The organism is Cylindrospermum stagnale PCC 7417, assembly GCF_000317535.1.
GTDB lineage: Bacteria > Cyanobacteriota > Cyanobacteriia > Cyanobacteriales > Nostocaceae > Cylindrospermum > Cylindrospermum stagnale.
Genome location: NC_020050.1, coordinates 232,986 through 318,442 on the forward strand (window position 1 = coordinate 232,986; position 85,457 = coordinate 318,442).

At 41.4% G+C, this 85,457-nt stretch carries 51 protein-coding genes and 1 pseudogene (1 of these 52 only partly in view); 22 read left to right on the plus strand and 30 right to left on the minus strand.

What is annotated here, in order from left to right:
- On the minus strand, positions 1-1,153 hold the 5' portion of the coding sequence (locus tag CYLST_RS33895; protein WP_015328402.1) for an AAA family ATPase. It extends 1,310 nt beyond the left edge of the window; the window shows 1,153 of its 2,463 coding nt (coding positions 1-1,153); the start codon lies at positions 1,151-1,153; the stop codon falls past the left edge of the window.
- Positions 1,154-1,736: 583 nt separating this feature from the next.
- Between CYLST_RS33895 and CYLST_RS32665 the strand changes: the two genes are divergently transcribed.
- Positions 1,737-4,460: a hybrid sensor histidine kinase/response regulator gene (locus tag CYLST_RS32665; RefSeq protein ID WP_015328403.1), complete on the plus strand. Its 2,724-nt coding sequence runs from the start codon at positions 1,737-1,739 to the stop codon at positions 4,458-4,460.
- A gap of 419 nt (positions 4,461-4,879) precedes the next feature.
- On the opposite strand, the gene CYLST_RS30570 is transcribed toward CYLST_RS32665, so the two are convergent.
- From CYLST_RS30570 to CYLST_RS30615, 10 genes are all read right to left on the minus strand, one after another.
- Entirely contained in the window at positions 4,880-6,055 is a 1,176-nt protein-coding gene (locus tag CYLST_RS30570; protein WP_015328404.1) for a ParB/RepB/Spo0J family partition protein, read from the minus strand.
- Positions 6,055-6,882 carry a ParA family protein gene (locus CYLST_RS30575; protein WP_015328405.1) on the minus strand — a complete coding sequence of 276 codons (828 nt, stop codon included), beginning with the start codon at positions 6,880-6,882 and terminating at the stop codon, positions 6,055-6,057. Before CYLST_RS30575 ends, CYLST_RS30570 begins: the two co-directional genes overlap by 1 nt.
- Positions 6,883-7,145: 263 nt before the next feature.
- Positions 7,146-7,865 (minus strand): hypothetical protein, encoded by a 720-nt coding sequence (locus CYLST_RS30580; protein ID WP_015328406.1) that lies wholly within the window; start codon positions 7,863-7,865, stop codon positions 7,146-7,148.
- Positions 7,866-7,998: 133 nt separating this feature from the next.
- Positions 7,999-9,717, minus strand: a complete 1,719-nt coding sequence (locus CYLST_RS30585) for a TrbI/VirB10 family protein (RefSeq protein ID WP_015328407.1) — start codon at positions 9,715-9,717, stop codon at positions 7,999-8,001.
- 238 nt (positions 9,718-9,955) lie between these two features.
- Entirely contained in the window at positions 9,956-10,687 is a 732-nt protein-coding gene (locus CYLST_RS30590; RefSeq protein ID WP_015328408.1) for a hypothetical protein, read from the minus strand.
- 220 nt (positions 10,688-10,907) lie between these two features.
- Positions 10,908-12,026: a hypothetical protein gene (locus CYLST_RS30595; RefSeq protein ID WP_015328409.1), complete on the minus strand. Its 1,119-nt coding sequence runs from the start codon at positions 12,024-12,026 to the stop codon at positions 10,908-10,910.
- Positions 12,027-12,493: 467 nt separating this feature from the next.
- A complete protein-coding gene (locus CYLST_RS30600; protein ID WP_041234104.1) occupies positions 12,494-13,312 on the minus strand; it encodes a hypothetical protein in 819 nt (272 codons plus the stop codon).
- A 140-nt stretch (positions 13,313-13,452) separates the two neighbouring features.
- Positions 13,453-16,800: an ATP-binding protein gene (locus CYLST_RS30605; protein ID WP_015328411.1), complete on the minus strand. Its 3,348-nt coding sequence runs from the start codon at positions 16,798-16,800 to the stop codon at positions 13,453-13,455.
- Between the two features lie 198 nt (positions 16,801-16,998).
- Positions 16,999-17,625 carry a hypothetical protein gene (locus CYLST_RS30610; protein ID WP_015328412.1) on the minus strand — a complete coding sequence of 209 codons (627 nt, stop codon included), beginning with the start codon at positions 17,623-17,625 and terminating at the stop codon, positions 16,999-17,001.
- Between the two features lie 19 nt (positions 17,626-17,644).
- Positions 17,645-19,738 (minus strand): hypothetical protein, encoded by a 2,094-nt coding sequence (locus tag CYLST_RS30615; RefSeq protein WP_015328413.1) that lies wholly within the window; start codon positions 19,736-19,738, stop codon positions 17,645-17,647.
- A gap of 258 nt (positions 19,739-19,996) precedes the next feature.
- Between CYLST_RS30615 and CYLST_RS30620 the strand changes: the two genes are divergently transcribed.
- Both CYLST_RS30620 and CYLST_RS30625 read left to right on the plus strand, forming a co-directional pair.
- Positions 19,997-20,539 (plus strand): hypothetical protein, encoded by a 543-nt coding sequence (locus CYLST_RS30620; RefSeq protein ID WP_015328414.1) that lies wholly within the window; start codon positions 19,997-19,999, stop codon positions 20,537-20,539.
- Complete coding sequence (locus CYLST_RS30625; RefSeq protein ID WP_015328415.1) at positions 20,536-20,919, plus strand: hypothetical protein; 384 nt, start codon at positions 20,536-20,538, stop codon at positions 20,917-20,919. Before CYLST_RS30620 ends, CYLST_RS30625 begins: the two co-directional genes overlap by 4 nt.
- Before the next feature lie 230 nt (positions 20,920-21,149).
- Here CYLST_RS30625 and CYLST_RS30630 read toward each other — a convergent pair whose 3' ends face one another.
- The 5 genes from CYLST_RS30630 to CYLST_RS30650 all read right to left on the minus strand — a co-directional run bounded on the left by CYLST_RS30630 (position 21,150) and on the right by CYLST_RS30650 (position 30,570).
- Positions 21,150-21,707, minus strand: a complete 558-nt coding sequence (locus CYLST_RS30630) for a hypothetical protein (protein WP_015328416.1) — start codon at positions 21,705-21,707, stop codon at positions 21,150-21,152.
- A gap of 360 nt (positions 21,708-22,067) precedes the next feature.
- A complete protein-coding gene (locus tag CYLST_RS30635; RefSeq protein WP_015328417.1) occupies positions 22,068-25,511 on the minus strand; it encodes an anaerobic dehydrogenase, typically selenocysteine-containing in 3,444 nt (1,147 codons plus the stop codon).
- Between the two features lie 183 nt (positions 25,512-25,694).
- Positions 25,695-29,123, minus strand: coding sequence for a helicase-related protein (locus CYLST_RS30640; protein WP_015328418.1), 3,429 nt, complete (start codon positions 29,121-29,123; stop codon positions 25,695-25,697).
- A gap of 403 nt (positions 29,124-29,526) precedes the next feature.
- The gene (locus CYLST_RS30645) at positions 29,527-29,850 is read right to left on the minus strand and encodes a hypothetical protein (protein ID WP_015328419.1); all 324 of its coding nucleotides are present in this window, start codon (positions 29,848-29,850) and stop codon (positions 29,527-29,529) included.
- A 57-nt stretch (positions 29,851-29,907) separates the two neighbouring features.
- On the minus strand, positions 29,908-30,570 hold the full coding sequence (locus tag CYLST_RS30650; RefSeq protein WP_041234105.1) for a Uma2 family endonuclease: 663 nt from the start codon (positions 30,568-30,570) through the stop codon (positions 29,908-29,910).
- Positions 30,571-30,688: 118 nt separating this feature from the next.
- Between CYLST_RS30650 and CYLST_RS30655 the strand changes: the two genes are divergently transcribed.
- Entirely contained in the window at positions 30,689-30,961 is a 273-nt protein-coding gene (locus CYLST_RS30655; RefSeq protein WP_015328421.1) for a hypothetical protein, read from the plus strand.
- A complete protein-coding gene (locus CYLST_RS30660; RefSeq protein WP_015328422.1) occupies positions 30,958-31,323 on the plus strand; it encodes a clan AA aspartic protease in 366 nt (121 codons plus the stop codon). Before CYLST_RS30655 ends, CYLST_RS30660 begins: the two co-directional genes overlap by 4 nt.
- 34 nt (positions 31,324-31,357) lie before the next feature.
- On the opposite strand, the gene CYLST_RS30665 is transcribed toward CYLST_RS30660, so the two are convergent.
- From CYLST_RS30665 to CYLST_RS36240, 9 genes are all read right to left on the minus strand, one after another.
- A complete protein-coding gene (locus CYLST_RS30665; protein WP_015328423.1) occupies positions 31,358-34,231 on the minus strand; it encodes a DUF1156 domain-containing protein in 2,874 nt (957 codons plus the stop codon).
- A 116-nt stretch (positions 34,232-34,347) separates the two neighbouring features.
- On the minus strand, positions 34,348-34,776 hold the full coding sequence (locus CYLST_RS30670; RefSeq protein ID WP_015328424.1) for a DUF7680 family protein: 429 nt from the start codon (positions 34,774-34,776) through the stop codon (positions 34,348-34,350).
- A 1-nt stretch (position 34,777) separates the two neighbouring features.
- Positions 34,778-38,110: an ATP-binding protein gene (locus tag CYLST_RS30675; RefSeq protein WP_015328425.1), complete on the minus strand. Its 3,333-nt coding sequence runs from the start codon at positions 38,108-38,110 to the stop codon at positions 34,778-34,780.
- Between the two features lie 130 nt (positions 38,111-38,240).
- On the minus strand, positions 38,241-40,580 hold the full coding sequence (locus CYLST_RS30680) for a hypothetical protein (RefSeq protein ID WP_015328426.1): 2,340 nt from the start codon (positions 40,578-40,580) through the stop codon (positions 38,241-38,243).
- Between the two features lie 932 nt (positions 40,581-41,512).
- A complete protein-coding gene (locus CYLST_RS30685; protein ID WP_015328427.1) occupies positions 41,513-43,114 on the minus strand; it encodes a helix-turn-helix domain-containing protein in 1,602 nt (533 codons plus the stop codon).
- Positions 43,115-43,611: 497 nt separating this feature from the next.
- Positions 43,612-44,541, minus strand: coding sequence for a tyrosine-type recombinase/integrase (locus tag CYLST_RS30690; protein WP_015328428.1), 930 nt, complete (start codon positions 44,539-44,541; stop codon positions 43,612-43,614).
- A 761-nt stretch (positions 44,542-45,302) separates the two neighbouring features.
- Complete coding sequence (locus tag CYLST_RS30695; RefSeq protein WP_015328429.1) at positions 45,303-46,103, minus strand: SDR family NAD(P)-dependent oxidoreductase; 801 nt, start codon at positions 46,101-46,103, stop codon at positions 45,303-45,305.
- 382 nt (positions 46,104-46,485) lie between these two features.
- Positions 46,486-47,604: a 3-oxoacyl-ACP synthase III family protein gene (locus tag CYLST_RS30700; protein WP_015328430.1), complete on the minus strand. Its 1,119-nt coding sequence runs from the start codon at positions 47,602-47,604 to the stop codon at positions 46,486-46,488.
- A gap of 13 nt (positions 47,605-47,617) precedes the next feature.
- Positions 47,618-49,441, minus strand: a complete 1,824-nt coding sequence (locus CYLST_RS36240; protein WP_245587563.1) for a thiamine pyrophosphate-dependent enzyme — start codon at positions 49,439-49,441, stop codon at positions 47,618-47,620.
- Between the two features lie 487 nt (positions 49,442-49,928).
- Between CYLST_RS36240 and CYLST_RS30710 the strand changes: the two genes are divergently transcribed.
- Together CYLST_RS30710 and CYLST_RS30715 are read left to right on the plus strand one after the other, a co-directional pair.
- Complete coding sequence (locus CYLST_RS30710) at positions 49,929-53,522, plus strand: WD40 domain-containing protein (RefSeq protein ID WP_015328432.1); 3,594 nt, start codon at positions 49,929-49,931, stop codon at positions 53,520-53,522.
- A gap of 135 nt (positions 53,523-53,657) precedes the next feature.
- Complete coding sequence (locus CYLST_RS30715; RefSeq protein WP_041234107.1) at positions 53,658-53,861, plus strand: hypothetical protein; 204 nt, start codon at positions 53,658-53,660, stop codon at positions 53,859-53,861.
- Between the two features lie 57 nt (positions 53,862-53,918).
- Here the strand turns inward: CYLST_RS30715 and CYLST_RS30720 are convergent, their stop codons facing one another.
- From CYLST_RS30720 to CYLST_RS30730, 3 genes are all read right to left on the minus strand, one after another.
- Positions 53,919-58,940, minus strand: coding sequence for an nSTAND1 domain-containing NTPase (locus tag CYLST_RS30720; protein WP_015328434.1), 5,022 nt, complete (start codon positions 58,938-58,940; stop codon positions 53,919-53,921).
- A gap of 201 nt (positions 58,941-59,141) precedes the next feature.
- Positions 59,142-61,229 (minus strand): caspase family protein, encoded by a 2,088-nt coding sequence (locus tag CYLST_RS30725; RefSeq protein WP_015328435.1) that lies wholly within the window; start codon positions 61,227-61,229, stop codon positions 59,142-59,144.
- 162 nt (positions 61,230-61,391) lie between these two features.
- On the minus strand, positions 61,392-63,386 hold the full coding sequence (locus tag CYLST_RS30730) for a dynamin family protein (protein ID WP_015328436.1): 1,995 nt from the start codon (positions 63,384-63,386) through the stop codon (positions 61,392-61,394).
- Between the two features lie 330 nt (positions 63,387-63,716).
- On the opposite strand from CYLST_RS30730, the gene CYLST_RS30735 reads away from it, so the two are divergent.
- Positions 63,717-67,388, plus strand: coding sequence for a WD40 domain-containing protein (locus CYLST_RS30735; protein WP_015328438.1), 3,672 nt, complete (start codon positions 63,717-63,719; stop codon positions 67,386-67,388).
- Between the two features lie 4 nt (positions 67,389-67,392).
- Here the strand turns inward: CYLST_RS30735 and CYLST_RS36605 are convergent.
- Positions 67,393-67,698 (minus strand): annotated as a pseudogene (locus CYLST_RS36605) (transposase); the annotation flags it as partial.
- 702 nt (positions 67,699-68,400) lie between these two features.
- On the opposite strand from CYLST_RS36605, the gene CYLST_RS30745 reads away from it, so the two are divergent.
- From CYLST_RS30745 to CYLST_RS30805, 14 genes are all read left to right on the plus strand, one after another.
- Entirely contained in the window at positions 68,401-69,057 is a 657-nt protein-coding gene (locus CYLST_RS30745; RefSeq protein WP_015328270.1) for a hypothetical protein, read from the plus strand.
- Between the two features lie 32 nt (positions 69,058-69,089).
- Positions 69,090-69,992 carry a hypothetical protein gene (locus CYLST_RS30750; protein WP_015328271.1) on the plus strand — a complete coding sequence of 301 codons (903 nt, stop codon included), beginning with the start codon at positions 69,090-69,092 and terminating at the stop codon, positions 69,990-69,992.
- Positions 69,993-70,382: 390 nt separating this feature from the next.
- Entirely contained in the window at positions 70,383-71,417 is a 1,035-nt protein-coding gene (locus CYLST_RS30755) for a tyrosine-type recombinase/integrase (RefSeq protein WP_015328272.1), read from the plus strand.
- A gap of 109 nt (positions 71,418-71,526) precedes the next feature.
- The gene (locus tag CYLST_RS30760; protein WP_015328273.1) at positions 71,527-71,997 is read left to right on the plus strand and encodes a hypothetical protein; all 471 of its coding nucleotides are present in this window, start codon (positions 71,527-71,529) and stop codon (positions 71,995-71,997) included.
- A complete protein-coding gene (locus CYLST_RS30765; protein WP_015328440.1) occupies positions 71,994-72,689 on the plus strand; it encodes a hypothetical protein in 696 nt (231 codons plus the stop codon). Before CYLST_RS30760 ends, CYLST_RS30765 begins: the two co-directional genes overlap by 4 nt.
- Positions 72,690-72,824: 135 nt before the next feature.
- Positions 72,825-73,415, plus strand: a complete 591-nt coding sequence (locus tag CYLST_RS30770; protein ID WP_015328441.1) for a hypothetical protein — start codon at positions 72,825-72,827, stop codon at positions 73,413-73,415.
- An 839-nt stretch (positions 73,416-74,254) separates the two neighbouring features.
- Positions 74,255-75,193: a reverse transcriptase domain-containing protein gene (locus CYLST_RS36610; RefSeq protein WP_342663901.1), complete on the plus strand. Its 939-nt coding sequence runs from the start codon at positions 74,255-74,257 to the stop codon at positions 75,191-75,193.
- Between the two features lie 227 nt (positions 75,194-75,420).
- Complete coding sequence (locus CYLST_RS36615) at positions 75,421-75,657, plus strand: group II intron maturase-specific domain-containing protein (RefSeq protein WP_342663905.1); 237 nt, start codon at positions 75,421-75,423, stop codon at positions 75,655-75,657.
- Positions 75,578-75,925: an HNH endonuclease gene (locus CYLST_RS36620; RefSeq protein ID WP_342663902.1), complete on the plus strand. Its 348-nt coding sequence runs from the start codon at positions 75,578-75,580 to the stop codon at positions 75,923-75,925. Before CYLST_RS36615 ends, CYLST_RS36620 begins: the two co-directional genes overlap by 80 nt.
- A gap of 129 nt (positions 75,926-76,054) precedes the next feature.
- Positions 76,055-77,716: an ISL3 family transposase gene (locus tag CYLST_RS30780; protein WP_041234109.1), complete on the plus strand. Its 1,662-nt coding sequence runs from the start codon at positions 76,055-76,057 to the stop codon at positions 77,714-77,716.
- A gap of 32 nt (positions 77,717-77,748) precedes the next feature.
- Positions 77,749-78,099 (plus strand): four helix bundle protein, encoded by a 351-nt coding sequence (locus tag CYLST_RS30785; protein WP_015328443.1) that lies wholly within the window; start codon positions 77,749-77,751, stop codon positions 78,097-78,099.
- Positions 78,096-78,380, plus strand: a complete 285-nt coding sequence (locus tag CYLST_RS30790; protein ID WP_041234110.1) for a hypothetical protein — start codon at positions 78,096-78,098, stop codon at positions 78,378-78,380. The genes CYLST_RS30785 and CYLST_RS30790 overlap by 4 nt, the downstream gene beginning before the upstream one ends.
- A gap of 445 nt (positions 78,381-78,825) precedes the next feature.
- Positions 78,826-83,241: an eCIS core domain-containing protein gene (locus CYLST_RS35630; protein WP_015328445.1), complete on the plus strand. Its 4,416-nt coding sequence runs from the start codon at positions 78,826-78,828 to the stop codon at positions 83,239-83,241.
- Positions 83,238-83,669: a hypothetical protein gene (locus CYLST_RS30805; protein ID WP_015328446.1), complete on the plus strand. Its 432-nt coding sequence runs from the start codon at positions 83,238-83,240 to the stop codon at positions 83,667-83,669. Before CYLST_RS35630 ends, CYLST_RS30805 begins: the two co-directional genes overlap by 4 nt.
- Before the next feature lie 334 nt (positions 83,670-84,003).
- Here the strand turns inward: CYLST_RS30805 and CYLST_RS30810 are convergent, their stop codons facing one another.
- Positions 84,004-85,014: a transposase gene (locus CYLST_RS30810; RefSeq protein ID WP_015328447.1), complete on the minus strand. Its 1,011-nt coding sequence runs from the start codon at positions 85,012-85,014 to the stop codon at positions 84,004-84,006.
- Positions 85,015-85,457: the final 443 nt, after the last annotated feature.

Below are 85,457 nucleotides of genomic sequence, written 5' to 3' on the forward strand. Positions count from 1 at the left end.
CTGATATGATGTATCGAGTGGGAATATATCGAGTTTTCGGTTTTACACGATCACGTTTGCGGGACAAATGAAACGGATTAATGTCTGGTGGTAAACAAATTGATAAACAGTAACAAAGCCGTCCAGATGCAGTATTCTTCTCCCGTATGCGACAAATACCACCCAATGACTCAACCAAACTCTTAACGTCGTATCCTAGTTGTAAAGAACTCGTTGCCAACAAAGTTTCATAACCTTTCTTGGAGACACTACCATCTGTGTCCATTAATCCACGCAGTAATTCTAAGCGTACTTTTTTAGAATTAATTAAGTAGCAGTTGGGAATGTATTTCTCATAAGAGTACTTATTCCACAAACCTAAATTTCTTAATGTCTGAGTTAGCTGATTATACCGAAATTGCCCTTTCCATGTAGTACCGATAAATGCATATGTTAAACCTAATTCCCTTCCTACAGATTTCATTTCTATGCCTTGGGGGACTAATTTACCGCATCGTTCAGCAATCTCAGAGTCTGTTGTAGTTAGCTTAGGTGTTCCCTGGGTCAATCCTCCATCTCCTAATAGACAGCCTAATAAGTAAGGCTCTACAGGAACAGAAGATGATTCAAAGTCAGCACATTGCATAACCGGAATTTTATGATTTTTGTGAGTACCTTTTCTTGCCGTTAATGATTGTGCAATTTCGTATGTTGTTTTGACACGACCTGGTTTTAACTGATAAATTTTTCCTTTTTTATCAGCTTTATATTTGCTAACACGATTTACGGCACGTTCAGAATGACTTTCTGTGAGCCAAAGATGTTCATAACAACAACGTGTTGAACTACCATCACTGAATGTGACTCTGGCAACAGGTTTAATGCCTTGTGGAAAAATAGCTAAAACTTTTGTTCGAGTACCATCACTGGAAATAACTGAATCACCTGCTTTCAAATCACCTATTGGTTTCCAACCTGTGGGGGTAAGAACTGGAGTTTTTATTGGTTGTGCTTTCCCAGTCCCTGCATAACCTGCTAGTAAAAATACACTTTTTAAGTTTTTCGGTTGCAGAAACTCATGTATTTTTGCCAGAGCTTTACTTTGCTGATAAGTAAGCTCCCAAGCGTTGTGTGTCAGTGATGCTGACAGTAAATGTGAAGTAGCTTCTATCATATGCGCTCCGATAATTCATAATTGCTCCATTCAATGCAGCGATAGCTGTTGGTTTTGGTTAACCAAAAAACAACACCCCTTCTGGTATCAAAAACCCAGAAGGGGTGGAAGAGATTTATTCACGCTGGGATTTGAGGATTGGAGCCAGCATTATGTAGGCGATTACGGTACACTGCGTGAACGCTTGCATAATGTAGCCATAGCTAATCGCTTGAACAATTTCTGGTCAAAAGGTAGCAGAGGAATCACAAGACGAGATGCAGTGCTCTTCATTTTATCTAGACAAAACTGGACAACCTTCCCGGTAGGGCGGGTTATTGCGATTATTCTCAATAATCCTAGAGTCAAGACCCGCCTACCGGACAGGATTTACTCGTCTAACGATTAATTTTTTAATGGTTGTCCAGTTTTGTTAAGACCTCCCCAAACCCATACAAGCGCTTGCGTGGCGTAGCCATTGCTAATCGCTTACACAATTTCGTCACTTATTCAGAAAACAACCCAACAGTACGTGTAGTAGAAATACTTGAGACAATCTGCAATTTGACAAATCTGAAATTTCCTGTGCATCCAGAAAATCTCTATGTTATTCAACAAACAAAAATACCTGCCCTACGGGATTGCATTTTTCAGTGTGGGAGTAACCTTGCTAGTAAAGCTGGGACTAGAGCATCTAACTGGAATCACAAGTTCTTTCAGCTTGTGGCTAATTGCTATCTCTATAAATACTTGGTACGGTAGCATCATTTCAGGATTGATATCAGTGTTTTTGGCTGCTTTAGCTAGTCATTACTTTTTTACAGACCCATCTTCTACTCTTGATAGTCTGGAATTTGTATTATTTGTTATCGAGGGTCTATTAATCAGTGCGCTAACTGCTAACTTTCAGTCAAGCAAACAGCAGTCAGATACTGATAAAACAGAAGCCCAAATCAATCTAAAAGATTTATTACAGAGTCAGCGTTCACTCCGCCAAGGTGAAGAACTATACAGAATATTAACCCAAAATCTACCTAATGGAGTAGTTTTTCTCTTTGATCGATATATGCGCTTTATGGGTGCTGAAGGCACAGAACTGCAAATCTTTGGTTTACAAAAAGAAGAGTTCCAAGGTAAAACGCTGCACGAAATTGTTCCTTCTGAGACTTACGAGCTGATTGAACCAGCTTACCGCAGTGCCTTACTTGGATTCCCAGTATGTATTGAAATCCCTTACACCAATCAGGTTTATCTAATACAAACTTTTCCAGTCAAAGATGAAAATAGCCAAATTCTGACGGGTTTGGCAGTATTCCAAAACATCACCAACCGCAAACAAGCAGAAGCCAAAATTATTCAGCTAAACCTTGCTCTAAATCGACGAGTTAGAGAACTGCAAACTTTGTTAGAAGTTATTCCAACTGGTATTGGTATTGCAGAAGATCCAGAATGCCGAACTATTCGAGTTAATCCGGCTCTTGCCAAACTGCTTAACATATCTGTTGACGCAAATGCCTCTCTTACCGCTCCTGATGATGAACGTCCGACTAACTTTAAAGTTTATCAATCAGGCAGAGAACTAGCTCCAGAAGAACTGGCTATGCAATATGCTACTACTCATGGTGTGGAAATACTGGATTTGGAAATTGAGTTGGTTCGTAATGATGGTGTCATATTTAACCTATTGCAGTATGCTGCCCCTTTATTTGATGAAGAGGGAAAAGTGCGGGGGTGTGTAAGTGTATTTCTAGACATTACCCAACGCAACCAGGCAGAAAGAAAACTGCAAGCAGCTAGAAATCAGTTGCAGACTGTGCTAGAGGCAGTACCTGGAATTGTATCTTGGGTAAGTTTTGACTTGCGCTATCTGGGTGTCAACAAGCACTTAGCTGATAGTTTTAATTTGCCTCCCGAAGCTTTTGTTGGTCAGGATATTGGGTTTTTGGGTGGTGGTAATGGGTTTCGTGAGTTCGTGCAAAAGTTCTTCGCTGGAGATGAGTCTGAAGCACTATGTGAGTTTACATCCATAAGCACAGAGCGTAGCTATTTAATCGTGGCTCAAAAATATGACCAGAACAGAGCCGCATTTTTAATCGGCATTGATATCACCGAACAAAAGCGTGTAGAAGAGAAACTGAGACAAAAGACTGAGGAACTGGCCAACATAAATCGAGTCAAGGACGAATTTGTTGCTGTTCTGTCTCATGAGTTACGTACTCCGATGCATAATCTTCACGGCTGGGCGCAACTATTGCTAACTGAATCTGAGATGGATGAAGCACTGAAAATTGAGGGACTGGAAACGATTGAGCGCAATGCCCGTCTACAAGTTCGTTTAATTGATGATTTGTTGGATTTGGCTAGGATACAGAAGGGCGAGATGAATTTGGAAATCGGACTTGTTGACGTAGCAAGTGTAATTCGGGCAGCAACAGATACTATTCGATTGTCAGCCGAAACAAAGGGCATTCAAATTCTGTTAAATATTGATGCTGCTGTACCCAAAGTTTCAGGTGATGCTATCCGCTTACAACAGGTGGTTTGGAATTTGCTTGCAAATGCAATCAAGTTTAGTCCCAAGAATGAAAGTGTAGAGGTGAGGTTGGAACAAGTTGAGTCTCAGGCTCAGATTACTGTTATTGATAGAGGGAGGGGCATAGAAGCAGAATTTTTACCATTCGTTTTTGAACGGTTTAGTCAGTGTAACGCTTCCACTACTCGTTCTGCTGGTGGATTGGGGTTAGGATTAGCGATCGCTCGTTATATTGTAGAACTCCACAATGGTAATATCACAGCAACCAGTGCAGGAAAGGGAAAAGGAGCGACATTCACGGTAACGCTACCTATAGCCACAATGAACGCGGAGTTAGGCAATGATCAACTATTACCAGCAGAAGCGGTTGATAGCAATCAGAAAATTGTCCAATTGCAGAACATATGCATTTTGGTTGTGGATGACGATGCAGATGCCCGTCTTTTAATCCAAACTGTTCTCCAGGGTGCAGGGGCAGATGTATTATTAGCAGCATCAGTTCCAGAAGCACTGGCACTTTTAGAAGAAAGTATTTGTGTAGCGAGCCAGAGGACATCGCCTAATCTACTGATTAGCGATATTAGTATGCCAGATGAGGATGGCTTTAGCTTGATTCGTCAGGTTCGCTCCCGTAGCATAGACCAAGGGGGACAAATTCCGGCGATCGCTCTTACGGCTTTTGCTGGCTCTGAAAATGAGCAACGGATTTTAGACGCAGGGTTCCAACTTTTTATTGCCAAGCCGATTGAGCCAATGGAACTCGTGGATCAGATAATTGAGGTGTTGAATATATGATTAATACTATGAGTATTTACTTAAATCCGTGAGAATGCTCCCGCCATAATCTCTGATTTGGCGGCGAGATGAATCACGCGCGAAATAAGGAGGCATCAGCTTCATTTTATCTAGACAAAACTGGACAACCTTTCCGGTAGGGGCAGGTCTGTTTCATTCGATAAGGTAGAGATTTTGTCAACAGCGTGGGCGAGAAATTTGGGGAAGTTAGTAATCGAAAAATTACCATTTCAACGAGTAAATTTCCGTGCAATCGCCATTTTATTGTCCAATCAGATTTTTTAATCACCTGATTTTTTTGACTTGGAAGCTTGTAAATCAGAGCCTTTTAGGGAATGAAACAGCCCTGCCGGTAGTTAGTGTCTGATCGCGATGATTATTGAGAATAAGCGCAATAAACACTAACTACCGGACAGGGTTTACTCGCCAACAACATTATTAGTCATTATCTGGTCAATTTCTTGTAGCTTTTCTTCCAGAGCTTGGCGAATTTCTTCAAGTTGATTATGCTTAATTCCCTCAAAATTGATGGATTGTATGGTTTTAACTGTTTGTCCCATCTTTTTTTTCTGGTCAGTTGAAGTGTCAGAAGATTTATACTGCTTCAAAATATCTTTGACCAGTACTTTTATTCGGCTTAATGAAAGCTTCTCTTGAATAACTCTTCGAGTTAGCTGGACTCTAATTTCCAGAGATTGCGCTTCATCAATATTTAATTGTTCAGCAGACAACTTATTTAATTCTCGCGCCTTACTACCTTCCAGTCCCTCATCCCGAATAGCATTTTTGAGATCCTGTGAAACCTTGAGTAGAGGAAAAATATTAGTATCAATAGAAGTGGGGTTAAGCTGCAATTCTAGGATTACCTCAAAGATATTTTCTTCTTCAGGACTTTTAAACCCTACTGTCTCTATCCACTCCTGTTGCGCTTCCTTGGAGGCTAATCGAATATCCGCCAGTTCCAAATTTTTGCGGTTACGCTCTAATCGACTCATAGCCGCATTGAGGAGCCGGGGTATCGCATCTTTTTGATCCTCTAAGTCTGGATAGTCATAGATGATTTGTTGAATTAAAGACTCTGCCAAATCGAGGGCATTCAGATCCTCCCGATGTAGAGTAGTTGAGAGGGCTTGTCTGTGAAGTTTTCTGTCATCTACCTCAATACCAGCAGCTATAAACACGGCTTTTAAAGCCTTCCACCCCAATAGATGTGCCGCTCGCCACCGCCTTTCCCCATCAAACAGCAAGTATCTACCATTAGATAAAGGAATTAAAATAATTGGTGTATGCTGGCCTTGAGTTTTCAGAAGTTCTGCCATTCCCTGAATACTGGCTTTGGTAAAAGTCTGTCGAGGTTGACGAGGATTACGGTCAATCAGGTTAATGGCAACTTCTTCAACTCCTTGCTTGTTAGCTACTTCTGCAACTAACTCCTGAATCCGTAGTTCCAGAGCAATTTTTTCTTCGCTCCCGATTTCTACTGCTCGAAGGTGAGTAATTTCCGATTCTAGTTCCTCAACTCGCTGAGTTAAATGGTGAATCTTTTGTGACTGTCCTGCGGTTGCAAACGCATTAGAAATATCTGGTTTTGGCATTAGTCTTGATTCATTAACTCAATAATTTTGGCAACAATGGGATTGAAGTCTTTAATGGCTTCACAAGTAGGTGCAAACAGATGAATGGGAAGCCCTACTCCACTAGCATTAATAAATTGGTTTGATTCACGGATTGGAGGGAAGCACGAAATCCCAATCTCTTGCAATTGATTGGGCATTTCTGCTCCTATATTCCGGTGAGCGGCTACTTTTTTCACGTTTACTTGTGATGGTACAAATCCTAAAATTTCTGGTTCTGGTCGTAGTCGCAATTCGTTAATTTTGTCATAGAACCAATTAATTAAACTGGCTGACCCATATAGAGCCTTGTATTCCAGCTGCATTACTACTAAGATATGGGTGGCTGCGGCTAAAGCTAGCATACCCATTGGTTCCAAACCACCTGGGTTATCCAGAATAATAATGTCAGATTCAATGGGATAATCTTGTAAACGGTCTTGAAGTAAATAGTATTTTCTAGAATGTGAGTAAACTTTCTGAATACTTTCTTCTAGGGGAGCGCCACCTAAAATGACGTTGACGTTCTTGACTTTGTTATCCCAAATGGGGAAAAGGGGATAATCTCCTTTAAAGTCATCTCTCAGAACGGCTGCTAGGGTTTGTTCAGGAGGAGGATCTTGATTTTTTGAAAAGGCTCCAGTGAAGATTTTCAGTGAACCTAGTGGATCTAGTTCAATGACCGTGACTGAATAACCTTTGGCCCCCAGCATATATGCTAGATGAGTTACTAAGGTCGTTTTACCCGTTCCACCAGCATTAGACTTAATATCTAATCGAATTTTTCTTTTGACCGCTTTCTTTTTCATAAACTAAGAGAGTTAGGAAAATCGTGGAGTAACGTTACTCCATTGTAAGTCATGGAAGCTTTCAACACGCTTTTTAAACTCAATTGTCAACTATTTAAGAGTTGTTGACTTTGGTAGGACTTACGCAAGAACTCTCTCAAACCCTTATTCCTTTGTGTCCTACAGCCCTTTGGGCATCGCTGCGCGCGTGCGTCTTTTGCGGTTTGTTTCTTCATGATGAAAGCGTAAATCCTGTTTAGTTTTATTTTCCCCATTGCATAACTCTAGGGTTGCTGTACCAGTCTGAGTAGCCGTTCACCCAGTGCCATTCTTCCTAATTCAGAAATAACCTCAACTGGAACACCAACAGATGTAGCTGCTTCTGGAATTGTCACTCTGCTATTTCGCAACAGGGCTAAAACCTGCTGCATTTTAGAGACAACTGGATCATTTTTGTTAGTGTAACCTCGATTAATAGCAATTCTCAGCCCGGTTTCAATATCATCCACTGTAGCTCGGCGATTTTTATCTATTAATAGTGTCTGCTGTCCAGCAATCGCATTGGCAATCTGAATACCAACATACCCAGTATTCCGACGCTGGGGAATAATATCGAAGTTGTAAAGTCGCTTTTGTCCTGCTTGGTCTACAGTTTGGACAAGTAAGTTAGTAATGGCAGTGGTGGTAGCTCCTGGAAACTTTAGCGGTTGGATTGCTCTCAGAAAGATGGTTGTAGCGCGTCCACTTTTTAAATCTGTCTCTGTGGTGTAGACCAGTCGTGAAGTGTCTGCTACCAAAATGTAAGCGATTGCCTCGTCAGTTTTGCTGAAGCTGATAGGTGTAGCACGTCCTGGAGTAACTTGAACCTGAATCCTATTGCTTGCAGCAGTATCCCGTTCAATCAAGCGATATGCAGGAGTTTGTGCCTTTACCTGTACAACAGGTATCGTCACCCCAAATAGTATTGCGGTGCTAGCAATAACAAGAGTGGCAAATATTTTCATACTAATAAAAGGATTTTGGACTAGAAGTTTTGACTTACAGGCTGTTCCAGTAATTTCAAAAGCTAGGATGCAGTTTATGACTCGATTCCAATTGGTTTGAATTTTGAATTTATGACTCGATTCCAAATATGTATCATCGTTCAACTTTCAAAAAATTATTGACGACAACGGAGACTTCTGTCCCTTCAGGTAAAAACTGGATATTGGGACGTTGTAGTAATTCCTGCACTGCTTGGTCAGAACGCCTAGACAGACGTTCACTGACTGGACTAAAAAACCCTTCCAACGCAGCTGCCCAAATTTGAGGATTAGAATTGCTAGAAACAGTACTTTGGTTAAAAGTACCACTGGAGACAACAGTGCTAGATTGAGTGCGGGGTTGATTCACTATGCTGCCCACACGAACCAAACTACTAAGCAATCCTACTAATAAATCTTGTTGGGCAATATCTGAACCCACATCATTTAGCTTTTGAGCAATTAATGGTCGCTTATCTCGACCACGAATTAACAGAGTCTCAGCCGGAATGGTTTCCTGTTTGACTGTGCCTTGGGAATCAGGGTAAATTACAGCGATCGCACTAGCAGATACCAAATTATTTTTTTTACCTACCGCAGCGGTTCTCGCCACTAAAACAGTACCAGCCGGGAGCGCCACCGTTCCATCTGTTGCTTTTAGAGGTTTAGTTAACTCCACAGCAAAGCGGTCATTGGGATTATTGCCTCCTTCATCCCAAATCATCGGCATAATAAGTCTCCCCTTGGTTGATGTACCCAGTGATACCTCTTTAATTCCCCCTGCATTGAAATTGGCTAGACTTGCATTGAGATCAGCTGGAGCTACAGGGGTGCGGTTAAGGATACCTAGCATTCCTGGAGTCAGGTTATTAGTTTTACTGTCAGAGCTTTTAGAGCCAATTAAAACTGTTTGAATACCAGGGTCTTGGGGAGTGGTAATGGATGCGCTAGCTGTTGGTTTTGAGTCTGTTGGAGTTTGAGTCTTTACTGCAAATTCTTCTTGAGTTTCACCGGCTTGATAATTACCGATTTGCAATTGTCCCAAGCTAGCTAGTTGATTCCACTGCTGGTAAGGATCGACATTACTTTCAGGCTGTCGTATTGGTGGTGAAGCTTTATAGTTTACAGAAGTTGGAGAGTTATACCGCACGGACGGGGGTGCAGGTTGAAAACCTCTTACAGGAATTGGAGAGTTATACCGTACAGACGGGGGTGTAGGTTGAGAAATTCTTACAGGAGTTATTGGTGTTATGCGTGATGCAACAGCTGTGCGCGGTGCAAAAGTCTGAGGTGCTGCACGAGGAGAAGATGGCGTTGGTTTGGGCTGATTTTGTAGGGTTGGAGTCGGGGATTTAGCCGCAACAGGTTCTACTTTCAGTTGTTGCTGTTGGTCTTGAAACGCTAATCTGCTTTTCAGTTCCGCAGATTCGTCTAAAGCTGTTTCGGTAGTTGGAGAGGGATTAGTAGTTTTCACTGCTTGTTTGGTAGGAGGTTTGGGTTGAAGAAATCCAAACCAGAGCAGTGAGCCAGATGCAATAACGATTCCCACCAAAGCAACTACTGACCCAAGACGGACACTAGGTTTCTCTGCTAATGGTCGCTCTACCGCTTTTTCTGCATCTTGTTTCAAGCGATATTCTTCGGAAATAAGCTGACTTGCAGTAGGGTTATAACCTGCCAGCAACTGCTCCTCTTCAGGACTGATATCCTCATCAGCAACTACAGTGGCTTGGGTAGAACGATGATTGCCGTTAGTAGTATTGGATTCCGGCAAAGACTCAGCAGAATTTTCGTTCAGGTAGTCGAATTCATGGTTTTGATTTGAATTGGTCATAATTCTACCTTTTTCCTTTATCAATGGTTCGGGTAGTTTTGAGTGAATGCACGAAAGGAATCAGGGTTTCAGGCTGCACAGATGAAGGTAATCATCGGGGTTCCAGCGATAATATCCGAATAGTTGTTAGGACTTACGTAAATCCTTCCATGTCTTAACTTTGAATCGCCAGGGAAGCCACTATGCCTCCAAACAAAATTCCTATTTTTTCGTACCTTATGCGTAAATCCTGCTTTAATTAACGTCGTTGCTGAGGATTGAACTCAACCATTTTGGTAATTTGCAGTCCAGACGATCGCAATTCATAAATTTTCTGCTCTACCAGGGGGGCATCTTTCCCTAAAGGAGAACGGGGAACTTCCACTGCTTGGACGGTAAAGGTGCGGTTAAAAGGAATACGCTCATCTCTACCTGTAGTGCGGTCAACTAAGATGCGGGTAGCAATCATGTCTATTTCCCATTCCCCTAGTCGTATTGCTCTCGGTTCTGACAGATAGGAAATAATAGTGGTACTACGCAGCTGACCGGAAAAGACGCTATTAGGAACTAATTCGGCAATCTTCGGTAAAGAAGCTTTGGCGAATTCCGGTTCTAGCAGCAGGGAAGCAAACCAAGCATTGATTGGAATGCGCCCATTTCTACCAACTTGAATGCCTTGGTCTGGTTGATTAGTGCCAGTGAGTTTGTCATCCCAGTTAAATGTTAGGGTTGTCCAGTCACTAACTACCTTTTGAATGACTGCTGGATAACGCCAATTGCGGTCTTGCTCGGAAATGTAGATTGTTTCACCATTTACCAACTGGGCGAAGGTTGTTTTGCGATCGGCAATTTTATTGACCCTGAAAGCGGTGAATAGAGTCAACAAAAATATCAACCCGTTAAATGCAGTTAGGCAGAGAAAACAAACTGCCAGAAGATTTTTGGCTTCTGGAAGCAGTGGAGCTTGAAGTCGTTTAATTTGCAGAGTCATACCAAATTGGCATAAATAGTATTGTTTGAAAATCCACCGAACAGCCTTGTGTTAAAGGTTTTTAATCCGTCTTGAAAAGTTCTGATGCCTGCGGGATCTTGCTACAGACTTTCCGCAAAATCCAAAATCGTTCGACTGAGCGCTAGCGACGTAAGCGCAAAGCGCAGGCTTCCGCCAACGCGTAGCGTGACCCAGGAAAGTCTAAAATCCAAAATCGGTATTACCCTCTGCGGAGTAGCGCAATACTGGTTGCAGTTCCAATGGCACTGCTAAAAATATCGATTAAGCCTTTGACATTGGCAGAAATGCCGTTATAAATGGCCATTCCCCCACCTCCAGCTATCAATACCGCCAAAACTGGTGCAAAGATGCTCAGGAAACATAAAAATGCTACATCAGATGCTAATTCAGCGCCCGACTTCACCAGTACGACGGCTGCTAAACCCACTAAAATGTTGTAACCAAGTTGAACACCAAACAGGGAAATAAACCCTGTCAGCCATGCCCAAATAGGACGACCTTGTAATGGCAGCAGCGATAAACCAACTGCAATTGGTGCAAATAAAGCAGTAAGTAATAGGGCAGCTTCCAAAATATTCACAAATCCCCATTGTAGGGAATAGAGAATAAAGCGAATAATCGGGATGGCAGTATCTCGAAATACACTACCTGGATCATTGGCAAACTGAACAGCAGTAACGATTTGACCAGGTAAAGTTCTATTCCAGAGAAAACTACCAAAATCTCGTAATGGTTGCAGTGGAGATTTAGCTTCCTCTTCAGCTTTGGTAACAATGGCCTGTGCCTGAGTTTGTTTTGAGTTCCAGCATTCAACTAACTCTGTACCGACTTTTCCTTGACATTCGCTATAGAGGTTTTCTAGCTGTTGTCTAGCGATACTGCTAATTGCTACATTGGTAATAGCATCTCGAAATGTTAGTTCACCAACTTGCAATTTCAGAACTTCTTGCACCTGGTTGTAAGCAAAGCCTCGGATAACAGTAATACTCTTTGCCAGTACATTGCCGTTGGCCCCCAAAAACATCATAATCACTAAGGGCCAAACAAAGATAGATGCCAGTTCTGACCATGATTGCTTTTCAATGATTTCTTTACCAGTGGTCAACGCTACAAATAATATGCTGGCGGCTCCCAAGGTGATGCCCAATTTGATTAAACCAATCCATAATGCCGAATCGAGAGGGTCTAAAGTAACTAGCCAGACGGTATTCCACGACTCAACTGTGGCACGAGAAAGTTCTAAAGAACTGGAGATAATTTCTAGGGCATCAGATTCTCCGCCTGTGATTGGGGGTGATTGAGCAATTAGGTGCACCATGAGCGTCAAAAGCATTAGCGTTGGTAGCTAAAATTGACAGGATTTACGCAGAAAATACGATTCAAAACAGCCTGAGGCGAGGAGATAAGTTTGCTCCCTGTCTCATACTGCAAAGCAGAACCCCTTCACTGAGCGTCCCGAAAGGAAGGGTTTCATTAAAGTTATCCTTTCATTGGTCAGCCTTATCCACAATCTAGTCGTTAGATGCACAGACTCGGCGCGCCGAGCGGCATAACCCGATATCTTGGGTAAAAACGAGATTCTAAAAGCCGCCCTCTAGTGAAGGCTTACCAAAATTGGTCAGGTTTTTCCCAAGGCTTCGCCCTATGTCCTGGCGATGGCGCTTTGCGCCCGCCGTAGGCTCACGTGATCGTCAAAAGAAAGAAACATCGGCTGAAACCCTCATTGTTTCGTCAACTCACAAAAGTTTTCGCTCTACTGAATATCAGTGTGAGTGGATGCCACAGCTACTGCTTATCAGAACCAAGGGTAATGCCACCAGGCATGATCAATAACCCCGCCTGTTGAGTGGCAGCATTACCTGCGGAAATACTTTTACGGCGATCAGCAGTATTGATGGCTGAAAGTTCCTTGGCTGTTTGAGCGGTAATGGTTATACTCAATGCCCTGTCAATACGTGCTTGCTGGGCTTCTTGAAGCATTCGCTCGTTGACACGACTATTAAGGGCAGTTTGTTGGGATAGGTTTTGCAAAATCTGTTGGGTAACATCTAAACTTTGGGATTCCTCACCCAAGCTGACGTTTTCTTGAGTATCTTGCTGAGTAGCCTGTTTAATTTCAGCTATCTGACTTTGGGCTGTTTGGCTCAAAGTTGCCTGATTAGCGATACCTGTGGCAACTGTTCTAGTAGCGTATTTACCAAGGTCTTCACGGATACCATAGGAGCTTTGACCATTGGTTTTGTTTTCCAAAGTTTCAGACAGCACGGCACCAGGGTCGTTGTTGGCAGAACCGTTCATGATTCCTGCCAAAACTTTTTTTAAATCTGGAATTTGAATTGCACCCAAGGCAGAATTGAGCAGATTGCCAAGAGGATTAAATAGGTCATTTTGAACAAAGTTTTTGACATCTCCCACAAAATCATTGATTTGAGATGCTGTGTCTGAGGTGAAAATACTACTACCAGTAGTTTTGTTACTAATAGCAGCAGCTACTGGATCTCGACCGTCGTCTTGAGTGCGAGCGATCGCTGGACTGGCGATAGAACCAAGTTCCAAAATTAGAATCAGTGCCATTAATCTGATAAAGGTAAGTTTAGATTTCATGATTCACAAAAAACTCCTTGGGATGCGTGGAAGCCACTTGGCTTTTAGACATTTGACTCAGCCTTTAAAGAGATTCTTTAAGAATTTTCGTCCGCGACAGTCGGAGAGCATCAACCTCGTTAATGCAGTTTCTAGATATATCAACTTGCAATCAGGCGTTCTTGAGCCTGTTGGCCATCGTTACTCTCTCGGCGATTGCCTTCTCCTTCCAAAGACGCTCCGCTTTGATGGAGCCTGTCCGCAGGACTTATCCCGGGACATAGCCTATCGCGCAATGCTCTTTTTTGATGTATCTCTTGACCAATATGCTTAAAACTCTTGTTTTCCTTCAAAGCAGGAATGTAAGCATCGGTAAATGCTCTCAGTCCTAACAAGTTGCCTTTGGGGGTATTTGGATACTGAGCCATCACTCGTTCCCGTGCTTCCCGTTCATCTTGGTTATTGGCAACACTGGCCAGCATCATTTCTCCAGGGTAAAAACGGGTACGCCAGAATCTACCACCTGTTTCTACTAGCCAGCAGGAATAAAGGTCGCTGATACGCGGTAGAAATGCTTCAGTCGCATTCTGACTGATAATATTGACGGGATAGCCCAGATACCGTTGGAAAGAAGCAACACCACTACTGGTAATACGTCCGGTAATCCGGTAGGTCATGTTCTGCATGATTTGAGCGCCTGTCGCACACTCACAAATGGTGTCCGGGTCTTGGGACAGTAGCAGAACAGCAATGCCTTCTTTGCGTCCTGTAGCACAAGTTTCACCTATAACTTGAGCAAAGCCATCTTTACGTAACAATACGGAAAGCTCATCACCAATAAACAAACTTTTCGGGTGGGATAGGGCATTGCGGATACAGGCAGTATGGGCATTAATCGCCATCAAGTAAGCATCCTGCTCGTTGCTCAATCCGCTGAGAGCGAAAAATTTAATCGCTGGTTCAGGGGAAAAAGTGCTGGGACGCGCGATCGCTTTCCCCAACCTCGACGACAACAACGCACTCACCTGATTTTGAATTTGATTAAGTGCCTGTCGGTCAATCTCCTCAAAGGATCTCAGATTGAGACGTTCTCTAGTGCAGAACTTGACAAAATCTGGTAGCGTGGGTATCTGTTGCCATTCTGGTGATCGCCAACCCATCTCAAAAGCTCGGTTATAACGAGCAATAATTTCTGGGTCTTTGAGAAATACGTCCAAAGCTTTGACCAACAAAGCATCAACCCGTTGAGCTAAATGGGGATTTTCGACTTTACCCATAGCGATCGCCACCAATGCCTTGCGAATAAAGTCCTTCCAAGACTCCATACGCCTTTCCCGTTCTGATTTGTCAAATCGTCGCAAATCTGGCGGTTCCAGCAGATTACTGCTACCACTGGCAATATCATAATATGCTCCTTGTTCGCCTAAAAGTTCAATCGCCGTCTTGAAGGTGCTGTTACCACTGGCAGAAATATCCATACCAACAACAGGAATATTGTTCGCTAATGCCTCTAAAGCAAAGCGCCATCCCAAAACGCTCTTCCCTGAGCCAGAAGTCCCTGTAACTAGAGCGCGTCCTATCTGTTGGTGAAATAAGTCAACATAAATTGGCTTACCACCACGACTGGTAAGGAATTCCACACCCCGTTTATCAATGTCCTTGGGGACAGTTAGGGGCATAATCCCAGCCACAGTATGGGTATCTAAAGTTATTCTGCGTTCGCTGAGATTGCCTCCATGCAGCAACCATTTGCAGGTAATCGGCAGGGTTTGCAGCCATATCTCCCAAGCTATATTGCGCTCTCGAATTACTTTGGCAGTCTCAAAACTGTTAGCCAACAGATTGCAGGCGTGGGTTAACTCTTGGGCACTGTGACGGTAAACTAGAAATACAGGCGCGCAGTGCAACGCTTTTGTACCTTCGTAAATTCGTCGCTGGGCTTCAAAGGATTCCTCCTGTTTGATTTCCGCTCCTATATCCCGTCCCTGTCCTTTGGTTATGGCTAAAGTGCGGGCTGTTTTGGATTGTTTTGCCTGACGTGCCAGGTTGTCCTGGATTAAGAAGTCATTGCTGCGGCTGATTTCAATCCAAGCTTCTGTATCGTGGACATAGCTGGAAGCAAGGATTTTCCAAACCCACTTTAGCTGGTCTTGGGCGTTAGACCAACCAACTGGGGGATCTGTTACAACCATGACTCCACAAACCTTGCCTTTACCCGTGAGGTAAACTCGGTCATTATCTCCCCGATGTTCGGGACAAGCAGAACGTCCCTGTTGTCCTTCAATCAGTAATGTACAGATGTGTTTATCGGTGGTTAGGGTTTCAGTTAGTTCTAGTCCTGTCTCAGTCTCCTTCAGTGTAATCACTTGGGGAATAGGAGGTGCAGCACCCTCATTAAATCGATTCCAAAGCCATTGCCATAAATCTGTAGCACTGCAAGGTGTTACTTCTAAGCCAATCTTGGTATTGAGCAGCAATTCCCACTGAATGAATCCTTGTTGAAATCCTTGCAATAACAGCTTTTTGAAAAACTCCTCTTGATAAATGCGTTTGTTCCCTGTAATTTGTTCAACTGCCCAAGAGCCAAATTTTCTGCATTTTTCAATCAGTCCACCCACAAAGTCCTTGTGTTTGTAGCTGCAATCATCATCGCTTGTCCAAGTACAGAAGGCGATTTGGCTCCAGATTTGGCGAGAACCTGCTTCCTTGAGTTGTTCCACCCGCAATTGCTCGTTGCGAAACAGTACAGAAACAGGTTTCAGGTGGCAATCGTCAGCTAGGGCAATAAGTGGGGTTTGTCGTTGGTGAGGTACTCCCTTGGTGGAGCCTGTAGGTAGGGGATATGACTCAGTATCATCACTAGAACAGCCTGTACAAAAGGTAATTTTTTCACCGGGGGGTAGTTCTTTCAAACCCTCTTCGATAGAGAGGGCAAATTGGCTGACTTCATTTTCATGCAGTATGTCATGCAGTCCAGCGATGCGAAACCCAAACACGAGTTGATACTGAGAATTACCTTTATCCAGCAACAGGGCAGCAACTTCCCGGTCATCCTTTTTAATCTCTGCAATACAGCAGATATTTACTTCATTTTGGAATGGCATAAACTTGCTTTTGCCTCCATACTGTTTCGGTACAATCAGCGGCTTGAGTCGGATTTGCACTTGTGAGTTTCCGTAGCGCCGACGCACCCAAGTAGGTCGATATTCAGGAATCGGTGAGATGTAAATGCTGTTACCATTGCACCACTCTGTTCCCGGTGGACTACGCCATCGATCTAAAAACTGATGGGGTTGGTTGCCTGTCAGAATCCACCAACTGACGATTAGCCAGAAGGAGGTGGTGAAGAACCAACCCATACCCAAACTAAGTAAACCATTGGTGAGAACATAGCAAATTATGATGATAGCAATCCAAGGGACTAGCTGTTCAGATGGAATTGGCCCAATGCTGGCTTGTTTACCCAGAATGCGGTTGACTTTGATAAATTCTCGATTGTCTCGTTCCATATTTGTGCAATTCTCTGGTGTTGCATTAGTAGTCTGTCAACCAAGAAATGACAAGTAAATGTAAGCGGGGGGAGGATAAGCAATTCAAAATTCAAAATAAAGAAAAATTGCTTTAGTCTGTTGTTCCTGTGCCGTTACCGACGAATATCAAAGTTGTACTAGTCTGTAGCTGATTGATATGTGAGCAATCTGGGAGGATTAGCCTGTTGTTCCTGTGCCGTTACCGACAAATATGAAAGTAATGACATCAATGGCAATGACGATGGAGAACGCTAGGCCGACTTGGGTGACAATTGGTCGCCAGTCATTACCTTGCTGTGCTTGGTTGTAGGCAAATAGGGAAGCAGCAGCAACCAGTAGCAAGAAGACACCTCGAATTAGATTGAAAATCAAGCTAACAACATTGTTATCTAGATTATCAGTAGAACCGCCGCCTGCTTGGGAAGTTTGTTGGGCTAGATTATTGAAGAAGTTTTCCAACCCACTTAAGAAAATAGCCTGGGCTGGAGTTACAAAGGTATCAAGTACAGCAGTAACAGCGATAATGGCGGTAACAATATGCCAAAAGCGGATTTTTGTCCCCAAATATTTTTCTAAAATTGGTACTGCCCGAATTATGTGCCAAATGCTCATAAATACGATGCAGACACATCCCAAAATAGTGACGAATATGGGTTTAGTAGCTAACAAATAAATTCCAATTGCCAGAGATATGAAAATAAAAAGTACGTCAGTGCGGGTGATTTTCAGCTTTTTCAAGTTGGTTGAAAAATTGTGATATGGCAGCAGTTTAAACTGAGAATTGTGAGATTTGGTGTTATTCATATTTCTCTTCTCGGTAAAATTAAACTTGCATTTCTTGTTTGCTGGCTTTGGTTTTAGTTTGCTTTTGGCGTTGTCTTGCTGTATCGTTGTCGGGCTGGGCTTGGGTAGAGCGAGTTGATTGCTGATTGTCTAGTACCGCTTCTATTTCACGCAGGGGGATGTTGCACTGTAAAATCTCCGGGGGCTGCCCTGGTACTAAAACGGCATCAAGTACTTGTTCATCGTTACGATTGGGGTTAAATCCTTGAAGTAGCTGTGTGCCATTTGGCAGTTTCACCACTTCAAACTCGTATTTAACTTTGCCCCGTTCAGTCCAGGGAAATGTTGGTTCACTATCGCCGTTAAATTTGTCAGGTAGTTGCTCCTGGAACTTGTCAATCAATGCTTGGGCGCTGGCTTTGAGGGCATATTCTTGTTTCGACTGTGGCAGTTTGCAGATACCAGTCTTTTCATCAGGGCTGAGATTGTCTTGTGCGATCGCCCACTCTCCCTGAGTACGAGTACCAGCAAAGAGTGTTTCACCTTGGGTATTTTCTAGGGCGATCGCTACGCCCACCGCAGACATCCCTGCTTGTTTACCCTGTTCTTTTACCCATAAAGTTTTGTTACTGGAAATGGCAATACCATCTTGGGGAGACTGGTCAAATAACTCACCAGCAACTTTGGCAAACCCAACTAAAGCATCAGCACAAGCAGCTTGTTGTTGCTGGGCTTGGCGTTTCGTTAGATGTTCTAAAATGTCAACTTCGGTTGGTGGTTGGTTAGTAGAGTTAGGTTGAACAGTTTCTTCAGCAGCTTCTGACTCGGCAACAGTAGAATTATTTTGTTGTGCTACCATCTGTTTTTCTAATCGGCTAACTACCATTTCTAAACGGTCAAGTCGCTTGGAGAGAACTTTCAGGTAAGCTTCTATTTGGTCAAGCTGTTCGCTGACGCTGGCATTCTTATCTAATTCAAATGGTTGAGATTGGTATTTGGGGTCTAATTTGCCACCAAGATTGTCTACTTTAGAGCCGATTTTGGTTGCAGCTACAGCCAGTGGATTTTCTGCGGTTGACTCCTCAGATGTAGTTTGAGAATCTTGAGACTTTTGAGACCTTTGTTGAGACTCATTGGAGTCCGGCTTTGCTTCCTGCAAGCGGCTGGCTATGTTATCTACACGGTCATTCTGCCTTTGTAGTTCTTTGAAAATTCGTTCCAGCCGCTTGGCATCGGCTTCGGCTGCTAGCTGTTCCAAAACTCCCTGTCCCACAACAATTCCCAAAGTTGCCAGTTGACCGGTTAATCCTGCCAAATTTACACCATTTACTTCTCGTCCATTGGTGGCAGCTGTGGCACTTAAACGCGAAGCTTCATCTAGTGGTTCTCTGGATTTGGAGTTTTTGGCGGCAGTTTTATTGGTTTTAGCTTTATCCTGAGTTTTAGTTTGTGTCTTGGTTTGGGTTTTACCTTGATTTTTAGCTTGTGTATTGGGTTGGGACTTACTTTGGTTTTTAGTTGAGGTTTTGGCTTGAGTTTTAGTTTGGGCTACGCTAACACGACCCTGAGATGGCTCGTCTTCTTCATCTAAGTCTTCTAGGTCGTCAAGTTGATTGTTTGAATTGTCATTTAACAGGTCGTCTAGTTCGTCGTCAATTTCATCTATTTCTTCGTTTTCCTCATCTAAATCGAGTAGGTTATCTTCTAATTCATCATCCAAATCATCAAGTTCTGTTTCCGCAAAACCGCAAAGTTCCGCAATGTTAGAAGGGGTGAAGTAGTTTTCATCCTTGCTAGTGATTCCTTCGAGGTTTTTAATCAGGTATTTACCACTGGTTCTGTGTCCAGGATCACTGGTTAGGTAGAAGCGATAGCCCCTAATCTCATCATCATCCCCACCTCCTACGCAGAGTTCTACTGTGATAGGGGCTTTACCTGATTCCTGGCTGTAATTTTCTACACATACTTTAAAGTCTTCGTGGGATTGGATAGAATCATCCTGAAGTGATTCAGCGATCGCTTTATCCAGTGTGTTTTCAATATGGCGGAGTTTGCGGCGATCTGTCAGGTTTTCCCATGAGCGAGTTTGAGAGGTTTGTTTTCGCTGAGGTTTGGTCAGTGTTTTGGTAGCCATAGGTACTCAAAGCTGATTGCCTTAGTAGTTAAGCTAACAAGGCTTTTTATAAGATGACATAGACATAATGGCTATTTATAAATTGTCCAGTTGGCTAGTGAACTACCTACGCTAATGCTTCTCTACTAGTAAATTTTTTCAGTATCGTTGTATGGTCGCCCTACCTCAAAATTCCCCAAAAGTGATGGCGCAAAGAGCGGGTGCTTTGCGCCATCGCACTTTAGTTTAGAATGTTACGATTAAAATATTCATTAACTGATGAATTCAACCTCGAAAGAATTGGTAATTACCAAACTTGAGCAAGGATTACCTGCTATCACTCCAGCCTTTGGTGCAACATTAGCAGAAGCCTGTGCTGTCTGTTTAAACAACCAAGGTTATATTCAGGGTATAGAACTCACAGTCAAAGGAGAGTTTACCGCTGTTTTTCAACTATATTGGCAAGACGTAACAGACCAAATGCGGCGCTGTTGGAACGATAGCGAATATACTACAGAACAGGCAGCTTATGGAATTGCCTTTTTAATTATACAAGAACTTACAGACTATACAGTTATCGAACGCTCTCGCAGAGGAACAGGATTTGATTACTGGTTAGGTAAAAAAGGTGATAACAATGAACTACCATTTCAAAATGCAGTTCGGTTGGAAGTTTCAGGCATCCGTAAAGGCGACGACAGCCGAATAAAAGCTAGAATTAAACAGAAACTTGAGCAAGTCAGCCCCACAGATGGCACACTCCCAGCTTACATCGTGGTTGTTGAATTCAGTAACCCTTTAGCATTCATAGTAAAAAAATGAGTCAGATTCAAGAGTTACATCAACAAGCTATGGATTTAGCCGAAATGGCACAAGTTGCTAAACTTAGAAGTAACTTAGATTTAGCCTCCCAATTATCCAGACAAGCATTTGAAAAAGAACGATTAGCGGCAGAATTAATAGCAAGTGATTTTGCAGCAGAACCAACCCGTTCAATATTGTATCGTAGTGCTGCAACCTTAGCAATTGACTGTGGTGAAATACATAGTGCGGAGCGTTTAATTGCAGTCGCTTTATCAGGACATCCGCCGACTGAAATTGCGGAAGAACTCAAAGATTTATTTGTGCAAATCAACATTCATAAATATTTTGCCCGTCGTGGTTTGGTGTTTGATGAAGCTAAACTTCAGATTCTTAGCTAGAAATCCACTATAAATAAAAAACATCAATTTTATTGTTATTGTCAGCAATTAGGTCAAGATAATATTACTATGCCGAAATTCTCTCAACTAAAACCTGTTGCATAACCCTCTTCTGTCAGTTTTGGATAATGCAATACCTGAAAGTTTTACGGGGATTTAGTTTTCAGTTTTGGGCTATAAATTTTATTTTTTATTAGAAAATAAAGCTCCAAACCTTGATTAAATCAAAGTTACAAAATTTGGCTTTGATTATTGTTTTCCGAGTCTGACAAAAGAGGGATAATTTGCTGCTTCAACGCATCCGCCGCAACTGAAGCAATTATTTCCCAATCTTTTTCTGTCAACATTACCCCAAGCAGTTTGCGTAACACCTGCCGATTAGAGATAAACTCTTCACCAAAAAATTCATCCCTCTGCAACACAGCTTGGATATGTTCTCTAATATTAGGTGTAGGTAGCCTTAATCTTTCCAGCAATTTTCCTCTTGCAGTAGCAAATGCTGTAGAAGTCGCAGTCCCTAAATTCCAATCTTTGAGCAACAAACGCACTTCCCAATTCAGCGAAATTCGCAAAGTTTTTAAGCGATAAAACAATTCGGGATTAAGCAAGAGTTGGCTAAAACCAGAACCCCAATCTAAACCAGCACCAATATTACCCCCTACTTCTTCCTCCCCCTGGATACTTTTTCTGAACCATTTGTCATCCAAGAGTAAATCCATTGCATTTACTGCCGATTCTTGGTTAGAGTTAGAGATGGATTTATCGTCATCAAATTCTTGTTGGTTCATTACCTAGAACTTCTGGATGTTTCCAAATTTTGTAAACCAATGGTTTACAGATTTTCCACAATTGCTGCTGCAACAGTTGTGGTCAGCAGTTACAAGTATTATATACTACTAACTTAGTAATTGAATTCTGGATGTTCCCGAATTTTGTAAACCAATGGTTTACAGATTTTCCGCAATTGCTGCTGCAACAGTTGTGGTCAGTAAGTAACCCGACAGAATTAATTACATCCTGGGTTCTTTGCTAGACAAGGAGTTCAGTCAAAAATCTGTGTAATTATTATGTACTACTCTTTGGGCATTTAGTATTATATACTACTAATTTAATAAGTGAATTCTTGAGCGGATATCAGATTTGCACCATCAGTTCAACTCTACATCCTTACTCTGACTGCGATGCCTGTAGTGACCGTAGCCCTCGCCTTTGGCACTGAACACCGCGCCATCACCAGTATTTGATAGATCCTGTTTACTCCTCAGTGATAGTGATCGCCTTTGGCGGGGCGTAGCCCATCGCGTAGTGTCTCGTAGAGAAGTGCTGCTTTCAGCAGTTCGCTCTCTTTCCAAAATCATCTCCTCTAACTCACTTGCGGCTGCTTCTGAAAGCGGAAATATCTCCTCACCAGTCTGGATATTTCCTCGACAAATCGTCCGCTTACCCTCATTCCGCACAATAAAATCACCACTAGGTTGCACATAAGCAGTCCAATGGCTACCAATTTTAAACTGTTCAATTTCATTACTGGTAGATTGATTAGCTTGTCGCTGTTCGTAGGTAATAGCGATCGCACCTACTAAATTATCAAACATTTCCTTACGCCAGTGTTCGCGGTGAATAGCTCTCAACTCCCCAGCAGTATCTAACTTTGGTTCAAATTCCGGTAATGTCACCTCTGGCAACTGTATCGACTCAGGATTAACCTTCAGGACAATACTAGAACCATCTGGTTGCAAAACGGCTGCAAATGTAGTCCCAACGGGCAGCTTCGGACTATCAGGCGCAAAAGTGCCTAAATTTTTACCATCAATCTGTAATATTGGTGTACCGTTGTAACGATAAAACTCTGGGTGTGATTCAGGTAATTCAAAAACTCCCACTTCCAGAGTAACGCTGCGCTTTTTCCATTGCTTACTAGCAAAGTTTTCATTAGCAAAATCATTGTATTTGATACCCAATACTTTAATTTCATCAAACTGAAAATCCTGAAGCTGCTGACATACCTCCTCTGTAAACAAGTTATATGCCAATGCACCCACACCCGAATCCTGACGTGATTCTGCCCAACTATGGTCAGATGGAGGGATAATTCTCAAATCCTTGGGGATATTCAGTTCATCTAAATCGTTAATGTTTTCACCAAATTTAGCCGCTAATTTTTCAGATACTTTCGGGGATAAGTCTTTCAAAGCAAATTCAATCAGAGGTAATTGAGGATGAATAGTGGCATCAAATTTAATTCCCTTTTGTTCTAAAGACTCTTTCCATTTAATAGCACCTGCACCAAACGGAACACTCAAAACATAAGTATCTTGTGGTAATGCCGCGCTGGGCAATTCATAATCGTGCTCAAACGAAAACGTAATTTCCATCTGTTCTGCCAGCTTTAAACAGTCTTTGCGATGTCGGTCTAATTCTGGACGGGTGTGTTGTGTATGCCACAGCGCCGCCGCACCTTCCAAGCGCTCCTCTGGAGTAGTGAATAATTCATCAATTTCTGCTCTATAACTATCGTAAAGTTTGCCCAACTCTTCATTAAAGGCTTCCTTATCATCTCCCACCCGTTCCTTAATTTCGTCTCTAGCTTGCTGAAACCTTGTTTTCAGTTCTTCTGCCCATTCCAAAGCATCTACAGATAATGTTTCTTTGGGAAACAGGTAGCGAAACTCATGCCTATCTCTGCTGCGAATGCGTGTTGGTTCCCACAAGGGATTGACAACTTCTCTGGCCATAACGTTAATTGAGCCAGGAGCATCCGCAGGCATGGCAAAGGAGCGATAAAGCCGTTCATCTTTTTTAAAGTCAAAAAAGTAACTGGGGTGAGACTCTGACCATTTTTTGGCATCTGCGAGTAAATTTTCCCCACCTATTTCTTTGATATCTTCCAATCTTTCTGCACTTTTAGGTGAATCTACTTCTACCTGAAGTGCCTGAAATAGACGGTTTAGCAGCTTCCTTTGTCGTCTGACAAACCGCTCCACATTCTCACCGTCTTTGGGCATTGAGGACTGCACACGCCCGATGTTTGTCGCTACCAGCCCTACTTTATTTTGACTGCTGGCAGCCGCAATTTGAGACAATCTAGGGTATTTTAAGTTTCCTTCTTCATCTGTGATTTCCGTATATGCCAGCTTAGGACGTTGCTTAACTGGCTCAAAACGTCCCGGTGTACCTGCGCGGAGAGTTTCACTAGCAATGTTAGGCAGTTTACTGGCTGGACTAACCATCAATTGGTCGCCGTCAAAATCGGCTTGGTGGTATTCCTCGGCATCCTTGGGGTGAATCCAAACTACGTTGCGAGTTTTGTTTAATTCTGGGTCGTGGATGTTTTGGTAGAGGCGGATGTTGTCTGAGTTAACGATAGGGTAACGGGTGAGAATTACATCTCCTTCCGGTAGGTGGGGTACACAAATTGTGCCACGATTTAAGCGATCGCACGGCATGGCCATACCTGAACTGTGGCTGTATCCACTCTTAATCGCTAAATCACGCCATTGATTGGCTATGTAATCGGTAGCAAACTTGCGGAATTTGGGAGTTTCAATCAATTGACCATATTTATCGCTACGTAATAAGGAAATCCAGCGAGATTCCTGTGCTTGATTGTTAGCATCACCCTCAATTTCGTCAACAGCTTCTTCTGAATGCTCTTGCTGCAATCGCTGTTGTTTTTCAGATTGTTGAATAATATATTTTGCCAGTGCTAATGGATTGCGCTGCAATTCGGCTAGTTCTCTAGCTTTTTCTGCGGTGGGTTGACTTAAATCTTGTTTGACTGCTGCTTCTGAATACCAAATGGTAAACTGCCAACTATTATCGTAGCTGGTGGCTTTGGCGTTACCTCGATTACCAATTACCGCTTGGGGAAATTCATAGTCACCGCAAGGTATCAAGTCTTTAAGCTGAGATTTTTTAATGCCTTTGATTGAGGAACGATCCATAATGATATCGTAACCCTCTGCATCAGTTATTTTGGCATCTGGTAAAAGAGTTCCTTTCGATAAAAAGCTAGTTTTCGGACATTGTGAGTTATCAGCTTCAGCCCAAGATTTCATCCACGCAAACCGAAATTGAAGTGGACAATTGCGTTCTCCTCCCAATTGTTTGGCAAGTTGAGGTGAAATCTTGCCGTGACAGTCTCCGGTTTTGTAATCAGCATACTGTGGATCTTCAAAGTCCACAATTTTAACTCGCAGCCCTGTAAATGTTTCTGAGCCTTTGTAGCAATTGCTAACTAGTAAAGAGCCATAGCGACAAGCGGTATCCGGTTCTGTAGCGAATAAGCGGCTAATATTTTTACTCAGTGAATTATCAGCAAAATAATAATTATTGCCTGAACTGAAGACTAACTTGCGTCGAATGCCATCTTTAAAAGTTCTTGGTCTTAAATGGTCTGCATCTGGATTTTTACTCTCGATTTTAACCAGTAGTAGAAATTGTAAATCTTCCGGCTCAAACATTTGTTCGAGCAGAGAATTTTTGATAATTTCTGGCTCTGATAAATATCTCCCCTTGCCGTTATTGTAAGACCCATCAAAGATAGGTATGCTCAGACCAGAACCTTCTATGACTCTAGTGCTTAAATCCATTACCAATAATCTATTAGACAGCTTATCTAGCAAGCATGAGACTCTAATATTCACCTTGGCACGGAATTACACCCAGTAAAATCATCCAAGTGGATAATTTACTGATTTCATAGCCAACGATATTTTTACGGTATTATCTCTGCTGGCAGACGGAGGAGAAAGTTAGATATCTGGACAGGGCTTTCAAAGGTTAACTGCTTGTAGCAACTCTTCAAACAAGGGTTCGCCAAAATTCATAAATCGTAGTGAAGGCATTTCATCAAAAATATTAGGGTAAAAAGTAACAATGTAATTCTGCCCTTTGTAATTCAGTTGCCAAGTACCTTCACTCCTTCTCTCAAACTGCACACCACTGGTCGTTAAAATTGCTGAGGACGTGAATAACTGCTCAATAATTTCTGGCGTAAATGGACTGGAAGTAATTGGTTTTTGAATTTCTGCTAAGTCGGCGTCCAAGTCCATCGCTACCATTTCTTCAATTGCTAGACGAGGTGGTGGACTGTCTAATACAGAATCGAATTCAGACATTAAAACATCCTCTTCTTCTGGATCTGCACTCATAACAGCCTGTTCAATAAAGGTAGGGACTTGAGCTAAAATAGGTTGGAGATTGCCCACGACTGTAGCAAAAGCGTTTATGCGATCGCGCAATTTTCTATAAACCTTCGCTTCTACAGTGCCGTCATAATAGAAGTTGTGGATTCGCACAGTAGGATATCTTTGTCCAATGCGGTCGATTCTCCCAATGCGCTGTTCGACCCGCATGGGATTCCAAGGCATATCGTAATTAATCAACACACCGCAATTTTGCAAGTTCAAACCCTCGGAAGCAGACTCAGTACAGAGGAGAATTTTGATTTCATCTTGACGGAAGCGCCGTTTAATATCTTCTTTGGGAACTAAACACCAATTTGGTTGACTGTTGACGGTTGACTGTGGACTGTATTGTTCAGTCAACTTTGGTTGACTGTTGACAGTTGACTGTGGACTGTATTGTTCAATCAAGGGTAAACTGTGAACTGTCAACAATTCCCCACCGCGACCGGAGTAACAAGCCACTTGGCTACCGTACAACTCCTTCAAAGTATCCCGCAGATAATCCATCGTGTCGGTGTACTGGGTAAAAACGATCGCAGTTTCCCGTTCAGTCAATTCTTGACGCAAAATCTGAATAAAGCGGGAAAGCTTTGTATCTTCTCCGGTGTTTTCAAACTGGTGTAATAATTCTTCCAGGTATTGAATCTCCTGGGGGTCTACTGGTTCAAAGAAAGTTTCCAACCCAGCAATCACTGCATCATCGGCATCGTCTACATCTGCTAAATCATCTTCGCTTAAAACACTTCCATGCTGAGTTAGCAGATAATCCAACCGGCGTTGCAGAGATGATTTGATAGCATAAAATGAACTCGTCAGGCGCTTGCGGTACAGCGTCATCAAGAAACCCAGACAAGAACGCTGTTCTTTTTGAGCTAATCGGTAAAAATGACGCACGTAGTCGCTAACGGCGACATAAAGTGGTACTTCTCGCTGCGGTTCTAAAGTAATAGCATTATCTTGCACAACTCTAGTAGGAATATCCTTCTCTAAAAGCCCCCGCTGGTAATATTGTCGGAGAGTATCGCGGGTGTGACGAAACATCAAGTCTTTTAGAGGAGTATTCACAGTCAAGTATTGGCGCGAAGTAGCAATGAAATCTTCATCTGCCAATAATTGTTTGTGATTAGAGATTTTCTTACCCCGCTGCCATATATCTTGCATTTTATAAGCCAAAATGCGATCTACTCCGCCCCGGTGTTCGCGATGGGCTACGCCCTGCTGTTCGCGTTCGGCTCCGCCGTGCCGTTGGCGATCGCTATTTGTCAAAAACTGCTGTAACCTAGAACAAGGTTGGCCACCACGCTGAAAGTAGTCGGTAGACATAACTTGCCAAAAATTAATTACTTCCTGCTTGACAGCACCTTGTAGTGAAGCGAAATAATCACAGAAGTTATCACCGTAACTCCAATGTCCTTGCAGTCCCAACAGGTGTAATAAGTCGAAAATTTCTATGGCATCAATTTGCATCGGAGTTGCTGAGAGCAGAACCAGAGATTTTGTTTTCTCCTTTAGCTGTTCCATCAACTCTAACAAGCGATTAGGTGTTTCCTTGCGGTCTTGAGGACTTTTACGCCTTGCGTGGTGTGCTTCATCCAATACCACTAAATCCCAAGGTTCTGCTTCTAGTATCTGGCGCATTCTCTCAGTTCTCCGCACCAAATGGGAAGAAGCCAGGATTAAGTCTTGGGTATTCCAAGGATTAGTTAACGGTTGACTGTTGACGGCGATGCACTGAGCTTGCCGAAGTGTTGACTGTTGACGGTATTTTTCTGTCAACAGTGAACTGTCAACAGTGAACGAATTTTGTGTATAACTCCAAAAATGTAGATTAAATTTTTCCCGTAATTCTTCTTGCCATTGGGGTTGAACGCTAGCAGGTGCTAAAATCAGTACCCGCTTCACTTTTTTGGATAACAGCAGATAGCGCAAAATTAAACCAGTTTCAATTGTCTTACCTAAACCAACTTCGTCAGCAATGAGAAAACTTTGGGGAAAATTTTGAGCAACGCGGCGCAGTATTTTAATTTGGTGCGGCCAGGGGTGAATGGGAATTGATTTTAGACAAAAGTCCAAGCAGCCGGGATGTTCATGAATATTGGCAAGTTGAGTAAATGCTAACCGTTCTTGTTCACTGATGACAGTTGACCGTTGATGGTTGACTGATGACGGTTCACTGTTTATTTCAGTTACCTGTGAACTGTTAAAAGTTGACCAATTTTGCTCACTATTAACTGTTAACTCTTCCCTGTCAACATTATTAATTGGTCGAGTATCAAATTCTACTTGAGAGTTCCAATCGGGTTTAGTGGTGGGGGCATAACGTAACAGCTTTTTCTGCACTGCTTCTGGAACTTCAAAGACTCGCACATTAGGCGATATATCATACCAAAGTTGCTCAAACCTAGCTACTTCTTCTTCAACTCTATCTAATTCCCTTCCTCCCTCCCAAGAACAATAAACGTGAAAGGATTCTACATTCCTCTCCCAGCCACCGATGGATTCGTTATTGGAACCGTTAAATGCTAATTTATCGCCCTTGCTATCAGTAAAAATGCCAACTTTTTCATGAAATATATGCCGTGGATCTAGTTGCTGTGTACTATCTTCTGGTTGCCCATTTTCTTTTATAGGAATAGCAATTTTAATATCGAGATACTGGTTTTGAATCAACCAACTGAGAATTTCTAAGTGTTTGAGTTGGGCAAAACTTTCTGGTGGTTTTAAGTCTGCGTCTAACCGAGATAGTAATGCGTCTCGCAATTCGTATCCTTGTTGAATTGCTTGTAAATCCTGTGGGCTAAACTGACAGCCCATGATTAACCGTATTCGCCCTTCGTTGTACAGCATTGCACCTAAACCCCGTGCAACTTTACTCAAGATAGCACTGCTAAAAAAACCTGCTTTGCGGTCATATTGAATGGCACACTCTAAAGCAGGAATGTAGAAATCAGTGATAGTATTATGGGTGTTGCTGGTGTAGCTAATTTTCCAAGGATATTCACGCAGATTTTTCAAATTTCTAACCAGTTATCTAATTTTAAGTTGGGAATATTGATAAAATATTTGATATTTGTTAGTAACAAGAATATCGTCACAAAAACGAGCTACAGACGTAAATAATTAAAGGTTTGTAGTGAGGGCTAAAGCCCTCACTAAGAGGATGTTTGAAAAGTTTATGGTGATGCATTAAGCATCGGCAGATCCCCATAAATCCACGCCAGTCGCTCATGGGGGAGACAAGAGAGTTCTGCGCGCTGGCTCCCCTGGACAAGGGGGACTTTAAGAACTTTTACCCCCTTTTTTAAGGGGGGCTAGGGGGGATCTCGATCAATTTGGATACTTTTCAAACAACCTCTAAGAGCTAATTTCAATGTTTTTACATTAGTTAACTTAATTTAACTTATTTTTACCAACCTACTTAACGTACTAAACTGTCTGCCCATTCGCGCACACATTCGTGCGCTACTCCTGAACCTTTTCGACGGTATGCTTTGAGCGCCGCTTGGCTCTGCTGAACCATTTGGGCTTCAGTCAGAGGTTGAAAATTTAATGCCGCGTCTATTTCGCCTACGTCAAATAATTCTTCTGTTGTTTGAGTAAGTTGATTTGTCAGTAATTGCTCAAAATCTTCTAAGTCTCCGGATGTACCAGTCAGCCATGTTAAAAAGAGAGTTTTCACCTGTTCTCCAGGTAAAATTTCAAGATGTTCTACAATTTGCTGCCTAATATTGTTTGCTGTCATCAGCTTTTAATTTTTGTAGTAGCTCTGCTATTTAGTCATCAGTTATCAGTCAATCATTTAAAGTGTGTTAGGGTCAATCCCTTGCTGTTGTAATCTAGCTAACAGATTTTGCAATTGTTCTTCTGGTGTTGAGTATCTGTCACCATGCTCGTCATACCAATATAACCATTCCCGCGTCCTTCCTTGATAAGTACCCTGTTCCCGTCCAATACCTAAACTAATTTCTGGCATCCAAATTTTATCACCTGGTTGTAAAATGTATTTACCTTCGACTAAACGATAAACTTCTAAACGTTGACGCTTACGACGTAGCCGCGTTGGTGCATAAATCGCATAATACAAAATGCCTAATTCTGCATAATCGATTTTTTTCTGTTCATATTCGCCATTGTAAGTTTGTGAAACAACTTCTAAAGCTAAAATTGGTGGAATGTCTTCTTCTTCCCACAAAACGTAACTAGAACGTCCATTTTCACCAACAAACCGTTCTACACCCAAACTCAAGAAACCATCAGGAACTATGGCTCCTTTATTGGGTGTATAATAAACTCCCATGTTAATGCCAAAAAACCAGTCATCGCGGTTTTGCCAGATTGCAGCTAAGATGGCTAACAATAAGTTGGGAATTAATATTTGCAGTTCGTTATCCACAGGAGTATCATCTGAATCGGGTAATTCTGCCGATGAAGGTAGGCATTCTAACGGATTATAGTTATACATAACTTTTAAGCGAAGACAGAATACTGTCACTACAGGCTAACGCCTACATCAAATTTTATCAAATAAATACTACTGAACACTACAATGATTGAAGAAGCAATCATTTGGTCTAGTTGTGATGCAATCAATTTTCTGGACTGTAGAAGAAGTAGCCCTAAGAGCTAAACAGTTTTACGAAAACGGTATTCGTCAAAATGTCGAGTCTGGTGAAAATATCGGTAAGATGATTGTGATTGATGCAGAAACGGGTGAATATGGGATTGATCCAACTGGTGTAGAGACAGCGTTAAAGTTAAAACAGAAAAACCCTAATGCTAGATTGTTCACTATACGGATTGGTTATGATGTTGCTGTAAGTTTTGGTGGTGCAATGGAGCGTACTGCTGAATGATTTATGGAAAAGTAATGGATGGTAGGGCAATAATTCCAGTGGTTTTTCGTTTACCTTCGCAGCCAGATTTTAATTTGGATTTTGTCATTGATACTGCATTTAATGACCATCTTACTTTACCACCGCAGGCAGTCAGTGCGATGAATCTTCCCTTGTATTCTAGTACCGAAGCAAGGTTAGCCGACGGTAGTCAAGCTTTATTATCTATCCATTTGGCAACAATTGTATGGGACGGCATAGAAAGATTAGTTCCAGTTTTAGCTGCTGGTTATAAACCTTTACTAGGAACTTCTCTCATGGCAGGATATCATCTAGAAATAGATTTTCAAGATAATGGTTTAGTTTCCTTAGAAAAACTCTAATCGATTAGTTGTTGTTTTGGTGGGTTCGGAATTATCAGAATAAATTCAATTGTCCACCTTCATTAAATGGTATCTCAGGTTGCACATAAGACACTTTGGCTTTAATTTCATCCATAGCTAACCACAAATCTAACAACGCTTTTTCTTCGGGGATGCGTTTCTTTTCATCACCAATGCGCGGAATTACTTTCAACGCTACTTCAAATGTCCGCATAAATAAATCGTTGCTGACTAAGCCTGTATTTTTCATAAATCTGCGAACAGGTTCTGTATTTTCTTCTTCTTGGTAAAGGGCGATAATAGCGTGGAGTCCATCAACTAAATATCTGGCAGAAAATTCAGTATCGGTGACGGAGAAGGCGCGTTTTTTCAGGCGTTGTTCTGGAGTGAGTAATTTACAGTAACCGCTTCCAGAATCGAGTAGTTTGTGTTTTTTGACTAAATCGGAAACATCAAAACCACCCACTGCTAAAGCCAGTTGTCTAGCTTCATCGAAGGGAAATTCTCGCGCTTCAAAGGTATCCCATGCCAGGATGTACCATTGGGTTAAGGGGTCGATACCGTTGAAGTCTTTACCTTCTAATAGCTTTTGTAGTCGGTATTCGACTACTGCTTGACGTACTTCTTCAAATGCTGCTTTGGGTTCAACTGGGTTCCCGGCGCTGTCGAGGATGGAACTATATTTAGTAAACACACTCAAAGCTGAACCGAAAGCACTTAAGCACAAGTTTATCCCAGGGGGTTTAATGCGGCGTTGCGGATTTGCTACTCTATCAGCAGCAGGACGAGAATCTTCAGTTAAGCATTTTTCGAGTTCTGGTGCTTTTTCAAAGACGATATTTCGCACGTCAATTCGCACGTCATCCCACCAAGCTTGTTCGGCGTTGGGGTCACGTTTGCGGCATACTAAAAGTACTGTGCTGGATACTGCGTTTTTCTGCGCTTGGTGCAAGTTTTGGGGATTTTCAGTACTGACTGCCCAAGATGCGGTAATCTCGAAACCAGCATCAATGAGGGATTTTGCTAAGACATCCCACGCGCCGGAGTCTTTGTGGTTGAATTGTACTGTCATTACGCCGTCGTCACGTAATACGCGATGGTATTCAGCGAAAGCCATCGCCATTTTTGCTTCATAGTCTTGGTTGGCGAGAATTTCTGGAGATACTCCCATGTTGCGGAAGCGCCCTGGATTTGCAATTGCTTCTCTATCTTTGTCAGTAAGTTCGTTAAAGAATAAGTCAGGGAAGACACTTAATAAATTTGCTCTAAGCCATACATAAAAAAAGTCAGAGATTTCACCATAACGAATAGAATCATAGTATGGTGGGTCTGTAACTATAGCGTCTACAGATTTATCAAGAACATGAGTTAGGCTATCGGCTGATGTTGCTTTTATTTGAATATATTTATGAGCTTTTTGTTCAAAATTTGGAATACTTGCATTGAAATAATCATTGCTAAATAAATTACAAATTCCAGAATAATCAGATATCAATGATTCACATTGATATTGCCACAATTTAGTAATAACATTAGTTTCGGGATAATTCCAAAATAGGTTAAGCGAATGTTGTCCAAGGGCTGATTCAATAGCACATTTAGACGCATTTAAATGTGCTAATCTACAGTTTTTATCTACACAGTTACTAATTAAAATACTTAAATAAGTCAAAATTGATTCTACTTTACTAACCTCGTATTCATGTTGAATTAAGGATTTTGCATCATCAATAATTTTTGTATAGGTTGCAAGTGTTATAAGTTGACGAGCATTAAACATTTCATACCATTTATAAATACCGTATAGGTACATATCTGGCCCTCTATGAGTATTTTCAGGAATTTCTTGAATAGGTATAAAACCAGCCAATTCCCATTCCTGTTTTTTCTCACTTAAAAACAACTCTGCCTTTTTTATACCTTCGTAATCTATTTCTTGAGGTGTCCGAAATTCTAATGCTCCGCTACCTTTACGATAAGCTACTGCATATAATTGATGTCCTAATCCTTTGGATTGAGCATAGGTTTTTATAGCCTCATCTTGAATTACACTATTACAATTAGGACATTTACCTACACCTCTACTAATAGTAATTGTTGTATCTGGGTCATATTCTCCATTAGTCGTTTCAATAGTTATCCCTTTACCCTTTCTTCCACTAATTAATTCAAAATTAACTCGCTTGTTTTCAGGATTAGGAATTGGCTTTACAGCATACCAGTCAGTTGTAATTTTTCTCGCTTGTCCTTTTCCTGCATAATTGCTAGTCCGACTTAACCACCAATTAGGACTTAGAGGAACAACAGACTCACAATTAGGACAAACAACCGTATGCGCCCAAAAGTAATATTGAGTTGTTTCTCCAGGTAAAGAAGGGAAAAACTCAGCTAATCTTTTCTCCGCTTCATCTCCTACCCACTTCACCCATTTATCAATATCCTGCTGCAAATCTGGGCCAAACTTTAGCGGATATTCCATCGCCGCCTTCATCGTCACCACCGCCACAGGATTTAAATCAGAAGCCAGCACATTTAACCCATATCTCGCCGCCTCAAACGGAATACTCCCACCACCTGCAAACGCATCTAAAATTGTGGGTGTGCGAGTTCCCCAAACCTTCTCACAATAATCCTGCACTTTCTTAATTTGCACAGAATTAGGCGGCGTTTTATATAGCTTTACCTCCTTCCCCGGTACTAACCCCAGCAAATATTCAAACTCTTGCATTGTGATATCTGCTGGTAATATCGAAGCCAACACACTAGCGCGACTAAAAGATAATGGCTTACGCGAATACCAGCGATGTAATCCTTTAAATGGATTTCCCCCATGTTCAAAATTAACTTGCTCGTTTAATACCTGTACAGGCATCATTTTTTCAATAAAAACATCGGGGCGTTTAGGCATAATTCAAATTAATACGTAAATATCAGAAGCTACTATAGTAGCAAAAATCATAGACAAATATAATTCGCAGCCACATAAATTAAGTCCGCACAGGTAGACTATAATCAGCGAGAAAATCAATCCCCCAAAAGGACTCTAATCGCTTTCAAAGCCTGATTACGTTTACCATTACTAATCTTAGCAAACCAGTAGTGCGACTCTTCATAACTCATGGCTCTAATCCCTTGGGCAATATTCGCAATGCGTTCTATTTTAGAAAGCGGTTGCAAAGTCTGAAACAATAATGCCAGATTTATCCCAGATTCCTCATTCAAAATATAAGGAGTTTGGCGATTGTGACTTAGGGTTTTGGGGTCATAATTATTCGCCTTCAAAGAATCATAAATTGCCTGTTTCACCTGAATTAAAGCATTGCCCTTTAAACGCCCAATGCGTTTAGCAGAGGGACGCTTTTTTTCCCCGGCTTTTTTATAAGCACATTGATACAACTCCAGGGCAAAGTTATTGTTATCCGTGGGGACTACTCGCAATTGAAACTCTTGCATCTCAGTAAGTTACTTTAGCCGTCAAATTCAGCCTATCAACCGGATTACGATTTAGGGCCCCTTTGATATTACTGATTTCTGCGCCGTTTGGTTCGACTGGAGATGAAAATTCAAATACGAGCTTTAGGGAAACGTCAGCTTTTATATCCGGGCTACTTAGCAAAGTGTTAACAGCCCCCTGAAAACTCTGAAATCCTTTAACTGGCCCTTGATACTCTAAGCGGATAAATTGTTCACCAACAGTAATAGTTGCCGTTTGGTCGATTAGCAAGGGTAGCTTTATTAACATAGGGAAAGCTGTCATCAATCTGCGGTAGTCCATCACCTGTCCGACAGAGATTTCCAAAGACTTGATACCCTGAACTTGATTATCTTTGATACAGTCTTCTAATTGAGTAAATACACTATTGAGTGTTCCCTCCCAGTCAAATTCTTCCGGTTTAGCTTTAAACAGCGATAAATCATCCCAGTCATCGCCGATTTTTTCACTACCGTTAGGTGTGCGGGGTGTTCCAGTACCGTAGGTTAAAATGCTTGCTTGGGTTTCCCTCTCCTCTACTTCGCCGTTGCCGTAGTCAGCTACAATTTTGAAAGAAGTGGTTTTAGCGATCGCCATCTCATACTCATCACTAGGGCGAAACTCCCCAACAACCAAATTCCCATCCTGATAAAGCGTAATCGTCAAAGCCCCCGAAGCCTTCCACCGCACCCGCACAGGTTTAAGATCATCATTACTGGACATCACCTGGGCGTTAAGTTCAATTTCTCGCGGTTTCGGTAATTCCAGAATTCCCCGGCGATAAAGTACCATCCGCTCAGAAAATTCGATAGAGTCGGGTAGGGTAAATTTACCTTCATCAGTTTTAATAAATAACTTCTCACCCACCTTCATATCCCAACTACCAGTCTGTAACCCCTGGCGGATGGTATCTCGCAGCTTGGATAATTCAGCATCAAGGAGTATATTTAAACTCAAGTCTTTGGCGAAAGCTTCCTTCAATGCTTTAGTTGTCCAATAAGTTAACCCAGACAGCCAAACCTTCTGCAAAATATAAGCAGGTGCATAAAATGGTGCATCATCAGCACGAATTTTTTGACAATCTTTCAGTGCTTTTAAAATCACATCCTGTTGATTACTTTTACCCTTCACATCGCTAGAATCTTGGGCGGGAAGAGTGTAGTGCATCAACCCCTTGGGAGCTTTTACAGGGTCATTAGCTGGGTAAAATAAGTGGCGGTAGGCATTAGTTAAAGATACCCTTACCCCTAAATCAAGAGAACCTTTTTTATCTTTGAGTTGTTTTTGCTGATTTTCTGATAAATCTTGCAAGCGATTGGGAGAATTGAGAATATTCAGAATGGCGCGAAACTCCCTGGCGTTGTTAATCGCTCGGTCTAATTCTTGCTTATTTGCAACTAAAAATAATAAGCGATTCCTAAATGTCCGAAACTTACCCGACTCACCTGTTTCATTAAAAATTTTCTCCACCATTGGCGGTGGCCCTTCGGTAGTTACAGAAATAGTCGCCTCATTAAAGTCAATTAAACACAGGGCGATGCTATCAGAAACGTCATCCACATCCGCTGGTGATTCTGGTGCAGAAACTAACGTGAGTAGTCTATTAGCAAAAATGGCATCGCGGCGACCGCGCAAATCGTCTTTCGCCTCGGTAATTCCCACTTGGGCTTTTTCTTCGGCAATAATTTTATTGATTGATGGTTCTTCTTTAAAACGAGCCAGAGTTGTAATCGGATCATTTTCCAAGTACCAAGCAACTTCACTCAGTCTTTCTAAGGCAGTATCAACAAAGCCAATTTCTAACCCCGGTGTCAACAAAGATAAATTTAATTCGGCGCGACGAATACCCGCAGATATACCTTGAGTGATGGAATGTAATAGAATAGTCCGGGCTACCCAGGTAGAAAAGGGAGGTTTACCAGCAGCTTTCCATTCTGCATCTTGTAACTGAGCGTGTGCCTCTCTACCATCTTTATTATAAACATCTGCTTGGATAGTAATCCGCATCAAGGGACGTTCTAAACGGGCAGTTAAATCGCTGGTGATTTCTTCCTCAACACCAACAGGGATGTGGTGGGGATGAATTAACGGTATCCAATTTGTTGAATGTTGACTGTTGACTGGTGACTGTTGACTGGTAACTGGTGACTGTTGACTGGTAACTGTATTTTGTCCGTCAGCAGTTAACCGTGAACCGTCAGCATTTTGCCACAGATAACGTATGACTCTGGCAAATAACCGCAAAGCGCCTCTGGTGCGTTGGAAGTTGGGAATGGAGGCGATTTTTTTAGTTAGCAGGTTAAATAATTCGGGGTGGAAGGGGTAACTTTGCTCGATGCTTTCCATGTAGCGTGCATCTTTGCAACCATCTGGTAAATTAATCCGACTAGCTTTATAACTTTGTAAGTATTCTCTGGCAGCGTTGGTGGCAGCATTACCTTCAATACTGCTGAACATCCTCTGTTTAACTATGTTGTAAATTTCAATATCCGTGCTGGGTTTAAGAATGCGTTCTTGCCTAGCTGTGGCAGAAATGGTTTCCCGAATTTCGGTGGTTTCTTCCCCGAAACTGTCACTGGAAGAAGCGAGGGTGTAAACAAAGACTAAGTTATTACAAGATGCTGCCAAGTCCATGAGGGCGAATAAAAAAGCAACTACCTGTCCGGCTAAGTCGCTATTCCCAACTATAACAGCTTTGGCTTTTCTCAAATATGTAGCAATTTCATCGAGGATAATGACTGTGGGCTGCCCCTGGGTGATCCTTTCTAAAACTACAGTACCTGGACTAACTCGCTGTTCATCAGAACCTTTAAGCAAGCTGTAACCTGCCACACCGCCGATTTGATAGGCAATTTCTCCCCAAAGGGTGTAAGTGGTAATGCCAGTATCGGTATGCAAAACACCATTAACTGGGTCAAGGTCTTGGCAAGCGATCGCAGCTGCTTGAATCGGTCGGTCTGGTATTAAATTAATGTTGTCAGTAAAACGATGTAGTCCAGGAATCTCTCGTCCATGTTTAGCAATATGCCACAGAGCAATTTCATCGTGAGTTTTACCACCACCAAAGCTGGTTTCCAGTCGGATAATGGGGGAACCTACAGCTTCCCCTACCAACCGCCCGAACACTTCAGAGATTAAAGTTTTCAAACCATCAGTAGCAAAGGTGTTGGCGAAAAAGGCTGTGGGATCTTGGTAGACTTGGGGCGCTTTCCCTTCAACAACCAGTCGCAACTTGGCCGCGAATAATTCAGGAGAGAGTTCTCCTGCTAAAATTTCGTCTCTAGGGATGCAAGTTTTAAATACTGAGGGAAGCATAGAAATATATTGATGGTTCGGTTCCTAGTTGTCGGTTAACAGCCAACCAGCAACTGTCAACAATTATTTGTTTTCAAATATACTAAGCTGTTTTTAAATCCATCTTAAATGCAAATTGGTTGGTCTGCATTCAATCTAACCTCTGCCTGAAAAGGACGTCCTCAGCAAATGGCCGGAACCAGCCGGGATTCGCATCTGCCCACGCAGTAGCTTCTTCAAAGAGCGATTTTTCCCCCGAATCGAGGTAAAATTGCATTTTGGCAATCATCTCCAGACGTTGGCGCTCTTGACCACTGATGATTCGTCCTACAATCACACCGTATTGCTGCACTTTACGCCTAGCATGGCTTATTGCCATTAGCCGCAATTTGGTCACTCGCTTCAGCTCTTCAATCCTTGAGGAATCATCACTAGTAGAATCACCAACAGATGCATCCTGCAACCCGTTGTTATCACTTTGAGGTGATAATTCTGGTGTCACAGGTGCAACTGTCGGTAATTCGACAGTTGCACTTTGCCCCCCCTGATTGAGAATTTCTTGTGGTGGTTCTGGTGTCAAGGCAGTAATTGTCGAAACTACAGCCAGTCCGTTATCCCCCAGCATTGATAAGTTTTGATTATTTATTTTTGGCGAGTCGCCACAATCAAAAGGATATAATAAATCCTGATTGAAATTGAGTTCGTTTGATTGTAAAATATTAAGAGAAACCGATTTCTCTACTTGATTGCTAGGTTGATTTAAGTCAATTTCAACACTATTAGCAAAATTTATGAGTTCCCGATTTTCTACTACCTGGGTTACTCCTGAGTCTTTTTGACAAACCTCGCTTTGTTGAATTACCTCTACGGCTTCCAGCCCTTGGGGGGCTGTAGCCGCAGGTGGTAAACAAAAAACCTTCATATAAGTAAACTGCCCGTAATAGTCCTCTGGATAAGGGTTTCGGGCTGTCTGTTTTTTACTGAATTGACTCTTTTGGTAAAACTGCCCGTAATAATCCTCTGAGTATGGGTTTGCACTATTTTCCGGCTGACTACTGTTTCCTAGGTTGATGCTATTTCCTAGGGTATTGTTTGCTGCTTTTATGCTGTTCTCTACCCAAGGATCTGGAATGTACCTTTGGGGATGCCATAGGTGCTTGTGTTTGTATAGTGTGTCTTGGCTCAATGTTTTGTTGAACCGACGTTTATGTTCTGCACTTATCTGCTTTCCTCTTTCGGTTACTCCCTCTTTTAAGCCTGTATCCCACTCCAATACTTTGACTATGCTCTGAATGCGCTTTTGGGCTTGCTCGCTACGTTCCTGGTTTTGGCTTTTTGGTTTTTCAAATGGGATTACGTTGTCTCTGTCAGTGGATTTTTTTACTCCTCTACCACCGACTAGGGCTAGGGCATAGGTGTTGGCAAATGTTCCTAAGGGACGTTTTGGATAACTGGCGTAGGGGGTATACCATTGGTGGCGTGTTGTGCATTCTACCCAATCTCTTACCCTTGCTTCGATTTCATGTTGGTGGCGGCAATATTTTGTGTAGCCAGGGGCTTCTACTGCGGTTTCTATGGCGTATTCCACTAAGTTTTCGTCTTGTAGGTCTTTAAAGACTATTCCGTAGCCTACGATGATTTGCAGGAGGATGTTTGTTTGTCCTGGTTCTGTCCATCCTGTGGCGATTATTTCTTCCCAGTTGTTACGCCATTCTTCTATTTTGATTCCGCTTTTTTGACGATACTGTTCTCGGTTATGGCGAATTCTTGCTTTTTTGCAGGCGTTTTTGAGTTTGGTTAGGTCTTGGCGATGTGCTGCGCGATCGCAATAATCAAGGAAGGTGGCTACGGAATCACTGATTGCTTGCAAGTCATCATCTAGCAATAAGGCACCGCTACCTGGTTGCATGGGGCAGCGGATGGCATTGTAGTTGATTATGCCGTTTTCACTGTATTGTTTGACGTTGGGGAAAATTTCTAGGTGCCCTTTGCGGATCTGGAAGCCCGTGTCTTTTAAGGTTTGCTCGATGGCACAGGCTAGGTTAAAGGTTGGTAATTCTTTTTCAAAGGTGACTATCAGGTGGTAGCCACCACTGTGGCTTGATTGAATGGGGATGATGTCAACTATGCCGATGTCTTCTAGGGCGGCTTTGATGCGCTTTACTGATGGGAGGTTATGGTAGTCACCTCCTGCATCTAAATCTATTGTGGCGTAACGAGTAGTGGAAGCAAAGCGGATGCCTACAAGCTGGTTGCTGTTTTGATGGGCTGCCCACAGTTGAGATGGCTGGAGGTAATAATCTATTGTTCTCCAGGCTGGTTTGGCGAGGAAGGTGGTTGCTGGGGCGACAATGGCACTCCAAGGATGCCAAAAATATTTTACGTAGCGTTTCCCCAACTCGGAGGCTGGCTGGTGGGGTTTGATTTTGGTTTTGGAAAAATGCGCTCGATTTGATTTGGCGAAATCGCCTGAATTTTCTGGTAGATACATGACTGGCTTTCCCTCGATGCACTGTGAAAGGTCATCGGGTAGCCGCTAGTTAGCATCAAGCCTCTATGTATGTAAAAAGCTGCTGTTCGGCTTGAAAAGCCTGATTTTTCGTTGCTGTTCGCGGTTTTTTTAGCAAGAAATTATCAAAACCCTGTCGCACAGAAGTTTCAGAACCCTTACGCAGACTTTTACAAATATCTCGGTTTAATGCCTAATTGTTGGTAAACAGGAGACTCATGGCCTAGAATGAAATCAAAATAATAATTTCTTTTTTTGGACGAGTTGGATAGCTCGCCTATGTTGCTGAGACGACTGGAAATCGTCTCGCCGCTTTTGGTATTCTCTTTTTAGGCTTTTGAGTCGTAGTTTACCGAAACCAAGCAACTAGCGGACTACCCAGCTTTTTTTTTGGAGTTGTAACTCTTCCCTGACAAAGGCTGATTGAATAAGTCCAGCAGTTTAATCTTTAAATCCATATACAAAATCCCTTGGTAAATGCAGTCCTTTCTTTGTAACTGTCCCACGCTGCCACTGATGTTGCCAAATACGGAGCATTTAGCAAGTACGCAAATAAAACAACGCTCAGAAGCGTGATTTGCCCACTCAGCAGACAGTCGTGTAGGTAGTATTTTCAGATTGTGCCATATTAGCAAGAACGGTGTTTGAAAACTGATCTATCTTCTCCGAAGAAAAAAACCCTTATTTAGCAAGGGTTACAGAGCCAGTTTGTTAGGGGATACTAGAGTTTTTGTTAGGGGATACTAGAGTCTTTGTTTTAAGACTCAAAGCTATATAGGACAAAGCATTTAAGCCAATTTTTACAACTTTTTTTGTTAAAACAAAAACAAAAACCAGCCGATTGAAGTTGATAGCCAGCTGGTAGTTGGCGTCACTGTGCCAAAACGGCTAGTTGTTATTTCAAGTATAAATACTTAAATTTTGATATCTAGGAACATTCGGACAAGGGCAGCTTGTTGTAGGCTGAGGGGGCGCGAGCCTCTTTCAACTAGTGAGATGAAATTTTGGGAGACGGTAAGAACGCCAGCCAGCTTTGTCTGTGACCACCCTTTGGCAATACGCGCTTCCCTCACTTGGCTGCCAGTCAATTTAATGTCTTCTGGTGTTGTATCCTTTGTTTTGGGCTGTAATCGTTGTACCTTTGGCTTAACTTTGGATGCTATTAGTTCAGGAATAGGGTGTGGGGGCTTGATGGTAAGCTTGGCATCCAGTAGCTTTTTAAAGTAGCCTTTAGGCTGTTTCTGCGTATATTCTGGTCTTAGCCATTCGGGATATGTTTCTGGGTCAAATACAATTTGCCAGTTCAGCTTGTTGAGCAAGTGCTTTAAAGCATTATCCCAGCGCTGCTTCAGGCTAAAAGCTTTGGAACGATCGCCTAAAGCTTTATCCATTTCTGTTTTGGGCAATGCAATTTCTATTAGCTCCTGTACCCTGTAGTTTCCATCAAGGCGAACCCGGCTATCCAATGTCAAATATATAGCCAACCTTAATGTGAGTTCTTCGTGATAGGGGTCAATTTCTAAGACTTTCTGCGCTAAGTAGCCAAACTGATATAAAGCTTCCCGCGATTCAGCTCCCGCTCGGTTTAAAAAGTATTTAGTCCAAGCACCTGGTTGAACAATTATTTGAACTTCATCAGGCTCTTCTATTTTTCCAGATGTATTTACCTGACCAGATGGCACAATAGTGATGTTCCACATACGACCAACAGGGGTACTAGCATTTATACCACCTTTTCTATTTCTCCCTTCTATCCATACTGTTTTAACTAACAAACAATCCAGGGCAAACGCTGTTTTTGCTATTTCTAGAAGTTTTTTATGTTTAGGTAAATCAGTTCGCTTATCCCAACCAATTTTTTCTATCAACTCACTGCCTTTGACAGTAAATAAGCTCTCCCAAGGTTTCTCCTGCTCCATTGTATAAGCAGCCAATATTAAGTGTAATTTGACACTATTGAAACCAAATTTATCAATAATCTGTTGAGCTTCATTCCAAGGAAGTAAAGTTACATCACCAGGAGTACTAATATAATGCTCAATATAATTTTGGGGATTACCTTTAGCTCTATGTTGTGCAACTGCTATCCCCTCTTCATTTTTTTGCCACGACTCTTGTTTTTTAATTTGAGAATTAATGCTTGAAAGCATAAGTGCTGCTGTAGGAATAGCCTCAAATGGCTGTGTTTTAAATAATGAACTTTGTTGGCTCTCTTTATAGCCTTGAAGACTGTTGTTTATTATATTGTAGTAATTTTGCAGGTTATTTTCATCAATTTTATCTTTTGCGGAGACTATTGAAGAGATTGTACTCTGCCATACTTCATTAAATATAGCTTCAAACAAGTCTGAAATTTCTGAACCTTCTGATACAAATAATGCATTATCAGATGGGAAATACTGAATTAATTTATCGCGGATAACTTGTCTAATATTATCTTGAATATCTACTAAAATAGAAGTAGTGAGTTCATCTCTATCATTAGAATTAGGAATTTTCGAGTTATCTTGACTCATCACATTAGATTGGAAAGCAACTATTACTGAAAGAAAATTGCACTGGACTTACTGAAATTTTTAATTACGATAAATACTACATAATAACATAATTTTGATCTAAATTTAGTATACTTGAAAGTCAAATTGAGCAGGAAATTATCAGAACCAACATTTGAATTTTAAAAAAATTTGTAAGGATTCAGGTGTTTTAACACCAGTCACAGAGCCAGTTTCAGAATTGACTCCATCTTATTCACATAACCTTATTCGCAATAAGGCACGGAAAGATAGGCTTTATCTCATTTTTATTGAGAATATAAATTTGCGGCTAATACACGAAAATCCTTATTAGGAAACGATTGTAGAGATTTTGGTAAGTACTCGTGCAAAATAAATTGCACATCTCTTTTGCCTGTGTGCCTTATCCAATCAAGGATACAGATTAAAAAATAGGAAATTAATTTTGTACAGGTACTTATGACCTGAATCCTTTTGTAGGGTATATGGCTGCCACATTAGACATCCATCAACTTCAAAGCACTACTATCATTGGGTCTAGCCTTAAGATACCTGTCAGTGATAGCTAGATTGCTATGACCCAAAGTATCCTTAATCAGCACTGGATTAACCCCCCGTTCTGCCGCATGTGACCCGTGGGCATGGCGCAACCAGTGACAGCTGACTTTCTCACTCAAACCCGCTGCGGCTGCCACCACCTTGATAATCGGATGGAGATTCTGCCGTTCTAGATGTCCCCCCTTTTGACTGGTAAACACAGCATCTGTGGGAATGGCATCCCCTTTAAATACCATCAATTCTGTCCACAGCTTTGATTTCAGCAAAATCGTGCGCGACTTGTTACCTTTACCCTGCCGCACATACACTTGCCCACTATCACCTCTAGCTGATAAATCCCCCCAAGTTAACTGACACAGCTCATGCGATCGCAAGCCTGCCTGATACAACAATTTCACAATTAACACATTCCGGTGAGCGATCGCCTGCCGTTTAGCAGTTTTAGCATTACCTACCATCGCTTCTGCCGCCCGTACCATCAGTTTAATATCTGCTTCATCCAAATAGCGTTCATTAATCGCATCGGGTATTTCTCCCAATTTCAGCGCCATCCCCACATTGAAGGGCAGATAACCAATTTTGTGAGCAAAACTAATCAAACTTTTAACCGCCGCCAGATAAATGCGCCTGGTGCTAGCAGATTGTGTCGAGAACTGGGTGCTGTACTCCACCAAATCCTCGTAAGTAATTTGGCGCAAGGGTTTTCTCAAAAACCGCAGAAAATGCTTAACGTAACGCTGATAAGCCTGGACAGATGAATCCGCCTTACCATCCAACCACAGAGTAATCAACTTCGCCTCCGCAAGGGCCGGGGATAGTTGTGAGATTGCCTGGCGGTAGTTGCTGACGTGAACCAGAGAAAGAGTCATTTTTACTACCCTTTACTTGATCAGACATAACCATAGTTGAGTCTGGTTTTATGTTGTCTGATTTTTATTGTCACTCCAAATGGGTATTCCAGATCCAACTATCTGATTTATTAACTTGTGTTAAGTGGTAAATTACTTATGTAGTTTGTAGGATATTTGTTAAATTCAAGACATTTTTAACTATTACGCCGTAAGTCCCCCACGCTCATTCGGGAAGGATGAATCAGTGGTGACGATAGGGATGGGAATGCAGCAATAAATATTAGACCAGAGGGTATCAGAATGCTTGCACTGAGGGGTGTCGAAGTGCTAAAGGCGGAAGGTATGGCTCAATATCTTGGGTGAAACAGAGATTCTCAAAGCCGCCAAAAAGCGAAGGCTAACCAATTTTGGACAGGTTTTTCCCAAGGGGTGGTAAGTCCTAAACTTGGGCGAAAGTCTGAGTTTAGGCACTCCCCATTGATTACAGAAGCTGTTCTAGGAGCAAACAAAGCGAGCATCTACTTGTTCGCTACTAGCAACTGCTGGACGATATTCTGATCCTGGTATGGACTACTATGAGCAAAAATACCAGGAACTGATTCTCAAAAACCTCCGACAAAAAGCTCAGGCTCTTGGTTTGGAACTTATTCCTATTTCTCACTCCACCGAATGTGTTTCTTGAAAGTGAACCTTAATAATATGCACGGGGGAATCTTACTATTCCACTGGTTCGCCATTGAAGGAATTAAATAGCCCAGTCCTCGAACCCAACTCAATACCTAGTTAATAGATGATGCCCAAGCACCATCCACACGTAAGTTGGCACCGTTAATGTAACTAGTAAGGGGACTAGAAAGAAAAGTAACTAAATGAGCTACATCTTCAACAGTTCCCAGCCGACCAGTGGGATTACTCATCATCCCTTTCAACAAGTGCTGTTCAATCTGCTTTAAGTCTGTACCCCATCCCTGCATTGAACCAATTTGAAGCATGATTTCGGTCAAAGTGGGTGTGACAATTGGGCCAGGACTGACCGCATTCACTGTAATTCCTGTTCCTGCTAGTTCTTTTGCCAGGCTCACTGTCAAGTTCAGGATGGCAGCTTTGGTTGCCGAATAATCAGCCATAGGCGTTGGTTGTGTGGCTACGCTACTAGCCATATTAATAATACGTCCCCAACCAAGTTCTCGCATTCGCGGTATTAGTAATTGAATGGTGCGTACCATTGAAACAACGTTAATGTTGTATAGATCCACCCATTGGCTGGATGTTGAGTTCATCCAACCACTCATGAAATAAGTACCTGTATTGTTAACCAAAATATCTATAGCCCCAAGAATTGATAAAGCTTTATCTACTGATTCATCTGCTCCTGTATCAGTAGCTAAATCACCAATAGCAACAAACCCTTTTCCTCCATTAGCTGCAATCTCCTGAGCAACACGATTAGCTTCTTTTTCATTTCGACCATGCACCACTACTCTCGCTCCTTCTTTTGCTAGTGCCTTAGCAATAGCTTCACCAATACCAGAGGTACTACCAGTGATGAGGACACGTTTTCCTTGTAGTTGTAAATCCATTGACTTTCTTGCCTAATTTGAAACTTCTATGTAAATTCAGCTTGTAGCTTCAAGCTATCAGCAATTTTCAGGAATTTATGAGCATTCTGGCAGAAAGATTACTAATTGCGTTTGGTGTAAGTTTCCCCAACGCAAAACCCTTGAACTCAGTCTAAAAACTGGTTTTAGACTTCGGCGTGAGCGAGCGTCGAACGCTGACTGACTTCTCTACGAGACGCTGTTCGCGTTTGGCAACGCTTGAGTCGGACGCTGACCGCTGAAGTGCTGAATGCTTACACTTCTCTTCTGTGGTGATCGAGATAGGCTGTAGGGATGTAAAGATTTTAAATAACTAATACTCCTACACCCCCGTCCAGCTACTCAAACAATTGATTGTTCCTTTTTATGCGAAAGTCATCTCAATACCAAATTCTTGGCAAGAAGTAGTAGGACTTAAGGCTACATCACCCCAACGCATTACGGTTGCGGTGGCATTTGCTGATGCACCAAAGGAATAGACGAGAACCAAGTCATTTTCATGAATCTTACCTGATCTCGCAGCATGATACATATTAGCCAGGGGAAGTACAGGCCCGATGTTGCCATACTGGGGGTAGAGATTGATGGTGCGTTCTGGGTTTATGCCCAGTATACGGGCACTGAATTTGGCAAACCAAGCAGTCGGCGTATTAAAAATAAAGAAATCTATTTGAGCGATTGTTACATTTGCTGCTGCTGCTGCACCCTGGCAGCACCTGAGAACAAAATCAGCAGATGTATTGCTAATGACTCGATTTGCTCCTTTGCCCGTCTTCATAAACAGTCGTAGGTTACCCTGAGAATCCTCTGCAATTTCAGTGTGAAAAGTGCTGCAAGTCTCTGCTGAATGAACGGTTTTACTGCCGAGAATTCCTTGGTTAGCTTTAAGCTTACTAATTACAATGGCTCCAGCACCATCACCAGTGATCCATGAGATAGTATCTCTCTCATCAAGCAGCCGAGAATATGCACAGGAAGTAACTACTAGAATATTGCGGTATTCTCCTGCTTGCACTAATGTACTAGCAGTTTGCAATGCAACCATAGCACTTGAACACATGGAATTAAGATTCCAAGCTGCACAGCGCAAGCCCAGCTGATTGACGAGAAAAGCAGCATTACCAGCAACAATTTCCTCAGTACCGAAAGAGGTAACGATCGCCAAATCAATATCTTCTACAGAAAAATTTGCTGCATCTAGGGCATCTTGTGCGGCACGACACTCTAGGGTGAGCGATGACTCACCTGGAGCAAGTATCCGTCGCTCAACAGCACCCCGAAAGGGATCTGAAAGATAAGGCATCATTTCTTGGTCAAATTCGTTGCTGGGAGTAGATTCATCAAGTGAAAACAGTCTAGCTAAACTCTTTTGTTCGGATTGAGCAACTAGGTCTGGGTATTTCTGGCGATAGTAATCATTTGTACAGATGTTGCTGGGAAAGCTCAATGCTAAAGAGCGAATGCCTACAGGATAATTTTTCATCACTAATGTCTTCCTATGAATTTGTTATGCCTTGTGAAATCAAACTGTCAATCCGACCTTCTATAGGGACAGGTTCGTGCGGATCGATAATCACATCAACTACGAACGGAACAGGAGAAGCGATCGCCTTTTCAAGGGCAGTTTGGATATCAGATTCACTTTCCACACGAATACCATCGGCTCCCATAGCACAGGCAAGTTTCACAAAATCCACCTGCGGAATTTCTACATCCATACCTGTGAAACCCTGTAAGGTTGATCCTTGACCGCACATGTTGTAACGTCCGTCGTTGAGGATAATCCAGACAGCAGGAATCTGGTATCTCACCGCTGTGCTGATTTCACTGTTCATGAGCATTGCACCATCCCCAACAATGGCCACTGCCTTTCTATTGCCTGCTAACGTTGCACCAACAACACCCGTGACGAAATGCCCCAGAGAACCAAATCCTGTACTAGCTCGGTAACGAGTCGGTTGAGTAAATTGCAGCAGATGATTTCCCCATGCCAATGAATTACCCGCTTCGGTCATCACTATGGCATCGCTCTCTTCAACGATCACCTGTTGAATTGCATCCATGAGTACTTTTGGTCGTACCAAGCCATTGATTCGGGGATTAATTTGTTGACGCTCAGTCCGAGGCAATACCATCATAGGTTCTTGACTTTGCTGACTTTTCAGGGTGTCCGAAAAACCTCTCTTCTGCGAGGAGAGAGGCTTTGATTTCTCCCCCTTCCCTACGGGGGGCTGGGGGGTTAGGTTTGGCGTTAGCTTTTCCACATGACGTGAAAAGTCAGCTTGACTTTGAGGCTGAGGGAAGTGCTTCAGCAATGCCTTAACAAACATTCCCACATCAGACTGAATAGCGAACGTATCAACATCTGGATATGCAGTTCCTGGGACATTTGGGTCGATATCAACATGCACAAAACCTTGCACAGGGATCATGACTGGATTCCAAAATGAAGTGAGTTCACCAAGGCGCGTTCCTAGTACCAGCACTCGCAGAGGACGGTACTTTTGCATATAAGTTAAAACAGACCTATGTCCAGCAAAGCCTGTGACTCCCACAAACTGAGGATGGTTCTCTGGAAAAATACCTTTGGCACGCGGCGAACACATGACGGCAGCCCCTGTCCTCTCAGCCAGCTGAAGAATTTCTGCTGCTGCACCTCTGGCACCAAAGCCAACCCAGATAGCAAATGTCCCAGGCGACAACAACCGCGCACATTCTGCAATGGTTTCTTCACTGGCGGCGGGCGGAGAATAACAGAGATTAACTCGTGACAATGCTGTCTTAACTAAACTTGTTTGCAGATTGGTGGGAATACTCAAGTGTGCTACAAAGCCACCTGGTTGGGCTAAACCCAGAGCTAGCCTGCGATAGACCTCTGGAAGTTCATCATCAGATTCGAGGGTATGTGCATAATGAAATAGAGATTCTGAGGTAAAAATTCCTGTACTCGGCATAGTATAAGTACTGGTTTCCTGACAAGCCCACCGTCCCCGCTGAGATGTAGAGGTAGAAGCTGAGACGAAAATTACCTTTGCGCCCTCCCAACGAGCCGCAAATAAACCTGTTAAAGCATTAGTAATGCCCGGCCCGGTAGTCACAAACACCACAATAGGGCGATTCCTTCGGAGCGCTGAGTGCAAGGCACACGCTCCGCGAACGCTATCGCTAGCAAAGTATGCTTCAGTAGCTGCAAAAGCTGCTCCCGCTTCATGACGAAAGTGCAGCACCCGAATAGAACTATGTTGCAAAGCGTGCCATAAAGGGACAATTGCTCCCCCTGAAACACCAAATGCATATTGCACTCCCATCTCTTCTAGCATTTTGACTATTACAGAAGCCACTGAGCCAGGAACAAGACCCAATCGTGAGTTGGGTAGGAGATTCGTAAAAAGTGGGACAGTTAAGGATGACTGACTTGCAGCAAAAATGCCAGAGCCGGATTCATCATTTATGGTAGTATGCTGATCTGATGTAAATCTTATGGGGCTACCATCTTTTAACTTTTCGGCTTTACTTGTGTTGTTAGGAAAAGATTGAATGTTCATAGGCTTAAAACAATAGATCAAGGGGCGACATACAGCTTGATAAGTAAACTTTCTTGCTAATGGGTGTAGAAAATTTACCAAAAGGTAATTTTCTTTTTGGAAATTTAAGTTTTGTGGAACATAATGTTTAGCTTGTTTGCTGACCTTCTAAATACATCAAACTTCATTGCATACTGAGTTACCGCCTGAGAGATACTGACTTGTTTCTGGTTTCGACTGACTTTTGCTGTTGATCATCAGTGTGATTTTTGTTGGATAAGCTATGCCTAGATCACTCAAAGTTAGTCAGGAATACATTGGGAAGGTGAAACTGGCAATCAGACGTAACGGTTTTGCCAGCCAAAAAGCTTTGGCTGAGGATGTAGGGCTGGCTTTAGCCACAGTCAGTAACTTCTTGACTGGTAAACCTGTTGATCAGGCGACGTTTGCGGAACTCTGCCAGAAGTTGGCACTAGACTGGAAAGAAATCGCCGACCTAAATTTTGAGACTACCGACAAAAAATCGAGTATAGATACTCAGAAAAGAAGTACTAGTAAACTCCAGGACTGGGGAGAAGCGATTGATGTCTCAGTTTTCTACGGACGTAAGGAAGAACTCACCAGATTAAAGCAGTGGATTGTGAGCGATCGCTGCCGACTCATCACTTTAATTGGTATGGGAGGGATTGGTAAAACCGCTTTGTCTGTGAAGCTAGCAGAACTTCTACAAGACGAATTTGAGTACATAATTTGGCGCAGTCTTCGGAATGCGCCACCAATTCATGAGCTATTGAGCGACTTAATTAACTTTTTTTCTCACCAGCGAGAAATTGATTTACCAGAAACATTAGATGGTAAAATTTCTCGATTAATGGAATTTCTCCGTTCCTGTCGCTCCTTATTAATTTTAGATAATATTGAATCAATTTTATCTAGTGAAGAACGCGCCGGAGGCTATCAACCAGGATATTCAGGATATGGTCAACTTATAAGATGCGTAGGAGAAATCAATCATCAAAGTTGCCTAGTATTAACTAGCCGAGAAAAACCTAGAGAAATTAGCATCAAAGAAAGTATAAACTCTCCAATTCGTTCATTAAGATTAAGCGGCTTAACGCAATATGAAGGTCAGGAAATCATAGCAAACAAAGGCTTTTCTATATCAGAAAACCAAAGTCGAGCATTGGTCGATTATTATGGAGGCAACCCTTTAGCCTTGAAGATTGTCTCAACTACTATTCAGGAGTTATTTGACGGCAATACTGCTGAGTTTTTACAACAAGGAACCATTGTGTTTGGCGATATTTCGGATTTATTAGAGCAGCAATTTAACCGATTGTCAGCTTTAGAAAAACAGGTAATGTACTGGCTAACAATTAATAGAGAATGGGTATCAATCTCTGAATTACAAACAGATATTATCCCAGATGTTTCACTCAAAAATTGTTTAGAAACTTTAGAATCACTACAATTACGCTCACTAATTGAGAAGAATACCGGAAAATTTACTCAACAACCAGTGGTGATGGAATATGTAATTGACCGATTAATTGTACAGGTATGTGAAGAAATAGAAAATGGCGAAATTGCGCTATTTAATAATAGTGCATTAATCAGAGCTACTGCCAAAGATTACGTGAGAAATGCCCAAATTCAATTGATTATCAAGCCTATTGCATATAAGCTTTTAAGTTTTTTTGGTAACAGAGAGAATGTGCAAAACTACTTAAATCAGATTTTGTTAAAACTGAAGTCATTTGGTTTTCTAAAACCAGGATATGCATCTGGTAATATTCTCAATTTACTCTGGCAACTCCAAGTAGACCTCAGTGGCTATGATTTTTCTAACTTAACGGTTTGGCAAGCTTACCTACAAGGTATGAATTTGCATGAAGTCAACTTTGCCAACTCGGATCTGAGTAAATCGGCTTTGACTCGAACTTTAGGAGGTGTTTTATCAGCAACATTTAGCCCAGATGGCAAGCTGCTGGCAACAAGCATAGATAATGAGATTTATTTGTGGGAAGTTGCAAACATCAAACAAATCATTACCTGCAATGGTCATAAAGCTTGGGTGCAGTCTCTGGCTTTTAGTCCAGATGGAGAAATTTTAGCCAGTGGCAGCAATGACCAAACCGTGAGATTGTGGGATGCGAACACCGGACAATGCCTGAAAACTCTACAAGGCCATACTAGTTGGGTGCAATCTCTGGCTTTTAGTCCAGACGGAGAAATATTAGCCAGTGGCAGCAACGACCAAACGGTGAGATTGTGGGATGCGAACACCGGACAATGCCTCAAAATTTTGCCAGGGCATACCAATCGGGTTATCTTCGTAACCTTCACCCCAGATGAGCAAACTTTGGTAACTGCTAGTGAAGACCAAACCGTTAGAGTCTGGGATGTTGACACAGGGCGGTGTTTACGAATTATTACAACTCATATCAACTGGGTTTTATCTGTAGCTTTAAATTCGGATGGACGAACACTGGTAACTGCTAGTGATGGTAAAAACGTAAAATTCTGGGATTTAGCTAGCGGTGAGTGCATTAAAATTTTACCAGGCTACAGCAGTTATGTGTGGGCAGTTGCTTTCAGCCCAGATGGCAAAATATTGGCAACGGGAAGCGAGGATAAAACAGTTAAGCTATGGGATGTTGTCACAGGGGAATGTCTGCAAACTTTGCATGAACATAGCGATTTGCCTAACGGCGATCGCAACGCTTCACGCGTTTGGTTAGTTGCCTTTAACCCAGATGGTCAATCTTTGTTGAGTCTTGGTGAAAACCAAACAATGAAGCTATGGGATCTGCATACAGGGCAATGTTTAAGAACTGTGGAGGGGTACAGTAATTGGATATTATCTGTTGCTTTTAGTCCAGATGGTCAAATTTTGGCAAGTAGCAGTGAAGACCAACAGGTAAGATTGTGGGATGTCAACACTGGACAATGCTTACAAACATTACAAGGGCATACTAATCTGATATCTTCAGTTAGCTTTGCTCCTCAAAATATAGATGGTTACACGGTAGATAAGGGCATAACGTCAATTAATCATAAAAGTCAAATTCTGGCTAGTGGCAGCGACGATACAGCCCTAAAAATTTGGCATACAAGTACCGGAGAGTGTTTGCAAACACTTTGGGGACACAGTAGTTGGGTACATGCAGTTAGTTTCAGTCCCGATGGTCAACTTTTGGCAAGTGGCAGTCGTGACAAAACAGTTAAGATTTGGGATTGGTACACGGGAGAATGTCTGCATACTTTGGTAGGGCATGGCGATCGCGTACAAACAATTGCCTTCAGTTACTGCGGCAGAATGCTGGTAAGTGGTAGCGATGATAACGCTATCAAGCTGTGGGATATTAGTACCGAAATTTGTCTGCAAACCTTGTCAGGACATAGTGATTGGGTTTTATCAGTTGCATTCAGTCCTTGTGCAGACATCCTTGCTAGCGCCAGTGGCGACAGGACAATTAAACTGTGGAATGTTCATACAGGGCAATGTCTACAAACCTTTCAAGGTCATATATATCGAGTGAGAACAATTGCTTTTAGTCCAGATGGACAGACTTTAGCCAGTGGTAGTGATGACCAAACAGTGAAACTGTGGGATATCAGCACCAATAATTGTCTCAAAACCTTTCAGGGACACCGCAAAGCGGTACGGTCAATTGCCTTTAGCCCCAATGGTCTAATGTTAGTTAGTAGTAGCGAAGACGAAACTATCAAGCTTTGGGATATTGAAACAGGCGAATGCTTGAAAACCCTGAGAATGGATAGACCCTATGAAGGTATGAATATTAAAAATGTGATTGGTTTAACTACATCTGAAAAAAATACATTAAAAGCTCTGGGGGCAGTAGAGAGAGATTGACACTCTCCGGTCTAAAGCACGAAATATGCAACTACGTTGCTGTTTCTGGTGGGGTTTTCAACCTACTCTTTATAAACTGTTATTATTTGAATGCGATCGCTAATTTTTATTCAGTTTGGGTGCAGAACAATTGTGATGGAAAATACAAATCCACAAGAAGATTATCAAAATCAAGTCTCATCTGATACATCAAACGATACTCCAGAAGTAGTATCAGATGAAATTTTGACTTCGCCAGAAGTAACAGCCGATTCTGAGCAATCAAATAAGCAAGAAACTCAAGTAGAATCTAATACATCTGGTAATTCGCGATCGCCTGGGAAAGATAGAGATTTATAGTCGGCTCATTTTGCGGAAAAGTATGATTATAAGGAGGGCGATCTCGTTTACCTCAACCTACTTGTTGGAATTGGCGGTGGTTGGTGGTACATCGTCACAGAGGTGGCGATCGCTTTCCCTGACGTTGGGATTATTTTTTAGATAATTATGAATTAAAACGCAACCATGCGATCGCATATCTTTGAAATTAAAATTCCACAAAGTAACTTTTCCCTCAGAATCAACAGATGCTAAAGTTTCGCCGTCTGGGCTAAAATTCACGTTTGTAACTTTTGTGGCTTCTTTATCCCCTTGCTCTCTACTAGATTCCTCATGCCCCTTCAAGGTTGCAAGCAGTGTATTACTGCTGAAGTCCCAAAGCTTGATGGAATTCTCACTTATAGAGGCTAGGGTCTGACCATTGGGGCTGAAACTAACACTAGAAATACTATTTTTCCTACCCTCTGGAAACGTATTGAGTAAATTACCATCACGATCCCAGAGTTTTATTATTCTACCTTCACCAAGAGTAAAGATGTTTTTACTGTCTGGGCTAAACCTTAAGTAACTTGCTCGATCCCCAAGCATATCTGATTCTGATACAGAAACTGCAACATTTGGGTCGTCTTTATACCACGGCCATTGCTTAATATTTCTGCCATCAAGATTCCAAAGTTTAACAGTTAAGTCCCAACTTATTGAAGCAATAATTTTACCATCTGGGCTAAAACTAACATCAATTACGTTCTCCTTATGACCTTGTAATTCCCGAACCAGCTTGCCGTCTCTATTCCAGATTTTAACAGTGGTATCATCACTGGCGGATGCGATAAACTTGCCGTCTGGGCTAAAGTTTATCCTGTTGATTTTTTCTGCATGAGCCTGAAAAGTTTTAATTTTTTTACCATCACGACCCCAGAGTATAATGTCACCTTTAAAAAGCGAATCGTCGTTATCAGTTTTGGAGGCCGTGGAGGCAATCAATTGACTATCCGGACTAAAACTGAAACTACCAACTGAATAACTATGACTAAGAATTGCAATTTTGCTTAAATTTCTATTCCATAGCTCGATTATATTGTCTTGAACCAAGGCAATAATTTGACCATCCGGACTAAAGTTTATCTTACCCACTCCTTCAAAAGTTTTAAGCAAGGTTCCATCCCTAAGCCAGAGTTTTGCAGTTTCAGTGCAACGACTGTTATTACCAAAGCAACCAACTGATGCTATCAACTGACCGTCAGGACTAAAACTGACTTGACTATCCTTCTCGCTTTGCAGCGTTTTGAGATTACTGAGGTTTGTACTCCAAATTTTGACAATGTTATCGTCACCACCAGAAACAATGAACTGACTGTCAGGGCTGAAAGTAACGTTGTTTACTGCTGCACCGTGATTAAAAGTTGCGAATTCCTTACCGTCTAGACTCCAAAGTTTGATAGTACCATCATCTCCAGCGGAGATAATGAACTGACCATTAGGGCTAAAACTAACGCTATTAACTGAAGAACCGTGGTTGAATTTTCTTATTGGCTGACCGCTGCTCCAAAGTACGATACTACCGTTACTACTGGCAGAAACAAGGAACTGGCTATCTGGACTGAAACTGACACTCTTGACTAGACCACGATGCCGGACAACAATTTTTTGCTTAACTAGTTGAGAGAGGTTGCAGGAGTTCTGGTTTTGACCGCAACCATTCAAAATTGTAATGGTGCTGTATTCCTTGTTATCTTTGGTAGTTATATTCGCTTCGGCAACAGCAATAAGCCGACCATTAGGGCTAAAACTGGCGCTGGTGCCCCAATTGCCACCCTCTAAAGTTAAAGTTAAAGTTTTGAATTCCTCTCCCTTAGTATTCCAGAATCTGACAGTACCGTCATCACCAGCCGTGGCAATGAGCTGACTATTGGGACTGAAACTGACACTATTAACGCCCCCAAGCTGATAAGGAGGAGGAGCTGTATGACCTTCGAGAGTTGCCTTAATTGTCCCATCCCTGTTCCAGAGAGTGACAGTTCGGTTGTAATTAGTCGCTGCGATAATCTGACCGTCTGGGCTGAAGCTAACACTTGTAAATGAATTAGAGTTTTCATTCTTAGGGAGAGTTGCCTTTAGTGTTCCATCTGTGTTCCAAAGTTTCACAGTTTGATCAGTACTGGCTGAAGCGATAAGCTGACCGTCGGGGCTGAAAGCAACACTCTTGACGGTAGCAGTATGACTATCCAGACGATTACGCTCTCTCGCTCCATAAACTGCCTGCGCGATTACAGGCATAATCTGATTTAAATTACCAATTTGTCCCAAATTTTCTGTTTGTAATTTTGCAGCTTTCAAACTAGCAAACAGTGCATCTAGTTCCTGATTTGAGGATAAGTAGCTTTGAGATGTTGAGGTGAACGCACCAATTTGACCTTTGATAGCTTCGTTCCTCTGCCAAAAAGCGATGATGGCTGCGGTACTTACTCCGACAATGAAAGTGGCCACAGCCCCAATTAACCGATAGAGGTTATTTCGGCGGCGCTGGAGGCTAAACTCAACAAACTCCTTCTCTAGTTGGTTGAGCCACATATCGTCAGATTTTAATACCTGCTGCAATAGCAAAATCCGGGGGTTATTATCCCACAGGAACCCGACTGCTCGTTTATTATTTTTCCATTCCTCAGCAGATGGTGTTAGCAACTGTTGCAGCGCCAGTTTTTCCTGTTGCTTTTTGGTTTTTATCCAGTTTCGTAATCTATCCCACCCCAACACCAAAGCATCGTGGGCTGGCTCTACATAGGGTTCACCTTGAGAATTGGAGCCTTCAACGATTAAACGGGCTTCAGAAAAGCGTTTGATTACTGTTTGCACGCGATCGCTTTCTTCTTTATCAGGATACACCAGCTCCGATTTAGGTACTTGTCGCCGTGCTAACTCCCCACCCTGTAATGAAATCATTCGCAACATTACCCGCCGCACCGAGTTTTCATAAGCAGAGTCTTTTTCCAATAACTGTTTGTGTTCCTGGTTCGCACGTTGAGTTAGAGAACCAACAACTCTACCTAACTCCTCATAATCTTTTTTTGTTAAAGCGCGGTTATCTCTGGTGCGATCTCCCAAATACTTCAGATACAATTCACTGAGGGTGAAAGAAAGCAAAGGTAAACCACCTGGCATTTGTACAACTTCGTTAATTAGTTCGTCTACCAAACTGGGAGGGTCAAAGTACACGACTTTTTCCGATGCTGGTTTTTCAATACAGGAGCGGAATTCATCTTGGTTCATGAGTGGAACGACAAACCGAGTATCCTCATTCCAAAAGTCTTTGAGTACAGAGGTTTGGAACTGCGCTTCAAAGTCGAGTCGCAAGGTGATAACTACATGAATTTTGTCGGGATATTTAGCGATCGCATTCTTTATCAAATTCTGAAACTGCTCTTGTTCTTTGTCACTCTTACACAAAGTTATCAATTCTTCAAACTGGTCAATTGGTAACAACAGTTTAGTATTTGAATGAATACTGCTCCAGCTTTCAATAATTGTTGTTAATTTTTGGGTTTCTTCTAGTGCTTTGCTTAAATCATCAATAGGTTTTCTTAGCTCTTCATGTAACTTTTGCCGTTCCTTAAATTTATTAATCCATTCATCAATAAATTGTTTGTCTTGATCGTTGTTATTACTAAAAGTGTTTTGCAAAGATTGTTGCAGATCATCTGTAAATTTCAAATACTCAATATCTAATAGCTCCTCTCTCAACGTTAACTGTTCAATTACTTGTAAAATTTCAGTCTTTTGATTTTTGCAATTTCTAATCAAATTTTCCAAAATGTGCTTGCTTTTCTTTAATTCTTGACTCAATTGCTTAATAGCAACCATTTTTTTAGCAGCAGTTTCATCGGTAATTGGCAAGCATACTTGCGCCAAAGCCTTCAAAGGACTTTCCCCCGGTCGCATGGGATCTAAAATCTCAAACTTCTGCTCTTGGGAATCACGCAGACGCTTCAATAACCCGGCTTTCATTAAGCTAGATTTCCCAGTTCCAGAAGCACCTAGAACTATAGTTAATGGCTGCTTGTTAACAACTTGCTCGTTAGCAATTGCTTTCTGATAAAGCTCTTGAATCAGATTTTCTCTACCAAAAAACAAATGACTGTTGTTTTCATCGTAGGATTGCAATCCTAGATAAGGATTATTTTCTTTATTAAGCGGTGGTGCATCATCCAATTTATCTCGGTCAAAGTTGGGTAACAGAAAGATAAATTCCCCTTTGTCATGTTTTCGGAGTGGACACAAAGTTGGAGTTTGCCGCTTAAAGTGTTTTTCTGTGAGAACTTCAACTTGATCTCGCAGATATGAGTACAGCTTAGTTGCTGTCATGATGCCATCATGAGTGTCAGCTTTTTGATCAGTTCCCCGTAGAGCATTAAAAAGAGCTTGAGCAAAGGGAGAATGAACCTCGTTACCTTCTTTTCTTGTCCCGCGCACTCCCCAAGAATCTAAGGCTTTTTGATCGTCAGCAGCTGAAGTAATTACTTGCCAAGCGGCATCGCTGATAAAGCGATCGTAGCGTTCTTTGTATACTTTGACTTTAGGGACAATATCTCGCTTCAGGCTTGACCAACGAAATGCTCCAGCAAAGCAACAATCGAGAATTGCTAACATATGCCGACAAGGAAGTGCATTTAAGGCATCATGTAAATCCTGCATTGGCAAGTAGGTATTACTATTCTCTGTGGCATCTTGAGGAATTAAGTAACCCACTGGCCCCTCTTGATTTTCTAGGGCTTCCTTGGCGATACCATGTCCAGCAAAATAGAAAAGGACACGATCATCTTTAGTAACTGTAACTTTTTCGTTATCAAATGGTATTTGTCCTTGTTTAAAATCTGCAATTAACTGATTGAGATTGTTGAGACTAGCACGTTGATTTAGAAATAGCTGAACTTCATATTTATTCTGTGCTTGATATTGCGGCTTGAGAGCTTCATGCTGCTTTTGCAAAATTTCAGCAAGTTTGCAAGCATCTGGAACTGCTGTTTCTAAAGGTGGAATATCATTTTGATAATTATTAATACCGACAAGAACGGCAAAATTCCGGTTAAACGTAGATTTAGGCATGAGTTTGTCTCTCTTTTAGTTTGAATGTAAAGACAATTAAGACAACTTTGGTTTTTTAGTAAGTACAATGCTAAAGTTTTCTTAGCGCGATTCCTCATCTCACTTATCGTCTCCTCAAAAACATGACACAAGCAAAAATGAGCAAGCAATACAAAGGCAAAAGTCAAGTAAGATAATGCCTGACTTCTGCCTTTTGATTATTTAGTGTTGTTGTTGAAAAATTGAGGTATAGTTTAAAGGACGAACTGTAATAATGGTAACTTCTTCTGCATACCAATCGACATACTTTGCTGTAGTTTTAGCTTTGATGTCACGATCTTGCATGCGATTCATTAAACGCTCAAGGCTACTTAGGTTTTGGGAATCAATATTTCTTGGTATAGGTGGACGAGGAGCGTCAAGTTTATCTTGAGTTAAGAATCTAGCATCAAATTCATCATTGCTCACAATTAATTTAATAATGTCTTTGTACTCGGTAATGCCTTGTTTCCAGAACTCATCTGGAACTTCAAGTACCAAATCTATTCCATCTAGAGCATAAGCCTCTTCCCCTGGTTGAAGTCTGACGCTACCTGCCTCAAAAAATGGAGTACTGATTGCAAAGTTGTCAGCAAGATTGACCAAAGAACAGTGAAGTGACTGTTTACTATGATTAGTAATTTTCAGTTTAAATTCCGGTGGTTGCCACTGACTATTTTCATATTTATACTGCAAATGTATCTGCTTAACTTGCGATAGCTCATGATTATCAAAGATGAGTTCCATCTTGATATCGCCAGATTTAATTACAGTTGCAGCAGTATTTGAGAGCCGAGCAATCGTTGTCCAACGAGCAATATGTTCTAGGCGTTGAATTACCTTTTGTGCGTTCTCTTTTGTGTAACTATCAATTTCTTTTACAAGTGGTCGAGTGTCTTGAGATTTAGTAATCAAATATTGTTGATTGCGGCAGAAGAGGCGAAACTCAGGGTTGGTAGATTCCTCACGGATATAAGCTGAGGGTTTACCATCAAATCCAGCAGTTTTTACTGCTTCCCGTGCCAAATTAACACCTGCTTCGTCTCCCTCAAAGTGAACCCCTAAAGGCGGTAGCGGTAGACCAATAACTACTGCTTTAAAAGTACGCTCAGTAGTTAGATTTTGCACACCTTCAATATCTATTTTGCTCTTGGTTGGCAATACCTGAGTTACTTTAGCAGTCCCGACAGACATTGAGGGGTTGCGTAGGTCATCGATATTGGCATCAAAAGGGAATAATGCTAGTACAGTCGTTTCGCCATTTTGAGGCGGTTGAACTCCGTGAACAGCACCGCCTTCTATTACCCAGCCAGAAGTTCTGTCATTTTTAACAATAAAGTAAGGTTGAAGTTGAGCGATCGCACCATCCAAGAAAAATTTGTTCTCATCGTTGGGGTTATTCACTTCCAATTGTGGCGACTGATCCCCATTCACGCTGCGGACTAAAGCATTTGTGCGTCCAAACAAATCTCGATAAGTCAGCTTTCCATTCGTTTTGGACAGTGTATCCATCAAAAAATAGGAAAAACGACCCCGATGTTGACCACCTGCATTATATTCTTTTGCTGTTTCATGGTCTCGACAAGCTGCTAAAAGCACATGACGACCTTTAGGTAAATGCCAGCCAGTGGAGCTATCTGCCGGTTTTATTTCTCGAAGACCTGAAAGTTGATTTAATTCTTCCAGGGTAAAAATAAAACTTTTAAGTGGACGTTTCCGCTTATCTGTGGGTAAACGCCGTTCTTTTACCTCTTGCAATGGGTCTTTTGTCCCAGAACCAGAGTGGCAGCAATCCAGAATAATGGTCATATGCGGGTTATTGTTTGCCACTTCTGCAATGAGTACTGCCAATTCTTTGTCTGCTAAATCCCAACCACCGTCAGTACGGCTGTCGTAACATACTAAAGTTTCATCAAGATGGTCTGGTTCTAAATGCCAAAATTCTTGCGGTGCCTGTTCCTGAGAACCGTGACCACTGTAGTAAAACAAAACTACATCATCTTCCTCGGCCTGACGAAGATGTTCCCGGAAACCATTAATAATTGCCTCACGGGTGGCTTGTTTGTCTTTTAGGGTTTGTAAATGAAGTTGATATTCTGTTCTCTCGAACCTTTCGTGCAGATATTCTGCGATCGCGGTAATATCATTCACACAACCTTGAAGGCAATGATTTGGATTGGGGTAATTATCGATACCTACAAGCAAGGCATATAAATTACGAATCCTAATTCCTCTAGTCGGGCTGAAAGTTTTGTGCATATTTTTAATCATGAGTATTGCGTACAAAATAGGACTAATTTAAAAAAGTGTGCCAAGCCAAGTAACTTAAAAGGATTACCTGAATTAATTTTCAATTGTCTGTAACCGCATCTATAGTTTTATGTCCACCAGCCAAAGAAAATTCTGACTTTCTTAAAAAATAGGGAAAATAGTTTACATAGTAGCTACTTGGGTAATTAGTTCATTTAATTCGCTGTCAATTGCATCTAAAATTTTGCGAATAGTTACCAATTCATACAATTTTTGCTCGACATTACTTTGCCCTTTTTGCTTTTCTTTCAAAATAGAATCTACCTGGTCTCGAATATTTTGAATTTCCTGACAAAATTCTTGGTCAATAGCATCCTTTATCTTGCTGATTTTCTGAACAATAGCATTGCTAAGTTCGTTAGACCTTTGGTAAGTGTCTGTACAAATTTGGTTGATAAATTTCTCAGTTACTGCTTTTTTTATTTCGTCATTAGTTGACTCATTTTTCCAATCTCCTTGGACTATACCGCCGATAAGCATAGCTGGAATCAGAATAAAAGGATTGAGATCAGCAAAGGCAGAAGTTACAGCAAATAGAACAGTTTGTGCAATTAAACCTTTTACCATTTTTTGAAAATCAAAAGCTGTTCCAAGTACACCTGCAACAGAATCTGATAACGAAAATCCTCCAGATGCAGCAATAACACGTTCAAGTAAAGAGACTTTTGTTTCTTGATATGTGATTACATTTTGAGAAGTAGAAGTGCCGACAATTAAATCAACACGGAGATTTTCTATATTCTTAACAAATACTTCTGCTCTTTTTTCTAATTCACGCATTAGGCTTTCTAATCGGGCAGTTAAAAATGGTTGTAATTCTGAAAATTGCCATGTAAAAAATTCTGTCTCTATCCTCTGAGCAAGATGGTTTTTAACTTCTTCGACTACTTTTTCTATCTGTGTAGTTAGACATTCTAATTTTAAAAATCGAAATGGCTCTTCAAGTTCATATTCCGTCATCCATTCTGCAATTTTTGTTTCAGTAATTACATCAAGAAATTGCTGTATTTTTTGATGTATAAATGGCTGGGTATCTTTAATAAAGTTCGATAAGCGAATAACTATTTGCTGACGTTCCAATTCTAGTAAATTCAATGTTTTTTGTGCCGTTTCAAATCTTCGTTCTAAGGTTTTTACACCAGTAATTAGGAGTGTTGCTCGCTCAGGGATTATTCGTTGTGCTTCACGAATTGCTCCTTTAAATTCTTGATCCGCTTGAAGAATTTTAAGTCGTCCTTTTTGGTTAGTGAGGAATGTTGCTAATTCTTTTTCTAGTTCAGGTACACCAGATTGATTTAGTCTTACCTCATCTAGTTCTAGACGACCTTCCAAAGCACCCAGAGCATCAATAAAAAATATACTTTTTTTACCACGCTTGGTGGGAGAAACTAGTTTAGAGAAAGCATATTCTTTAATACTTTCTCTTTCTTTGGCTCTAATTTGGTTAATTTGATTGCAAACGAAGAAAATATCTTTATGGCCCATACTAAGCAAACTGTTATCCATGAAATTAAGTTCTCTTTGAGAAGAAAGAAACCCAGAAGATAAAACAAATAAAACAGCATCAACAGTGGATATATAATCCCTTGTGGCTTTCTGGCGAATTTCACGAAAGTTTAGTCCAGGAAAGTCAATAATTTCAACACCATTTCTACAAATTTCTAAAGGACAAAATAATTCTAACTTTTCGTAAGGGTTTTCTTTAAGTTCACTTATTTTATCTTTAATGACAACATACTCTTCAATTTTATCAATAGGAATTTCTTTGACTAGCTTGGCTCCATTATCTGGAGAATTAGTGTAATGCAGTAAAGCACGTTTGCGCTCTCCCCATTTAACCTCATTAATAATGGCGGCACAAGGTTTTGCATAAGCGGGTAAAACTTTATCACCTAGCATGGCATTAATAAAAGTGCTGTTACCGCCCTTGGATTCTCCTAAAATAAGTACTTTAAAACTATCTACTTGAAGACGTTTTTCTACTCTATGCAAAGTTTCTTGCCAACCTTTCATATCCAAGGAATCTAATAATTCTAGTTGGCGTTGAATGAGAGCAAGTAAAGTTTTCCGTCGTTGTTGAAACAAATCTAACTGTGCGTGGGCGGTAGTCTCAATCATCTTAATTTCTAAAAAGTTTCCAAAGTTTCAGAATTAAAAATAGATAGTGACAGGAATTAATGACTGGGTGTGCTACTGCTGCGAGGATTTTTTGTTTAAAAGCCTCAGTTTCGTTAATCATTCGCTTTTTATTTTGGGAAGTTAGTACTCTCATATGTACCAATGAGTATAAAATAAATAATTCTTATTATTTGATGAAGCAGAATGTTACTGGCTTCACATACTAAATTTAGAGCACGTCATCTCAATTGTCTATACAGTAAAGTTCCGGTAAAGTTCCGGTCAAATTACCAATGTGGTAGAGTGTGAACAAAACTAGCCTAGTAAACTATGAACTTTCAAGAAGCCTTGGCAGTGGCTGATGAAGCAGTTTTTGTGAAAGCAGGTAAACGGCTAAATAACGTAGAAATTGCTATCCTCAAAGGTTCTTGGGAGCATCATACCTACGAGGAAATTGCCGCTTCAGCCAGTTACTCAGTAGCATATGTAAAGCGACATGTTGGTCCGCATTTGTGGAAATTACTGTCTGAGGCTTTAGGTGAGCCAGTCAGTAAAACCAACTTTCACTCTGCTTTAGAGCGCCGATGGCGTCTCTGTGCAAAGATAGCAACTCCGAGGGATTTAATCCCAAATCATCATGCTACTGGCGACAACTTTGAGAACCCAAGTACGACAGTGGCTACAAAAACAAAAATTCACAGTCGAACAGACTGGGGGGAAGCAATTGATGTGTCTGTGTTCTACGGACGCACTCAAGAACTCAAGACACTAGAACAGTGGATCGTTAAAGAGCGTTGCCGATTAGTAGCGGTGTTAGGCATGGGAGGGATGGGCAAAACCTCTCTGGCGGCTAAGGTGGCTCAACAAATTCACGGACACTTCGATTATGTTATCTGGCGATCGCTCTATAATGCCCCTCCACTTTTTGATCTGTTGGCTAACTTAATTCAATTTTTCTCCCCAGATCAGATTTTAGAAACTTATTTACCAAACAGCATAGAAGGCAGAATCTCCAAATTAGTTGATTATTTGCACCAATATCGCTGTTTCATAATCCTCGATAATGTTGAGACGATTTTACAAAGTGGCCGTATTGCTGGCAGCTATCGAGAAGGCTATGAAGAATATGCTCAATTTTTTAGATTAATCGGAGAAATTGCCCATAATAGTTGTCTTTTATTGACTTCGCGAGAAAAGCCAAAAGAGGTGGCCTTATTGGAAGGACAAGCACTACCTGTTCACTCATTACAAGTCAGTAGTTTAAATGTGGTGGATGGTCATACAATTTTTGCCATGAAGGGTTTATATGGCTCTGAGTCAGAATTAATAGCATTAGTTGAATATTATGCAGGTAACCCTTTAGCATTCAAGATAGTTGCGACAACAATTTTAGATATTTTTAATGGTAATATTTCTCAATTTCTCCAACAAAACACGTCACCTTTTGGTAATATTCGCGAACTTTTAGAGCAACAATTTTCGCGGTTGTCAAATTTAGAAAAAAATATTATGTATTGGCTGACAATTAATCGTGAGCCAGTTTCAATATCAGAATTGCGAGATGATCTCATATCACCTATACAAGCTCAAAAATTAACCGAGACTCTGGAATCTTTACTTAGGCGTTCTCTGATTGAGAAGGCTCAACCTATTCTTATTGAACAAAACTTTGGATTTTTTACTTTACAACCAGTAGTCATGGAGTATATAACTAATGAATTCATCCAATATATTTGGGCAGAGGTAACTAATCATAATCTTGATTTATTCAAAAACCATGCTTTAATGAAAGCAACGGCAAAAGATTATATTAGAGAAATTCAAATTCGGCTAATCATTAAACCTATTATAGATGGGTTGCTGGCTATTTTTAGAAGTAAAAATAACCTAGAAATCCAACTAAATCAAATTTTAATAACACTGCGAGAAACATTCACCCAAGACCAAAGTTATATAGCTGGAAATATCCTAAATCTGCTTCATTATCTCAAGACTGATCTGAGTAATTATAATTTTTCCTATCTCACAGTTCGGCAGGCTGATTTACGAAGTGTGAATTTGCACAATGTAAATTTTGCTCACGCTAACCTAGCTCAATCCGTATTTGCAGAAACTTTCGGTTGTGTTTTGTCAGTAGCATTTAGCCCCAATCAGAAATTTTTAGCTATCGGGGATATAAATGGTGAAATTTGCTTGTACCAAGTTGATGATTGGAAACAGCTAAACATTTTCAAAGGTCATACTAATTGGGTACCAGCCATTGCCTTTAACCATGATAGTAGTATCCTAGCTAGTGGTAGTGAAGACCAAACAATCAAGCTTTGGAATATCATAACTGGTCAATGTCTCAACACCCTACAAGGACATGAACAGGGTATTTGGTCACTCGTATTCAGTACAGATGGTCAAGTTCTGGTTAGTGGCAGTGATGATAAGACTGCAAAAATATGGGAGGTCAAGACTGGTCAATGCCTGAAAACGTTGTCAGAACATCAAAAGATGGTGAGAGCAGTCGTTTTGACTCCTGATGACAAAATTTTAGTCAGTGGTAGTGTAGATAAAACACTGAAGCTTTGGGATGTTGGTACTGGTAAATGCTTAAGAACTTTACAAGAGCACGAGGAGGGGGTTTGGTCAGCTGCTGTTAGCTCAGATGGACACTTACTAGCTAGTGCTAGTGGGGATAACACAGTCAAGATATGGGATTTGCATACTGGTAAATGTCTCAAAACTTTACAAGGACATACGAATTGGGTAATTTCAGTTGCCTTCAGTCCAGATGGACAAACCCTAGTAACTGGTAGTTGGGATCATACTATCAAGCTGTGGAGCGTCAGTGACGGTGCGTGTCTCAAAACCTTACCAGGGCATAATAATATGGTTCGAGTAGTTAAATTTAGTCCGGATGGTAAACTCCTGGCCAGTGGCAGCGATGACCAATCTTTAAGACTGTGGGATGTCAATACTGGTCAATGTTTAAAAACTATATATGGATATAGTAGTAAGATTTGGTCAATTGCTTGCAGTTCAGATGGTCAAATGTTGGCTAGTAGCAGTAATAAAACAGTCAAACTGTGGGACTTCAACACTGGTCATAACTTCAAAATTTTGACTGGTCATAACCATGAGATCAGATCAGTAAGCTTTAGTCCAGATGGTCAAACTTTAGCTAGTGCTGGTGAAGACCACACAGTGAAGTTATGGGATCTCAAGACTGGTCAATGTCTGCGAACTTTGCGAGGACATATACGTTGGGTCTGGTCAATCACCTTTAGTCCAGACGGTCAAACTTTAGCTAGTGGCAGTGGAGACCACACAGTGAAGTTATGGGATGTCAAAACTGGTCAATGCCTGCAAAATTTACATGCAGAAAATCATGGAGTTTTGTCAGTGACTTTTAGCCCAGATGGTTTCACTCTAGCTAGTGGTAGTTATGACCACACAGTGAAGCTATGGAATGTAAAAACAGGTCAATGCCTGAGAACTTTACAAGGACATAAAGGTTGGGTATGGTCAATCACCTTCAGCCCCAATGGACAAATTTTAGGTAGTGGCAGTGGAGACCATACACTGAAGTTATGGGATGTCAACACCAGTGAATGCTTCAGTACTTTAGAAGGACATAGAGGTTGGGTTTGCTCAATCACCTTCAGTCCCAATGGGCAAATTTTAGGTAGTGGTAGTATGGATCAAACAGTTAAACTATGGGATGTCAAAAATAGCCAATATCTAAAAACTTTACATGGACATACTCGTGGAGTTTTATCAGTAAGTTTTAGTCCTAGTGGGCAGACTTTAATTAGTAGCAGTGAAGACGAAACGCTAAGAATTTGGCATATTTCAACAAGTGAATGTAGAAGAACTTTGAGGAGTAAAAAACTTTATGAGGGTATGAATATTACCAACTTGACTGGGTTAACTGAGGCAACGATTATCAATCTCAAGACTTTAGGGGCGATTGAGTCTGAACTGCCTGAAAATTCTATCAAACCCACATACTAAGTAGCTAGGCGCAATTAAATATAAGACGCTCAAGGACATATTCACCCTTTACGCTTCTAGCTTCCATTCCATCAATAATTGCCATCGCTAAATCATAGTTATTATCAAACATCTGTCCAGCCATCTCATGAGTTTTCAGTTGATGCCACTCCTCCTCATTCCGATTCATTTCGGAACAATAGGGTGGTAAGAAGAACAGGTATAGTCCTTTTTCCTGCCACTGTTGCCATTGTTGTTTTGCCAGTTTACTTGTATGCTCTTAACCATTGTCTTGAACAACGACAGTGATACGACCAGTTTCATTTAACTGGACTTTAGACTAGAAAAGAGCGATCGTTATGTCTGGCAGTCGAAGCTTGTCAGTAGCTATGCAAAAAAATCAAGGGATGCCAGTAAGAAGAAGCACCCCAGTAACGGTAGATGAAAAAAGCACAACCAATTTTCATCTACCACTATGGATGTTTTGGCACAACTAAGGGAATTCCGTCAAGCAGCATACAAATATTTATGTCGGGCAAAGGATGCAACATTACTGGACTTAATGGGAAAAGTTAGTACGCATCTAACTCCTTCGATTTTGGATAAGGAACCGCCAATAAAATTAATGAAACTCCGCTCAGATATTAATCGGAGATGTAGTCGGACAAAAGATAATTGTTACTTATTTTGTATAGTCGTGGTAGAATATGTTTGAGCCTACTCCAAAACATGGATTTTGACCGAGAAGATTCAAGGCGGCTAAAGCCGCAGCCGCATTCCTCCCCATGTCTGACCGCTCGTGTTCGGTGATGGGCACTCAGACCACACCCTGGTGATGGTTTGGGAAGGTTGCCCAGTACGAAGAAAAAATGAAGCGGCGCTCCGCGCAGTGCCGAACGCGAACAGCGTCTCGTAGAGCACAGAAGGCGATGACGCGGAGCGATCGCTTTTAGCGATCGCATCTGGAGGAGGTGATGGCACAGAGCACCCACCTGACCACAAACGCGGGAACGATTAGATTTGAGGAAATCTTATGACTGCACAGCACCGTCTGCCCATTCTCAAACCGAATGAGACTTACACATTCCGCAAATACTTTGATTTAAGATTTGCTCCAGCCGATATTTTGCAGGAGTTGGGAGCAAGTTTAACCAAAGCAAAAATTAATTTACCAGTTAATACCAATAAAATTCCGCGGCTTGTAGATTTGCAGGGGCGTTTAGAAGAAGCAATCAGGCGCGTCAGTCTCACAAGTGAAGCTGCACGACGAGAAGTATTGATTGCTCCCATCTTATTAGAAGTTGCACACATCACTGAATCAATGATTAATATTGAATATCCCATTGAGGTTAACCAATTTCTGCGTGGCGATTTGGACTATTACCTGCAATCTCAGCATGGAGTATTAGTTGTAGAAGCAAAACAAGCCGACCTGACGCGAGGGTTTACACAGCTGGCAGTCGAATTAATTGCCCTTGATCAATGGATCGAATCAGATGAACCAGTATTGTATGGCGCAGTGACAACAGGTGATATTTGGCATTTTGGTAGTTTTCAACGTCAAAATAGGTTGGTAAGTCAAGACTTAATGTTGTATCGAGTACCGACTGATTTAGAAGCATTAATGCAGATTCTGGTCGGAATTCTCAGTGAAACCAATAATAATTCAACTGCTGTTGAAAGTGCTTAAACAAATCGCATAATAAAAATCGTTTCTTTAACATGATTGAAAAAATCAGCCTGATTAATTCAGAGACTAAAAAAGTCCCATCTTTATCAAGAATTACCAAACCGAATTATCACCCGCAAGCAACTGATACAGCCATAGAGGTGGATATTTATCTGTTTGCTAGATTGCGACAGCTATCACTAAAGCAACGCATAGAAATGTTTATTGCCCATGATTCTGGGGTAAAAAAACTTTGCCTAGCAGGAATTAAATCTCGACATCGTAATGTTCCTGTAGAGAAAATTCGTTGTATATTTGCTCATGCTGTCCTCGGAGAAAAACTTGCTCCTGATTTTCAACCAAAAGGTATTAATGAACGTATGTGGGTTCAAGATTCAATTACGCTCGCAGGCGAACTTCACCAACTTTTTGAGTCAATAAATATCTCTTACTACGTTAGTGGAGGTATAGCCAGTTCTATTCATGGTGAACCTCGCTCGACTCGTGATTTGGATTTGGTGATTGAAGTCCAGCCTGAGCAAATTGATTTGTTGGTAAGGACACTAGAAACTGCTGGATATTATTGTCCAACAGGTGCGGTAGAATCTTTAAAACGAAAGCAAGAACAAATGCTCAACATCACGCATACTGAAACTATCGCCAATGCTGACCTGTATATCAGTGATACTTCATCTTATGCAGTATCGCAGATGTCTCGACGGATGTTAATTGATATAGATGGAATAGCTTCATTTTGGGTGGCTTCACCTGAGGATATAATTTTGCAGAAGTTGCGATGGGGAAAGGGAAGTAAATCAGAAAAACAGTGGCGTGATGTTCTGGGGATACTCAAGTTGCAAGCAGAAAATTTGGATTATGGTTATCTAGCAGATTGGGCCGAAAGTTTAGATTTAGTTGATCCTCTGAGTGAAATATTAACTCAAGCTAAGATATGAAAGGTTGTGTAAACAGAATCAAAAATTTCTTAATACTAATACTTGATGTAGATTGACATGATCTGAGAAATGAAAATCCTATGTTGCCAGGAATTAAGGAATCATGAACTAAGCATTTCACATAAAATTGGTATAACGGTATAAGTAGGTAGACAGAGGAAAACAAAATATATTTTGTTTTGTAAAATGGCTAAAACGCAACCAGAATAACGCATCAAAGCAACTTTATATATCGTTTCATATTTTGGTTATGTCACGTTCATCTACTTAGCTGATGCATACAAAATTTAAAAGGATACCAATTTTAAAAATGGTTATGACAGATGGAGCGCCCAAAAACTTATCCAGCAACTTTTGCAAAATCCAAAACGGTATGAGGTAAATTTATCAATGGTTTATAGTGATAGTTCTGCTCCTTTACCACCCATTAAACTCATTCCCCTTGATGACGAAACTGCAAATATTACTAATATACAGTGCAGAGGAATTAATAGAAAGATAAAAACCACTGCACCAACGGACATAAGGTGGGTAAAGGTACAGGAATTTTTACGCAGTAATAACTTTGCACTCAACAGCCGCAAGTTATATGAACGGGAACTAAAACGGTTTTTAGGTTGGACAGAACTGCACTATCATGAGTTGCGCTCCCGGCATCTGGCACAATACAAAGAATATCTAATGACTGAAGCCTATATAGAGGGAGATAAACCTCTTTCCAAAAGTAGTATCAATGCGGGGTTGGCGGCAATTAAAAGTTTCTTTAAATGGTTTATTATCACCTATCCAGAGATTATTGCTACCAATCCCACACTGGGGATAAAGCTGGAAAAAGTACCCGTGCCGCCAGCACAGAGTTTAACTGAGAAAGAAATGCAACAGGTATGGGTAGCTTTGGAGTTTTTGGGAGAAACAAAGCAGCGAGATATTGTACTCATTCACATTCTCAATCATGGACTCCGTGCTGGGGAAGTGGTTAATTTAAATGTTGGTTCGTTTGATGGCAAGTTGCTGTTTTTACCTGATACGAAAACTAATGAACCACGTCTAGTTCCGTTACGTTCATATAGTCGGGAAGTAATTGCTGAGTATCTGCAATTTCGTGAGGAGCAGGGTGAGGTATTGACTAGCCTTAGTCCATTGCTAATTTCACACCATCATTCACACAAGGGGAAACGGTTAAGTTATCACGGTATTTATTTTGCAGTAGAGAAAATAGGAGAAATTGCCGGGATTGATAATTTACATCCCCATGCTTTTCGTCATACTTATGCTACTGATTTATTGTTATTAGGTGTTGACCCTAGTCATGCACGTAAGTTGACGGGACATCAAAGTGAGAAAGCTTTCCGGCGGTATACTCTGCGTAGTGAACAAGAAGCTGCTATCTCGGCTTATTATCGTGCTATTGGTGAAGAAGTATAAATAGTATAACAATTATAAATCATTTGTGTATGGGAGAATGGCTGAAAAACTTATAAATATTAGTCAACATTTTAGTTGGCATATTGAGCAATTGAATATAGGTGTATAAATGCCAAGACCACTTAATCCAAAATGTCAGTTATGCTCTAAATTTTCAACAACACAAGCAAAAGTTTTACATGGTTCAGAAGGTGATGGTTGTTGGAATCCTCATGTATGTCATAATCGCCGTTCTTTTTATCGCCAGCGTATAAAGCAGGATGCAGATGTTGAAACAGTGAATGTGGAACCACCTGCGACATATTTTGCAGTGCTTTACTTATATAAGGAACCGGGAGATAAACCGTTACATGCTTTGGGTGCCCAATTATGGCATGGACAAAAACCTATTTGTCGTCTTGAACCAATCCATTGCTTTGGGTTAACAGCAGGTAAAATTAAAACCTATACTGAGCAGGTGTTGCAAGCTTTTTCTCGGCAATATGAAATTCCGTTGTCTCAATATAAGGAGATGTTCGAGGTTAGCCCCATCCACTGTCCAGTGCGTCCTTGCCCATTGCATCCGGAGTTATCAAGATGAGTGCATATCGACAACTCACTATCTGGGATGTACTTGATGAGCTTTCAGAATCTCCACCCACTTCATCATTGAATGCTGTGTGGGAGTGTTTGGATGCAGAACTCTGGGAGTTGCCTGTGGAAGCACAGTTGTCAACTGCGGGTGCGGCGTTTAGTCAAATTGCCCAAATTCTTAGAGAACGGGCGAATATGCTGTTGCAAGATGTGAGCGACAGTCGAAATCTTGATGGGCCTATTGTCAGTACTGATATGTTTGCTGGGTTGGTGCGAACTACAATGCAGCTGGATTTAGATGATTTGATAGAAATTGAAGTGCCGCAAATATTTAAGGCACATGGTACACATCAATTTTCTCATATTAGCAGTAAGGGTGATTCTGTGGCAGCACCTGTTGAAAAGGGTCAGGTGTTGGCAATGCTGGAACAAATCACCTGTGTGGAAGATGTGCATGAATTGGCGGGTGATGAAGATGTAGAAGGATGGCAAAGGGCGATCGCTAATTATTTAACTCGGACTCCCGGTGAGATTTCTTTAACTAGGTTACAATCTGTGTCGCAAATGCCATTAGTGGAGGTGTGGTTGGGATTGTTACTGGGTGGTTTTACTTTGGAGCAGCGTGGCGATTTTTATGAAAGTCAGGATGTATGGATTATTGCTGGCAGGGAAAAAGGAAAAAATCCAAATTTTTTCTAGTGACGCTCCCTTACCGCCCTTATTTGTCTATACTTTAGTGTATAAGATGGTGTAGACATGGTGATTTCTTCTAGTGGCGCTTCCCTTACCGTCCTTATTTGTCTATACTTAAGTGCATAAGATGGTGTAGACATAGTGAAAAAAGTTGAACGCGAATCAATAAATTTTAAACTGCCTAAGCCTTTGGTCGAAGCCCTCAGGGCTAAAGCCAGAGAACTTGAAACCACAGCCACGGATTTAGTTATTCGGGGGCTACACCATGTTCTGAGTTTGACTGCTGAAGATACAGACAATGGTATAGATACTAATGTAGAAACTCGTCTACAGGAACTGGAAACTCAACTTATCCTAGTCGCTTCTCGTATTGAGGGGCGTGTAGACAACGGTGGAGACGATGACTTAAAACAAAGATTTTTACAGTTTGAGCAAAAGACTGAAGCGATTTCTTTAAGATTGGCACAAATTGAAGGGGCAATCTCTTTACTATCCCAGCGCTCGTCAACTCCTCAGAAAAGGCAATCATACCAATATCACCCACCGCAGCTTGAACTACAAGCTTATACGGGGGAAAATCTGGCTAAAAGATTGGGTATCGATGCGGCAACTTTGAAACGGGAGCTTCATAATCAGAGTTCTAAGGATTTTGAAAGGTGGTGCAGGTCGAAAGATCCTGGTTCTGTTGGCTGGCACTTTGGTGACGATGGACTCTATCATCCCATCAAATGATGAAACATATTTATTGTGGAGATGTTCAATTTTCACGCTTGTCCGCGAACCGACATCTACATGTAGCGACCTGCAATACTAATCGCTCAAACCTGCAATCATCACACTTTCAAACCAGGATTAAGGGTCTTGTCAGATTTTGGTGATCTTGGTTGGGGTAAGGCAGAGGACAGAGGGGAGAAGAAAGAAAGATATAATTGAGGTACTTCAGTGCGACCCGGAAGTCGCTCGCGAGAATGGAACCCTCAAAAAGTTCCCAGGTTAGTATCCAAACCTGTACCCACCCGAAGGGGCATTTTGAGTAATCAATATGTCTCACAGCTAGAGGGTAATGTCTAATCCCAAGTAATAGTCACAAACGAAAGGGAGGGCTAGGGTAAGACCAATATGGATAAGATGATGAATCTGCGTTGAGGCTCCGATATTATTAAGGCTATCGAAAGTGACTGATACGGTAGTGTGGGGTAAAACATCCGTTATATAAACGGAAACAGGAAAGATGCCTGAAGTACATCTTTATAGGATACCAAACTCCCGGAGTATAGCAGAATCCTAAATTGGTTGTATCTGTTGCGTGTGAAACGGGGAAAACCCAATGGGGTCTAACTACGTTGCTGTTTGTAGTTAGTAGGAGTGACCGTAAGGTACTCGGAACTCCCCAGTGGGAGTAGGAAATCCCAGTAAGCGAATGCTGCCATACCGAAAGGTAATAGAAAACAGGACTTGTCCCTGATAACTAAGCAGATAGGTCTGATGACCAACTCGAAAGGGTGCCGACGGGGATTGGTAAGTCTCTTGAATCTCAAAGTAAGGGAATCGAACTTTTTGGGAAAAGTTAGATGCAGACCGAAAGGAATGTAAATGTAACCAAAAGAACAACCGATTGGCAACACGTCAATTGGCGCAAAGCCTATTGCATAGTTAGAAACCTAAGACAGAGAATATTCAAGGCTGTCCAGAAAGGAAACTATCGATTAGTGAGAAGCTTGCAAAAGCTAATGATGCGTAGCTATTCTAACATTGTACTTTCCGTTAGAAAAGTTACACAAACTAATCATGGCAAGAATACGCCAGGTGTGGACAAACTTTTGGTGAAAACACCAGAAGCCAGGGGATTTTTAGTTGATTCACTCAGAAAATTTATTCCTTGGAAACCACTACCAGCTAAACGGGTGTATATCCCTAAATCCAATGGGAAAAAACGACCTTTAGGTATACAAACAATAATAGACCGTTGCTTACAGGCGATTGTTAAGAACGCACTGGAACCCTTTTGGGAATTCCATTTTGAATTAAGCAGTTACGGCTTTAGACCTGGAAGAAGTACCCACGATGCAATCAGTAAAATCTATATGATTGTACGTCCAAATAAAAAGAAAAAGTGGGTATTAGATGCCGATATTAAAGGTTGTTTTGACAACATTTCCCGAAATTTTCTGATGAAAACCATTGGTAACTTTCCCGCAAGAAAGCTAATAGACCAATGGTTGAAAGCAGGATATATGGAAGAAGGAAAATTCTCCGAAACGCTCACAGGTATACCACAGGGGGCTATTATTTCGCCCCTCCTCGCTAATATTGCGTTGCATGGGATGGAAGATGCACTGGGAGTAAAGTATAACCGACGCGGTGAAATTGTCAGCAGACGCGCAGTTGTGAGATATGCAGATGATTTTGCAATCTTCTGTGAAACAAAAGAGGATGCAGAACAAGCCCAAATTGATATAAGTGAATGGTTGAAATCTAGGGGACTCGAACTATACAAAAGAGAAAACTAGAATTGTTCATCTCAATGAGGGGTTCTGTTTTCTAGGTTTCAATATCAAACAATACCGAGTCAGCAACACTAAAACCGGGTGGAAACTACTCATTAAACCTAGTAAAGAATCTCTTCTAAATATACGGAAAAGCTAAGAGAGGAGTGGCTAAATCTTAAGGGGCATGACATTAAAAGTGTCATCAAAAGCTAAACCCCATTATTAGAGGTGAAGCAAATTATTTCCGTATAGGTGTTGCCTCTGAGGCATTCAGAAGCTTAGATGACTGGATGTTTAAACGGGAATGTAGATATGTAAATCATACACATCCGAATAGAAATAATAAATGGCGTAAAAATAAGTATTGGGGAAGGCTGAACCTGGAAAGAAAAGATAGATGGGTGTTTGGAGATAAACGCTACAGGTTTTCACCTGATAAAATTTTCTTGGTTCAATATTCAAAGGCATCAACTTGTTCTTGGTAGGTCATCACCAGATGACTCAACACTCAAAGATTACTGGAAGGAAAGAGAAAAAGTGAAAGCTTCCAATCATCCTAAAAGTATTCAGAAAATTGCTGAGAAACAAGGTCATGTTTGTCCTGTCTGTGGACAAAGCCTATACAACGGTGAAGAAATCCACAAACATCATAAATTCCCAAGAAAGAAAGGCGGTTTAGATACATACTCAAACCTTGAGTTAGTTCATCTTTATTGTCATCATCAATTCCATTCTGGAGCTACAGCTACATGACTTGCTTAAGCCGTGTACTTGGAAACTTGTACGCACGGTTTTCAGGGGGGAAAGAGGTAGAAATATCTCTGACCTACCCGACAACTTCACGCCATCAAACATTTGAGGGATAAGCCTCAAGCACAGATGATGTCAGTGCTAACTCACCTATTACCAGATTCAACAAACCTAAAACTGGAGAGTTGGATTGTGGACGAAACAAAGACTCAGATCAAGTTGATTGTTTCCGTAATCAAGCCAGTAGTTAATTGTCCAGTTTGTAACCAACCAACTCACAAAATTCATAGTCGCTACGAGCGCAAGTTAGCAGACTTGCCGCTTTCTGATTACAGCATTAGTTTACAGTTACGCGTGCGAAAGTTTTTTTGCATCAACACTTTGTGTAAACGGCGTATTTTTACAGAAAGGCTGACCAATTTAACCGTACCTTGGGCGCGAAGAACTCTACGTTTAGCTCAAAGACTGAGTGCAATTGGTTTAGCTAATGGTGGTGCAGCCGGGGTCAGACTTTCAGAGCAATTAGGGTTAAAAGTCTCTCGCAACACGCTATTAAAATTGGTACGCTCAATCCCACTCCCACTCATCGTAACGCCACATACTCTTGGGGTAGACGACTTCTGTTTTCGTAAATGTAAAACCTACGGCACAGCACTAATTGACCTGGAAAACAGCCGACCAATCGCTTTATTGAAGGATGCAAAAGCAGAAACTCTAGCAGAATGGTTGAAAGCTCACCCTGGTGTCAAAGTCGTCTCACGAGACAGGTCAAAAGTTTATGAAAGTGGTATTCGTCAAGGATCGCCTGAAGCCATTCATGTTGCAGACCGTTTTCACTTATTGCAGAACTTAGCTGAAACACTTAACCAAGTTTTCGCTACACATCATCAAACTCTCAAAGCTGTCGATGAAGCGTACAATCTTTCATCAGTAACCCAAACTGATGGTAGTGTAGTTGTGCGAGTACCACGACCCAGCCGTCAACAACAGGCACTACAATTAGTAGAACAACGCCGTGCTAGGCGAGTTGCTATCCATCAGCAAGTGTGGGACTTACATCACCAAGGTTGGAGCGCAAAAGCTATAGCTCGTCAAGTTGGGATTGGTGTAACAAGTGTATTTCGCTATTTACGTAGTCCTACCCTCCCGGAAACAACTGGACGAAGAAGCCGAGGTCGAAGTATCCTAGTCCCTTACCAGGAATATATCCTTAGACGCTGGAATGAAGGTTGTCACGAAGGCTTAATTTTGTTTAAGGAAATTCAACAGCAGGGTTACAAAGGGAGTTATGATACTGTAGCCCGTTACACACGGTGCATCCGTACAGCCCAAGGAATCAAGCCACGAAAACGCCATTTAGTTAAGTCTTTACCAAAAGTCACTCAACCCAAAAAACTTTGTCTCACGCCTCGTCGTGCAGTATGGCTAGTGCTACGGAAACCGGAGTCGCAACAGCCAGAAGATAAGGAATTAATGGCACTACTAATAGCACAACATCCAGATTTAGCCGAAGCTATCAAGTTAGCTCAAGGTTTTGCTCAAATTGTACGTCAACGACTCCCTGAACAACTTCAACAGTGGCTAACTGTTGCAGACAGTAGTAATTTGAGGGCTTTTCGCCGTTTTGCTAAACGATTGCGTGAAGACTACGATGCGGTGAAAGCAGGTGTAACTATGTCAGTTAGTAATGGCCCAGTTGAAGGACATATTAATCGACTAAAAATGTTAAAGCGACAGATGTATGGTCGTGCCAAAATAGACCTGCTGGAGCGACGATTTTTGTTGGCTATTTGAGGAGCAAAACTTTTAAAATTTCCACTTGAATTATGAGTTACAGAAATCAGTTTATCTGGCAAAGGGCAGTTCAACTTGCCATCAATTGTTATAAATTTACCCGCCTATTTCCTCAATCAGAATTGTATGGTTTAACCAGCCAAATCCGACGTTCTTCTGTATCTGTGGCATCCAACATAGCTGAAGGCTATGGTAGGCGCTCAAAGCCAGAATACATACAGTTTTTACATATTGCATTAGGCTCTTTAAGAGAACTTGATACGCAATTAATCATTGCCAAACAAGTAGATTTAGCCGACAAAAATCTTTTTATACCCCTATTAAAAGAAGTTGAGGAAATGCAAAGTATATTAGTTGCCAGTTTAAACAAACTTAAAGCTTGAATTTACTACTTCTTCCTTTCTTTCTTCTGCCTTCTGCCCTCTGCCCTCTGCCTTACCCCAACCAAGATCACCAAAATCTGACAAGACCCCAGCAAAAAGTGGCTTTTTATGAGGTAATTGAACACTTAGACGATTGTGATGCCTATTTGTTTTTTTACGACGGAGATATCACAGGAGCTACAGAATATTTGGAGTCAATCGGGTTTAAAAATATCAAAATATTAGACAATAAGCCGTACTCAATGATGGAAGGTTATATGCTGCTGCCCAGCGAGTATTAATAGGGGTAAAAGTAGCGAGCGTGACATGAGCCGCCAGATAGGCTGCAACTCCTGTCCTGCTTGGTCTGTATTCTGTGTAATACGTGACAACAACTATCAGAATGCTGACGTTGAGTGTGCAGATAACTTCTTCTATTTTGAGATCTGGCAATGGCGCGTAAATCCAAAAAAGAAGGAAAAAATAAAGTTTTTTTTCTTTTACTCAGAGAATAATACAAAAAACAATACTGAGTATATACTGAGTGGCAATACTGAAAAATATTTCCTATAAATTGAAATTCAACAACTGAATCAGCAGTACGGAAATATAAGTCTAACGATTTGCTCACGCTATCGCTCAGTTGTCGTTGTTAGTACTGGTAAGTTGGGTGAAGATAGGGCGGAAATAATCACATGTGATATCTAGCAATAACTTGTAAAAACTTCTACTTCGAGGATTGGGTAAATGTATAGCGGGCAACACAGAACTTCCAAAAAATCTTCCAACTCCTCAGACACACCAGCGCCAAATCGGTTTGCACCCCGTGGCTTTGTTGTTCAGCCCAAAACTGAGGAAGTAGCGCCCCAACAAGAACAAACACCTGCAAAAGAGGCTCAACAAGAAGAGACAGAGCAGTATAAAAGTGGCTTGATAGATTTCTCAAAACTTACACCCCGCCCGTCCCCAGCTAAGACACCAAGAATTCAGATGAAGCTTACCCGTCTTCAGCCTGGGGAGATGTATCAGCAACAACCAGTCCCATCAAACCCTATTGCTATCCAGCCCAAAGCCAACACAGATTTATCCCCAGCCCAAAATACAACCTTGGAGCCATTCGAGAAAGCTGAGGAAGTAGGGAATGAAGCTGTTGAAATCCAGCGTCTGAGCGAGTCAGGAGATAATGGTGATGAAGATGCCAACTCGCCGAATGGGGGAACTATTCAACGTGCTTGCTCTCTATGCGATTCGGAAAAATCACTCCTCCAAACGAAACTCACCATAGGTGCACCAGGGGATAAATACGAACAAGAAGCAGACTCAATGGCAGAACAGGTGATGTCAATGGACACACCAACTGTTCAACAGCAATCCATTCAACGCCAGGGTGAAGAACTTTCAGAGTCTATCCAGAAACAGCCCTTATCAGCATCCATCACCCCACTCGTTCAACGCTTCGCACAAGCTAAGGTTCAAGCCAAGTCCAACAAAGAATCACTCTTTAAGAACAAAGAAAGTTATCTAGAAACTACACAACTTAACGCACTTCAGGCAAAACATATTAGTACCCTGAATATCAGTCCTGGTACTCAAGCTAAATGGTTAAACAAACACGTTCATACAGAGAAACCAACTGCCCAAGAGCAACCAATTCAACGCCTGACTGACGAAACGCTTCAAAGGTCAGTTCAAGGTGATGCAACACCCGCCACTCCCAGCTTAGAAAGTCGTTTGGGGAGTCAAAAAGGTTCTGGTAGTCCCTTAGATGAGCAGACACGCTCCTTCATGGAACCACGTTTTGGCTCCGATTTGAGTTCTGTACGTGTGCATACAGACTCAACAGCCATACAGATGAACAAAGAATTAGGCGCACAGGCATTCACTCATGGTCATCATATTTTCTATGGTGCTGGTAAAACACCAGGTCAGAATGCCCTAACAGCCCACGAATTAACCCACACTATCCAGCAGACAGGTGGAGTGCAGCTACGTCGTCAACCAGAAAAAGACAATAAACAACCCAGGCTGACCCAGAAATATCCTCACCCCACTGGGACAGTTATTCAAAATAAATTAACCACCGGCATACAGCCACGAATTCAACGGAAAACCGACCCCGGTCAAATTTTAGAACAATTAAAAAATACACCACCCAGCAACGCTGCTACAGCTTACGACACAGCACAAGCCAATTCAGCCACAGCATGGTCAGAGCAAAAGCAAGAACTAGAAGCATCTATCCCGCAAATTCCCGCCCCCACAGGTTTACCAGCTAAAAATTCTCTTGTAAAACAAACTCCCCAAACAGCAGGTAAAGCAGATACCAATAAAGAACCATTGCTACCAAAAGGGGAGAAAGTACCAGTTGCACCAAACCGAACATCACAGTCAGATGCTAATGTCCAAATTGCGCCACCTCGTCCCATTACCCCTACACAAATAGCAGGGGGAAATACTGCTAAAACGGGGGAAACAGCAGATAGTAAACCAGATGTTCAAATTGCAGCTAGCGCTCAAAATGCACTCAATAGCGTTAACCTCGACTCCAGTCAAATTAGCACCCAAGCCGGAACTGCCCCCACAGTTAACTTGACAGATGCAGCTATCAATCCCGCACAATTAGATAGTGAGCAACAAACAGCTAATCAACAGGTACAACAACAGAAAGCCAAATCTGCTCAAGAGATTAATAAAGATTATGGGGAGAATGATATTTTCCCTAAATCTAGTGATGAAACAATCAAAGCTAATAAGCAGCTAACTTTGGCAGAAGTTCCAGGAGCTAAGGGAGGTAAACAACCCACCATTCCCCCAGAAATTGCTGCTAACTTGGATCAATCTTTAGCACCACAGTTTCAACAACGCATTGGTGGAGAACAGGAAAAATATATTGTTGGTAAAAATAAGTTTGACCAAGATACCGCTAAATCTCGAACCGATGCAGACACAGAAATTGCCAAGCTAAATCAAGACACCAGTCAACAACAATTAGAGTCACAAAAGCAAGCACAATCTGATGTTAAATCAGCCAAATTGGAGTGGCAAACTGAGTTAGACAATGCAGATAAAGATTATCAAGACAAAGCAGGTAAAGCCACTACTGACCAAAAGAGCAAGATTGATGCCGAAAAACTCAAAGCTGATGCCGAAGCTGCTAAACATCTAGCTGACGCTGAAAAAGAAGCCGAGCAAAAGAAGCAAACAGCAGAAACTGAGGCTCAACAGAAAAAAGATGAAGGTCAAAAGAAATCTGGTGGGTTCTTAGGCTGGCTAGCTGATCAGGCAGCAGCATTGATTGATGGAATTAAACAAGCAGTTAGCTTTATTTACGATAAGTTACGGGAAGGCATTAAATTTATCTTTGAAGCAGCGAAGAAATTAGCAATAGCTGCAATTGAACTGGCACAAAAGGCAATTACTACCTTAATCCAAGCTTATGGAGAAATTCTCAAGGGGATAGTTAATCTTGTTTTTGCTGCCTTCCCAGAAATAGCCAAGAGAATTAACAACAAAATTGACCAAGCGGTGAACACTGCGGTGCAAGCGGTAAATACTGCCGCAGACTTGTTAAAGAAAGGTGTGGCTGCGGCTTTAGATTTCTTGGCGAATACCTTGGATTCGTTGTTAAAACTTGTTCAAGACATCTACAACGGCATTTTCACCGTGATTGGGATGATTATTCGCGGTGAATTTGGGGAATTAATCAAGAACTTGACCAATTTAGTAGAAGCCGCAGCAGCAGCCCCTCCCCAGTTTGAAACCGCAGGCTTGGAAGAATTGCTGGGTGGAAATCTGGATGAACCCCTATCTCCCGCAGAATTAGCTCAGGCTGGTATAGCAGCACCAGGAGCCAACGGTGGCGCTATGGGTGAGGGTGGAACAAACGCAGAATTGCCCCAAGCTCCTTGGACTCAAGAAAATGTGGGGGTTGATGCGGTAGAGAATAATATGCAACTTTCGCCAGAGCTAATGGCGGAATTAATGCAGCAGACAAAGGGTGAAGGTGAGGTAGAACTTGGTGCTTCCAATGATGCCAGCCGCACAATGGAAGCGATAATGTCGGAAGCTACAGGGGGTAAGGAAGGAGAAAGCAAGGAAGGAGAAGTTCAGGAACAGAAAAATCCTGATGATGGACTCTCACCCAAACAACGGGCAGAAGTTCGCTGGAACTTAATGAAAACAGGGATTTCTCAGTGGTGGTCAAATAACTGGCCCACTGTGTTAGTGGGAACAACAGCAGCTATAGGTGGTTTTATCGCCCTGAATGTCGCTACTGGTGGGGCAATTACCGCAGCTTTACCGGCAATTATGAGTGTAGTCGGGCCTCTGTTTGCTGGGGTGACAATTGCCCAAATTGGTGGTCATATCCGCGATTATCTCGCCAAAGGTTGGGCAGGTGATATTCAAGGTGGTGGTAAGAGTTTAGCGAAAGGATTGGCGGCTGGAGCAATTGAGCTTGTTTCCTACTTGACCTTTAAGGCTGGAGATGTAGCCCTCAAGGGTGCGAAAGCTGTTGTGAAGGGTGCGAAAGCTACGGTGAAAGGTGGGGTGAAACTTGCCAAGGGTGCAATGAATTTAGTTGCCAAGGGTGCGAAATTTATTATTGAGAAAGGGAAGGTTTTATTTAAGGGAATTGCGGGAACGGCTCTTGGTAAGGGGTTCAAGCGGTTGAAGGAACTAGGTGCGGCGCTGCTGGAGCGGATGCGGTTTAAGAAGTTTAGAATTCGGGTTGAAAATCAACTAGCTTTACTAGAAGGTCATATTAATCCCTGGGTTCCCATTGCTAAATTTCCATTGCCCAAAGAAGGGAAAGAGCTTTTTTCGGATATAACTAAAAAAGGTCAACAAAAGACTCAAATACTGTTTGAAAATTCAAGTGATGCTAAGAACTTTGCCAGAAAACAGTTAGGAGCAAGTGCTGAAAGAATTTATAATGATTCGGGCAAGTGGATTGGATGGCAAAATAAGGCTGGAGACAGTGTATATTGGGGTCATGGTGATTGGGGTAAAGGAGTTGGTTTATCAACCTATCCTCATCTGAACTATAATATTGAAGGTGTTAAAGGACATTTCTTTCTTAAAGATAAATTGATCAATCGTGCAATGTGGGATGACTTTGCAAAAGATATCCAAGGTGCAATTAATAAATTACCAAGGTCATGAACATAGAATTTAAAGAACTAGTTGCTCGTAGCGGCGACTCCCAGCTTGTAGAATATCAATTCTCAAATGGATTATTAACTATTCACATGGAAATAGATGATCTGGATGAATCCGTTATTATCAACGTGTCAACACAATTGGTATATGGAGAGAAGATACCTTCTGATTATGATATTTTAAAAACTTGTAGATTAGAGCTTGTGGAACTTAACAGTATCTTAAACATAGAACATGAATTCTACGTACCTAATTTTAATTTTGGAAAAATGATGAAAGAGGTAAATTGTGGGGCATCCCTGGCTTATGGTAGAAAATGTTCAGATGCCAAATGGTTATTAAATGTTATTGGTTACTCTCGCTTAATATCCTGTATAATAAGCAATTTAGAGGAAGTATCTTGGCAGGTTAATGCTAATTATGATGTATAATCGGCTATAGTTTTGTTTATAACTCAATAGCAAATTTTTATATTTATTGACAATATGTATATTAGTGAATTTCTTCATCGGTAATTTTATTGGAGAAGACGCTGACGGAGTTGCCAGTATTTCTTTTCTAACCCTAACTGTAGATATATGTAGCCAATTTGTCTAGGCGATATACAGCAGATTGCAGCAGTATGTAGGTTGGATTGAACAAAGTGAAACCCAATAATTATTTTGATTTTGAGTAACTAATTAATGTTGGGTTTCTTTCCAGAAATGTTGAACCTCGTAATAAAAGTTTACATTTAAAAATAGACTACTCCAGAAACGACCAATTTTACCAAGTAAAACTGAGTCGTCTGAACCAATGAATATAGCTTATTTTTTCATTCATAAATGATTGTAAATAACGTAATTTATCTAAGGCTTTGCTGCCAATTTCTTCAGCTATATCTACTAATTGCAATATGATATATACAATTAAACAACTGTATATCTGTATGCGAATTCCATTTTCATTTTTAGTCATTAATTTATCTAATTTTAGGTGCATTTTGAGAAACTTCCATAAGGTTTCTATTCCCCAACGCTGACGATATATTTCTCCAATTTCTTGATTGCTAAATTCATCTTCGTTTAGATTGGTTACTAACCGATATTCACTTTTGTTTTCTAAGCTGCAAAAATCAACCACTCTGACTTCAACTTTATTTTCTCCTGTGCCTACTAAACACTTTCCATTTTCTAGTATTTCTAAATTCATATTATTTTTAATTCTCAAAACAAAGTAGCGATTTTCAGTTTTTAATAATTCGCCTATTCTAGATAATGAGGAAAATCCTCTATCCATTATTCCCACAGCATTTTCAGGGATTTCTTCAATAGTTTTATCTCCATGTTTACTATCATGCCCTTGCCCAAAATGAATTACTATACCTCCCACTACTGATGTCCAACTATTTAATCCACAAAACAGTTTTACTTGATGCCATCCTTGACACCATAGCAGTTTACTTGTTAATGTAATAATTGTTGAATCCAAGGGAAATAATATTTGATTTCCATTTTCCCCTTTTTTCTTTTTCAATTCTTTTATTGCTAGTGCTAATATCTCTTCAAAGACCTTTACTTCTCTATTTTTACTGGCTTTAGAAAATGTTGAAAGATGCACTGGAATATTTCTGGTATTTAACCTGAAGATTAAATCCCTCATGCTGACTAAACTTTGATCCATCACCCAGCCTAGCCAACACGAGACAAATAAAAAAGTATCTAGCACTGGGTAATCTTTTTTCGGCAAATCTTTGAGCAATAATTTGGCTATTTTCGGAAAATTTGTACTAAACATACTAACTTTTTAAATCTGGTTTTATAGTTAGATGTTACTATATTTCTGGTATCTCTGTTATCCTTTTTTCTTAACGTTCAACACTTCTGGCTGTACATCCCAGTGTAAACTAATAGGCATATAGCAGAGACGCCACCTTTAACGGTACGGCGAATACAGGAATTGGAGTATTTTTAGCCATAATTTAATACCTTGGTAAATTGTTATTTTTTGTTATCGATGGCGGTGTTTTGAGCCATAAAAAATCCCTTAGTTGTAGCAACCTGCAATACTAATCGCTCAAACCTGCAATCAAGGTCTGAGCAAACCAGGATTAAATGCAACTATAATTGTGTTTCAGCCAGGATTAATTGCAACTGAACCAGGATTAAGGGTCTTGTCAGATTTTGGTGATCTTGGTTGGGGTAAGGCAGAGGGCAGAGGGCAGAAGGCAGAAGAAAGAA

Excerpts from the sequence above, each read along its gene's own strand:
- CYLST_RS32665 (WP_015328403.1), top strand. The coding sequence starts at position 1,737 with ATGTTATTCAACAAACAAAAATACCTGCCCTACGGGATTGCATTTTTC.
- CYLST_RS30570 (WP_015328404.1), bottom strand. The coding sequence starts at position 6,055 with ATGCCAAAACCAGATATTTCTAATGCGTTTGCAACCGCAGGACAGTCA.
- CYLST_RS30575 (WP_015328405.1), bottom strand. The coding sequence starts at position 6,882 with ATGAAAAAGAAAGCGGTCAAAAGAAAAATTCGATTAGATATTAAGTCT.
- CYLST_RS30580 (WP_015328406.1), bottom strand. The coding sequence starts at position 7,865 with ATGAAAATATTTGCCACTCTTGTTATTGCTAGCACCGCAATACTATTT.
- CYLST_RS30585 (WP_015328407.1), bottom strand. The coding sequence starts at position 9,717 with ATGACCAATTCAAATCAAAACCATGAATTCGACTACCTGAACGAAAAT.
- CYLST_RS30590 (WP_015328408.1), bottom strand. The coding sequence starts at position 10,687 with ATGACTCTGCAAATTAAACGACTTCAAGCTCCACTGCTTCCAGAAGCC.
- CYLST_RS30595 (WP_015328409.1), bottom strand. The coding sequence starts at position 12,026 with ATGGTGCACCTAATTGCTCAATCACCCCCAATCACAGGCGGAGAATCT.
- CYLST_RS30600 (WP_041234104.1), bottom strand. The coding sequence starts at position 13,312 with ATGAAATCTAAACTTACCTTTATCAGATTAATGGCACTGATTCTAATT.
- CYLST_RS30605 (WP_015328411.1), bottom strand. The coding sequence starts at position 16,800 with ATGGAACGAGACAATCGAGAATTTATCAAAGTCAACCGCATTCTGGGT.
- CYLST_RS30610 (WP_015328412.1), bottom strand. The coding sequence starts at position 17,625 with ATGAATAACACCAAATCTCACAATTCTCAGTTTAAACTGCTGCCATAT.
- CYLST_RS30615 (WP_015328413.1), bottom strand. The coding sequence starts at position 19,738 with ATGGCTACCAAAACACTGACCAAACCTCAGCGAAAACAAACCTCTCAA.
- CYLST_RS30620 (WP_015328414.1), top strand. The coding sequence starts at position 19,997 with ATGAATTCAACCTCGAAAGAATTGGTAATTACCAAACTTGAGCAAGGA.
- CYLST_RS30625 (WP_015328415.1), top strand. The coding sequence starts at position 20,536 with ATGAGTCAGATTCAAGAGTTACATCAACAAGCTATGGATTTAGCCGAA.
- CYLST_RS30630 (WP_015328416.1), bottom strand. The coding sequence starts at position 21,707 with ATGAACCAACAAGAATTTGATGACGATAAATCCATCTCTAACTCTAAC.
- CYLST_RS30635 (WP_015328417.1), bottom strand. The coding sequence starts at position 25,511 with ATGGATTTAAGCACTAGAGTCATAGAAGGTTCTGGTCTGAGCATACCT.
- CYLST_RS30645 (WP_015328419.1), bottom strand. The coding sequence starts at position 29,850 with ATGACAGCAAACAATATTAGGCAGCAAATTGTAGAACATCTTGAAATT.
- CYLST_RS30650 (WP_041234105.1), bottom strand. The coding sequence starts at position 30,570 with ATGTATAACTATAATCCGTTAGAATGCCTACCTTCATCGGCAGAATTA.
- CYLST_RS30655 (WP_015328421.1), top strand. The coding sequence starts at position 30,689 with ATGCAATCAATTTTCTGGACTGTAGAAGAAGTAGCCCTAAGAGCTAAA.
- CYLST_RS30660 (WP_015328422.1), top strand. The coding sequence starts at position 30,958 with ATGATTTATGGAAAAGTAATGGATGGTAGGGCAATAATTCCAGTGGTT.
- CYLST_RS30665 (WP_015328423.1), bottom strand. The coding sequence starts at position 34,231 with ATGCCTAAACGCCCCGATGTTTTTATTGAAAAAATGATGCCTGTACAG.
- CYLST_RS30670 (WP_015328424.1), bottom strand. The coding sequence starts at position 34,776 with ATGCAAGAGTTTCAATTGCGAGTAGTCCCCACGGATAACAATAACTTT.
- CYLST_RS30675 (WP_015328425.1), bottom strand. The coding sequence starts at position 38,110 with ATGCTTCCCTCAGTATTTAAAACTTGCATCCCTAGAGACGAAATTTTA.
- CYLST_RS30680 (WP_015328426.1), bottom strand. The coding sequence starts at position 40,580 with ATGTATCTACCAGAAAATTCAGGCGATTTCGCCAAATCAAATCGAGCG.
- CYLST_RS30685 (WP_015328427.1), bottom strand. The coding sequence starts at position 43,114 with ATGAGTCAAGATAACTCGAAAATTCCTAATTCTAATGATAGAGATGAA.
- CYLST_RS30690 (WP_015328428.1), bottom strand. The coding sequence starts at position 44,541 with ATGACTCTTTCTCTGGTTCACGTCAGCAACTACCGCCAGGCAATCTCA.
- CYLST_RS30695 (WP_015328429.1), bottom strand. The coding sequence starts at position 46,103 with ATGGATTTACAACTACAAGGAAAACGTGTCCTCATCACTGGTAGTACC.
- CYLST_RS30700 (WP_015328430.1), bottom strand. The coding sequence starts at position 47,604 with ATGAAAAATTATCCTGTAGGCATTCGCTCTTTAGCATTGAGCTTTCCC.
- CYLST_RS36240 (WP_245587563.1), bottom strand. The coding sequence starts at position 49,441 with ATGCTAGAAGAGATGGGAGTGCAATATGCATTTGGTGTTTCAGGGGGA.
- CYLST_RS30710 (WP_015328432.1), top strand. The coding sequence starts at position 49,929 with ATGCCTAGATCACTCAAAGTTAGTCAGGAATACATTGGGAAGGTGAAA.
- CYLST_RS30715 (WP_041234107.1), top strand. The coding sequence starts at position 53,658 with ATGGAAAATACAAATCCACAAGAAGATTATCAAAATCAAGTCTCATCT.
- CYLST_RS30720 (WP_015328434.1), bottom strand. The coding sequence starts at position 58,940 with ATGCCTAAATCTACGTTTAACCGGAATTTTGCCGTTCTTGTCGGTATT.
- CYLST_RS30725 (WP_015328435.1), bottom strand. The coding sequence starts at position 61,229 with ATGATTAAAAATATGCACAAAACTTTCAGCCCGACTAGAGGAATTAGG.
- CYLST_RS30730 (WP_015328436.1), bottom strand. The coding sequence starts at position 63,386 with ATGATTGAGACTACCGCCCACGCACAGTTAGATTTGTTTCAACAACGA.
- CYLST_RS30735 (WP_015328438.1), top strand. The coding sequence starts at position 63,717 with ATGAACTTTCAAGAAGCCTTGGCAGTGGCTGATGAAGCAGTTTTTGTG.
- CYLST_RS30745 (WP_015328270.1), top strand. The coding sequence starts at position 68,401 with ATGACTGCACAGCACCGTCTGCCCATTCTCAAACCGAATGAGACTTAC.
- CYLST_RS30750 (WP_015328271.1), top strand. The coding sequence starts at position 69,090 with ATGATTGAAAAAATCAGCCTGATTAATTCAGAGACTAAAAAAGTCCCA.
- CYLST_RS30755 (WP_015328272.1), top strand. The coding sequence starts at position 70,383 with ATGGTTTATAGTGATAGTTCTGCTCCTTTACCACCCATTAAACTCATT.
- CYLST_RS30760 (WP_015328273.1), top strand. The coding sequence starts at position 71,527 with ATGCCAAGACCACTTAATCCAAAATGTCAGTTATGCTCTAAATTTTCA.
- CYLST_RS30765 (WP_015328440.1), top strand. The coding sequence starts at position 71,994 with ATGAGTGCATATCGACAACTCACTATCTGGGATGTACTTGATGAGCTT.
- CYLST_RS36610 (WP_342663901.1), top strand. The coding sequence starts at position 74,255 with ATGCAGACCGAAAGGAATGTAAATGTAACCAAAAGAACAACCGATTGG.
- CYLST_RS30780 (WP_041234109.1), top strand. The coding sequence starts at position 76,055 with ATGTCAGTGCTAACTCACCTATTACCAGATTCAACAAACCTAAAACTG.
- CYLST_RS30785 (WP_015328443.1), top strand. The coding sequence starts at position 77,749 with ATGAGTTACAGAAATCAGTTTATCTGGCAAAGGGCAGTTCAACTTGCC.
- CYLST_RS35630 (WP_015328445.1), top strand. The coding sequence starts at position 78,826 with ATGTATAGCGGGCAACACAGAACTTCCAAAAAATCTTCCAACTCCTCA.
- CYLST_RS30805 (WP_015328446.1), top strand. The coding sequence starts at position 83,238 with ATGAACATAGAATTTAAAGAACTAGTTGCTCGTAGCGGCGACTCCCAG.
- CYLST_RS30810 (WP_015328447.1), bottom strand. The coding sequence starts at position 85,014 with ATGTTTAGTACAAATTTTCCGAAAATAGCCAAATTATTGCTCAAAGAT.